Consider the following 90,624-nt stretch of genomic DNA (forward strand, 5'->3'; position numbering starts at 1 on the left):
CGTGCTGCACTGGAAGCGCTGAAAACAGTCGAGAACATGGCAAAACGGTGGGCGTCGGAGTGGGAGCTGGACTTTGACCAAGATCTCGATATCCAGCGGGAGCTGGACGCAGGAGTGATGGCAGAAGCGTAAGGCAAGGTTTTGTCAACCGATTCAGGTTGACACCTGTGCCACGACTTCCCTAAGATTACTCCACATGGTCGAGCTAAGAGTGCAGGACTCCACCTCGGCGACACGGCTAAAACCGTCTCCTGTGAAAGTAACATGTTCAAAAAAACCGCCCCCAAAGGCGGTTTTTTTGTGCCTGTCGTCCAGTGATCAGGCGCCGATTCTGACGGTGCGTTTGCAGGAGTTGTTCGGCCTGACTGAAACCCCGCGCATCGCCGGAGGCCGGCAAGTGGTCAAGCGCGGATCAAACCGCGCAAGTAAACCCGCGCACCCCCTGTAGGAGCGAGCTTGCTCGCGAAGGTCGTGAACGATAACGCGTAAAACCAGATGCCCAGCGGCGTCCTTGAGCCTTTCGCGAGCAAGCTCGCTCCTACAGGTTTTACCGCTGGAGGGCGTGTGTTTAAAGGCGTTTAAGGATACTTCCTGCAAGCTACAAGACCTTGCGCCGTTGCCTACGTGTACGCCAGAATCCGCCGGCTTGTGCGCTTTGGAGGCCATCGGTAACTTGATTCGTGTCACTGCTCATCAGTGATCGGGTTTAGTCGCCCGGCTATCCATCCGCGGTTGCACAAGTGTCATCCAGTCAGGTGTTCGCCTGTACTTGATGGTGGTTGTGCGCATGGCGCCCTCGGGCGCGCCGGGTTTGGGTGGCTTACCGGTCGACTAACTTGCGCACAGCCGCCTCCCTTTCGTTTAGTCGCGAGATGGTCACGGCCCCACTTAGAGGTCAACTGCCCATGTTCAAACCTACACCTAATCCGCCGGACACCGATCCCGCTTCCCCATACGAACCCGATTCCAAAAAACTCAACGAGGCCACCGAACGCGCCCTCAACGTCCACTTCCCCTCGACGGCCGACATCAAAGCCACGCCGCGCACACCCAACAACCTGTTTACCGTCGACCCAGAGGCCACAACCGAAACCCTTGTGGTGTATCTGGTCGAAACACTGGCCTCGGTCGATGTAATGGTCCATCAATTGGTCGATCACCTCGACGGCGGATCGCGCAATGCCCTGCTCGGTATTTCCAACAGCGTGATGCTGGCGGAGATTACGGCGAATCGGGTGCTGGATCAGATTGATCCACCCGGGTAAGCCTGCGGGGCTGACCAGTTTTTTCCTTCCCCAAAGCCACAAAAAACCTGCTTTCTCCGATTCCAGTGCATGCACAGAATGCAGTTGCGCGTGCATTGGAATTTTAAGGAGTGAGTCATGACGTTCTCGATTATCGGACGCTGCCCTGAAACCGGGCAGCTCGGTATTGCCATCAGTTCTTCCAGCATTGCGGTCGGCGCTCGCTGCCCTTGGGCGCGGGCGGGTGTGGGTGCGGTTTCTACGCAGAACATTACGCTGCCAGCGTTGGGGCCGCAGATCCTGGACCTGCTGGAGCACCAGCATCTGGAGCCTGACGCGGCACTGGACAAGGCACTCACGTCCAATGGCTGGAGCCAGTACCGACAGGTCACGGTGATCGATGCGTCAGGCGGGATTGCGCTGTTCAGCGGTAAAGAGTCGTTGGGCGTGCATAACGCCGTGAAAGGCGAGCAATGTGTCGCGGCGGGTAACCTGCTGAGCGATGTGCGGGTCATCGAGGCCATGGTCGCGGCGTTCGAGGCCGAGCCGGGGCAGTTGGCGGACCGTTTGCTGGCGGCCATGCACGCAGCCATGACGGCCGGTGGCGAAGCGGGGCCGGTGCATTCCGCCGCGCTGAAAGTGGTGGGTGACCACACCTGGCCGATCATCGACTTGCGGGTGGACTGGGCCGAGGAAGACCCCATCGGGCAGCTTGATGGCCTCTGGCAAGCCTATCGACCACAAATGCAGGACTACCTGACTCGCGCGCTCAACCCGACGACGGCGCCGAGCTACGGGGTGCCTGGGGATGAGTGATGCATCCAGTCGCGAGCTGCTGGAGCGCCTGATTGGCTTTGCCACTGTCAGCCGCGATTCCAACCTCGAGTTGATTCGTTTCATCGAGGCCTATCTGGCCGAACACGGGGTTCAAAGTGAGCTCTTCTTCAACGAAGAAGGCACCAAGGCGAATCTGTTCGCGACCATCGGCCCGCTTGCGTCGGGTGGCGTGGTGCTCTCCGGTCACACCGATGTGGTGCCGGTTGACGGACAGGCGTGGACGGTCGATCCGTTCCGGCTGACTGAAAAGGATGGGCGCCTGTACGGGCGTGGCACCGCAGACATGAAAGGCTTCATCGCCTCGGTCCTCGCGGCGGTCCCGACCTTCGTGCAGCGTCCGCTTCTGACGCCGGTGCACCTGGCCTTTTCCTATGATGAAGAAGTGGGTTGCCTGGGTGTCAGGCCGATGCTGGCCGAGCTGGAGAAGCGGCCATTCAAACCGCGACTTTGTCTGATCGGCGAACCGACAGAGCTCAAACCTGTGCTCGGCCACAAGGGCAAACTCGCGATGCGTTGCGAAGTGCGCGGTGCGGCGTGCCATTCGGCGTATGCGCCTTATGGGGTGAACGCGATCGAGTATGCCGCGCAATTGATTGGCCGGCTCGGCGTGATCGGTGAGCAGCTGGCGCATCCCGACAACCACGATCAGCGTTTTGATCCGCCGTTTTCTACGGTGCAAACGGGTGTGATCAAAGGTGGCCGGGCGCTGAACATCGTTCCCGCAGAATGTGAGTTCGATTTCGAGGTCAGGGCGTTGCCGGACTTCGATGCCCAGGCAGTGGCGGACCAGTTGCAAGCGTTCGCCCGCGAACATGTGTTGCCCAAGATGCGCGCGGTGCAGGCGGACACCGACATTCGCCTGCGGCCGCTGAGCGCTTATCCCGGATTGGCGACGCCGCCCGAGAGTGAAGCGGCGCGGCTGCTTGCGCTGTTGAGCAATTCTTCAGCGTTTGGAACTGTCGCGTTTGGCACCGAGGGCGGGCTGTTTGATCAGGCTGGCATTCCCACGGTGGTCTGTGGTCCAGGCAGCATGGATCAAGGGCACAAGCCTGACGAGTTCATTGCGCTGGAGCAGTTGAGCGGTTGCGATGAGATGCTGCTGCGCTTGGCTGACTACCTGTGTGGCGACATCTAACTGTAGGAGCGAGCTTGCTCGCGATGGACTCAAGAGCGCCGCGTTTGCCAGTAAACACGCGTTATCGTTAACGACCATCGCGAGCAAGCTCGCTCCTACAGGGGGGCTGCGACTTTCTGGCTCAGTTGTTCGCGGCAGAAGTCCACGAACAACTGAGCAGGCTTGGTCAGTTGGCTGCGTTTCAAATGGGCGGACGCCAGGCCGGACAGGGTGACCGGCTCTTTTATGTTCACCGAGATCACCTTCTTGCCATCGTAAGTGCATTCCGAGTGCGGGCGGGTGACCAGGATCGAGAAGCCGAACCCCTGACCGACCATGCCGCGCACCATCTCGATCGAGGGTGAGCTGAACACGATGTTGGGCGTCAATTCCAGCTCGTGGAACAGGCTGACAAAGTAGGTCCGGCTCGGTTGCACATCGAGAAGAATCATCGGCTCGCTGCACAGGTCCCGTAGCGACACTTCCTTCTGGTCGGCAAAGCGGTGCCCTTCAGGCAACAGGACGTAAGGCTTCTGAGGTGGCATCAGCGGCGTGGTCTGGATGGTGCCGTCCAGCCCGTGATCGTAGAGGAACGCCACGTCGAAAGTGCCTGCGGTCAAACCTTGCACCAGCTCTTGTTGCTCGCCATCGCGAATGCGTATGTCCACGCCCGGGTAAAGCTTGCGAAAGCCGGCGATCAGTTGCGGCAGGTACAGCGGGGCGACGGTCTCGAAGCAGCCGATGTCGATCTGTCCGGACACCGTGTCGTTATCGGCCAGCGCGTTCTGTTCAAACTCCCTGGCCATGCGCAGCAGCTCTTGCGCCTTGTGATAGAAACGCGTGCCGGTGGGCGTCAGCGAAACGCCCTGGGCGTGGTGGCGGATGAACAGCTGGACGTTGAACGACTCTTCCAGACTCTTGATCGCCGTCGACACCGAGGGCTGCGCGATATACAGCTGCCGCGAGGCCTCGGCGACGCTGCCGGCTTCCACCGTTGTGACGAAATACTTGAGTTGCCGCAATGTATAGGAAGCCACACGCACCTCGTTCTGCTCTGTTTTGCGGTGAAAGCCCGGATGGCCGTCGCACAGATTATTGACTGAACCTTACCCTATGCGGGTTGCGGACTGGGTCTGCGCTTACCTAGTTTTTTCTTATACCCCGAGCACATTTTTAATAATTTTCCTCTTCGCACGGTTGACGCACTATCTCTACAACCTCTGATAACAACCCCGACCACCCTGGCGGTCGTAAAGGGAGCGTAGCGTGTTCGACCTCGACTATTGGCAGCAACGAGCTGCCCGGCAAACCTTCTCTGACAAAGCCTTGATCGATGGCCGGCAGGTGGCTGCGTCTTCGGGCGCAACATTCGATTCGATCAACCCGGCGACGAATCAGTTGCTTGCCCGTGTCGCCGCGTGTGGCGAAGTGGAAGTGGAACTCGCCGTGCGCAGTGCGCGCCGTGCTTTCGACGAAGGCCCTTGGGCGCGGATGGCACCGGTTGAGCGCAAGCGGGTGATGCTGCGTCTGTCTGAGCTGGTGCTGGCCCATCGCGAAGAGCTTGCCTTGCTCGACTCGCTGAACATGGGCAAACCGGTGATGGATGCCTACAACATCGACGTCCCCGGCGCCGCCCATGTGTTCGCCTGGTACGGCGAGTCGCTGGACAAACTTTACGATCAGGTCGCGCCGACGGCGTCATCGGCGCTGGCGACCATCACCCGTGAAGCGCTGGGCGTGGTGGCGGCCGTGGTGCCGTGGAACTTCCCGCTCGACATGGCGGCCTGGAAACTGGCACCGGCCCTGGCGGCCGGCAATAGCGTGGTGCTCAAGCCCGCCGAGCAATCACCGTTTTCGGCGTTGCGTCTGGCCGAGTTGGCGCTGGAAGCCGGTTTGCCGCCCGGCGTGCTGAACGTGCTGCCGGGGCTGGGCGAGTCTGCCGGCAAGGCGCTGGGCCTGCATCCCGATGTCGATTGCCTGGTGTTCACCGGCTCGACTCAGGTGGGCAAATACTTCATGCAGTACGCCGCGCAATCGAACCTCAAGCAAGTCTGGCTTGAGTGCGGCGGCAAGAGCCCGAGCCTGGTGTTCGACGATTGTCGGGATCTTGATCTGGCGGCGGAGAAAGCGGCGTTCGGCATCTTCTTCAATCAGGGCGAGGTCTGCTCGGCCAACTCACGGCTGTATGTGCAGCGTTCGATCAAGGATGAATTTATCGAGCGTCTGTTGGAAAAAGCCAAAGCCTGGATGCCCGGCGATCCACTGAATCCTGCGAGCGCCGCTGGCGCCATTGTCGATTCGGCACAGGCCTCGCGTGTGATGAGCTTTATCGAACGCGCCCACGAAGACGGGGCCCGACTACTCACCGGCGGCCGTCGCTTGAGCTTCAACGGTTCCGACAACTTTATCGAGCCGACCATTTTTGCCGACGTCGATCATGATTCGCACCTGTCGCGCGAAGAGGTGTTCGGGCCGGTGCTGGCGATTTCCACGTTCGACACTGAAGAGCAAGCGGTGCGGCTGGCCAACGACAGCATCTATGGGCTGGCCGCCTCAGTGTGGAGCGATGACCTGAATCGCGCGCACCGGGTTGCACGGGCGCTGAAGGCCGGCACCGTTTCGGTGAACACCGTGGATGCCCTCGATGTCAGCGTGCCCTTCGGTGGCGGCAAGCAATCGGGTTTTGGCCGGGACTTGTCGTTGCACTCGTTCGATAAATACACCCAATTGAAGACCACCTGGTTTCAATTGCGTTGAGCGTCTCCTGAACAATTAACCGCACGCTGATTGTGTGCGGTTTAAAGAATAAAAAGATGTCATCGCGCGGAGGGTCATCCGTGTACTTGCGGCTGCGTGGCCGTGACTGCCTCAGTAACTAACCACAATTAAAAAGTGAGGGAGCTTTCATGTTCAGATATTCGTCTTCGAGTGTTACAGCCGCGGCGGGTTTAACCGCGCTTCTGGTATTGACGGTGCCCGTAGTTGCGCACTCCGAAAGTCTTACGGTCATTTCGTTCGGCGGTGCCACCAAGGCAGCGCAAGAGGGGGCTTATTTCAAACCCTTTGAACAAAGTGGCGCGGGCAAAGTTGTCGTTGGCGAGTACAGCGGAGAACTGTCCAAAGTCAAAGCCATGGTCGATGTGGGCCAGGTCAGTTGGGATGTGGTCGAAGTCGAAAGCCCTGAGCTGCTGCGCGGCTGTGAAGAAGGGCTGTTCGAACGGCTGGACCCGGCACTGATCGGCGATTCAAAAAACTACCTGCCTGGCGCAGTCAGCGAGTGCGGCGTGGCGAGTTATGTCTGGTCGATGGTGCTCGCCTACAACTCGAACAAGGTGAGCGCGGCGCCAACCTCCTGGGCGGACATGTGGAACCTGCAGCAATTCCCTGGCAAGCGCGGCCTGCGCAAGGGCGCCAAGTACACGCTGGAAGTGGCGCTGCTCGCCGACGGGGTTAAACAGGATGACCTGTACACAGTGCTGGGCACCAAGGCAGGCGTGGATCGGGCGTTTCACAAGCTCGACCAGATCAAGCCCTCGATCCAGTGGTGGGAAGCCGGAGCGCAACCCCCGCAATGGCTCGCGGCGGGCGACGTCGTGATGTCGGCGGCCTACAACGGCCGGATTGCCGTGGCGCAAAAGGAAGGTTCGAAACTGGCCATTTCATGGAACGGCCACCTCTACGATCCCGATCACTGGGCCATCGTTCGCGGCAGTCCGAACAAGGCGCTGGCGGAGCGGTTCATCGTGTTTGCCAGCCAGGCGAGTGGGCAGAAGTCGTTCTCCACGCAGATTCCCTACGGACCGATCCGCAAGGATGTGCTGGCGCAGCTGCCGGCCGACACGCTCGCCCAATTGCCCACGGCTCAGGCCAATCTGGCTGAGGGTCAGCTGGTCGATGCCACGTTCTGGGTCGATCACGGTGAAGAACTCGAGGAACGTTTCAACGCTTGGGCGGCCCGCTAAGCCGCGGCTGTCGTCAATCGCCACTCAAGGATGAGTCGCGATGTTTATCCCTGCCTTCCACGTGAAGGCGATCAACAACAAGAAAACACGGGGAGTTTGTCATGAGTTCAAGTACAACCGCGTCCACCCAGGGACAGTCCGGCGGATTGCGCCGGGTCCTGGGGCTGGGCTCGTTGCTGGCCGTTGCGGTGGGCGTCGTGGTCTCGCAGGGCGTCATGGTGCTGATGCTGCAAGGTGCGGGCATCGCCGGCTTCGGTTTCATCATTCCGCTGGCCATCGCGTATGTGTTGGCAATCACCTATGCCTGGTCGTTTTCCGAACTGGCCCTGATGATTCCGAAGGCGGCAGCCTCAGCAGTTACACGGAAGTGGCGATCGGGCATTTCCCGGCGATTCTGGCGACCTTCTCGGGGTACATGGTGGTGGCGATGTTTGCGCTTTCTGCCGAGCTGCTGTTGCTGGATTTGGTGATCAGCAAGGTCTACCCGGATGTCATTCCGCACATGGTGGTGGCCTACGGGGTGCTGGGGCTGTTCACCGTTTTGAACCTGTTCGGCATTGATGTATTTGCCAAGCTGCAAAACGTGCTGGCGCTGGTGATGGTGGTGATCCTCGTCGCCATGGGCCTGGCTTCGCTGAGTAACGGTCAGGCCAGTCTGCAGTTGCCGCTCGATCAGGGTTGGAACCCGTTGGAATTCGGCGCAATCACCCTGGCGGCCATGGCGGTGTGGGGATTTGTCGGGGCTGAGTTCGTTTGTCCGCTGGTGGAAGAAACCCGCAATCCCGAGCGCAATATTCCGCGTTCGATGACCATCGGTTTGACCGTGATCTTCGGCGTGATCGCGCTGTACTGCTTTGGTGCGCTGCTGTGCATTCCACGTGAGCAACTGGCCAGCGATGCGCTGCCTCACTACCTGCTCGCCACCACCGTTTTCGGTGAGGCGGGCAAGCTGTTCCTGGTGGTCGCGGCCATTACCGCCACTTGCAGCACCGTGAATTCGTCCCTGGCTGCTTTACCCCGCATGCTGTACGGCATGGCGCAAAACGGCCAGGCCTTCCCGCAATTCAAGAAACTCACTGAACGCGGTCGCACGCCATGGGTGGCGGTGCTGTTCGTCGCAGCGATCACCGGCCTGCCGATCCTCATTCTGGGGCACGACGCTGCTGCGATCAGCTTGCTGCTGCTGGCTGCTGCGCTGGCGTGGCTGCTGGCCTACATCATCGTGCACATCGATGTGATCGCCTTGCGCCGCCGCTATCCCCATCTGGCCCGTCCATTCCGCTCACCCTTCTATCCTTGGCCACAAGTCATTGGCATCGCCGGCATGCTGTTTGCGATCTACCACGTGTCGCCCACGCCGGAGATGACCGCCAGTATTTTTGGCTGTGCCGGCGTGGTGCTGGGCGTGATTTCGCTGATTGCCGTGGTATGGGTCAAGTTCGTGATGCGCAAACCGCTGTTTACGCCGGAGCCACTCGTTCAAAACGAATCCCAGGGCAACGACGTGCCGAAGATGACGCCGATCGCTACGGTGTCCGGGAACTGAATCTTTTTTCACTTCAGGAGAATAAGAAATGACAACAGACTACAAACCTCAGCGCGAAACCAAGGACTACCAGGCGGCCGATGCCGCCCACCACATCCACGCATTCCTCGATCAGAAGGCGCTGAACGAAGAAGGCCCGCGCGTGATCGTTGGCGGCGAGCGCCTGCATCTGTGGGACAACGACGGCAATCGTTACCTCGATGGCATGTCCGGTTTGTGGTGCACCAACCTTGGCTACGGGCGCAAGGATCTGGCCGCGGCGGCGACCCGTCAGCTGGAGCAATTGCCGTACTACAACATGTTCTTCCACACCACTCACCCGGCGGTGGTCGAGCTGTCCGAGCTGCTGTTCAGCCTGCTGCCCAAGCACTACAGCCACGCGATCTACACCAACTCCGGTTCTGAAGCCAACGAGGTACTGATCCGTACCGTGCGCCGTTACTGGCAGGTGCTCGGCAAGCCGCAGAAGAAGATCATGATCGGTCGCTGGAACGGTTATCACGGCTCTACCTTGGCCGCCAGCGCGATGGGCGGCATGAAGTTCATGCACGAAATGGGTGGTGTGATTCCGGATGTCGCGCACATCGATGAACCGTACTGGTTTGGCCATGAAGGTGATCTGACGCCCGCCGAGTTTGGCTTGCGCGCGGCCCGGCAACTGGAGACCAAGATTCTCGAACTGGGCGCGGAAAACGTCGCGGCCTTCATCGCCGAGCCGTTCCAGGGCGCGGGCGGCATGATCTTCCCGCCAGAGAGCTACTGGCCGGAAATCCAGCGCATCTGCCGCAAGTACGACGTGCTGCTGTGTGCGGACGAGGTGATCGGTGGCTTCGGGCGTACCGGTGAATGGTTTGCGCACCAACACTTTGATTTTGAGCCGGACACCCTGTCGATCGCCAAGGGCCTGACCTCGGGTTACATCCCGATGGGCGGCCTGATTCTCAGCCGGCGCATGGCCGAGGTGCTGGTGGAGCAGGGCGGCGTGTTTGCCCACGGCCTGACCTATTCCGGTCACCCGGTAGCGGCCGCGGTCGCTATTGCCAACCTTACTGCGCTGCGTGATGAGGGTGTGGTCACCCAGGTGAAAAACGACACTGGCCCGTACCTGCAACAGTGTCTGCGCGAGGTGTTTGGCAATCACCCGCTGGTGGGTGAGATCCAGGGGGTCGGCCTGGTGGCGGCGTTGCAGTTTGCCGAGGACAAGGCGACCCGCAAGCGCTTCGCCAACGAAGGCGACATCGCCTGGCGCTGCCGCACGATCGGTTTTGAGGAAGGCGTGATCATTCGCTCGACGCTGGGCCGCATGATCATGGCGCCGGCATTGATTGCGACGCGTGCTGAAATTGATGAACTGGTTGGCAAGACGAAGATTGCGGTTGATAGAACGGCTAAAGAAATTGGCGTGCTTTAAGTAACTATTACATGCACGCCTTAACGTTGTAGGAGCGAGCTTGCTCGCGAAAAACCAGAGGACGCCACTGGGTGTCTGGTTTTACGCGTTATCGTTCACGACCTTCGCGAGCGAGCTCGCTCCTACAGGGTTTTGCGTTTATCCAGTTAATACCGAGTTGAGTTGTTGGTTAGTTTTTTCATGGGCAACAACTACAAAAATCATATTTTCGCTATTGGCATTGGCCAAGCACAATAAAACTACCCCGCCAGCAAAGTGAACTACGCGGAATTTAATTGTTTAAACAGCTGATCTGTCGCGACTTGCCGCGCCATAGTCGCCTCTCTGAAGGACACAAGCATGAATGATAAAAAGATAGAAATAGATACGCTTGTCGTTGGGGCCGGCCAGGCTGGCGTCGCCATGAGCGAACACCTGAGCAAACTCGGTGTACCGCACCTGGTGCTGGAGCGTAACCGCATCGCTGAAGCGTGGCGCACCGGGCGTTGGGATTCGCTGGTGGCCAATGGCCCGGTCTGGCATGACCGCTTCCCCGGTCTGGCCTTCGAAGAGCTGGAGCCCGATGCCTTCGCCTCAAAAGATCGCGTAGCGGCTTACTTCGAAGCCTACGCCGAGAAGTTCGAAGCGCCGATTCGTACCGGTGTAGACGTCAAGAAAGTGGTGCGCAACAGCGATCGTCCAGGCTTCACCATCGAAACCTCCGATGGCGTGATCCAGGCCAATCGCGTGGTGGCGGCGACCGGTCCTTTCCAGCGTCCGGTCATCCCGCCGATTGCGCCGAAAGACAGCACGATCACGCAGATTCACTCGGCTCAGTATTACAACCCGCAGCAGTTGCCCGAGGGCGGTGTGCTGGTGGTCGGTGCGGGCTCTTCCGGGGTGCAGATCGCCGATGAATTGCAGCGTGCCGGTAAACAGGTCTACCTGTCGGTCGGCCAGCATGACCGTCCGCCTCGGGCCTATCGCAACCGTGACTTCTGCTGGTGGCTGGGGGTGCTGGGGCTTTGGGATGCCGAAGTGATGGAGCCGGGCCGTGAGCACGTCACCATCGCGGTGAGCGGTGCGCGTGGCGGGCAGACCGTCGATTTCCGTGGGCTCGCCAAACAAGGCGTGACGCTGGTGGGGCTGACCCAATCGTTCAACGACGGCGTGGTGACGTTCCAGCAGGATCTGGCGCGCAACATCGCTGCGGGTGACGCGAATTACCTGTCGTTGCTGGACGCGGCGGATGCCTACATCGCACGCAACGGACTCGACCTCCCGGAAGAACCCGAAGCCAGGTTCATGCTTCCCGATCCAGAGTGCGTCAGCAACCCGATTCTCGAACTGGATCTGGCCGAGGCGGGCATCACCTCGATCATTTGGGCCACCGGCTACGCCGTCGATTACAGCTGGCTGCAGGTCGACACCTTTGACGAGAAGGGCAAGCCGCGTCATCAGCGTGGGGTCTCGAACGAGCCAGGTGTCTACTTTGTGGGGCTGCCGTGGCTGTCGCGTCGCGGATCGAGCTTTATCTGGGGCGTTTGGCATGACGCCAAACATGTCGCTGGCCACATTGCCACCCAGCGCCAGTACCTCGAATACCGCGACCCGTCGCAGCGTTAAGAATCGATCGAGGGAAGGGTCCATGGGCCCTTCCCGATCTACACCTTCATCACTCAAGTTTCAGGGGAGTCAGTTGATGCCTACTCACACACGCATTCGCATGTTCAATACCAAGGACACCTATCCCAACCAGTCGCTGGACAATGATCTTTGCCAGGCTGTACGGGCCGGCAACACGGTTTATGTGCGCGGCCAGATCGGCACCGATTTCGATGGCAACCTGGTGGGGCTTGGCGACCCGGGTGCACAAGCCGAACAGGCGATGAAAAACGTCAAGCAGCTGCTGGAAGAGGCGGGGAGCGACCTTTCCCATATTGTCAAAACCACCACTTACATCATCGACCCGCGTTACCGCGAGCCGGTTTATCAGGTTGTGGGCAAGTGGTTGAAGGGCGTGTTCCCGATCTCGACCGGATTGGTGATTTCCGGGCTCGGCCAACCGCAGTGGCTGATGGAAATCGATGTGATCGCCGTCATCCCGGACGACTGGCAAGCGAAGTAAACCCCGATCCCTGTGGGAGCGAGCCTGCTCGCGAAAAACGTCCAGGCAACGCGTTCATTCAGACAGGGCACGTATTCGTTGACGACCATCGTCGGAACGCCGCCCGGAGCAGGCTCGCTCCTGCAAGGTCAAGGCGCGGCGGGGAGGAGGAACCGCGCAATCACCGGCAAGTGATCGGAAATGCGCAACGTATCGTCCTGCCTCACTGTCGCCTCGATGCGTTTGATCCGAGGGCTATAGAACAGGTAATCGACCGTGCGGTCCGGGCCGTTCAAGCCCGGATCATTCGGATAATGGGTCAGCCAGCGCGCCCGGTCGACACCGCTGGCTTCGTTGTTGGTCGGGATCATCGGGTACTTGTCCCATAACACATGCAGCGCGCTGTCGGCGGAGTAGACCGTGCGTTGCGCGTCGGGCAGGCGTCGGTATTGCCCCAGCGGCAACAGATCGAAGTCGCCGCCGATCAGCCACGGCGTGCCGCGGCTTTCGAGCTTGTCGAGGACTTTGGCCACGGCGCCGACCTGGACTTGCAGCGTATCGTCGAGCGGGATGACGCGATCCAGATGGGTATTGAGCACGGCGACCTGAGCGCCGTCGCTCAACGGCAGGTAGGTGACCAACAAGGCATTTTTCGGTTTGAACTGGCGGCTGACCAGGTTGGCCGGCGCCACTGGCAATTGCAGGCGTTCGGCGTGTCCGATCCGGTAGCGGCTGAGGGTCGCCAGTTGCCGGCCGACGCTGCCGAAGATATGCGGTTCCGGCACGAAGTCGGCCTTCCAGTCGAAGGCGTGAGCGCTGCACGGGTACAGATCGGTGAGCCGTTCCTGAAGCAGTTTGAGCTGGTTCTGGTAGTCGGTGGCCTTGGCGCCGTCGTCGAGTTCTTGCAACAGCACGATGTCCGGCTGTTCGTCACGGATCACCCGTGCCACTTCATCGAGACTGAAGGCCATGTCTTCGGCGGTGGGGCTTTCGTCGTCGCCGGCGGCCAGGTCATTCCAGAACACGTAGCGTTTGCCCGCCAGGAACTGCACGTTCCAGGTCATCACCTTCAACGCCTGGCCGGGGACCAGGGTGGGCGCCTGGGCGCTGCAACTGACCGGCAGCGCTTCCCTGGCTTCGGGGCGCCAGGTCAGGCTGTAGATCAGCACGCCAACCAGAATGACGAGCAGCAGGGCCAGCAGGGTGTAGCGCAGTAGACGGGTCATGGCTCGGCTTATCGCGTTACAAAAGTTGCCCCGAGCATAACCGAGAGCCGAGCCCAAGCCCATGGGGTAGAGCGGTCAGAGTGGCCCGTCGGTTTTCTCTGGCACGACGCTGATCAGCATGAACAAGCGAAACAGCACCACGCTGGTGAACAGTTGCAAAAAGCTGTGGGCACTGTCGATCAGTACGGCCACAACCAGGTTCTGCGGCTCCGGATACGCCTGCAGGGTCACGCCCTTGAGCAGCCACAACGGGGCCATCACACACAGAATGCACGCCAGGATGCGCAGGAAGTTGCCGCGGGTCAGGCGCAGGCTTTCCTTCATGGCTGCCAGCGGGGCCATGCCGCGCAATACCAGCAGGTATTCGCCGAACGCCAGCGTCACCATCAGCCAGATGCCCGGCAGGAAATACAGCGACAGTCCGATCAGTATCAGCAGGGTATTGAGCGCGGTGAGCAGGGCGAAACGCGGCCACAGGGTCGCGGACATGGCCAGCAGGTCACGGTTGCGCGGTGACTCGCCTCGGCTGCGGGCATCGAGAAACAGGATCAGCGCGGCGGTGTACAGCGGATAGACCAGCAAGCCGACCATCACGCTGATACCGGGGAAACCGTCCGGGCCGGTGGAGTGATCGACGACTTGTTGCAGCAGCGCTTCGAAAATCACCAGCGGCAGGCACAGTTGAACGATCTGGCCCAGATTGCGCTTGAAGAAATACAGGGAGTCACGCAGTACATCTAACGGATTCATCAGTCGGTATCGCAGGTTGAAAGCAGTGCTCCACTTTAACCGATGAAGCCCTTCGGGACGCAAACGTAAACGTTCGGTAAAGGGCATTGAAACATCCTGTATCAGCCTCCATTACGGAGGGGCACCTTTTCCGTCGTGGAAAAGGGTGACGATATTCCCGGCAATCTACGAGGTCGCCATGAACAGCGAAGAACAAACCCTGATCGATGGACTGTTTTCCCGGCTGCAACAGGCCGAAACGGATTCAGCCCCGCGCGACGCCCAGGCCGAGGCGCGGATCAAGGAACACCTGACTCGCCAGCCAGCGGCAGGCTATTTCATGACCCAGGCGATTCTGGTGCAAGAGGCAGCCATCAAGAGCCTCGACGACCAGAACAAGCAACTGGCCGAGCAAGTGCGGCAATTGCAGGCACAACTGCAATCGGTCAAGACTCAGCCGGCTGCTCCGGCAACCAGCGGTGGTGGTTTTCTATCGAGCATATTCGGTGGCGGGTCCCGCGATCCTCAACCCGCGCCAACCCAAAGTCCACCGGCATCGAGCGGGGGCGGCTGGCGTGAACCGGCGCGGCCGTCGTTCAATTCTCAGCCGCCCCAGCAAAACTTCGGCGCGGCACCCCCTCAGCAGAACTACGCGCCACAGCAACAGGCCGGCAGCGGTTTTCTCGGCGGGGCACTGAAAACGGCGGCTGGCGTGGCCGGTGGCGTGATGCTGGCACAAGGCATCAGCAGCCTGTTCCACCACAATCAGCAGCCGGAAGTGGTTGAGGTCGTCAAGGAGGAACCGGCCCAGGTCAACGATCAGGGCGACAGCGGCAATGGCTGGGGCGACGACCAGCGAGTGGCTGACAACAACGCCAACGATCAGGGCGGCTTTACCGATGCCGACTACAGCGATGACAGTTCATCGTTCTTCGGCGGCGACGACGATTCCTTCGTCTGACACGCCATTCGTCCGGAGCGCAACGGCGCTCCGGACCGATTATTCGCGGAACAATCCTTCAGGCTGGCATACTGGGCCACTTTTCGGGCCTGGTGCCTGATCCTGTCCGCGCGCCAGCGCTCCAATGAGGATGCACGGTGAAAAAGATCGCAGTATTCGCCGATGTCCAGAACCTCTATTACACCGTGCGTCAGGCCTATGGTTGTCACTTCAACTATGCCGCGCTGTGGGCTGACATCAGCAAGCAGGGCGAGATCGTCGAGGCCTATGCCTACGCTATCGATCGCGGCGACAGCAAACAACAACAGTTCCAGCAGATCCTGCGCAATCTCGGTTTCACCGTGAAGCTCAAGCCCTACATCCAGCGCAGCGACGGCTCGGCCAAGGGCGACTGGGACGTGGGCATCACCCTCGATATCATGGACGCCGCCGATCATGTCGACGCAGTGGTGCTGGCCTCCGGTGACGGTGATTTCGACATGCTGCTGGAGCGCATCATCGCCAAGCACGGCGTGCAAGCGGTGGCCTACGGCGTACCGGGCCTGACGGCCAACTCGCTGATCCGTGCCGCCAGCCGCTACGTGCCGATCGAAGGCGCGTTGTTGCTCAAGAATTGATTTTTACGGAGTTGAAACAGGTTTGGAACGCATAGCAGTCATCGACTTTGAAACCACTGGCATCTCCCCGAGCAGCAGCTGCCGGGCCACGGAAATCGCCGTGGTGATCCTTGAGCAGGGGCGCATCGTCGAGCGTTACCAGAGCCTGATGAACGCCGGCGTGCGCGTGCCGCCCTTCATCGAACAACTCACCGGCATCAGCAACGCCATGTTGCGCACCGCGCCATCGGCCGAGCAGGTGATGAACGAGGTCAACGAGTTCGTCGGCATCACCCCGCTGCTGGCCCACAACGCCGCGTTCGACCAGAAGTTCTGGGATTTCGAGCTGGGGCGGATCAAACGTACGCGCCTGCAGAACTTCGCCTGCTCGCTGCTGCTTGCCCGTCGCCTGATGCCCGCTGCGCCGAACCACAAACTCGGGACCCTCACCACCTTCGCCCAACTGCCCCATACCGGCCAGGCTCACCGGGCCATGGCCGATGCCGAAATGGCGGCCAACCTGACCGCGCACCTGGCCCAGGAACTGCGGCAGAAACACGGGTTGCGGGAGTTGTCCCATGATCTGCTGGTCAGCTTGCAGAAAGTGCCGGCGGCGAAGATCAATGAGCACCTCAAGCGCCATCGCGGATTTTGAATCGCACATAAATCCTGTAGGAGCCGGCTTGCTGGCGATTGCGGTTCATCATTCAACAGTGATGTCGACTGATACGCCGCTTTCGCCGGCAAGCCGGCTCCTACAGAGTCCGTGTCGTATCAGACTTTTCCATTCCCTCGATGTGCCCCAACGGCACGCGCTTCTCGATCGCGCTCGACAACACGATCGACGTCTTGCTGAACCCGAACTTGGCGATCCTGTTGATCAACTCCTCCAGCTCCGGCATCGACCCCACCGCCGCCTGCATGATCACGCACGGATCGCCCGTCACCCGGTGGCACTCCGTCAGTTGCGGGATTTTGATCAGCTCGTCGTAGGCCTTCTGGTTGCCGTGCTGGTTCAGGCGCAGTTCGATCACGCATTGAATCGGCAATCCCAGCTTGGCCATGTCGACTTTCGCCTGATACCCGGTGATCACCCCGCAGGCTTCGAGTTTGGCCACGCGCTCGGCCACGGCGGGGGCGGACAGGTTGACCTTGCGAGCCAGGTCGGCGTAGGACGCACGGCCGTTGTCCAGCAGGGCGCCGAGGAGCATGCGGTCGTATTTATCCATCGTCTGACTCCTGAAAAATACCCAACCTTCGAAAGCACGGTTTATAGCCCTGATCTCCGTGTTTTGAAAAGTGTACCGGCGCTATAAACAGGTTTTGTAACTTATTTTCTGCTGTTGGCCTTTCTAGAATAGCTGTTCACTTGTCTTGCCTGCGAGCCACCCAATGCCTGGCCTACGTCGTTTTCCCTTACCGTTGATCGCCGCCTTTTTTGCGTTGTACGTGATCTGGGGCTCGACTTACCTGGTGATTCGCATCGGCGTGGAGTATTGGCCGCCGTTGCTGCTTGCCGGTATTCGCTTCGTGATCGCCGGTTCGTTGATGTACGCCTTCCTGCGCTGGCGCGGGGCACCGGCGCCGACCTGGGTACAGTGGAAGGCCGCGGGGATCATCGGGATTTTGCTGCTGACGTTCGGCAACGGGGCGGTCAGTGTGGCCGAACATACGGGCGTGGCCTCCGGCGTGGCCGCGCTGGCAGTGGCGACGGTGCCGCTGTTTACCTTGCTCTGCGGCTATTTCTGGGGCGCGCGTAATACCCGTCTCGAATGGGCGGGGATTGCGCTCGGGCTGATCGGCATCGCGATGCTCAACCTCGGTTCGAACCTGCAATCGAGCCCGCTGGGCGCGGGATTGCTGATCTTCGCGGCAGCTTCCTGGGCCTTCGGTTCGGTGTGGAGCAAACACTTGCCGTTGCCCCAGGGCGCGATGGCCAGTGCCGTGGAAATGCTGGTGGGCGGCGTAGCCCTGCTGATCGGCAGTGCGCTGAGCGGTGAGCATCTGCAGGCCATGCCGCCGATCGAAGGTTGGGCAGCCTTGGCCTACCTGACGTTCTTCGGCTCGATCATCGCCTTCAACGCTTACATGTACCTGTTGAAAAACGTGCGTCCGGCGGCGGCCACCAGTTATGCCTACGTCAACCCGGCGGTGGCGGTGTTGCTGGGGATCGTGTTTGTGGGCGAGACCATTGGTATCGAAGAAGCGTTGGCGATGTTGGTGATCATCAGTGCCGTGGTGCTGATCGGTTTGCCGCAGTGGCGCCGGGCTCCCGAACGACCTGCTGCGGTGGTACGGACAGAATCGAGCGTGAATTAGGGTAAACTGCGCGCCATTGCACACACGTTTTGCACAACCGCGCTGAATTTTCCTACGGTAATCCCATGACTTTCGCCTCCCTTGGCCTGATCGAACCCTTGCTGCGCTCTCTCGAGACGCTCGGCTACCAGACCCCGACGCCGGTTCAGGCGCAAGCCATTCCGGCAGTGCTGGACGGTCGCGACCTGATGGCTGCCGCCCAGACCGGCACTGGCAAGACCGCCGGTTTCGCCCTGCCGCTCCTGCAATTGCTGGCCATGGAAGGTCCGAAAGTCACCGCCAATTCGGTGCGTGCCCTGATCCTGGTGCCCACTCGCGAACTGGCTGAACAGGTTCATGAGGCGGTGCGCCAGTACGCCGAGAACCTGCCGTTGAGCACCTATGCGGTGTATGGCGGCGTCAGCATCAACCCGCAAATGATGAAACTGCGCAAAGGCGTCGACCTGTTGGTGGCAACGCCGGGGCGCTTGCTTGACCTGTTCCGGCAGAACGCGCTGAAGTTCAACCAGCTGCAAACCCTGGTGCTGGACGAAGCCGATCGCATGCTCGACCTGGGCTTTTCCGAGGAGCTGGGGAACATTTACCGGGTGTTGCCGAAGAAACGTCAGACGCTGTTGTTCTCCGCGACCTTCTCCGACGCGATCCGCCTGCTTGCCGGGCAAATGCTCAACGATCCACTGAGCATTGAAGTCAGCCCGCGCAACGTGGCGGCCAACACTGTTAAACAGTGGGTGGTCACGGTGGACAAGAAGCGCAAGCCGGAGCTGTTCGTGCACTTGATGCGCAAGGGCAAGTGGAAGCAGGTGCTGGTGTTCGCCAAGACCCGTAATGGCGTGGACGCCCTGGTGGAAAAACTCCAGGGCCTGGGCATCAATGCCGATGGCATCCATGGCGACAAACCCCAGGCAACCCGCCAGCGCGCACTGGACCGTTTCAAAGCCAGCGAAGTGCAGATCCTGGTAGCCACCGACGTCGCGGCCCGTGGCCTGGATATCGAAGACTTGCCGTTGGTGGTCAATTTCGACCTGCCGATCGTGGCCGAAGACTATATCCACCGGATCGGCCGTACTGGCCGCGCGGGTGCAACCGGGGAGGCCATTTCCCTGGTGTGCGCCGATGAAGTGAACCTGCTGTCGGCCATCGAGACCTTGACCCGTCAGACGCTGACTCGCCAGATGGAACAGGATTTCGAACCCGAGCATCGGGTGCCGGATACCGATGCCAGCGGTCAGGTGGTCAAGAAACCGAAAAAACCGAAAAAGCCGAAAACCTCGGGCGGCGGCAAGCGCAACCTGGGTAAATGGGTCGAGAGCGGTGATGCGTCGGCGCCGGAACCTTCGATCAAGCCTGTGCGGAAGGTGCCGGTGTTCAACACTGGGCCGCGTAAGCGTAAGCCTTGATTTAATGCGGCATCAGTTAAGCCGCCTTCGCGAGCAAGCTTGCTCCTACAGGTGACCGAATTCTCTCTGGAAGAACTCGGTCACCTGTAGGAGCAAGCTTGCTCGCGAAGGGCGTGGCGCGGTCTTCAGCCCTTGCGCTGCAACCACTCCACCATCCCCAACCCGGCCGCCCGCCCACTGGCGAAACACGCGGTCAGCAGATAGCCGCCCGTCGGCGCTTCCCAATCCAGCATCTCTCCGGCACAGAACACACCAGGCAACTGCTTGAGCATCAAACGCTCATCCATCGCTTCGAACATCACCCCACCAGCGCTGCTGATGGCCTCGTCCAGTGGACGGGTTTTCACCAACGTCAGTGGCAATGCCTTGATCGATCTGGCCAGCGATGCCGGATCAGCGAAACATTCGGCCGCCGTCACCTCCCGTAGCAACGCCGCTTTCACGCCATCGAGCCCAAGCTGACTGTGCAGGTGTTTGGCCATGGAGCGCGAACCCCGTGGTTCGCTCAGCGCCGCTTCAACCTTATCCACAGGCCTGCCCGGCAACAGGTCGAGATGGATAGTCGCCGAGCCCTGCAGGTTGATGGCTTCGCGGATCGGTGCAGACAGGGCGTAGATCAGGCTGCCTTCAATCCCCGTCGCTGTCATCACACATTCCCCGAGCCTCGGGACGTCGTCATTCAGCCCGATCGCGATATTTTTCAGCGGCGCGCCGGCGAATTTACTCACCATCAACTCGCTCCAGGCCTGCACTTCGAAGCCGCAATTGCTTGGTTGCAACGGCGCCAGTGCCACGCCGCGCTGTTCCAGCGGCAGCATCCAGGCACCGTCCGAACCGAGGCGCGACCAGCTGCCGCCGCCGAGGGCCAACAAGGTTGCGTCGGGTTGAAGGGCTTTTTCGCCATCGGGGCAGGACACTTTCAGGCTGCCATCGCCATTCCAGCCGAGCCAGCGGTGGCGGGTGTGGATAACGACCCCTGCGTCTCGCAGGCGTTTGAGCCAGGCGCGTAACAGGGGCGCGGCTTTCATGTCGGTGGGAAACACCCGGCCGGAGCTGCCGACGAAGGTCTCGATGCCCAGGTCATGGATCCATTGGCACAGTGCGTCGGCGCCGAATGAGCGCAGCAGCGGCGCAATCTGCGGCGCCCGTTCGGCATAGCGTGAAAGGAACGCCGGATAGGCTTCGGAATGGGTGATGTTCATGCCGCCGACTCCGGCCAGCAGGAATTTGCGCCCGACCGAAGGCATGCCGTCGTACAGGTCGACCTTGATCCCGGCCTGGCTCAACACTTCAGCCGCCATCAGGCCGGCGGGGCCACCGCCGATGATGGCGACGTGAGGGGGGAGGGGAGTCGAGGGCTGAGTCATGGAATGCACTGCGGTTCGGCGAATGAAGCCGGGCATTCTACCGCAGAGATCAAATGTGGGAGCGGGCTTGCTCGCGAAGGCGATTTTTCATTCAGCATTGATTTCGACTGACCCACCGCCTTCGCGAGCAATCCCGCTCCCACATTTGAACTTTGGTGTATTCAGACGGCTGATCAAAAAACAACCACCGCTCTGAAGCCTATACCCCGCATGGCCTGCAGCCTCTTTCACTCAGGTTATCCACAGGCGGTTCCACAGCCATTGTGGGTAAAGACCCACATCTCAATGACAACCTGATGACTGCCAGACCCTTTGGGCGCTGTGATGCAGGATCCCATGACGACGCGCCAGGGCCTTGCGGTCCTTGCTGTAGCCGCCGCCGATCACCCCCATCACCGGAATATCCCGGCCCAGGCAATGCCGCATCACGCTTTCATCGCGGGCGGCGACGCCTTCGTCCGTCAGTTTCAGGTAGCCGAGTGCGTCATCCTTGTGCACATCGACACCGGCGTCATACAGCACCAGATCAGGCTGGTAGAGCGGCAGCAAGTAGTTGAGCGCATCGTCCACGACCCTCAGGTAGTCCGCATCGCCCATGCCCATTGGCAGGGGAATGTCCCAGTCGCTTTCGGCCTTGCGTGCAGGAAAATTCTTTTCGCAGTGCAGGGAAACGGTGATGGCCTCCGGGGTGTTGTGCAGGATCCGTGCAGTCCCGTCACCCTGATGCACATCGCAGTCGAAGATCAGCACCCGATTCACCCGGCCGCTTTCCAGCAGGAAATGACTGATCACCGCCAGGTCATTGAAGATGCAGAACCCGGCGGGATGGTCGTAGTGCGCATGGTGGGTGCCGCCCGCCAGATGACAGGCCAAACCATGTTCCAGCGCCTGCTCGGCCGCCAGCAGGGAACCGCCAACCGCCCGCACCGTACGCCGGGCCAGGGCTTCGCTCCAGGGCAGGCCGAGACGCCGCTGGTCTTCGCGGGACAACTCGCCGCCCATGTAGCGTTCGATATACGCAGGGTCATGAGCGAGGGCGAGAATCTCTGGCGGGCAGAGGTCCGGGCGCAGCAGGTCGGTGTCTCGGGTCAGTCCGCTGTCCACCAGGTGATCGCGCAGCAGGCGAAACTTGTCCATGGGGAAGCGGTGATCCGCCGGGAACTCGGGGCTGTAGTCTTCGTGGTAGATCAACGGCAGGGGCATGACTGATTTATCGAGGAAGGCATGTAGGAATGAATCAAGGATCCTACCAGCGATCTAGACTTGCGGCATGGGAAAGGGGGAATACGATGGAGCCGATACGTGAACTCGAGAGCGCGCGACTGCTGTTGCGGCAGTGGTGTGACGAGGATTTGCCGGCGTTTGCGGCGATGTGCGCCGATCCGCAGGTGATGCGCTATTTTCCGGCGCCCTTGAGTCGGCTGGACAGTGCTGCGCTGATCGGGCGGATCCGTGGCCACTTTGCCGAGCGTGGCTTCGGTCTCTGGGCGCTGGAGCGCAAGGACACCGGCGCATTCATCGGGTTTACCGGATTGGGTGAGGTCGGCTTCGATGCGCCGTTCACCCCGGCCACCGAAATCGGCTGGCGCCTGGCCCGCGAGCATTGGGGCCTGGGCTACGCCAGTGAGGCGGCGTGGACCGCTCTGCGCTGTGGCTTTGACCGGTTGGCACTGAATGAGGTCGTGTCTTTCACCACCGCCACCAACATGCCTTCGCAGAAAGTCATGCAGGCGATCGGCATGCACCATGATTCAGCCGATGATTTTGACCACCCCAGGCTCGCGATCGGTCATCCCCTGCGTCACCATGTGCTGTACCGCATCACTCGTGAACAATGGCTGCAAACCTTGCATGGATAAGCGGGCACGGACGTTTACAATGGCCCTCATGGGCCCTGGCCGGAAATTGAATCGACCGCCGCAGCCAAGACTGCGCGGCATTGCGTTATGTGAGGAGCGTCTGAATGAGCCAAGTGTTGGATGATCTGGTCGACTTGCTGACCCTGGAGCCGATCGAAGAAAACCTGTTCCGCGGGCGTAGCCAGGACCTGGGTTTTCGTCAGCTGTTCGGTGGCCAGGTGCTCGGTCAGTCCCTGTCCGCAGCCAGCCAGACCGTCGAAGAAGCGCGCCATGTGCATTCGATGCACGGTTATTTCCTGCGTCCGGGCGATGCCGGGTTGCCGGTGGTCTATCAGGTCGACCGGGTGCGGGACGGCGGCAGCTTCAGTACACGTCGGGTGACGGCGATCCAGAAGGGCAACCCGATCTTCACCTGCAGCGCGTCGTTTCAGTACGACGAAGAAGGTTTCCAGCACCAGAGCGTGATGCCGATAGTGGTCGGTCCGGAAAACCTGCCGTCAGAACTGGAACTCACCCAGCAGCGCGCGCACCTGATCCCTGAACACATGCGCGAAAAATTGCTGTGCCCGAAGCCGATCGAATTCCGGCCGGTCACCGAGGAAGATCCCTACAACCCCGCCCCGTCCGACCCGGTCAAGTACGTCTGGTTTCGCGCCGACGGTGCCTTGGCCGATTCCCCCGCACTGCATAAATACCTGTTGGCCTACGCCTCGGACTTCGGTCTGTTGACCACCTCGATGCAGCCCCATGGCAAATCGGTCTGGCACAAGGACATGCAGGTGGCCAGCCTTGACCACGCCCTGTGGTTCCATGCCGATCTGCGCGCCGATGACTGGTTGCTGTACGCGATGGACAGCCCATGGGCCGGCAATTCCCGTGGCTTCTCCCGCGGCAGCGTGTTCAATCGTGCCGGGCAGCTGGTGGCTTCGGCCACTCAGGAAGGCCTGATTCGTCACCGCAAGGATTGGGCATGAGCCTGGCCGAGGTGCGGCACTGGGTGTTCGACATGGACGGCACCCTGACCGTGGCTGTGCATGACTTTGCGGCAATCCGCGTGGCGTTGGCGATCCCTGCCGAAGACGACATCCTGACCCACCTCGCCGCGCTGCCGGCCGATGAAGCGGCGGCCAAGCACGCCTGGTTGCTGGAGCACGAACGCGACCTGGCGCTGGGTTCGACAGCGGCGCCGGGGGCGGTGGCGCTGGTGCGTGAGCTGGCCGGACGGGGTTATCGCCTGGGCATTCTCACGCGCAATGCCCGGGAGCTGGCGCACGTCACGCTGGAGGCGATCGGCCTGGCCGACTGCTTCGCGGTGGAGGATGTGCTGGGCCGTGATGAAGCGCCGCCCAAACCTCATCCGGGCGGTTTGCTGAAACTGGCCGAGGCCTGGAACGTACCGGCGAGCGAGATGGTGATGGTCGGCGATTACCGCTTCGACCTGGATTGCGGTCGCGCGGCCGGTGCGCGGACGGTGCTGGTGAATCTGCCGGATAATCCGTGGCCGGAGTTGACTGACTGGCATGCGGCGGATTGTGGGGTGTTGCGGGATATGTTGTTCGCATGAGGGCCTCTTCGCGGGCAAGCCTCGCTCCTACGAGTGTAGGAGCGAGGCTTGCCCGCGAAGGCGTCAGATCAGACACCACAAAAACTCACTGACCAAACAAAGCCTTCTGCCCCTCAGGCGAATTGAACATCCCGTCCCCATCATGCCCGACCCCTGGCACTTCGATCAGCTGCTGATTCATCCCTTGAGGATACAGCCGCTTCAGATAATCAAAATAATTGCGCCCGCGAGCCAGGCGATTCGCCCCTTGGGCTTTTGCCTCACAGCGTTTATCCAGCGCCGGATGATTCGGGTCGGTGTCCTGCTGCCCCAGCAGGTAAACGATGTCACGCTGGGCGTAGTTGTCCTTCAGCTGCGCGGGCGTTTGGCCCTCGGCATAGGCGGGTAGATCCGCCAGCCCGTACTTCCAGCGATTGAAATCCGGGCAACCGGCGTGACTGAATGCCACGGGCCGACGTTCATCGAAGTACGCATAAGAAGACGGATTGGCGACGACGTAACGCAGTTGCACGCCGGCCGCCTTGAGCTCGGGCTGATCGTGACCCAGCAACGCATAGCGCTGAACCACCTGGGCGCCACCGGAGTGACCGGCGATGATGACCTGCTTCACATCGGGAAACTGTCGACGATCGCCGATTCGGGCGACGACTTCGTCGAGTGCCGCATAAGAACTCAGGTTGAACGGAGCGGTGGACACGCCGCCAGCCATCCAGTCATTGCCCTGCCAGCGCAATACGCTGTCAGCCACTGGATGGCGCGCGACGTCGGACTCATTGAGAAATTGCGGCGCAATCACCAGGGTGGTCGCGCTTTGTCCTGCCCGTTCAGCCGCGTGTTCTGCACTCTGGCGATAGGTTTCGGCATTGCGCAGGCGGCCATGGATGATGATCAGCACCCGTTCGATTTTCGTCGGTGCCGGGCCGATGCCCACCGCGATCTCACCCGAGGTCAACAGCAGGCGACCGGGGCTGAGTTCCTTGACCCCCTGCTCGGCAGCCTGGGTGCTTGCGCAGGTGAACAGTAGAGCCAGCAGCCACGTTTTCATCACAGGTTTTTCGCCGCAAAGGTATCGCACTGGCCGACCTGGCCCTGGGCGAATCCGGTTTTGAACCAGCGCACCCTTTGCGCCGACGTACCATGGGTAAACGAGTCCGGCACCACGCGACCCTGGCCTTGCTGTTGCAGGCGGTCGTCGCCAATGGCGTTGGCGGCGTTCAAGGCTTCTTCGATGTCCCCCGGTTCCAGCCAGTTCAGGCGTTGCTGGGCATTATGGGCCCAGACCCCGGCCAGGCAATCGGCCTGGAGTTCCTGGCGCACCAGCAAGCCACCATCACCTTCCATCTGCCGGCCTTGTTGGCGTGCGGTCTGAATTTTCGCCGATACGCCGAGCAAGGTCTGCACGTGATGCCCGACTTCGTGAGCGATCACGTAGGCCTGCGCGAAATCGCCCGCAGCGGAAAAGCGTTGGGACATCTCCTGGAAGAAGCTCGTGTCCAGGTAGACTTTCTGGTCCGCCGGGCAATAGAACGGACCGGTGGCCGACGTCGCCAGGCCGCATGCCGAGTTGACGCGGTTGCTGAACAGCACCAGGGTCGGGTCCTTGTATTGACGGTCGGCCTGCTGGAAAATCTGCCGCCAGGTGTCTTCGGTATCGCCCAGGATCGAGCGCACGAATTCGGCCCCTTCATCATTGGCCGGTGGCGCCTTGCGGGTTTGCGTCGGCGCCGGCGCCGATTGATCGCTCATCTGCCCGGTGAGTTGCCCGAGGATCTGCAAGGGGTCCTGGCCGGTGAGCCAGCCGATCCCGACGATCAGCACGATCGCCGTCAGGCTCAGGCCCTTGCCGCCACCGAAACGCATCCCGCCACCGCCGCCGGCATCATCGCCCCGGGCATCGACCACGTTGTCGCTGCGTCGGCCTTTTTTCCATAGCATGTGGGGGATCCTCTTTTGTTGCTTGATGAAGGCGCTTGGTGGTGAGTGTTGCTGGTGAGTGAAAGCGGCGCCAGTCCGGTCGTCAGACAGCCTGGAGCGGCGCCGGTTCTGTGCAGGCGGTGACTTTGACCTCTTGGTTGACGGATGGGTTAAAGGTCGACGGCGGCGAAGGTGTCGCAAGCGTCGGTCCGGCCGGTGGCGAAACCGGCTCTGAACCAGTCCGCGCGCTGCTGCGAAGTGCCGTGACTGAACGTCTCTGGCCGGACTGTATGGTTTCGGGAGCGTTGCAGGCTGTCGTCACCGAAGGCGGCCGCGGCCTGCAAGGCGGCCTCGATATCGCCAGGCTCCAGCCAGTCCAGGCGTTCCTGTGCATGGTACGCCCAGACGCCGGCCAGGCAATCGGCCTGCAACTCCGCACGCACCTCCAGGCCGCCATCGCCGGCGACGGGTTGCTGGTCGAGCAAGGCCTTCTCGAAGGGTTCGGAAAGTCCCAGCTCGAGTTGCACGTGATGGCTGACCTCATGAGCGATGATGTAAGCCCGTGCGAAGTCACCGACCACTGAGAACTGCTGCTCCAGTTTGGCGAAGAACGCCAGGTCGAGGTACAGCTGCCGGTCACCCGGGCAGTAGAACGGACCACTGGCGGAGCTGGCGTAGCCGCATCCCGAGACCACGCCATTGTCGAACAGCGTCAGGGTGGGTGGCGGGTAGTGCCGCCCGGTTTGCGCAAAAAGTTGTTTCCAGGTGTCTTCGGTATCGCCCAGTACTGACTGTACAAACTTCAGTTGCAGATCCTCGGTGGCAATTGAAAGAACGACGTCGGGTGGGTTGAGGGTGTTTGAGGAGATGAGGGGCGTCTCGTCCGGTGTCGTCCCCAGTGTCGAATAAAGTCCTGCGCTTGCCAGTGCGACGACAGCCAGTCCGGTGCCCAGCGTTTTCCCTGTGAGTGTGCGGGCATCCTTGCCCTTGCGAGTGTCGTTCACGTTGTCGCTGCGTCTTGCCTTGTTCCATAACATGGTTGCGGTCTCTCTTGGATGATGGGGCGTGTATCGCCGGATCCATGAATAACCGCACTGCCAAAGATATGTGGGTGAAATGTGTAAGGGTTGTTAACGATGTGCTGCATGGTCGATCTCCTGTTCGTCAGCTGTAATGCCTGCGATATGTCGTGCGGCGATGTAGCCGAACGTCAGCGCCGGGCCGAGATTGATGCCGCCGGCGGGGTAGTGCCCGCCCATGATGCTGGCCATATCGCCGCCCGCGGCGTATAGCCCGGTGATGGGCTGTCCTGATGAATCGAGGACCTGGGCGTGTGCGTTGACCTTCAGGCCGGCGAAGGTGCCGAAGCAGCCGGGCTGGACCTTCACGGCATAGAACGGGCCTTGTTCGATCGGTGCGAGGCAAGGATTGGGGTGCTGCAACGCATCCCCCTGCTTGCGGTTGTAGGGTGTCGAACCGCGACCGAACGCGGGATCCTCCCCGTTGCGCGCGTGGTGGTTGTATTGCGCCACGGTGCTGCGCAAGCCATTCGGGTCGATGCCGCAGGCCCGCGCCAATGCCTCCAGGGTCTTACCGGTTTTCAGATAGCCGCTGCGGATAAAGGGTGACAGAGGCACCGGAAACGGCCGGGAAATTCCGAGGCCATAGCGCCGCTGAAAACCGTGGCTGCAGATCAACCAGGAGGCGACTTCCTCGCCCTGCGGTGCGGCAGCGACCATGGCCGTCACATAGTCGTAGTAGCCGTTGGCTTCGTTGACGAAGCGCTGACCGTTGCTCAACACCCCGATGATCCCCGGTTTACCGCGCTCGATGATGTGCGGGAAGTGGCCGATGCTGCCATCTTTGTGCGGCACTTGCGAAACCGGTGCCCAGGCCACGGGCGATGCCATGTTGGTGTTGACCCGGGCGCCGGCGCTTTCGCCCAGGCGCAGACCATCGCCACTGACGCTTGAGGGCGGCAATGCCCAATGTTCATGACCTGTGGGTGTGCGCGGGAACAAGGCCTTGCGCCGCTCGATGTCATTGGCGAAACCACCGGCGGCGAGCACCACTGCCTTGCGCGCATGGATGCGGATCTTGCGCTGGGCGGTATTGATCACCGCGCCCCGGACGTGATCGCCCTCTTGCAATAACTCGGTCACCGGCGCCGATTCCCAAAGCAACACGCCAAGGTCTTCGGCGGACTTTGCCAGCCGGGCCACCAGCGCCACGCCGTTGACCAGCTGCATCGCCCGGCCATGAATGGCGAGGTCGAGCAGGTGACGGGTAACGCGCCGGGTCACATGCCAGGCTGCCGACAGCGAGCGTGTAAGGTTGAGAAACGCACCAAGGTCCGCGCCCGCCATGATCGGCATGCCCATGAACGAAGTTTCGCGCATGGTTTTGCGCAGACGCTTGAGCAGCTTGCCGACTTTTCGTCCGTCATAAGGCGCAGCGATCACCGAGCGTCCGCCGGTGCCGGCTCCTGGAGTGTCGCCATGGATGTCGGCAATCGCATTGCCGTCAGCGAACTGCAACGAGGTGTGCTGTTCGAAGAACGCGACCATTCGCGGGCCGGCCTCGAGAAACGCATTTATCATCGTTGGCTCGTAACGCTCGCCCAGTTCATGTTTCAGGTAGGTGCGCGGTTGCTCGACGTCTTCGACGATACCCGCGCGACGGGCCAGGGGATTGCACGGCACCCACGCCCATCCACCGGACCACGCCGTGGCGCCGCCAAACACCGAGTCTTTCTCGACCACAATGACGTTCAGGCCATGCCATGCAGCAGTGACTGCCGCAGACAGTCCGGCTGCACCGGAGCCAATGATCAGCACGTCGCAGTCAATATCCGCAGCGTTGTGTGGTTCGGCAGGCATGTTTGAAACTCATATTTTTAGAATTTGATTCCAGAAAATATACGGGCACGCTCTGATTCGGCAACCATCGACCGCGCAAAACGGGCGGTTATCGGACAGCGGGTTCCAGATTTCGCATTGGGCGGTTTGTCTTTTAGAATCGGACACATTTTGCAGGGAGCCTCTCATGGCCGGCAGTCAGATCGAACGTGTTTTCAGTGTGCTGGAAAGTCTCACCAGCGACCCTCGCGGTCTGCCGATGCAAACGCTGGCAGAGCAACTGGATATCCCCAAAAGCGCAACCCATCGCCTGCTCGCCGAACTGATCCGGCTGGGCTACGTACGGCAGAATCCGGAGAATTTGCGTTATCACCTGTCCACCAAACTGGTGGCGATGGGGTTCCGTTATCTGTCGAGCAGCGGCGCCGATATCGTGCAGCCGGTGCTCGATCGCCTGGCTCGGGAAACCGGGGAGCTGGTGCGACTTGGGGTGATCGAAGGCGAGCGACAGACCTGGATCGCCAAATCCCAGGGCGCCCGCTCCGGTCTGCGATACGACCCGGATATGGGCCGTGAAGCGCCGCTGTTCTATACCGCGTCGGGGCATGCGTGGCTGGCGAGCATGAGCGATGCCGAAGCCCTGTCGCTGGTGGAACGCCAGGGCAGTGACCGCCCGAAAGACCTGGGGCCGAATGCACCGCGCTCCAACATCGAGTTGCTGGAACGGCTGCGTCTGGCGCGGGAGCAGGGTTACGCCTGGGTCGAGGAGAGTTCGGCCGTGGGGACTTCGGCGATTGCGGCGGTGGTAAGGCATCCGGGCGATGGCCGGGTGATCGGAGTACTCAGCATCGCCGGCCCGAGCGCGCGGATGCCGGGGGCGAGGTTGCATGAGTTGGCCCCGTTATTGTTGAAGTACACCGAGGAGTTGTCTGCGGCGAGTCAGGCGTCCGAGTTGTTCAGTTAACCTGGACGCGCCGCTAATGCAATGTGATTTCAAACGCCCAAAAATGTGCGTTGTTCGAACACTTTCGATCCTTATCTGTGTAAGAATCTGGAACCGGGTTCTAAATTGTTGAGGTCCAACCTTCCAACAATAATCGCATGAGGACCGCACCTTGATATCGCCCCCTTCCTATCGCCTTGATCTGTGCTGGCAACATGGGCCAGCAGCATCGCCAGCCTTTACAGCCTCTGACGCAAGCGTCCTTGTGCGCAGTCGCCAATCCCGGACCACAATCGGTGGCCCTCTCGAGGGATGCACATGAATGAACGGATTTATTCCCTGGCGAGTCTGACGGTACTGGAGTTGTCGCCGCCAGAAATGGTCGAGGTCGCGGCGCGAGCAGGCTACAGTCATGTCGGACTGCGGCTGGTACCGGCGACACCTGAAGAACATCACTTTGCGCTGGTAGTCGATGATGATTTACGCCGCAGGACTCTGGAGCGTTTGCGCGATACCGGCGTTCGTGTGCTGGACGTGGAAATCCTGCGGCTCAAGCCAGACACGGTCGTCGCTGGTTTCGAGAAGATTCTGGCCGTAGGCGCCGAATTCGGTGCGACTGAATTACTGGTAGCGGGTAACGATTCTGACGAGCAGCGGCTCACCGAAAACTTCGCAAGACTTTGTGACCTGGCGGCTCCCTACGGCCTTCATCCGCACCTGGAATTCATGCCATGGACCGATGCACGCAATCTCGAACAAGCAGTGCGTATCGTCGAAAATGCCGATCGAGCAAATGGCGGGGTGTTGGTGGACGCGTTCCATTTCGATCGTTCGCAGTCGCGGCTGGAAGACTTGGCCAGGGTTGCCCCGTCACGGTTACGGTATGCCCAGTTGTGCGACGTCGCGGGGCCGCGGCCGACGGACATGGCGGAGATTCTGCGCCAGGCACGTAATGAGCGGCGCTTTCCGGGGGACGGTGATTGTGATCTGGCGGGGTTGTTGCAGTGTCTTCCAGCCAATATTGCGTTGAGCCTGGAGATCCCCACCGTGCAGTTGCTGGAGCAGGGCGTGAGTGGGTTACAACGGGCGCAGATGGCGCTGGATAAAACCCGTGAACTGATGGCGCGGCTGTAATCGGTGCTGCGCCGGGCAAGCCTTTTGTAGGAGCGAGCTTGCTCGCGATGGACATCAGTGCGACGCGTTTATCCAGACGATACTCGTTATCGTTAACGTCCATCGCGAGCAAGCTCGCTCCTACAATCGGCATTATGGCTTGCCCGCGAAGCTTTTGACTTTAAGTAAGGAAACCCAATGACCCTCAGCACCCCGCTTTCCGGCGTCAATCAGCCCTTCAAGGGGATCATGCTGATCGTTGTCGCGACCTTTCTGTTTTCCAGCCATGACGCGTTGTCGAAATATCTTTCAGGGTTCTACCCGATCATCATGGTGGTCTGGGCCCGATACCTGGTTCACACCTTGTTGATGGCCGGGATTTTTCTGCCGCAATCCGGGCTGAGTGTCCTGCGCACCAGACGGCCGTTACTGCAGTTGCTCAGGTCGTTGTGCCTGCTGGGCACCAGTTTGTTTTTCACCACCGGTCTGCAGTACATCCCGTTGGCCGAAGCCACGGCAGTCAACTTTCTTGCCCCGGTCCTGGTGACCGCGCTGTCGGTGCCGCTGTTAGGCGAGCGCGTCACCCGGGGCCAATGGATCGCGGTGATTTGCGGATTTATCGGCGTAGTGATCATTGTCCACCCCGGCGGCGACCTGTTCACGCCAGCCGTGTTGTTGCCGCTCTGCTCGGCATTGTTTTTCTGCTTCTATCAATTGCTCACCCGCAAACTCAGCAAGATCGACAGCCCGACCACCAGCAACTTCTTCGCCGGCCTGTGCAACACCTTGGTGATGAGCGCGCTGGTGCCGTTCTTCTGGCAAGTGCCCAGCTTTGGGCACGGTTTGATGATGGTGGCACTGGGGGCTTGCGGGATGACGGCGCACCTGTTTTTGACCCAGGCTTTCCGTCACGCCGCACCCGCACTGCTGGCGCCGTTCGGCTATTGTCAGATTGTCTTTGCCGGTTTGCTGGGCTGGTTGCTGTTTGCCCACACGCCGACCCTGACCACTGTGGTCGGGATCGCGGTGATTTGCTGCAGCGGGTTGGCGGCGGCCTGGCAACAAAGCCGTCGATGAAACGGTGAGCGACCTGTGTAGGAGCGAGCTTGCTCGCGATGGACTTGAGAACGCTGCGGGGTGTCAGGCTTGCAGCGTTATCGTTGACGACCATCGCGAGCAAGCTCGCTCCTACAAGGGGGCGTCGGGGTATCAGTCGATGACGGTAGGAATCTTGCGCGGTGCCATGAAGTACATCCAGATCAGCGCGATGAAGTACATCGCCGGAATCAGGGTGAACAGCACCGTGTAATTGTTGTTGGTAACGGTCAGGATGTGGCCGACCAACTGGGTCATGAACATCCCGCCGATGGCGGCGCACATGCCGCCGAAACCGAACACCGTACTCATCATGTGCTTGGGCGTGTAGTCCATCACCAGGCTCCAGATGTTCGCCGTCCAGGCCTGGTGCGCACCGATGGCCAGGGAAATGGCGGCCACGGCAACCCACAGATTGCTCGAACCTGCCGCCATGACCACGCCGATGATGCAGCAGGCGAACAGGAACATGGACAGCAGTCGCGCCTTGATCGCGTTCATTCCGCGGCCGATCAGGAACGAGGACAGGATCCCGCCGCCGACGCTGCCGAAGTCGGCCGTCAGGTAGATGATGATCAGCGGAATACCCATCTGGGTCACGTTGATCCCCAGGTTGTATTGCTGATTGAGGAACGGTGGCAGCCAGTAGAGGTAGAACCAGAACACCGGCGCGGTCATCGAGTAGGCGAGGGCGAAGGCCCAGGTGCCACGCATGCGCAGGATTGTCGAGAACGGCACGCGGGTCTGCTCGGGTTCGACTTCGTTCTGGATGTAGTCCAGTTCCGATTGTTTAACGCTTGGGTGATCCTCCGGGTTGAAGTACTTCAAGCCCCAGAACAGCAACCAGATCCCGCCCAGTGACGCCATACACAGGAACGCGGCCTGCCAGCCCCACACGTGGAGGATCAGCGGCAGCAGCATCGGCGTGAACATCGCACCGACGTTGGTGCCGGCATTGAAGATGCCGGTGGCCACGGCACGTTCGCCGGCCGGGAACCACAACCGCGTGGTTTTCACGCAGGCCGGGTAGTTGGCGGCTTCGGTCAGGCCCAGGATGAAGCGGCAGACCATGAAACCGACCGCCGATGTGGCCAGGCCGTGGGCACCCGTGGCCAGGCTCCAGAGCAATACCGCGCAGAAGAACACGCGTTTCACGCCGACCCGGTCGATCAACCGGCCTTGCAGCACGAAGCCGATGGCGTAGCCGACCTGGAACCAGAAGTTGATGTTGGCGTAGTCCATCGCCGTCCAGCTCATTTCCTTGGCCAGGATCGGCTGCATCACGCCCAGTGCGGCGCGGTCGATGTAGTTCAGGGTGGTGGCGAAAAACACCAGCGCCAGCATGCCCCAACGGGTTTTGCCGACCGCCATGGCGCCGCGGATCTTGTCGCCGATGCCGCCGGCGGTACCGATGGCCGGAGCCATGCGTGAACTCTGAGAAGGAATCATCTGTGCCATCCGTTCAATGACTGACAAGCGAAGCTCGTCGGGACTTCAAGGGCGCGTGATCAATCGGTGGCGATAGACGCGGGGCGATTGATCGGCTGCGGTGCTTTGGTCTGTTGACGAAAGCGCGTTATTCAGCGAGCGGCACGTTTCGGCCTGAGGCACGAGACGTTCGGATGGACGCCAGGCAGGGCGTGTGGGAATTCGAGCGAGGGGGCAAGGCGTTGAATGAGTGCATGAGCGTATACCCGTTTTTTGAAATTTTTATGTGGTGTTCAGGGTCTTTTGATTACTGAGACCGGGTTCATGCCCGGACTCGATGTGATGCCGATGTTGCGCATTGGGCAAAAAATCGTCAATTCGCTAACAGCCATTGTGTTCGATAATCGCACGCAATACTAACTGGGTAGTACACTTTAAATTGCTGTGTGGGATCGTGCAGCCAATAATTCACTGTAGGAGCCCGGCTTGCCGGCGATGGCGGCCGAACGATCGCCATCGCCGGTAAAGCGCTCCTACAGAAAGCGAGTGATGCCTCTAACAAAATAGTCTCCACCACCGGGAGTCGAAATATGCAGCGTTCCATTGCCACCGTGTCCTTGAGCGGTACCCTGCCGGAAAAACTCGAAGCCATTGCCGCCGCCGGTTTTGATGGTGTGGAGATTTTCGAGAACGACCTTCTCTACTACGACGGGAGCCCGCGGGAAATCAGGCAGATGTGCGCCGATCTGGGGATCGCCATCACCCTGTTTCAACCCTTCCGGGACTTCGAAGGCTGCCGCCGCGACCGTCTGCCACGTAACCTGGAACGGGCCGAGCGCAAGTTCGACCTGATGCAGGAGCTGGGTACCGACCTGGTGCTGGTGTGCAGCAACGCCTCGGCCGACGCCATCGGTGATGAGCAGATTCTCGTCGACGACTTGCGCCTGCTGGCTGAACACGCGGGCGCCCGTGGCCTGCGGATCGGTTACGAAGCGTTGGCCTGGGGCCGGCATGTGAACACTTGGCAACAAGTGTGGAACATCGTCCGTCAGGCGGATCACCCGAATCTGGGTGTGTTGCTGGACAGCTTTCACACGCTGTCGCTCAAAGGCGATCCGAGCGCCATCGCCGACATTCCCGGCGACAAGATTTTCTTTGTGCAAATGGCCGACGCACCGATCCTGGCCATGGACGTGCTGGAGTGGAGCCGGCATTTCCGGTGTTTCCCGGGCCAGGGCGAATTCGATTTGCCGGGCTTCCTCGCACCGATCATCAAGAGTGGCTACACCGGGCCGTTGTCGCTGGAGATCTTCAACGATGGTTTTCGTGCGGCACCGCCCCGGGCCAACGCCGCCGACGGTCTGCGTTCCTTGCTGTACCTGGAGGAGAAAACCCGCGAGCGTCTGGCGCAGGAAGCCAACCCCCCGGCCAATCTCGATATCCTGTTCGAGACACCCGAGGCCAGCCAATACAACGGCATCGAATTTCTCGAGTTCGCCGTGGACGAAAGCCTTGGCGCCAAGCTATCCCATTGGCTGGAGCGACTCGGTTTCGTCAAGGCCGGGCAACACCGCTCCAAGAGTGTGAGCCTGATGCGCCAGGGCGATATCAACCTGATCCTCAACTCCGAGCCTTATTCGTTCGCCCACAGCTTCTTTGAAGCGCATGGACCCTCGCTGTGCGCCACCGCGGTGCGCGTCAAGGACAGCGCCAGCGCGTTGGCCCGGGCCGTGGCCTACAAAGGTCAGCCGTATCGCGGACTGGTCGGCCCCAATGAACTGGAGCTGGCCGCCGTCCGCGCGCCGGACGGGAGTCTGATTTATCTGGTAGACCAGGATGCCGACGTTTATGGCACCGATTTCAATCTGCAGCCAACAGCCGTGGCCAGTGGCGGTCTCAAGCGCATCGACCACATGGCCATGGCGTTGCCGGCCGACAGCCTCGACAGTTGGGTGCTGTTCTACAAGAGCCTGCTGGATTTCGAAGCGGATGATGAAGTGGTGCTGCCCGACCCGTATGGCCTGGTGAAGAGCCGGGCGTTGCGCAGCCGCTGCAGCTCGATCCGCTTGCCGCTGAATATTTCCGAGAACCGCAATACCGCGATTTCACACGCGCTGTCGAGTTATCGCGGCTCGGGCGTGCATCACATCGCTTTTGATTGCGACGATATCTTTGCCGAGGTCAGTCGTGCGAAGGAGGCAGGCGTACCGCTGCTGGATATCCCGCTCAATTATTACGATGACCTGGCGGCGCGCTTCGATTTCGACGACGAGTTCCTCAGCGAGCTGGCGTATTACAACGTGCTTTACGATCGCGATGCCCAGGGCGGTGAGCTGTTCCATGTGTACACCGAACCGTTTGAAGGACGGTTCTTCTTTGAAATCATCCAGCGCAAGAATGGCTACGCCGGTTACGGTGCGGCCAACGTGGCGGTGCGGCTGGCAGCCATGGCCAAGTCGCGCAGTGGTGCCATCCGTCAGGCAAAGTTGTAGGAAATTCGTAAACTTGGGGTTAAACCGCTGCCGCGCGGCTTCCTTCACTGTGCGGCGCGGCCCATAATCGCCAGCCTGTGCAGTGATGGCCGTGAGCCCGCAATGACAATAACTTCAGAACTCTCAGCAGCGCCCGACGAACCAATTGCAGAGCCTCGCAAGAGTCGCAAGAACAACCCGGAAAAGACCCGCGAGAACATTCTGCAAGAAGCCATTGCAGAGTTCGTCCAGCAGGGGCTTTCCGGCGCTCGCGTCGATGCGATCGCCGAGCGTATCCACACCTCCAAGCGCATGATCTATTACTACTTCGGCAGTAAGGAACAGCTCTACGTCGAGGTGTTGGAAAAACTCTACGGCGATATCCGCAGCACCGAAAGCCGTCTGCACCTGGCTGAACTGGCGCCGGTGGAAGCGATTCGGCGACTGGTCGAGTTCACTTTCGATCACCATGACCGCAACGTCGATTTCGTGCGTATCGTCTGCATCGAGAACATTCACAACGCCGACTATGTGAAGCGCTCCGATGCGATCAAGGCGATGAACAACACCATCCTCGACTCACTGGGCGAGATCTTGCGTCGCGGGGCCGAGGAAGGCGTGTTCCGTGCAGGGCTCGAGCCGTTGGATGTGCATTTGCTGATCAGTTCGTTCTGCTTCTATCGCGTATCGAACCGCCATACCTTCGGTGAGATTTTTCAGATCGACTTGCCGGACGAAAACATCAAGCAGCGTCATCGGGAGATGATCTGCGAGTCGGTTTTGAGATATCTGCAGGCCTGACGCCTTCGCGGGCAAGTCGGGTCGCCGCATCGCTCGCTCCTACAGGGGCAACATGGAACCTGTAGGAGCGAGGCTTGCCCGCGAAGCTTTTTAGCCATTCATGCTCTGAAAATGCGCGAGCATCCGCTGCGCATCCGGCACGATGCCGCTGAACAGTTCAAACGCCTTCACCGCCTGAAACACCGCCATGTTGCCGCCATCCAGTGTCCGGCAACCCAAGGCGCGGGCGTTGCGCAACAGTTCGGTTTCCAACGGAAAATAAACGATCTCCGCCACCCACAGCGCACCTCGCATCATCTCTACAGGCACCGGCGTGCCCGGCAGTTTTTTCATGCCCATGGGCGTGGTGTTCACCAGGCCGTCGGCCTCGGCCAGGGTGCCCTGCAGATCATGCCCGGCGACCGCGCGGCCAGCGCCGAAGTGTTGATTGAGGTTGTTCGCCAGCGACTGCGCGCGGCGGGTATCCACATCAAAAATGCTGAGCAGCTGTACGCCTTCGCTCAATAACGCATGGGCCACCGCTGCGCCTGCGCCCCCTGCGCCCATTTGCACCACGCGTTCAAGGGCTACGCCCTGCAGGCCACGGCGAAAACCTTCGGCAAAACCCAGGCAGTCGGTGTTGTGGCCAATACGTTTACCATCCTTGAGTACCACGGTGTTGACGGCGCCGATACCGCGGGCTTCCGGCGACAGCTCGTCGAGCAGCGGGATGATGGTCTGTTTGCACGGAAACGTGATGTTCAGACCGGTGAAGTTCATGCGCTCGGCTGCCAACAACAGGTCGGGCAAGGCACTGCTGTCGAGTTTCAGCGGCTCGAGATCGATCAGGCGATAGAGGTAGCGCACACCCTGGGCATCGCCTTCATGCTCGTGCAGTGCCGGGGTGCGGGAAGCCTGGATGCCGGCGCCGATCAGTCCGGCCAGTACGGTAGTGTTCTGGTTCATGGCGTTCACCCCTTCAAACGCAGGCTGAAATGTTCCAGCGCCAGGCGATAACCGTGGCTGCCGAAACCGGCCATGACTGCGGTGGCAATGGCTGAAACGAAGCTGTGGTGGCGGAATGGCTCGCGGGCATGGACGTTGGAGAGGTGGACTTCGATCACCGGCAGCTCGCTGGCGACCAAGGCATCGCGGATCGCCACCGAGGTGTGGGTCCAGGCCGCCGGGTTGATGACGATTCCAGCGCAACGGCCGCGGGCGGCGTGAATCCAGTCCAGCAGTTCGCCTTCATGATTGGTCTGGCGAAACTCCACCGCCAGACCGAACTCTTCGGCGGCCCGTGCGCACAATGCCGAAACATCGGCCAGGGTTTCGTGACCGTATGTCGCCGGTTCACGGGTACCGAGCAGGTTCAGGTTGGGGCCGTTGAGCACCAGGACGATAGGGGGCATCGCGTGTCTCCACTTATTATTTTTGGAATCGGCCGAGGGTTCCGGCCTGTGGAGATAAAATGTACTGAATGGTTAATTTGGTCAATTGCAGAGACAGCGACTGCGGTTTTTGTGTGCGGTGATCGAACATTGGAAAGATCGTGGGGTGTTCGGGATTGAAGTCTGGCGCAAAACCTGTAGGAGCTGGCTTGCCAGCGAAAGCGGTGGGTCAGTCAACATATTTATCGCTGAACGGACGCCTTCGCTGGCAACCCAGCTCCTACAGGAGAACGCATTCCAAATGTGGAGCTGCCGCAGGCTGCGATCTTTTCAGCGCGGAAGATGCTCGACCAGAAAATCGATGAAAGCCCTCAATCGCAGCGGCACATGACGACTTTGCGGATAAAGCAGGGTGAATGGGCGCGAACGTCCGCCATAAGGCTTGAGCACTTCCACCAGCGAACCCTCGGCCAATTCGTTTTCGACGATGAAGCGATAAGTCTGAAACAGCCCCGCCCCATGTTTGGCCAGGGTCACGCCTCCGAGCACGTCGTCGGAACAACTGAGGCTGCCTTCGGCAAGCATCTCGCGCTGCACGCCATTGTCGTTGAACAACCAGGCAATGCGCCGGCCGCTGCTGGGCAGTTCGTACTGAATGCATTCATGCTGCGCAAGGTCGTCCAGGGTTTGCGGAGTGCCGGTACGTTTCAGGTAGTCGGGACTGGCGATCATCACCAACGCTGCATCTTCCAGGTGCCTGGCGATGAGGCCGGAATCCGGAATCGCCCGTACGCGGATGGCCATGTCATAGCCTTCACCAACAAAATCGATATTGCGATTGCTGATGTGCGACTCGACCTTCACCGCCGGAAAGCGCTCCCGAAACGCCGGCAGCAGCGGCAGGATGCGGTGATGGGCATACGTGGTGGGGATACTGATGCGCAAGGTGCCGGAAGGCTCCTGCTGCTGGCCCATGACCTCGCGCTGGGCCTCGACCAGTTGCGCCAGCGCCTGGCGACACTCTTCGTAGTACCGCCGGCCACTGTCGGTCAGTTTTACGCTGCGGGTGGTGCGTGCGAACAGCCGCACGCCCAGGCGTTCTTCCATGCGCGACACCGATCGGCTCACGGCTGCCGGCGTCACGCCGGCCACCAGCGCGGCAGCGGTGAAGCTACCGGCCTCGGCGGCCAGGCAAAACAGCTCGATGCTGCCCAGTTGAAGATCGTCGAATAGTCGCTGCATGATTGATTACACCAGGGATCAAATGGAGTGGCTGATTCTGTATTTATCAAATTCCGCCACACAAATACAGGCGTCTCGACTGGCAGCCCGGCTCGGGCAAATCGGCACTTTGAGCGCCCACAAAAAAGCCGTCGTGACGACGGCTGATTCGTAGGCGGCAACTGCGATCAACGACGGGTCAACAACACCCCGGATTCCATGTGATGGGTCCACGGAAATTGATCGAACATCGCACAGCGAGTGATGCGATGGGTATCGTGCAGTTGGGCGATGTTGGCCGCCAGCGTTTGCGGATTGCAGGAAATGTACAGAATGTTGTCAAAGCGCCGGGTCAGTTCGCAGGTGTCCGGATCCATGCCCGCGCGGGGCGGGTCGACGAAGACGCTACCGAACTCGTAGCTCTTCAGGTCGATGCCGTGCAGGCGACGGAACGGGCGCACTTCGTTCAACGCCTCGGTCAGCTCCTCGGCGGACAGGCGCACCAGGGTGACGTTATCCACCGCGTTATCGCTGAGATTGCTCAGTGCCGCATTGACCGAAGACTTGCTGATTTCGGTGGCCAGCACCTTACGCACACGAGTCGCGAGCGGCAGGGTGAAGTTGCCGTTGCCGCAATACAGCTCCAGCAAATCGTCAGTTCGATCACCCAGCGCGTCATAAGCCCAGTTGAGCATCTTCTGGTTCACCGTGCCGTTGGGCTGGGTAAACGCACCTTCCGGCTGGCGGTAGCTGAACGTGCGGCCACCGACCTCCAGTTTCTCGATCACGTAATCATGACCGATGACTTCGCGCTTGCCCTTGGAGCGGCCGATGACGCTGACATTCAGCTCGGCTGCCAGTTTCGAGGCGGCTGCGTGCCAATGCTCGTCCAGCGGACGGTGGTAGCACAGCGTGATCATTGCATCGCCGGCCAGGGTGGTCAGGAACTCCACCTGGAACAGCTTGTGACTCAGCGCCGCACTGCCTTGCCAGGCCGCTTTGAGCTGCGGCATCAACTGATTGATGCGCAGGCTGGCGATCGGAAATTCTTCGATCAGGATCGGTGTGCGTTTGTCTTCCTGGGAAAACATTGCGTAATGGCGCTCGCCGCCTTCGCGCCACAGGCGAAATTCTGCGCGCAGGCGAAAGTTCTGCAGCGGCGAGTCGAACACGGCAGGTTCTGGCGCATCGAACGGGGCCAGGAGATCACGCAGGCGCGTGACCTTTTCTTCGAGTTGAACGGCGTAAGCCTGGGTATCAAAAGTCATGCGTTGAACCAACCCAATTTGATCACGAACAGAATCGACAGGATCACCAGCGCCGAATTCAATTCACGGCCGCGACCGGACAGCAGTTTGATCGCGGTCCAGGAAATGAAACCGAAGGCGATGCCATTGGCGATGGAATAAGTGAATGGCATGGCCAGGGCGGTGACCACGACCGGTGCGGCAACGGTAATGTCGTCCCAGTCTATTTCGGCCAGGCCGGATGTCATCAGTACCGCGACGAACAGCAGGGCAGGTGCCGTGGCGAACGCCGGAACGCTGGCGGCCAATGGCGAGAAAAACAACGCCAGCAGGAACAGGATCGCAACCACGACAGCGGTCAGGCCGGTGCGGCCACCGGCACTCACGCCAGCGGCGGATTCGATGTAGCTGGTCGTCGTTGAAGTCCCCAGCAAGGAACCGGCCATGGCCGCGGTACTGTCGGCGATCAGGGCGCGGCCCATTTTTGGCATGTGGCCATCCTTGCCCATCAGGCCGGCGCGCTTGGCCACACCGATCAGGGTGCCGGAGTTATCGAACAGATCGACGAACAGGAACGCGAAAATCACACTGACCAGACCGATGTCCAGTGCGCCTTTGATGTCCAGTTGCAGGAAGGTCGGCGCCAGCGACGGTGGCATCGACATGACGCCGCCGAACGGGGTAAAGCCCATCGCGATAGAGGTGATGGTCACCGCCAGGATGCCGATCAGTACGGCGCCGCGAACCTTCAGGGCTTCGAGGGCGACGATCAGGGCAAAGCCCAGGGTGGCGAGGATCGGTGCCGGTTGCTTGAGGTCGCCGAGGCCGAGCATGGTCGCCGGGTTGCTGACGACGATGCCGGCGTTGTGCAGGGCGATCAGCGCCAGGAACAGGCCGATACCGGCGGCAATGGCCGAACGCAGGGGCAACGGGATACTGTTGACGATCCATTCACGGATACGGAAGATCGAGAGCAGGAAGAACATCACCGCCGAGATGAACACCGCACCCAACGCCACTTGCCAGGTGTGCCCCATGTTCAGGACCACGGTATAGGTGAAGAAGGCGTTCAAGCCCATGCCCGGCGCGAGGGCGATCGGGTAGTTGGCGATCAGGCCCATCACGGTGGAACCGAAGGCGGCTGCCAGGCAGGTCGCGACGAACACCGCGCCTTTGTCCATGCCGGTCTCGCCAAGGATGCTCGGGTTGACGAACAGAATGTAGGCCATGGCCAAAAAGGTCGTGAGGCCCGCCAGAATCTCGGTCCGCACGTTGGTGTCATGTGCCTTGAGTTGAAACAGCCTTTCCAGCATGTCTGCTCCCCGTGGCGCGCCAGGCGCCGTGAATGTATCGACTTCAACAGCAAAGCACAGACCACCGCAGGCGCCCGATAATTTGCTGTAGGTCGGAAAAAGCCGCGCATCATACCAGCAGAGTGGGGTTATGACTGCTTATGGCTGCGATCGTCGTCGAAGTTTTGCGTTAAAGCCAAGTGAGCCATACTGCGCGCTGGTTTGGGGGGGCTTATGTATTGCATGAGAAAAGGGCTGGTTGTCGGATCCGTACTATTGATGGCCCTGTTTGCGGGGGCGCAAATCGCCTTGGCTGCCTCGGCGCCGCCGTTGAGTCAGGTGAAAGTGCTCAAGGTCGAGTCACCGGGCTGTGGTTTTGAAGACATTGCACAGGGACAGGAGCAGACACGCTGCAATCACAGCGGCGCGAACATCCGGGTCTACGTGCTGGAAGTCGGCTACGGTCGTGGCGCGCATGTCGGGCTGGACGGCTTTGCGGTGAACGGCACCCGGACCCCGATCTGTGCGTTTGATAATGGCAACCTGACCGAATGCACCGTAGGGAAAAAAACGGTCGGCTATTTGTATGTCTTCGATCTGGCAGGCAAACAGGAGGGTACGTTCACCTTCAGCAATACCTCGATCAACGCCCCGGGCAACACCCTGTCGACGCAGCTTTACATCAAGTAGCGCCAGGCTCGAACGAGAGCCGGGAAAGCTGACTACGCTTTAAAGATCATTCAGCGGACTGCACCCATGACCTCAAGAGCACTGATTACCCTCGCCGAGGGCATCGATGACCTGCAAACAGTGACCCTGATCGATGTGCTGCGCCGTGCCAACGTCGAAGTGGTGGTGGCCAGCATCGAGGGGCGGCGCATGCTCACCTGTGCCCGTGGCACCCGAGTGACCTCCGATGCGATGCTGGTGGACTTGCTGGCCCAGCCGTTCGATCTGATCGTGCTCCCGGGTGGGGCCGTGGGAGCGCAACATCTGGCGGCGCATCAACCCTTGCAACAATTGGTCAAGGACCAGGCGGCGGCCGGACGCCTGTTCGCCGGCATCGCCGAGGCCCCGGCGCTCGCACTGCAAACCTTCGGCGTCCTGCGCCAAAGGCGTATGACCTGCCTGCCATCGGCCAGCCATCAACTGTCGGGTTGCAACTTCGTCGACCAGCCAGTGGTGGTCGACGGCAACTGCATCACCGCCCAGGGCTCGGGTGGCGCGCTTGAGTTTGCGCTGACGCTGGTGGAACAACTCTGCGGCAAAGCCACGCGCACGGCGGTGTCGGGGGCGTTGGTGGTCTAGCGGTTGTCAGGCGTGGACGGCAATGGGTTGGATCGCCGGTTGCTCACGATGCTCGGCTTGCCAGAGATCGTAATCGGTTTGGACCCCTAGCCACATGCGCGCCTTGCCAATCCCGGCCCGCTCCAGACGTACGGCCAGATCCGGACTGATCGGCGCGTGGCCATGCAATACCCGTGATAAATGCGGACGCGCAAACCCCAAGTGCCGGGCCAGCTCTGTGACGCTGATGCCCAGCTCGGGCAGTATATCTGTCAATAGTGTTTCGCCAGGGTGTGGCGGGTTGTGCATAGGCATGTCCTGCCTCCTGTCAGTGGTAGTCCAGATAGTCGACCAGCTCGATATCCGAACCTGAAAAACGAAAAATAACGCGCCAGTTTCCTGAAACGCTCAGGGACCAGTATTGCGCTAACTCTCCCCTGAGCGGGTGTAATCGCCATCCGGGCAGGTCGAGATCGCCAGGTGCCTGTGCGCGGTCCATGAATTGCAGCATTCGAGACAGGCGTTTCGCGTGATCTGAGCGAATGCCACGAGTCGAACCTGTTTCATAATTGCACCTGATCGGCAAATTTGTGCATCGGGTGGTATTCAGGTATTTCCTGCGCCCATCAATTCCCTTGAACACTCTCACCTTCCCCGAAGTCGTACCCCATATGACGGCGGTTTGCGAAAACGCCGCGAACGTACGACCAACCGTGAGGTGTTTATGAGCGCGACCACTCCCGACGCTGCGCAGCCGTCATTCGCCCGTCTCCCGCTGGATCTGACCCTCAATGGTCAGCACCGTCAGCTCGAGGTCCTGCCCTGGACCACATTGCTCGACTTGCTGCGTGAGCAACTGGACCTGGTTGGCACAAAAAAAGGCTGCGACCACGGCCAATGTGGCGCCTGCACGGTGCTGTTCAATGGCAAGCGAGTCAACGCCTGCCTGACGCTGGCAGTGATGTGCGATGGTGCCGAGCTGGTCACGGTCGAAGGCCTGGCCGACGGCGATGACCTGCATCCGATGCAGCGCGCCTTCATCAAGCATGATGCCTTTCAATGCGGATATTGCACGCCAGGGCAGATTTGCTCCGCAGTGGGACTGGCTAATGAAGGGCGGGCGCAGACCTGCGAGCAGATCAAGGAAGGGATGAGCGGTAACCTCTGCCGCTGTGGCGCCTACAACAACATCCGCGATGCCATCGAAGAGGCGCTTCCCGCTTGCCGCCAGGGTGTCGGTCAAGGAGGTGGCCTATGAACCCTTTCCACTACAGCAAGCCGGATTCGGTGCAGGATGCCGTGCATCTCGCAGGTCCCGCTTCGCGTTTCATTGCAGGCGGGACCAATCTGCTGGACCTGATGAAAGAAAACGTTACCCGTCCCGAGCGCCTGATCGATATCACTGGCCTGCCCCTGCGTGAAGTCGACGAAACGGCCCAGGGTGGATTGATGATCGGCGCCCTGGTCAGCAACGCCGACCTGGCCTGGCACCCCTTGATCGAGCAGCGTTACCCGCTGTTGTCCCAGGCCATCCTGGCGGGCGCCTCGCCGCAATTGCGCAATATGGCAAGCGCTGGCGGCAATTTGTTGCAACGCACCCGTTGTTATTATTTTTATGACGCCAGCGTGCCGTGCAATAAACGTGAGCCCGGCAGCGGTTGCCCGGCTCGGGACGGTCTGAATCGAATCCACGCCATCTTTGGCGCCAGTGCGCAGTGTGTCGCCACGCATCCATCGGACATGTGCGTGGCCCTGGCTGCGCTGGAGGCGGTGGTCCATGTGCAGGGTCGTGGCGGTGTGCGCAGCATCGAATTTGCCGATTTTCACCGTTTGCCCGGCGAGGCTCCGGAACGTGACAACCAACTGGCCGACGATGAGCTGATCACGGCCATTGAACTGCCCGCTGCCGGTTTCGCCGAGCACAGTCATTACCTGAAGATCCGCGATCGCGCGTCCTATGCCTTTGCACTGGTCTCGGTGGCCGCGGCGCTCGAGATGACCGGGTCCGTCATACATGAAGCGCGGCTGGTCCTGGGTGGCGTGGCGCACAAGCCCTGGCGCGACAAGGCCGTCGAAAGCTGGCTGACGGGCAAGGCGCCCAGCCGTGAAACCTTCACCGTCGCCGCCGATACCCTGCTGCAAAACGCCGAACCGCTCGAACACAACGCGTTTAAAGTCAAACTGGCGCGGCGGGCCATTGTCCGCGCCCTGAGCGATGCCGCGCGGGGAGGGCAGCTTGATGAATAATTTCACACAGCCCATGGGCCAGCCGCTGGATCGGGTCGACGGCCAACTGAAAGTGACCGGTCAGGCACGTTATGCCGGCGAGTTTCCCGAGGAAGGCCTGCTTCACGGCAGCGTCGTTTCCAGCACCATCGCCAGGGGGCGGGTAGTGCGGGTTGATGCATCGAAGGCATTGGCGCTGCCTGGTGTCATCGCGGTCATCGATCACACGAACCGGCCGAAAATCGCCAGTTACGACGAGCCCTACGAGGATGCCGACTCGGCCGAAGGGTCGCCGTTCCGCCCCTTGTACAACGACCGGGTGCTGTACAGCGGCCAACCGCTGGCGCTGGTGGTCGCCGATAACCTTGAACTGGCGCGCCACGCCGGTTCACTGGTGGTGATCGAATACGAAACCGAAGCGCATCAGACCGATCTGCTAGAGCTGCAAGGCGAAGCCCGCGAGGCCCCCGCCGAACTGCCCAAACCCCGTGGGCATTTTCAGAAGGAATTTGCCGGCGCGGCCATCAGCCTCGACCTGAACTACAGCACGCCGATCGAACATCACAACCCGATGGAGCCGCACGCCAGCACAGTCCTGTATCAGGCCGATGGCAGTCTGCATATCCACGACAAGACCCAGGGCACGCAAAACTGTCAGTCCTATGTGCAAAAGGTCTTTGGACTGGAGAAACAGCAAGTCAGAATTTTCGCGGCTTATGTCGGTGGCGCGTTCGGCTCGGGCTTGCGTCCGCAATATCAACTCGTACTGGCGGTCATGGCGGCGCTGTCGCTCCAGCGCTCGGTACGTGTGACGCTGACACGGCAGCAGATGTTCACTTTCGGCTACCGACCCCGCACGTTGCAGCGCCTGCAAATAGGGGCGGCGGCCAATGGTCGTCTGCTGGCGGTCGCCCATACCGCCATCGGCCAGACCTCCAGATTCGAAGATTTCACCGAGCATGTGGTGGAGTGGAGCGGCATGCTCTATCACTGTGACAACGTGCAGCTGACCTACAAACTACTGCCGCTGGATGTGTTCACGCCCTTGGACATGCGCGCCCCGGGAGCGGCGCTGGGGCTGATCGGCCTGGAGTGTGCCATGGATGAATTGGCTTGCGCCCTGGCGATCGATCCCTTGCAATTGCGCCTCATCAACTACGCCGAGCGCAATCAGAACGAAGACAAGCCGTATTCCAGCAAAGAACTGCGCGAGTGTTATGCCCAGGGCGCCAAGCGTTTCGGCTGGGAGCAGCGCAATCCCGAACCCCGCAGCATGCGCCAGGGCCGGCAGCTGGTGGGCTGGGGCATGGCCGGTGGCGTCTGGGAGGCCATGCAACAGAAGGCCAGTGCCAAAGCCAGCCTCGATCACCATGGCAAACTGACAGTCAGCAGCGCAACGACAGACATCGGCACCGGCACCTACACCGTGATGACGCAAATCGCCGCGCAGGCGTCAGGCGTTTCGATGAAGGATGTCACCTTTATCCTTGGCGACTCCTCATTACCCACTGCGCCGTTGCAGGGAGGATCGTTCACAGTCTCGTCAGTGGGCACTGCGGTGCAGCAAGCCTGCGAAGCTTTAAAGGAAAAATTGCTCGCCGTCGCCCGGCAGACGTCGGCGGCGTTCGCTGGAGTAACCGCTGAACAGGCCGTTTTCGAAGATGGGCAATTGACCTTCGGCGAGGCGCGGGTGGCATTGGCCGACCTGGCCCGGAACAGCGGGGAAGAGGCGATCGAGGTTCAGGTGGACGCCGAACCCGACAAGAAACGCGAAGCCTATGCCACCGCGACTCACTCGGCGGTGTTCGTCGAGGTACTGGTCGACGAAGACCTGGGCGTCGTCAAGGTCAACCGGGTCGTCAGTGCAATCGCCGCAGGCCGGGTGGTCAATCCGAAAATGGCTCGCAGCCAGATCCTTGGCGGCGTTGTCTGGGGCATCGGCATGGCGTTGCACGAAGAGACACAAACCGACCACGCGCTGGGCCGCCACATGAACCACAGCCTGGCCGAGTATCACATCCCGGTAAACGCCGACATCGGCGATATTGACCTACTGTTTGTCGAAGAACACGACGAGATCGTCAACGCCCTGGGTTCCAAGGGCGTCGGCGAAATCGGCGTCGTCGGGGTGGCGGCAGCCGTGGCCAATGCCATTTATCACGCCACCGGCATACGGGTGCGGGATTTCCCGATCACCCTGGACAAGCTGCTTTAGGCCCGGGCTTCTTCCACCGGCACGTGCATGCGGTCGCGATTGGCCAGGGTCGGGAACAGTTTGATCCAGACCCCGGTCACCACCAGCGTGCCGATGCCGCCCATGACCACCGCCGGCACCGTGCCGAACCAATGGGCGGTCAGGCCGGATTCAAACTCGCCCAACTGGTTCGAGGCTCCGATGAACAGGCCGTTCACGGCGCTGACCCGGCCGCGCATTTCGTCGGGGGTTTCCAGTTGCACGAAGGAGGCACGGATCACCATGCTGATCATGTCCGCTGCGCCCAACACCACCAGGACCGCGAGGGAAAACCAGAAGGAGGTCGACAGGCCGAAGGCAATAGTCGCCACGCCGAACACGCCGACGGCGGTGAACATCACTCGCCCGACCTTGCGATCCACGGAGAACCGCGCCAGCCAGAGCGACATCAGCAACGCCCCCACCGCCGGGGCCGAACGCAACAGGCCCAGGCCCCAAGGGCCCGTCAACAGAATGTCCTTGGCGAACACGGGCAGCAACGCGGTCGCGCCGCCGAGCAGGACCGCAAACAGATCCAGGGAAATCGCCCCGAGGATATCCGGACGGCTACGAATGAAGCGGATGCCTGCCAGCAACGAATCCAGGGTGGCCTTGCCCTTGTTCAGCGGTGTCTGCCGGCCGGGCAGGTTGAGCATCAGCGCACAGGCGATGATGTAGAGGATCACGGTCGGGCCATACACCCAGACACTGCCGAAGGCGTAGAGCAAGCCGCCGAGGGCCGGGGCGACGATGGTCGCCGATTGTTGGGCTGACTGGGCGGCGGCGACGGCGCGCGGGAACAGTGCACTGGGCACGATGCTCGGCAGCAGGGCCTGGGTGGTCGGCATTTCGAAAGAGCGTGCGGCACCCAGCAGGAACGCGAGGATGAAGATCATTTCCCGGGTGACATGGTCGGTCGCACTGCCGATGGCCAGTGACAGGGCTATCAGGGCTTGCAGGGATTGGCAGATCGCCGCGACCTTGCGCCGGTCATAACGGTCCGCGACATGCCCGGTGTGCAGCATGAACAGCACCCGCGGGGCAAATTCCACCAGACCGACCAGGCCCAGGTCGAGCACATTGCCGGTCAACTGATACAGGTTCCAGCCGATGGCCACGGTGAGCATCTGAAAGCCGCTGGCGGTAAAGACCCGAGCCAGCCAGAACGCGATGAAAGGGCGGTGATGACGTAACAGCAAGGGGGCTTGGCTGGGCATCGGAGGGCAAATCTGAACAGAGGGAAGGGTGAGATTATCACCAACCTGTAACCAGAAGTTGCAGCCTTGGGGGATTTAGTTAGCCAGGTACCGATCCAGCAAGGCCCCCTGGCCACAGGACGTCGCACACCCTGCAAATGTGTTGCGGTTCATGACCAACGCTATGAGGCAACCTGTCACGCGGCAAAAGACCACACCGTCCATCGCCGAAAACCGGACTACTCTTTTACCCATGCTTGATCCAGATCAAGACCCTTGTGGAATTGATCCGGTGGCCAGTTGGCCAGACTCCCTACGATGTGATGTTTGCAAAAAAAGAACGAATTCGAATTCGCCACACTCCATATCCGTGGGAGCAGTGGGTGCAGGCCGCAGGCCTTCAGCCGGTATCACCTGACAGAGGAAGACTTATGTTCGGTTTGGAGGCACTCGATCTCGCCCGAATTCAATTCGCGTTCACCATCTCGTTCCACATACTGTTCCCGGCCATCACCATCGGCCTGGCGAGTTACCTGGCGGTGCTCGAAGGGCTGTGGCTGAAGACCAACAACGACACTTACCGCGACCTGTACCATTTCTGGTCGAAGATCTTTGCCGTCAACTTCGGCATGGGCGTGGTCTCGGGGCTGGTCATGGCCTATCAGTTCGGCACCAACTGGAGTCGCTTCTCGGACTTCGCCGGTTCTGTGACCGGGCCGTTGCTGACGTACGAAGTGCTGACGGCGTTCTTCCTCGAAGCCGGTTTCCTCGGGGTCATGCTGTTCGGCTGGAACAAGGTGGGGCGCAATCTGCACTTCTTCGCCACGGTGATGGTCGCCATCGGCACCCTGATCTCGACTTTCTGGATTCTCGCTTCCAACAGCTGGATGCAAACCCCCCAAGGCTACGAAATCGTCAATGGCCAGGTGATTCCGGTGGACTGGCTCGCGGTGATCTTCAACCCGTCGTTCCCGTATCGCCTGTTGCACATGTCGACAGCGGCGTTCGTTGCGACCGCATTCTTCGTCGGCTCCTCGGCGGCCTGGCACTTGCTGCGGGGCAAGGACAATCCGGCGATCCGCACCATGCTCTCGATGGCGATGTGGATGGCCTTGATCGTGGCGCCGATTCAAGCCGTCATCGGTGACTTCCACGGTCTCAATACCCTCAAGCATCAGCCGGCGAAAATCGCCGCAATTGAAGGCCATTGGGAGAACCACGGCGATGAACCGACTCCGTTGATCCTGTTCGGCTGGCCGGACATGAAAGAGGAACGGACCAAATTTGCGGTCGAAATTCCTTACCTGGGCAGCCTGATCCTCACACACTCGCTGGACAAACAGGTGCCGGCGCTCAAGGACTTCCCACCTGAAGACCGGCCGAATTCGACCATCGTGTTCTGGTCGTTCCGGGTCATGGTGGGGCTGGGCATGCTGATGATCTTTACCGGTCTGTGGAGTCTGTGGCTGCGCAAAAGCGACAAGCTGTACACCTCGCGGCCGTTCCTGTATCTGGCGCTGTGGATGGGGCCGTCCGGCCTGATCGCGATCCTCGCCGGTTGGTTCACCACTGAAATCGGCCGTCAGCCGTGGGTGGTCTACGGCCTGATGCGCACGGCGGATGCATCCTCCAATCACAGTTTCATGCAGATGAGCATCACGCTGGTCCTGTTCGTCGTGGTGTATTTCGCGCTGTTCGGTGCCGGTCTGGGTTACATGATGCGCCTGGTGCGCAAAGGGCCGAAGATCGACGAAGGCAAGGAAACGCCCGAGGGTGGTCCAGGCAAGAAACGCACACCGGCTCGTCCGCTGTCCGCTGCCGACGATGACGCCGACGCTGATAGCAGCCCCAGCCTGACCAAGGAGATTTGAATCATGGGTATCGATCTTCCGCTGATCTGGGCCGTGATCATCATCTTCGGCATCATGATGTACGTGGTCATGGACGGCTTCGACCTGGGCATCGGCATTCTCTTCCCGTTCATCAAGGGCAAGACCGACCGTGACGTCATGATGAACACCGTCGCGCCGGTCTGGGACGGCAACGAAACCTGGCTGGTACTGGGCGGGGCGGCGTTGTTTGGCGCGTTCCCGCTGGCCTATTCGGTGGTGCTCTCGGCGTTGTACCTGCCGCTGATATTCATGCTGATCGGGTTGATTTTCCGTGGCGTGGCCTTCGAGTTCCGGTTCAAGGCCAAGGACGACAAGCGCCACCTCTGGGACAAGGCATTCATCGGTGGCTCGATTGCCGCCACATTCTTCCAGGGCGTGGCGCTGGGTGCGTTCATTGATGGGTTGCCGGTCGTCAACCGCCAGTTCGCCGGTGGCTCGCTGGACTGGCTGACGCCATTCACCCTGTTCTGTGGCGCGGCGCTGGTGGTGGCTTATGCGCTGCTCGGGTGCACCTGGCTGATCATGAAAACCGAAGGCAAGTTGCAAGAGCAGATGCACGACCTGGCGCGGCCATTAGCCTTTGTGGTGCTGGCAGTGATCGGTATCGTCAGTATCTGGACACCTTTGGCGCACGCCGAGATCGCCGCCCGGTGGTTCACCCTGCCAAACCTGTTCTGGTTCCTGCCGGTGCCGATTCTGGTGCTGGTGACCATGTACGGACTGATTCGCGCCGTGGCCCGCAATGCGCATTACACGCCGTTCCTGCTGACCCTGGTCCTGATTTTCCTCGGCTACAGCGGTCTGGGCATCAGCTTGTGGCCGAACATCGTGCCGCCCTCGATCTCGATCTGGGACGCCGCGGCACCGCCGCAAAGCCAGGGTTTCATGCTGGTAGGGACGTTGTTCATCATCCCGTTCATCCTGGGTTACACCTTCTGGAGCTACTACGTATTCCGCGGCAAGGTCACCCACGAAGATGGCTACCACTAGAGCACACGATAGGGGTGCAGGCACTGATACCTGCGCCGTTTCAGAGGAGATCGCGATGATGGCTGGCAAACATTCCTTGCAGGAAATCGAAGCAGCAGAGAAAAAGCCGCTGTGGCAACGACTGGGCTGGCTGGCGATGATCTGGACCGGCAGCGTGGTGGCGCTGTTCATCGTCGCGAGCCTGATGCGCATGTTCATGAACGCCGCGGGCTTGTCGACCCACTGATTGCGCAACATCCCATCCCGTTGCCTCGCGGCACGGATTTACAACCCTCCTTAGCGGAGGGTTTTTTTGCATGAATTATTTTCGGGCCTTGAGGATCACGAACTTGGGCGTGGCGGCCACTTGTTCGACTCCGCGAAACAGGCGCGCGAGCTTGCTGTGATAACCCAGGTGACGGTTGCCGACGATGTACAACGCGCCGCCCACCACCAGCGCTTCACGTGCCTGCTGAAACATCCGCCAGGCCAGGAAGTCGCCGACCACTTGTTGCTGGTGAAACGGCGGGTTGCACAGCACCACGTCCAGAGACTGGGGTTCCTGCCCGGCCAAACCATCGCCGGCACGCACAATGACTGGCCGATCATCCAGCGCCTTGTGCCAGTTTTCGGTCGCCGATTGCACAGCCATGAACGACTCGTCCACCAGCGTGTAAAGGGCTTCAGGATTTTGCAGAGCGCTGGCGATGGCCAGGACACCGTTACCGCAACCGAGGTCGGCAACCCGTGCCGCGCCGAGATTGCTGGGCAAGTGCGGCAGAAATGCCCGAGTGCCGATATCCAGCCCTTCGCGGCAGAATACGTTGGCGTGGTTGAGCAGTTCGATCGCAGGCTCGTCAAGTAGGTAGCGAGTCGGGTAAGGAGAGATAGCCGGAACCTTGGCTTCAGCGTCAGCGATCAACAGCCGGGCTTTCTTCACCGCCAGCGAGGCGCGCACCGGCCCGATGTAACGCTCCAGCAGATCGCCCGCAGCGCGGGGCAGGTGCTTGATCATGGCGCCGGCAATCACTTGGGCGCCCGGTGCCAACTGACCTTGCAGACGGATCAGTTGCTCCTCCAGCAAGGCCAGGGTTTTCGGCACCCGGACCAATACCCGGTCAAACGGCCCCGTCAGCATTTCGCTGGCAGGGACGCTCTGCACCGCATCAAATGCCTGGCCGTTACGGATCAGGTTCTTCTCCAGCCCTTGAAAGGCCAGGAACGAATCGCCGCTGCTGATCACCCGGACCTTGCCCTGCAGGCTGGCGGCCAATGCGCCGAAGCTATCGTTAAGCACCAACACTCGAGAGTCCGTGCCCGGTTGCTGTTCGGCCAGATAATTGAGCAGGTATTCATCCGCGGCATCAAATGCCTGCAGCGGTTCGTTCTGCTGTTCGGGCTGGCGGATCAGGTCAAGTCGGGCGAAGGGTGTTTCGAGCAAGGGCATGGCGCGGGGACTCTGGGGAAATCGACAGGGACAATCAACAGGTCTCCCGCGGCCTGGGGGCATGGGTTGCGCGCGAGACCATCCGAGCGTACTGCGTCGTGAAGCTTCACACGTCATCACTCAGGAAGGACCGCAAATGGTACGTTTTTTTCTTCTGGATTACTCGCAGGTTTTATCAATCATCGCATCGCATTGCTACTGAGATAGCCTTCCTTGGCTGCGGTGATGACTGCCGCAATCTTGTTGTTGACGCCGAGTTTCACAATCGCGCTCTGCACATGAAAATTGATGGTGCGCGGGCTGAGGTTGAGAATTCTGGCGCTCTCATAGGCGGTCTTGCCATCGGCTGCCAGTTTCAATACGTCGATTTCCCTGGTGGACAAATGCGACGCGGGCGGTGCCGCGGCTTTTTTTGGCAAGGTCTGCGCGATCAAGGCATGCAGATGGCGGCCCATGAAGACTGAGAAGCCAAGATGTTCGTACAGCTCGAACGGGGTGATCGGGCAATGGCTTCTAGCCAGACTCAGAATGCTGCAAAACCCCCGGTCTTCGTCATGAATGGCGTGTGACCAGCCGTGCTGCAGGCCTTGGGTTTCAAGCGCTTCCCATAGTGTTGGTACAGGGGCGAAGAGTTCTTCACTCCAAAGAATAGGCAACATGGAATGATTGCAATGAGCCACTATCGGGTCAATTGCCCTCATTTGCTTCTGTTCATATTCCTTGTTCCAGGCAGCAGGGTAGTTGTTGAACTTGATAGTTTCGGATTGATCGAGATTCGTTTTATAAGTTGTTGAAAATGCGAAAAATTTGAACCCTATATTTTTCGCGAAGCCAAGTGCTATACGGTAGGCGGTATCCATCTCCGTTGTGCACGACAGTTGGTTTAATTGTGACTCCATCCACCTTTCCATCATAGGTCTCCATTCTCTTTCCGTTTGGCGCCAAATTGGATCCGAGATCCAGCACGTCCCGAGTGTAGGACTATTCCTACTTCGTTGTGAGAATTTTTAGATTGCCGGGACATTAAAATTTAAATATCCAGTTCTAATACAACACGGAGTTTGAATGTCATGTTTAATATGATTTGGCTGGTCTGGGTAGTTGTGAAAAAAACGTGAAATGAATCAGTCGATGACCCTTGTAAAGGCACTACAAATCGTCGGTGTTAACTTCCCTTGCTTTGCGGGACACTGGACGCTATCCGTTGTATGGAGCGACCCATGACTGCCAGTCTAGAAAAATTCACGCGCCAGACCTTGCTCGACGTTCAGCCGTTGACCCCGAACCTGTTTACCCTGCGGACCACCCGGGATCCGGGGTTTCGCTTTCGAGCGGGGCAATTTGCCCGGTTAGGGGTGACCAAGGCTGATGGCAGCACGGTCTGGCGCGCTTACTCCATGGTTTCGTCACCCTATGACGAATTCCTCGAGTTCTTCTCAATCGTGGTGCCGGGGGGGGAATTCACCAGTGAACTGAGCCGGCTGGAAGTCGGCGATACGCTGCTGGTCGACCGTCAGGCCTTCGGTTACCTGACACTGGATCGCTTTATCGACGGGCGTGACCTCTGGCTGTTGTCCACAGGCACCGGCCTGGCACCGTTCCTGTCGATTCTGCAGGACTTCGAGGTCTGGGAAAAATTCGAGCGAATCATCCTGGTCTACAGCGTACGCGAAGCCCGGGAACTGGCTTATCAGGAGCTGATTGCGGGTCTGGCGCAGCGTGACTATTTAGCGGAGCACGCTCACAAGTTGCAGTTCATCGCCACGGTCACGCGCGAGCAGCATCCTGGCGCCTTGAGTGGCCGGATCACCACACTGATTGAAAAGGGTGAGCTGGAGCAAGCGGCCGGCGTGGCGCTGACGCCCGAGCATTCGCGGGTCATGCTCTGCGGCAACCCGCAGATGATCGATGACACGCGAGCATTGCTTAAACAGCGTCACATGCACTTGAGTCTCAGCCGGCGACCTGGACACGTTGCTGTGGAAAATTATTGGTAAAAAACGGCGCCCGAAGACGCCATTTTTTGCCTCCACAACATCACTCAGGCCGATTGTTCTGGGCCTTCAGCAGGTCGCGGATCTCCCCCAGCAGCTCTTCTTCCTTGGTGGGAACCGGCGGCAGGGTTGGCGCAACGGCTTCTTCGCGTTTCAGACGGTTGATGGCTTTGACGCCCATGAAGATCGCGAAGGCGACGATGATGAAGTCGATCAAGCTCTGGATGAATTTGCCATACGCCAGCACCACCGCCGGGACGTCCCCGTTGGCGGCCTTGAGCGTGATGGCCAGGTCGCTGAAATCCACCCCGCCGATCAACAGGCCGATGGGCGGCATGATCACGTCACCGACGGCCGACGAAACGATCTTGCCGAAGGCGGCGCCGATGATGATACCGACGGCCATGTCGACCACATTGCCTTTGACCGCGAAGGCCTTGAACTCACTGATCACGCCCATGGGTTATTTCCTTGTTACAGATGAGGTAGGTGCCAGCAGTGTAATTCAGCAAAATGCTTCTTGCTCGAAACACTGACTTACGATGCTCGCCTGCTATCGACCGGATCATCAGTAAAAAGTTTACAAATCGCCATCATGTATGCGCGAGCTGAACCCGTGGAGCCGATCCTCCAGGGATGATGTTCGCTATCTGAGCAGTCATTTTTTCGGTCGTTCAACGGCGTCTATCGGTCGCGGTGGAACACTTGATAACACCGGACATACAGGCGGATGTCCGGTAAGTGCCAGAGATGTTTGATCGATGGGTTTGCTTGGTTTAGATAAAGCTCGCCGGAAATATTCAAGGGTCGAGGTCAGGGTGACTGTCCTGTGCCGAGTAATGTTCATTAATTCGGCTTGTTGTAGCGAAATTGTACGTTCAGAAGTCGAGGTGTAAAGGTTTGTATAAGTTTGATCGGTGTTTAATGGATAAGGCCGCTGTTTGTATGAGCGTAAGCGCACGCTGTGTATAAGTATTGCCTTGTTGTAACAAGGTGCCTTTATCCTGGATACCTGCTACTTGGTGTAGAAGAACCGTCAGGCGACTGCCTCGCGCCGATCCGGTCCGACTGAGCTATCATCGCGGTTTTTGCCGGGAGTTCAGATGGCCAAGGCCAAGCGCATGTACGGCTGCACCGAGTGCGGCTCAACCTTTCCCAAGTGGGCCGGCCAGTGTGGTGAGTGCGGTGCCTGGAACACCCTGACGGAAACCATGGTCGAGAGCGGCGGCGCCGCAGCTCCCAGCGGTCGCACCGGCTGGACCGGGCAGCAGGCGCAGATCAGGACCCTGGCCGAAGTCAGTGTCGAAGAGATCCCGCGCTTCTCCACCGCTTCCGGCGAACTTGATCGCGTCCTGGGTGGGGGCTTGGTGGACGGTTCGGTAGTATTGATCGGTGGCGACCCCGGCATCGGCAAATCGACCATTTTGTTGCAGACCTTGTGCAATCTCGCCAAGAGCATGCCCGCCCTGTACGTCACCGGCGAAGAGTCCCAGCAACAAGTGGCCATGCGCGCCCGCCGTCTGGGCTTGCCTCAGGATCAATTGCGGGTCATGACCGAAACCTGCATCGAAACCATCATCGCCACGGCCCGGCAGGAAAAGCCCAAGGTCATGGTGATCGATTCGATCCAGACGATCTTCACGGAACAACTGCAATCGGCGCCGGGTGGTGTTTCCCAGGTTCGCGAGAGCGCAGCGTTGCTGGTGCGTTATGCCAAGCAGAGCGGTACGGCGATTTTCCTGGTCGGCCACGTGACCAAGGAAGGCGCACTGGCCGGGCCGCGGGTGCTGGAACATATGGTCGACACAGTGTTGTATTTCGAAGGCGAGTCCGATGGGCGCTTGCGTCTGCTGCGGGCGGTGAAGAACCGGTTCGGCGCGGTCAACGAGCTGGGGGTGTTCGGCATGACCGACAAGGGCTTGAAAGAAGTGTCCAACCCGTCGGCGATTTTCCTCACCCGTGCTCAGGAAGAAGTGCCCGGCAGTGTGGTCATGGCGACTTGGGAGGGGACCCGGCCGATGCTGGTGGAAGTCCAGGCCCTGGTGGATGACAGCCACCTGGCTAACCCGCGTCGGGTAACGCTGGGGCTGGATCAGAATCGCCTGGCGATGTTGCTGGCGGTGCTGCACCGTCACGGCGGCATTCCGACCCACGACCAGGACGTGTTCCTCAATGTGGTCGGTGGGGTGAAGGTGCTGGAAACGGCCTCCGACCTGGCGCTGATGGCGGCGGTCATGTCCAGTTTGCGCAATCGGCCACTGCCGCATGATTTGCTGGTGTTCGGTGAGGTGGGGCTATCGGGCGAAGTGCGTCCGGTGCCGAGCGGCCAGGAGCGCTTGAAAGAAGCCGCCAAGCACGGCTTCAAGCGTGCCATCGTGCCCAAGGGCAATGCGCCGAAGGAGGCTCCGCCCGGGTTGCAGATCATTGCCGTCACTCGCTTGGAACAGGCCCTCGACGCGTTATTCGAGTAGCCGGCTGGTTGGACACATTCCCTGTGGGAGCGGGCTTGCTCGCGAAGGCGTCGGATCAGACGACATCAATGTTGAATGGAGGACCGTTTTCGCGAGCAAGTCCGCTCCCTCATTGGGATGTCGTAGGCCGTCAGGTTTCGATCAGTGCGCCCAATTCCCGCTCCAGCTCCTGCGGATCACCCAGATTCAACTCGATCAAGCGCCGCAGACGCTCGATGGATTCCAGGCTGATGTGAAGGCAGGCGAAACCGAGCTGTCCGTGGTCGTCATGGGTCAGGCGCAGGTCCATGGTGATGTCGATTTCATCGCTCAGATGAATGTCGACGAAAAAATCCTGTTGCCGATTTCCCAGCCACGGCTCGGGTTTTTCGATCAATAGCCCCTTGAGTGACAAGTCGATCAACCTCACCGGCCAGATAAATGCCCCCTGGCCCAGTTCGGTTCTGGCATCGAACGCGATACGTTTGAAACGTCGGCGATCAGGGTGCTCGCTCATGGCGCGATCCTCGAAATGTTCGCTGACTATAGACCTGTAATGGCAAGGCCTGCGAGCCAGGCAGGCGTCCCGACCACTATCGGGGTATGGCCTTTGTTGTCAGGCGAGCTAAACTCGGGATGGCTGTCTTTCTTGTCCACCCTGGCTGGAATCATAAAATGAAAAATAATAATGGCCTGCTACGCCACCTACCCTGGCTGCTGCTGGCAATCGTGGGCGCGTGTGCGCTGGGCGTCGTGGCATTGCGCCGAGGCGAGCCGATCAACGCCTTGTGGATCGTGGTCGCCGCCGTGGCCATTTATCTGGTTGCGTACCGTTACTACAGTCTGTTCATCGCTACCAATGTGATGCAACTCGATCCGCGCCGGGCCACCCCCGCCGTGCTCAACAATGACGGTCTGGACTACGTGCCGACCAACAAACACATCCTTTTCGGTCACCACTTCGCCGCCATCGCCGGTGCGGGACCGCTGGTGGGACCGGTCCTGGCGGCACAGATGGGTTACCTGCCCGGTACGCTGTGGCTGATCGCCGGGGTGGTGCTGGCCGGTGCGGTGCAGGACTTCATGGTCCTGTTCATGTCCACCCGCCGCAACGGCCGCTCCCTGGGCGACATGGTCCGTGAAGAAATGGGCCGCATCCCCGGCACCATCGCGCTGTTCGGCTGCTTCCTGATCATGATCATCATCCTTGCGGTGCTGGCGCTGATCGTGGTCAAGGCCCTGGCCGAAAGCCCGTGGGGCATTTTCACAGTGATGGCGACCATCCCGATCGCGATGTTCATGGGCATTTATATGCGCTACATCCGTCCGGGTCGCATCGGTGAAATCTCCGTGGTCGGCGTGTTGCTGCTGCTTGGCTCGATCTGGCTGGGTGGGCAGATTGCCGCCGATCCGGTCTGGGCCAAGGCGTTCAGCTTCACTGGCGTGCAGATTACGTGGATGCTGGTCGGTTACGGTTTCGTGGCCGCCTCGTTACCGGTCTGGCTGATCCTGGCGCCGCGCGACTACCTGTCGACCTTTCTCAAGATCGGTACCATCGTGGCGCTGGCGATCGGCATCCTGGTCACCATGCCCGAGTTGAAAATGCCGGCATTGACCCAGTTCACCGACGGCACCGGTCCGGTGTGGAAGGGCGGTCTGTTCCCGTTCCTGTTCATCACCATCGCCTGTGGCGCGGTTTCCGGTTTCCACGCGTTGATCTCCTCCGGCACCACCCCGAAGTTGCTGGATAACGAGGTCAACTCCCGTTACATCGGTTACGGCGCCATGCTGATGGAATCCTTCGTCGCCATCATGGCGATGGTGGCGGCTTCGGTGATCGAACCGGGCGTGTACTTCGCCATGAACAGCCCGGCGGCAGTCGTCGGTGGTGACGTGGTGGCTGTGGCGCAGACCGTCAGCAGCTGGGGTTTTGCAATCACCCCGGAAGCGCTGCAAGCGGTGGCCAAGGACATCGGTGAAACCACCATCCTGGCTCGCGCCGGCGGTGCACCGACCCTGGCGGTCGGTATTGCGCAGATCCTGCACAGTCTCCTGCCGGGTGAAAACACCATGGCATTCTGGTACCACTTCGCGATCCTGTTCGAAGCGCTGTTCATCCTCACCGCGGTGGACGCCGGTACCCGTGCCGGCCGTTTCATGCTCCAGGACTTGCTGGGTTCCTTCGTGCCGGCGCTGAAACGCACCGAGTCCTGGACCGCCAACCTGATCGCCACCGCCGGTTGCGTGGCCATGTGGGGTTGGTTGCTGTATCAGGGCGTGATCGATCCGCTGGGCGGCATCAACACCTTGTGGCCGCTGTTCGGTATCTCCAACCAGATGCTGGCCGGGATCGCGCTGATGCTGGCGACGGTGGTGCTGATCAAAATGAAACGCCAGCGCTACGTCTGGGTCACCATGCTGCCAGCGGTCTGGCTGCTGATCTGTACCACCACCGCCGGCTTCATCAAGCTGTTCGACGCCAACCCGGCGATCGGCTTCCTGTCGCTGGCGAAGAAATACAGCGATGCCCTGGCCAACGGCCAGATCCTCGCCCCGGCCAAGGACATCACCCAAATGCAGCACGTGATCTTCAATGCCTACACCAACGCCACGCTGACGGCGCTGTTCCTGTTCGTGGTGTTCAGCATCCTGTTCTATGCGCTCAAGGTCGGTATTGCCGCCTGGGGCACCAAGGAACGTACGGATAAAGAAGCACCGTTCCAGGCCCTGCCGGATGCTTGATCGAGGATTGCAAACATGTTCAATGACCTGAGTCGCCTCGGTAAATACCTCGGTCAGGCCGCGCGCCTGATGGTCGGCATGCCCGACTACGACAATTACGTGGAGCATATGCAGAACAAACACCCGGACAAACCGGTGATGAGCTACGAGATGTTCTTCCGCGAACGTCAGGAAGCGCGTTACGGTGGCAAGGGTGGGCCCAAGTGTTGCTAATGCAGCACTAGGCAATACAAACCTGTAGGAGCGGGCTTGCTGGCGATAGCGATCTCAAGGACGCCATCGCCGGCAAGCCGGGCTCCTACAGTTTTTTTTAGCGCATGGGAGATTTTTGTTTTGCTCACACCAATCCCGGTCACGATCCTCAGCGGCTTCCTCGGCGCCGGCAAAACCACGCTGCTGCGTCACCTGCTCAAAGCCGAACACGGCCTGAAAATCGCCGTGATCGAGAACGAATTCAGCGATGCCGGCATCGACACCCAACTATTGGGCGATGAACCGGTACAAGTGATGACGCTGTCCAACGGCTGCGTCTGTTGCACCATCCACACCGACCTGACCAAAGCGCTGTACCTGCTGCTGGAGCGCCTGGACAGAGGTGAAATCGCCTTCGACCGCCTGGTGATCGAATGCACTGGCCTGGCCGATCCGGCACCGGTGGCGCAAACCTTCTTCATCGACGAAGAGCTGCGCGAGCGTTACATCCTCGACGGCATCATCACCCTGGTGGACGCGGCGCACGCCGACACGCACCTGACCCAGACCATCGCCCAGGCCCAGATCGGTTTTGCCGACCGCCTGCTGGTGAGCAAGCGGGACCTGGTGGACGAAGCGACCTTCACTGCATTGAGTGAGCGCCTGACCCGGATCAACCGTCGCGCGCCGATCCGCGTAGTCGACCACGGCAAGATCGACCTTGCCGAATTGCTCGATGTGCGCGGTTTCAATCTCAATGCCGACCTCGGTGGCGGGGTGAGTTTGCGGCCCGTCAGCAAGGCGCCTTCCATCGACCGCATTTCCAGCCTGGTGCTGCGTACCGACAAGCCGCTGGATATCGACAGGCTCAGCGCGTTCATGAACGAGTTGCTGGAAGAGCATGGCAAGCAATTGCTGCGCTACAAAGGCGTATTGAATATCCTGGGTGAACCGCGGCGGATGGTGTTTCAGGGGGTATTGAAGTTGTACGGCTTCGACTGGGACACGGAGTGGGCGGACGATGAAGCGCGGGAAAGTGTGATCGTGTTTATTGCCGATGATTTGCCGGAAGAGAAGATTCGTGAGGGGTTTGATCGGGTTGCCGCAACCTGAAGCATTGTCGGCGTCTGCTATGGCCCCATCGCGAGCAAGCTCGCTCCCACAATTTTGAAGTGCATTTCCCTGTGGGAGCGAGCTTGCTCGCGATAGCGATCTAACCGGCAACACGGTTTTGGCAAGGCTCCGAGTTCAGCAACATATCTTCTATCTGATCCAGATGCCGGTTCATCAAGCCCGTCGCCATCACAGCATCCCCTCGCTCGACCGCATCCACAATCCCAACCTGCTCCCGCCATCCGCAATAAACCTGCGCCGACGCATCAAACTGCGCAATCGCTAACGAAGTGAGCGGCACCAGACTGCCAAGAAAATGCGCCAACGGTGCATTCCCCGCCATATCAGCCAATGCCAGATGAAATTCACCGGCCAACCGGATCGCGGTGCCACGCTGGTCGCGCTCCAGGCACTGCGTTCGCGCTTGACCAGTTCCTGCAGGCGTTGCACATCGTTCGCTTGAGGTTGCTGGCAGGCAAGCCGTACCAGCGTGAGTTCCGTCAGCCGCCGGGCGTGCAGCGTTTGCCGGGTCTGTTCGGCATTGAGCGCAGCCACGCGGGGCCGATGGTTGGGCCGAAGTACGATGATCTGCTGGTGGGACAGTTGCGTCAGCACGCCCCGAATGTCACTGCGTCGAACACTGAACATCTGCGCCAGGCTTTCTTCGGTAAAGCGACTGCTCGCCTCGATGCGCTGTTCGAGAATGGCATCGAAGACCCGCGAGTAGAGATCAACCACGGGTGGTTTCCCGTTGCTTGTTCGGGGAAAGGGCAGGGCGCCGAGTGTTTGCGGTGAAGCGAAGCTGTTCATGGCCTGTCTCCAGTTCGAAGAGTGGGTCAACTGACGAGATTATCGTCCGGAATATTCAATTCGATGCCCATCCGCTGGCCTTCGCGAAGGATGTGCCGACGCATTTCGGCGCTGGCTTGAGCGCTGTTTTTACTGCGTATGGCCCGCACCACGGCTTCGTTTTCTTCGAGCCGTTCCGCCAGATGCTCCGGAGAATTGCGCAGCACCTCGGCGCTTTGCTTGAGGGCATTACTGGTCTGCTGCACCACGCTCTGGAAGATCGGGTTCGAGGTCAGGGTGAACAGTTCTTCGTGGAACGCGATGTAGGCGTTCACCCCGGCTTCGCTGTCGTTGGCCTCCAGGGCTTCGCGCATATCCATCAGGGTCAGGCGCAGTTGCCCGATTTCCTTGCTGCTGATGGACTGTGCCACCAGGCCGACAATGAAGGGCTCGAGGGTATAACGCAGTTGCAGCACGTCTTCCAGGCTCGCCCCGGCCACCGCGCTGTCGTGACTCTGGCTGTCACTCAGATTGGCCTCCAGCACGACCACGCCTTTGCCTGGCATGGAACGCACCAGTCCGAGGGTCTCCAGCACGATCACGGCTTCGCGCAGGCTCGGGCGGCTGATGCCCAGTTGTTCGGCCAATTCCCTTTGCCCCGGCAGCATTTCACCGGAGCGCCACTGACCACGGGCCAGAGCGGCCCGAAGTTTTTCTACGACTGAATTCACAACGGTCGACGAGGTGATCACTGTTCGCTCCATGAGTATCCATAACGATTGATGGCCGTGCCTGCCCGCGGGCAGGCACGGCGATTATTCAAAATTCCTGCTGATGCGCCGGGCCTGCTGGCTTCCTGGGCTGGAAGGTATAACCCAGCTGACCGGAAAGTACTTTGTTCGCCCGTTCGATATCGATGTCTTTTTCCCAGCGCGCGATGGCCACTGTAGCGACGCAGTTGCCGATCAGGTTGGTCAGCGCCCGGCCGATACCCATGAACCAGTCCACTGCCAGCACCAGTACCAGGCCCACGACCGGAATGGCCGGGATTGCTGTCAGGGTCGCCGCGAGAATCACCAGCGCCGAGCCGGGAATGCCATGGGCGCCTTTGGAGGTGATCAGCGATACCAGCAAAATCGTCAGCAGGTCGGTCATGGCCAGTGGCGTACCGGTGGCGTTGGCGATGAACACGATAGCCAGGGTCAGATAGATCGAGAAACCGTCCAGGTTGAACGAGTAACCCGTAGGAATCACCAGGCCGACTGTCGAACTGCCGATGCCGAGGTGCTCAAGCTTGCGCATGATTTGTGGCAGCACGGCATCGGACGAGGCGGTGCCCATGACAATCAGCAATTCTTCGCGCAGGTACTTGAGCAATGGCCACATCCGCAGGCCGGACAGGCGCATCACCAGGCCGAGAATCAACGCCACGAACGCCACGCAAGTCAGGTAAAACAGGCCGACCAGGCTGCCCAGATGCTGCAGCGAGTCCAGGCCATATTTGCTGGTAGTAAAGGCGATCGCACCGAACACGCCGATCGGCGCCAGGCGTACGATCATGCCCATGATGCGGAAGATGACGTGGCTCAGCTCATTGATCAGCCGTGAAATGCCGGAAGCCGCTTCACCCACCAGGTTCAGCGCGCTGCCGAACAATACGGAAAACAGCAGGACCTGCAAAATGTTGTTGTCGGCAAAGGCGCCGATCACCGAGGTCGGGATCAGGTCCATCAGGAACTGCGTGGTGGTGTGCATGTGCTGACCGCGCTGGGCGATATCGCCCATATCGGCGGCGGAGAGCTGATCCAGATGGATGTTCGCGCCGCTGCCAATGCCGGTACTGAAGGCGAAGACCAGGCCGATCACCAGGGCGATGGTGGTCAGGACTTCAAAGTAGATCACTGATTTGAGGCCGATGCGTCCGACCTTCTTCAGGTCGCCGGCACCGCTGATGCCGCTGACCACCACGCAAAACACGATCAGACCGATGAGCATCTTGATCAGTTTGATGAAGCCATCGCCGAGCGGTTTGAGCTGGGCGGAGTATTCAGGAAGGGTCAGTCCGCAGACGATGCCGAGCACCAGTCCGAGAACTACTTGGAGGAAGATTGAACGCGAGCACCATCTGAGCATGGGAGGAATCCTGGTCGGTGTCCTGGCTGCCGACGCTTGAGCGCATCAGATTCAGGACTTAATTATTGTGGTCTTACCGGTATGTCCAGTGCAGGCTCAGTCTACGCTGGGTTTTTCCAGGATTACAAGAGTAGATACAAAAAATTGGCATGACCGGTCTGACCGGTTGTGCCGACAGGGAAACGCGATAAATCGCAGACGAAAAAAAACCGGCCATTCACTGGCCGGTTTTTTCATTGCTGCGGTCTGGCGGGCTGATTAAGCGCCGTACACCGGCAGCTTCTTGCAGATGGCCTTGACCTTCTCGCGAACGGCGTCGATCACCGCTTCGTTGTTCAGGTCCGCCAGGATGTCGCAGATCCAGCCAGCCAGTTCCTTGCACTCTGCTTCCTTGAAGCCACGAGTGGTCACGGCTGGAGTACCGAAGCGCAGGCCGGAGGTGACGAACGGCGAGCGTGGATCGTTTGGCACGGAGTTTTTGTTCACGGTGATGAACGCTTTGCCCAGCGCGGCGTCAGCGTCCTTGCCGGAGATTTCCTGCTTGATCAGCGACAGCAGGAACAGGTGGTTTTCAGTACCGCCGGAGACCACGTCGAAACCGCGCTCGATGAACACGCCGGCCATGGCCTTGGCGTTCTTCACGACTTGTTGCTGGTAGGTCTTGAACTCAGGCTGCAGCGCTTCCTTGAAGCAGATCGCCTTAGCGGCGATCACGTGCTCCAGCGGGCCGCCCTGGGCGCCCGGGAACACTGCGGAGTTCAGCTTCTTCTCGATGTCGGCGTTGGCACGAGCCAGGATCAGGCCACCACGTGGACCGCGCAGGGTCTTGTGGGTGGTGGTGGTCACGACGTCAGCGAAAGGCACCGGGTTCGGGTAGACGCCCGCGGCAACCAGACCGGCCACGTGAGCCATGTCGACGAACAGGTAGGCGCCAACCTTGTCGGCGATTTCGCGGAAGCGCGGGAAGTCGAGGATCTGCGAGTAGGCAGAGAAACCGGCCACGATCATTTTCGGCTTGTGCTCGACCGCCAGGCGCTCGACTTCGTCGTAGTCGATCAGGCCGTTGGCATCGATCCCGTACTGCACGGCGTTGTACAGCTTGCCGGAAGACGAAACGCTGGCACCGTGGGTCAGGTGACCGCCGTGGGCCAGGCTCATGCCCAGGATGGTGTCGCCCGCTTGCAGCAGGGCCAGGTACACGGCGCTGTTGGCTTGGGAGCCGGCGTGCGGCTGAACGTTGGCGTAATCGGCGCCGAACAGTTCCTTGGCGCGGTCGATCGCGAGCTGCTCGACCACGTCGACGAACTCGCAACCACCGTAGTAGCGCTTGCCCGGGTAGCCTTCGGCGTACTTGTTGGTCAGTACCGAGCCTTGAGCTTCCATCACCGCAGGGCTGGTGTAGTTTTCCGAAGCGATCAGCTCAATGTGCTCTTCCTGGCGCTGAGCTTCTTGCTCCATGGCGGCAAAGAGATCGGCGTCGTACTTGGCAATAGTCAAATCACGGCTGAACATGGCGGTCCTCAAGGATCGGGGGCAGAAAAGGGGGGCATTCTAACCTAATGGGTTTTAGATGGCATATGAAAGGACATCATGTCGCAGACAAGTGGGCTTCATGACGGGATCAGCGGTGAGGCCATAGCCCCACTGCAAGATTTCAATCGAACATGATCAGCGCATCGTGACTGAGCTGCGCCTCGAACTGCCCGGCCGGCATCGGCCGCCCGAACAGGTACCCCTGAACCTCATCACACCCATGCTCACGCAGGAACTCGAGCTGTTCATGGGTTTCCACGCCTTCGGCGATCACCGCCAGATTCAGGCTGTGGGCCATGGCGATGATCGCCCGGGCGATCTGCGCATCCTGCTCGCCCGACGGCAGGCCGTCGACGAAGGTGCGGTCGATCTTGAGCACGTCGATCGGGAATTGCTTGAGGTAGTTGAGCGATGAGTAACCGGTGCCGAAATCGTCGACCGCGATGCTCAGGCCCAGGTTTTTCAGCCCGGCGAGAATCTGCATCGCTTCGCTGACTTCGCGCATCAGGATACTTTCGGTCAGTTCCAGCTCCAGGCACGCCGGTGGCAGGCCGGTTTCCTCGAGGATGGCGGCAATGCGCGTGCCGAGCTGGCCATCGGAGAACTGCCGGGCGGAAATGTTCACCGAGACCTTGGGCACCCGAACCCTGGCCTGATGCCAGCCCTTGAGCTGGCGGCAGGCCTCGCCGATCACCCAGTCGCCGACATCCACCACCAGCCCCAGCTCTTCGAGCACTGGAATGAAGTCCCCTGGCGGTACCAGGCCGCGACGCGGGTGACGCCAGCGCAGCAGTGCTTCGGCGCCGGTCAGGCGCTTGCCGTCGCCGCTGAACTGCGGTTGGTAATACAAAACGAATTCGTTTTGCTCCAGGGCGTGGCGCAAGTCACTTTCCAGTTCCAGGCGCTCCAGGGCGCTGGCGTTCATCTGCGCCTGATAAAACTGGAAGTTGTTCTTGCCGCGTTCCTTGGCGTGGTACATCGCGGTGTCGGCGTTTTTCATCAGCTGACTGAGCTCGTTGCCATCCTGCGGGCTCAAGGCGATGCCGATACTGGCCGTGACGAAGAACTCGCGGCCTTCGAGGACGAAGGGTTTCACCAGGCTGGCAAGAATCTGTTCCGCCACATGAATCGCCCGGTTCAGCGCGGTTTCGCGATTGACCCGCGGCTGCAGCAGCAAGGTGAATTCATCGCCACCCATGCGCGCCACGGTGTCGTCATCGTCGACGCAATCGAGCAAACGCGTGGCCATGTCCTTGAGCATGCGATCGCCAGCGGCGTGGCCCAGGGAGTCGTTGATCGGCTTGAAGCGGTCCAGGTCGAGGAACATCAACACCACCCAGGACTTCTGTCGCTCGGCCGATTGCAGGGCCGTGTGCAGGCGATCCTGGAACAGCGTGCGGTTGGGCAGGTGGGTGAGCGCGTCGTAATAGGCGAGGCGGTGAATCCGCTGTTCACTGGCCTTGCGCTCGCTGATGTCGCTGAAGAAGCACACATAGCTGGCCAGATCGCCTTCGTCGTCCAGCACCGCGGTAATCCCGACCCAGGCGGGGTAGTGTTCGCCATTGCGTCGTTTGAGCCAGACTTCACCTTCCCAGGTGCTGTGCTGGTGCAATTGCTTGAGCACATAGCGCAGATGGGCTTCCTGCTGCTCGTCGACGGTCAGCATGTTCGGCAGCTGATCGAGCACCTGCTCCACGGCATACCCGCTGACGCGAGTGAACGCTTCATTGGCCTGGACGATATAGCCGGCCGGATCGGTAATCAGGATCGCCGAAGTCGAGTGCTCGAATACCGTCGCGGCCATGCGCAGGTCTTTCTCGGCCCGGCGTTGCTGGCTGATGTCGCGCCCGACGCCCAGCACGCCTTCGAACCCACCGAGTTCATCCCAGACCAGCACCAGCCGCAGTTCGATCGGAATCTTGCGCCCGTCGGCCCGCAGGCAATCGAACAGGAACAATTGGTTCTGCACCTGGTTGCGCAACAAGGTCAGTTGCTCGGGGCTGTCCAGCGCCTTGCCGATCCGGTCCATCAGGCCGTAAATGCCGCTCAGCTGTTGCGGGTTGGCCAGGGTCGATTGCCAGCCGTGCTGGAGAATCCAGTCGACGTCGTAACCCAGCACGACCTGTACCGACGGGCTGACGTAATTGAGGGCCAGCTTGCTGTCGGTGGAGAGAATCACGTCGCTGATGCTTTCAGCGAGCATCCGGTAGCGTTGCTCGCTGTCGTGCAGCGATTCGCTGGCTTCGATCTGCTCGGTGATATCCTTGGCGACGCCGATGATTCGGCTGACCTGCCCCTGCGTATCCCGCGCCAGGGCCTGCTCGCGAATCTCGAACCGTCGCCATTTGCCGTCCCTGTGGCGGAAGCGCAGTTGGCACTGCAGCAATTGTCTGTAACCTTCCTGACGCTGGGTTTGACGCGAGCGGTGATAGACGTCGGCATCTTCGGCGTGCAGCAGGATCTCCCAGAAGTATTCGCCCATCTGCTGCAATTCGGTACGGTTGTAACCGAGTGTCTGCCCCAGGTGGTGGTTGCTGAAGATCATGCGCTGGCTGATCACGTCCTGGACGTACAGGTGGTCCGGCACGGTGCGCACCACGTCGGACCAGAAACTTTCGCGCTCCAGCAGCGACAGTTCAACGAGCTTGCGGCGGGTGATGTCGGTGATGCTCAGGATCACCGCGTTGCAATCGTCCTGGTCTTCCGGCAGGCACAGCACCAGCCACAGGTGTTGGTCGCGACCCTTGGCGTCCTGGAGCTTGATTTCCAGTTCAAGCTGCTTGTGCTGATTGAGCACGGCTTCGAGCACTTGATTGCCCACGGCATTACCGTCCTGCGGATGGCCGTCGATCAGCAGTTTCCAGGCGTGTTCGGTGGAGTTTACGTCGAGCAGTTGCAGGGCAACCTGATTGACCTCGGTGATACGCAGTTCCCGCAGCAGTTGCTGACGTTGCTGCGGAATCTCCAGCCAGGCCCGCAAGTGTTCGGTGCTGTGCAGCCGGGCCTTGTCGAAGCAGCGCTTGAGTCCGGACACATCCAGTACGCACAGGGCGACCCCGGTGCCTTCGAAGATATTCTGATAGCGTCGGCGGCCTTCATGCAGCTGGCGCTGGCGGCGGCGCATGTTCAGCAGCGCGATCAATGGCAGTAGAGAGAGGGCCAGGCCCAGCAGGCATTTGCCGATGAACGCCGGCAGCAGTTGTTCAAGCACGCGTTGCCGGTCGAACAGCCCACGCAGTTGCCAATCGCTGCTGCTCAGGGGCACCGTCAACACGCTGTTGGCCAGTTCGTCCTGGGTCAACGCGCCTGGCTTGGTCATGGGCAGCGTCTGATCGCGGCTGATGACCTGGTGATTGACGCGGTTTTCCACCAGCCAGAGAGGGCGGATGCCGGCTTCGTTCGGTTTGGTCAGTGCCGCGAAAAACCTCGGCGCCAGGCGCAGGACCCAGTAGCCACGGGAGCTGCCGCTGGCTTGATGCAACAGCAGATGCACCACTGAGCCATCATCGGTATTGCTGAAGTAGTGCGCCTGGGCGCGGCTGCGCCGGACCAGCTCGCTCAGGTAGTCGGCGTCCCGACTGTCGGCGGCACTGTCGCTGAGGATTTTCCCGGACGGGCTGAGCAATGCCACGCTGCGCAGGTCGGGTAGGGACTGTTGCAGTTTGCGCAGCAAGGCCTGCTGTTCGTCGGCGCTTTGCGGTTGTTCGACGATCGGTAGCAGGTTGAGGGCCATCCGCGCGTTCAGCGCCATGTTCAGGCTGACTTGCGAAGCCAGGTCAGCGGTGTAGTCGATGGTGTATTGACGCTGGTTTTCCCGGGATTCGCGAAGCTGATCCAGCAATTGCCAGAACAGCAGTGCGAGCAGCAATAGAACCAGGGTCGCCAGTGCACCCTTCAGGGTTCCGCGCAGGGGCGATCCGGTCGCAGGATCGAGGGTGCTAACGGACGCTGGCGGGGTGGCATTAGGCAAACTGTAATCCTGCGGTTGGGCTGGACTGACGCGACGCGCACTATAAGCCGGACGCCCGAAGGGCGGCTAGCATGCCTTGGGTTGTGGCAAAGTGCCAGCCCCGCCCGGCTGGACTGCCCTTCGTCATTCAGGTAGCTTTGCCGGTTACGCGGGAGCGTTCCAGCTCCTAGAATCAGACTTTTTCAGCGCGCACCGGTTGGTCGCTATCAATCGGACAACGCGCACAGTCTGGCCGGGCATCGCCTGCGCTCCAATCATTCATCAGTCACTGACCCAAGGTTCTCCATGGCTCAATACGTCTTCACCATGCATCGGCTGGGTAAAGTTGTTCCGCCGAAGCGGGAAATCCTGAAAAACATTTCGCTGTCGTTCTTCCCGGGCGCCAAGATTGGCGTACTCGGCCTTAACGGCTCGGGTAAATCCACGCTGTTGAAAATCATGGCGGGCGTCGATACCGAGTTCGAGGGCGAAGCCCGCCCAATGCCGGAGCTGAACATCGGCTACCTGCCACAGGAACCGATCCTGGACCCGACCAAGACCGTGCGTGAAGTGGTCGAGGAAGCGGTCAGCGTGATCAAGAACGCCCAGGCGCGCCTGGACGAGGTCTACGCGGCTTACGCGGATGAAGATGCGGACTTCGACAAGCTTGCGGCAGAGCAAGCCAAGCTCGAAGCCATCCTGCAAGCCAGCGACGGCCACAACCTGGATCGCCAACTGGAAGTCGCCGCCGATGCGCTGCGCCTGCCGGCGTGGGATGCCAAGGTCGAGTTCCTGTCCGGTGGCGAGAAGCGTCGCGTGGCCCTGTGCCGTCTGCTGCTGTCCGCACCCGACATGCTGCTGCTCGACGAACCGACCAACCACCTGGACGCCGATTCCGTCGCCTGGCTGGAGCACTTCCTGCACGACTTCCCGGGTACCGTGGTCGCGATCACGCACGACCGTTACTTCCTGGACAACGTCGCCGGCTGGATCCTCGAGCTCGACCGCGGCGCCGGTATCCCGTACGAGGGCAACTATTCGGGTTGGCTCGAAGCCAAGTCCAATCGCCTGGCTGCCGAGTCCAAGCAGCAGTCGGCCCACGAAAAAGCCATGAAGGAAGAACTGGAGTGGGTGCGCAAAGGCGCCAAGGCCCGCCAGTCCAAATCCAAGGCTCGTCTGCAACGCTTCGAAGAAATGCAATCGCAGGAATTCCAGAAGCGCAGCGAAACCAACGAGATCTACATCCCGGCCGGTCCACGCCTGGGCGACAAGGTCATCGAGTTCAAGAACGTTTCCAAGGGTTACGGCGATCGCGTGTTGATCGACAACCTGTCGTTCTCCATGCCTAAAGGCGCCATCGTTGGCGTGATCGGCGGTAACGGTGCGGGTAAATCGACCCTGTTCCGCATGCTGATGGGCAAGGAACAACCGGATTCGGGCAGCATCGAAGTCGGCGACACCGTGCAGCTTGCTTGCGTGGATCAGAGCCGCGAGGACCTGGACGGCAGCAAGACGGTGTTCCAGCAAATCTCCGACGGTTCGGATCAGATCCGCATCGGCAACTACGAGATCCCGTCGCGTACCTACGTCGGGCGCTTCAACTTCAAGGGCGGCGATCAGCAGAAGTTCGTCAAGGACCTGTCCGGTGGTGAGCGCGGTCGCTTGCACCTGGCCCTGACCCTGAAGGAGGGCGGTAACGTCCTGCTGCTCGACGAACCGTCCAACGACCTAGACGTTGAAACCCTGCGTTCCCTGGAAGAAGCCTTGCTGGACTTCCCGGGCGCCGCCATTGTGATCTCTCACGATCGGTGGTTCCTTGACCGCGTCGCGACGCACATCCTGGCGTACGAAGACGACTCGCAAGCCGTGTTCTTCGAAGGCAACTACACCGAGTACGAAGCCGATCGTCGCAAGCGCCTTGGCGAAGCGGCTGCCCAGCCACATCGTGTACGGCACAAGAAACTGGCCTGATTGGGGTCGGTTGCATGAAAAGCGGAGCCTTCGGGCTCCGTTTTTTTTTCGCATTTTTTCAGGCGAACCGAGGTGAATTCATCGCAGGCAAGCCCGCGAAAGCTATCTCCATGACAGTGCGAGTCTCAATCCATACGTCCCTGTTTGGGTGCGGATAAAGTGCTAAATCACCAATAATTTATATCCTGTGCACCATTTAATTTCACATTAGCGACATTTGGCGCTGTCATGGTGCGCAATCAGTTTGTTAAAGTCCGGCCCAATCTCTTCCAACGACAACAAATTTGCCGAGACTTTTCCATGATCGAATCTGTCGAATCCTTCCTTGCCCGCCTGAAAAAGCGCGATCCTGACCAACCTGAATTCCATCAGGCCGTGGAAGAAGTCCTGCGCAGCCTCTGGCCGTTTCTTGAAGCCCATCCGCACTATCTGACTTCCGGAATCCTGGAGCGCATGTGCGAGCCGGAGCGGGCGATTGTGTTCCGGGTGTCCTGGGTCGATGATCAGGGCAAAGTCCGGGTCAATCGCGGTTTCCGTATCCAGATGAACAGCGCCATCGGCCCTTACAAGGGCGGTTTGCGCTTCCATCCTTCAGTGAACCTGGGCGTCTTGAAGTTCCTCGCATTCGAACAGACCTTCAAAAACTCGCTGACCTCGTTGCCCATGGGTGGCGGCAAGGGCGGTTCGGACTTCGACCCGAAAGGCAAAAGCGACGGCGAAGTCATGCGTTTCTGCCAGGCCTTCATGAACGAGTTGTATCGTCACATCGGCGCGGACGTTGACGTTCCCGCCGGTGATATCGGCGTCGGTGCCCGGGAGATCGGTTTCCTGTTCGGCCAGTACAAGCGCCTGAGCAACCAGTTCACCAGCGTGCTGACCGGCAAGGGCCCGAGCTACGGTGGCAGCCTGGTTCGCCCGGAAGCCACGGGTTTTGGCTGTGTGTACTTCGCTGAAGAAATGCTCAAGCGCAGCGGCGAAACCGTGGAAGGCAAGCGTGTCGCCATCTCCGGTTCCGGCAACGTTGCCCAATACGCCGCACGCAAGGTCATGGACCTGGGCGGCAAAGTGATCTCCCTGTCGGACTCCGAAGGCACCTTGTATTGCGAGGCGGGTTTGACCGAAGAGCAATGGCTGGCGTTGCTGGAGTTGAAGAACGTCAAGCGTGGACGGCTCAGCGAGCTGGCCAGCGGTTTTGACCTGGAGTTCCGTGCCGGCCAGTGCCCGTGGGAGTTGCCCTGCGATATCGCGCTGCCGTGCGCCACCCAGAACGAGCTCGACCTCGAGGCCGCCCGTGCGCTGTTGCGCAACGGTTGTGTCTGTGTGGCGGAAGGCGCGAACATGCCGACCACCCTGGAAGCGGTGGATCTGTTTATCGAGGCGGGTATTCTGTTCGCGCCGGGCAAGGCCTCCAACGCCGGTGGGGTTGCGGTGAGCGGACTGGAGATGTCACAAAACGCCATGCGCCTGCTGTGGACCGGTGGTGAAGTGGACAGCAAGCTCCACGCCATCATGCAATCGATCCACCACGCTTGCGTGCATTACGGCGAAGAAAACGGCCGGATCAACTACGTCAAGGGCGCGAATATCGCCGGCTTCGTCAAAGTCGCCGACGCCATGCTCGCCCAAGGCGTGGTCTAAGCCGGTTCGATGCGGATGATCTCGATCAGCTGATCGCCGGCCGGGCGTTGCCACAGCACCTCGTCACCGAGTTGCGCCCCGAGCAACGCCCGGCCCAGCGGCGAGCCCCAGTTGATCAGGCCTGCCGCGGCGTCGGCCTGATCCTCACCGACCAGTTGTACCGTTTCCTCGCTATCGTGTTCATTGGCGAACGTCACTCGGCTGCCGATCTGCACTTTTTCGGTCGAGCGGGCGGCGGTCACCACCTGAGCGCTTTGCAACCGCTGGTTGAAATACCGCAAATCCCGCTCAAGGTCGGCCAGGCGCTGTTTGTCTGCCTGCTCACCATTGTCCGTTTGCTCATTGTGCAGCTGTTGCAGTTCAGCGACTTTCGCCTGCAACTGGGCCAGGCCCGCGGGTGTGACGTAATTGGGCTGATCACTGACCTGCCGTTCGACCGGCTGGTCGGCTTGCGCGGCGGCGTTATCTTCATTGACGAAGGCACGACTCATGGTTTTCTCCCGTTATAGGGTTTGGGCCATGGTCGCAGGCTTTTAGTTTCGACGGATGCCTGTCAGCGACTCATTGCGAGCGATAGGCACGGGCGGCGTCCTGATCTTTTTGCTGCTGCCAGGCTTTTTCCCGCTCATCCCAATGATGGCTGCGATAGTCCTCGCGGTCCTCGCTTTCGCGCATGGCCTGGCACTGGCGAAAGCCGTCGCTCCAGCCTTCGGCGTAGGGCTTGTCCTTGAGGTAGCGCGGGACGTTCTTGCGGAACTCGCCGGTGATGGCCCCGGCGGCTTGCCGCCCACTGCTGCAACCGTCATCGAAGCCATCGGCGAATGCCGGCGGGTAACCTTTGGCGATCAGATCTTCATGGGTCGTCTGGCAACCTGCGATCAACAGCAACAAACCCGCCACACCCACGCAACGCCACATCTCGTACTCCCGGGCCGATCAACGGCCTATGAGCAAAGTCTAGGAGGGGATTCGTGAGCAGGGTGTGAAAGAAAGATCAAAAGCTCCTACAGGAGAGGTGTCAGGTCAGTAGTGATACCACTTCAGCTCAAGCATCACTTCGTTCTCGGGTGAGGCCAGGTGGCTGAATTCGCGCTGTGCGCTCAGACGAAGCCCCAGGTTGCGCGACAACGCCCATTGTTGATTCAGACTGACGCTGCGACGCACTTCACCATTGGTGAAGAAGTCGCCCTTGGCCTCCAGGCTGAAGTTGCCCAGCGGGTTTTTCCACAGCAAACCGCTGTTGAAACCGGCCGCCGGAGCGATGAAGCCTGCAAAGTCATTGTTGTGCTCCACGCGCACGGTGCCCAAGGCGAAACCGAGCATGTCGTCGCCCAGTTGCCAGGTTCCACCGCCACCGCCGTTGACGTGGCTGACCAGGGTTTCGTCGTCGTGTTTGCCCGGCACGCGCTCCAGGCCGCCGGTGACTTGCCACGAGAGCGGTTGCAACAGCTCGTTGCGCGGGGTCAGGGAGCGGATGGTCGCCAGGTCCAGTTGCTGCAACTGCCACTGATTGCCTTCGTACTGGCGCAGTTTCATCTGCAGGATTTCAATCTGCGCACCGAGCGGGAAACTCTCGGCGTTGTCGTTGAGGTCGTGATAGGCCATGCGCAGGCCGTATTCGCCGAACGCCTTGTCGCCCCGAGTGCCGATACCCGCCTGCCAGGTGCGGGATTCATGGCCGTCCTCGGGCAGGCCGGGTTGCGGGATGTCCAGCTCCGGTGCCGGATTCCGGTTGATCGCCCGCAGCAGTTCGAAACTGCGCTGTGCCCGTTGCGGGTCGCGTTCCTGGCCATTGGCGCGGTAGCGCTCCAGTCGGTACGCGGCATCGATGATCAGCGCCTGGCGGTCGCGGGCTTGAGCCTTGAACGCCGGGGTTTGCAATTGCTGCTGGTCGGCGCTGACCTTCAACACCCACTGCTGCTCTTCATCGGTCAAGGGTTCGGCGCGGCTGAGCAATTCACGTTCGCGCGACGGACGATACTCTATGGATTCGACCAGCCCGGCCTCTTTCACGGCTTTGACGGTGTCGGTGGGAATCGCAGTCAACGGGAATTGTTCGGTCAGTCGCAGGCTCGGGCGGGCCACCTGCAGCAGTTCCAGCAGGCGATAGGAGCAGTTTTCGTCGAAGAAGAAATAGTCGAACTGGATCTGTTTCAGTTCCCAGACATGCTCGACCATGCGTTCGGTTTCTTGTTGAGTCAGATTCAACCGATATTCCCACAGGTCACGATTTTCGAGACTGCGGTATTCCGAGAGTTTTTCCTGGTAAGGCACCAGCGCAAACAGGCCCGGATAACCGCCCATCAAACCCTTCCAGGCATACAGGATGCTGTTGTCCGAGCCTTCGATGTAGGCACCGAAGTTGATCGCGTAACTGAGCAGGGCGGTTTGATCGCGCTGCACGTCAGCCTGATCGATGCGCAGCAGGGTATGGCCGAACATCGATGAGGGACTGTTCAGATAGGCCGCCGGAAAAATCATCACCGCGCTGTGGGGCGAGACATCCTTGAACCATTGCTTGAATTCGCTGCAGTCCAGCGCCGGCAGATCATTCAGCTCGAGCTGCGCCTTCAGCCAGCGGGTGCGGGCGGGATAGACGCACTGTGCATGCTGTTCGCCGGCACTGGCGGGGGCGTACAGCGCCTGGACCGTCGCTGCCAGTTCACGGTCGGGGTGTTCGTTGCCGTCGGGCGCGAGAAAGAACTTTTTATCACTGACATAGCTGCGCCAGCCACCGAGCTTGGCGGTTTCGTAATGGCCCAGGGATATCCAGAAAGGGTCGTTGGCCAGTTGCTGCAAACGTTGATTGTCGATGTGTGGCGCGGCGGACAGCGGGGCACAGACACAGAGCGCCAGCCAGGCAAGGCGTTTGAGCATATATGGCAACTTAAGTCGAAAAAATACAAAGACCCGACGCGGTTGACCGTTCCACTGTAGGCGCTGGCTTGCCAGCGATGGTCTGAAGGGCGCCGTGGTTAGTCAGGAAACAAGCGTCATCGTTAACGACCATCGCTGGCAAGCCAGCGCCTACAGTTGATTGGCATCCCAACGAGGGCCAGGTCCAAAAAAATAAAGCCCGCTCCCCAAAAGGTGCGGGCGGGTGGAGCTTAAGCTTGAGTGGCGTACTTGACCAGACGAGGATCGTTTTTCAGCACGGCCAGGGTGTTGGTATGCACGTCTTCAGCGGTCACGTCAGCCTTGCTGAAGATCTGCTGGAAGTGCTCGTGAGTCACGGCGGCGAAGTGCGCACGGTCTGCCGGCGCCACGCCCAGTACCACGGCATAAGTCGTCAGCGCTTCGCCCTGACCTTTAGCCATGTCTTCGGACAGCTCGTTCATCATGCCATTCATGGCCAACCAGGATTTGCCGCCATAGGTCAGCGACGCATTAGTCGAGCAACCGTTGGTACCGGAGGTCATACCGAAAGTTGCGTTGCCGGAAGTGCCGTTGGTGGTGGATGCCAGGAAGTGCGCCGGGGTGCCACGCTGACCTTCGAACAGCATGTTGCCCCAACCGCAATCCGGACCGCCTGGCGCCTGAGCCATGGCGTTGATGGATACAACGGTGAAGAGAGTACCGAGAAGAATCCGTTTCATAGCTGTGTTCTCTTTGTGTGCATACCAATGGACAGGGTCTGGCCCGATCTGGCGCCAGTGGGCCGGTTATTGTTCCAGCCGCGCAGTTTGGAGTTTAGGCACGATCCAAGGGTTCCGTGATTTTTTGCAATACATTCGTTGAAAACATTGATTTAGACCCGACCCGCCGGGAGATGTCGCTTTGACTATGCTTTGGCTTGAGGCGCGCCTTGCAAGTGATGCATGGGCAGCGCCAGAATGCCGCTATCTGCCCCGCCTGATGTAAGGAAGCCCGATGCCTGATCCTGTTGCTGCCAGCTTGCGTCTAGCGCCCGAAGCGCTGACCCGTCCGTTTTCCGCTGAACAGTTCAGCTTCTCTACCACCAATGATCTGGAGCCCTTCCGCGGTGTGCTTGGCCAGGAACGTGCGGTCGAAGCCTTGCAGTTCGGTGTGGCCATGCCACGCCCCGGTTACAACGTATTCGTCATGGGCGAGCCCGGCACTGGCCGGTTTTCGTTCGTCAAACGCTACCTGAAGGCCGAAGGCAAACGCCTGCAGACCCCGGCGGACTGGGTCTACGTCAACAATTTCGAGGATCCTCGCGAGCCTCGCACCCTGGAGTTGCCCGCAGGCACTGCCGGTGCCTTCATCGATGACATCAACGGTCTGATCGATAACCTGTTGGCGACGTTCCCGGCCGTGTTCGAACACCCGTCGTACCAGCAGAAGAAAAGCGCCATCGATCGCGCCTTCAATCAACGTTATGACCGCGCGCTGGATGTGATCGAGCGCCTGGCGCTCGAGAAAGACGTCGCACTGTATCGCGACAGCAGCAACATCGCGTTCACCCCGATGTTTGAAGGCAAGGCCGTGGACGAAGCGGAATTCGCCCAGTTGCCGGAAGCCGATCGCGAGCGCTTCCACGACGACATTGCGTGGCTCGAAGAGCGGCTGAACGAAGAACTCGCCAGCCTGGCGCAGTGGAAACGCGAGTCGAGCAATCAACTGCGTCAGCTCAACGAAGAAACCATCACCCTGGCCTTGCAGCCACTGCTCGCGCCGCTGTCGGAAAAGTACGCGGAAAACGCCGGTGTTTGCGGCTACCTGCAAGCGATGCAGGTGTACCTGCTCAAAACCGTGGTCGAGCAACTGGTGGATGACAGCAAGCCAGATGCGGTCGCGCGCAAACTGCTGGAAGAGCAATACGCCCCGAGCCTGGTGGTCGGTCATCCGTTCAGCGGCGGTGCGCCAGTGGTCTTTGAGCCGCACCCGACTTACGAAAACCTGTTCGGCCGCATTGAGTACACCACCGATCAGGGCGCGCTTTACACCACGTATCGCCAGTTGCGTCCGGGTGCGCTGCACCGCGCCAACGGTGGCTTCCTGATTCTCGAAGCGGAAAAAATGCTCAGCGAGCCGTTCGTGTGGGATGCGCTCAAACGCGCCCTGCAATCGCGCAAACTGAAAATGGAATCGCCGCTGGGCGAGATGGGCCGTTTCGCCACCGTAACCCTGACGCCGCAACACATTCCGTTGCAGGTCAAAGTGGTCATCATCGGCGCCCGGCAGCTGTACTACACGCTGCAAGACCTCGATCCGGACTTCCAGGAGATGTTCCGCGTCCTGGTGGATTTCGACGAAGACATTCCGATGGTCGACGAAAGCCTGGAGCAGTTCGCCCAGTTGCTGAAGACCCGCACCTCCGAAGAGGGCATGGCGCCGCTGACCGCCGATGCGGTGGCGCGCCTGGCGACTTACAGCGCGCGCCTGGCCGAACACCAGGGGCGTTTGTCGGCACGGATCGGTGATCTGTTCCAACTGGTCAGCGAGGCGGATTTCATTCGCCAACTGGCGGCTGACGAGATGACCGACGCCGGGCACATCGAGCGTGCTCTCAAAGCCAAGGCCACCCGCACCGGGCGCGTTTCGGCGCGGATTCTCGATGACATGCTGGCCGGCATCATCCTCATCGACACGGACGGTGCCGCCGTTGGCAAATGCAACGGGCTGACGGTATTGGAGGTGGGTGACTCGGCCTTCGGGGTGCCGGCGCGGATTTCCGCCACGGTGTATCCGGGTGGCAGCGGCATCGTCGACATCGAGCGCGAGGTCAACCTCGGCCAGCCGATTCACTCCAAAGGCGTGATGATCCTCACCGGGTATCTGGGCAGCCGTTATGCCCAGGAATTCCCCCTGGCGATTTCCGCCAGTATCGCCCTGGAGCAATCCTACGGTTACGTCGATGGCGACAGTGCATCGCTGGGCGAGGCTTGCACCCTGATCTCGGCCCTGTCGAAAACCCCGCTCAAGCAGTGCTTTGCAATCACCGGCTCGATCAACCAGTTCGGTGAGGTGCAGGCGGTGGGCGGGGTCAACGAGAAAATCGAAGGCTTCTTCCGGCTCTGCGAAGCCCGCGGGTTGACCGGTGAGCAGGGCGCGATCATTCCGCAGGCCAACGTTGCCACGCTGATGCTCGACGAGAAGGTGCTGGCCGCGGTGCGCTCGGGGCAGTTCCATGTCTATGCGGTACGCCAGGCCGACGAGGCGCTGAGCCTGTTGGTCGGTGAGCCGGCGGGTGCACCGGATGAGCATGGCGAATTCCCTGAAGGCAGCGTTAACGCGCGGGTGGTGGAGCGTTTGCGCGTGATCGCGGAAATGATCAGCGAGGAAGATCTCAAGGAGGCCGAGAAAGAAGCGGCGCAGGAAGCACTGGTCGAGGCCAAACCGGCCTGACATAGGGCCCCTGTAGGAGCGAGGCTTGCCCGCGAAGAACCATAGCGCGGTTAAACAGGCAAACCTCGTCGCGGCCTTCGCGGGCAAGCCTCGCTCCTACGGGTGCCATCACTCTGACGTCAATATTCACACAATGACCATTCGGCGCCTTTTGGTCTTACTTGACGTGTTAGTCAGACTTTTCTTCTATGATCAGCTCAAGGATATCGACAGTAATCACTGGATCGAGACAGCCTTCCCGTGGGGGCTGAATACCGGATCTACCGAGGGTCGCCGCCATGTCGCGCAACCTCTGCCTCACCCGTCAATGCCTGGGTCTTGTGACCCGTATCGAATGCGCCATCCGCCCATTGGCGGGGGATACGGGCATGTGGACCTTGCTTTTCGCCGCCGGAATGGCCGGCGAACAACCTTCAGCCATCAAAGCCCAGGGCCCGTTTCATGGCCCCTTCGTGGCTGAATCAATCCTCGACACCATTGTTGAAAGCCTGACCCTGCATGGTTACGAGCTGGCTGATGACCCGCAAATCTGGTGCCTGCACCTGCAAGCCCAGCTGCGGGAAATCAATGGTGGCCGTTCGCGCAATCTCGGCTTCGAGTTCCGGCCCGACCGCTGAGAGGACTATTGGGCAAGGTCAGCCTTGTCCAGTTTGACCTCGAAACCGTATTGCACGGTGACGAGGTCAGTGCGCTGGTAGGTTTCCAGTTGGGTGGGCTGGCCGTAGAAGTAATGCACCTCGAATATTGCCGGGCCTTCTGCGCTCGCGTCGTGACTGACCGACAGGATCTCCTGCAGATAATGGCCGCTGGCGTCCCTGGCGAAAAAACGCCAGTCCTGGGCGGGGAACGATTTCGAGTCGACCACCAGTGTGTTGCCTTTGAGCTTCAGTCCTTTGGGCAGTTGCTGGGCGTCGATGGTTTTCTTGTCGACGGTGGCCATGAACAGGGGAAAGGAGCCGACCGCGTAGGCCGGTGTTTCCGGAAACAGGTTCAGGTCATAGGTGATCGTGCCGCGCGGGGGGTCGACCTGATAGGCCTGCGGCGGCAATTCGATCGGTCCATCGCGTTTGCCGCTGGCGTCTTCGGTAAAGAACGTGACCGGGCTATTCCTGGCGTTCAAGGCGGTGCCGAGCAGTTCATCATTGAAGCTTCTGGGATGATCGAACTCAATGCGCGCGGCACTCGGGTCATCGACGGATTGACTGATGCTGACACTCTTTTTCAGTTGTTCCTCGCCCAGCGTGGCTCCCTGGAGCCAGGTCGGGGCCTGGTCGTCGTACACCACCACCGGTAACGTCAGCGGCTGGATGGATTTAGCCGTGGTGTGCCGGTCGAAGCGGCGTACCGGCAAGTTCAGGTTCTTGCGGGTCACCGTGGCAGCCGAAAAATCCAGCACGCTGACTTCCAGCGTCTCGATCGGCCCGTTGAAGTACACCTTGGAGTAATGCTGTTTCTGTTGCTGCTCAAAGGCGCGTTGCTCGTCATCGAGCTGTTTTTCGAATGCCTCGCTCCAAGCCTTCTGCTGTTGCATATTCGCCAATTGCTTTTGATAGAAGGCTATTTGCGCAGCGGTTTCATTGATCGAGCCCGAGCGCGCGAGAAATTGCCCGGTGCTGTCTTTGGCCTGGACGATCAGCGGGTTCAACGCGGTGTCGCTGAGCTCGGCGGCCAGGGGCGCGCTGTTGCTGAATTCGATTTCGGCGTAGTTGTTGTCCAGTTTCAGCAGGGTGACGCTGAGGTTGTCGATGGTACGGGTCTGACCCACGTCCTTTTGCGTCAGGTCGAAGCTGTAGAGCCGGCGCGGCGCAATGACTTCCACTTTGCCGTGCAGAGTCACCGGTTGTGGCTGGTTCTTGTTTTCGACGTCCAGGCCATCGATGAAAGGGTAAGTGACCGTCAGGTCATCGGGGTTGGTCAGGTTGGAGCTGGAGGGACTGAGCTGAATGCCAGGATCGGTTTCCGACCATTCCGGCTGGAACGGGATGACGCGCTTGTTGCTCAGGGTTACCGACTGCCATTCCACGCCGTGGGGAAAAACAAACGCGGCAGGGCTGTTGAAGTTGAAGGGGAACACCGGCTGCAGATCGGTCAGGTAGTCGGAGCTGGAGTCTTTGTGCAGCACGAACAGACCGTTGATGTAGGTGTCGACCAGATCCTGTGGCGTCGGGTAGTGCTTGAGCACGGCGAGGACGTCTTCGTCGTATTCGGTTTCCACAGGTTTGCTCTCGAGCTTGAGCTGGGCACGTTCGAGCAACAACAGTGAACCACCGAGTTCGGCCACGGCATTCTTGAGTTTCGGATCCTGAATCGCGTCCAGAGACTTCTCGAACTGCGCCGTCTTTTCCTCGAGGCTGACCGGGAGCTTGGCATCACTGGGTGAGCACCCGCTCATCAGCAGGGCCAGGCAGATTCCGGCGCTCGTTAAAGGCAATCGCACATCCATTTTCCCGTTTTCCTGTCCGATGTCGCTGAGCTGTCAATAGTTTGGACACTAGCAGAAAAACCTTGTCACACACGCGCAGGTTACGGATTTTTCGGTTGTTTCTGGGTGTAACAGGTGGCTGGTATACTCGCGTCCATTTCCAGCCCAACTGTGAGATTCAATGGAACGCTTTATCGAAAATGCAATGTATGCCTCCCGCTGGCTGCTGGCGCCGATCTATTTCGGTCTGTCCCTTGGGCTGTTGGCCCTGGCGCTGAAATTCTTTCAGGAAGTGTTTCACGTCATCCCCAACGTGTTCTCGATGGCCGAATCGGACCTGATTCTGGTGCTGCTGTCGCTGATCGATATGGCGCTCGTTGGCGGCTTGCTGGTGATGGTGATGATTTCCGGCTACGAGAACTTCGTGTCTCAACTGGATATCGACGACCACAAGGAAAAGCTCAACTGGCTGGGCACCATGGATTCGTCTTCGTTGAAGATGAAAGTGGCGGCCTCCATCGTGGCGATTTCCTCCATCCATCTGCTGCGGATCTTCATGGATGCCAAGAACGTCGACCCCGAGCATTTGCAGTGGTACGTGATCATTCACATGACCTTCGTGGTCTCGGCTTTTGCCATGGGTTACCTGGATAAGCTGACCAAGCACTGAGATCGCACCCCCCCCTGTAGGAGCGAGCTTGCTCGCGATGGTCGTCAACGATAACGCTGGAACCCTGACACCCAGCGGCGCCCTCAGGTTTTTCGCGAGCAAGCTCGCTCCTACAGGGGAGGTGAACCAGACGAACGGTATCGTTGGTGGCTTGTGCTTTGGTGCACCGAAGCCTATCCCTGTAAGGATCCTGGCTCCCCACAGTGTGAGGTGTGTTCATGAACCTGCAAGAATTGAGTGCTTATGCCATCGCCGGCAAAGTCGATGAGCTCAACCTGATCTCGATGGAAGGGGGGATCTATCTGCTGGAAGCGCGCATGCACGGTGCGGCTTATCCCCTGAGCGATGCACGAGGCCAGGCCTTTCACCTGCGTTCGGTCGAGCACGCCCGTGAAGTGCTGCATGCCTTTCCCACCTTGCCGTTCAACCTTGTGCACACCTCGGTGCATGACGAAATGTGCGGGCTCGTTGCCAGTTCGGAAGAAAGCCTGAAGGTACCGATCGCCTTCCGTACCGGGTGGCAGCACTGACCCCCCTGATCAACGCGATGGCATCTGTGCTAGTCTGCTGGCCCTTTTTTGTGAAGGGCTTTTCTGAAAGTGCCATGTGAAAATTGACCTTTCAGGATGCCCCCCAGCGGAGCAGTGTCATGTCCGAAGTAAATCTGTCCACCGACGAAACCCGCGTCAGCTACGGTATTGGCCGTCAGCTAGGCGACCAACTGCGCGACAATCCGCCACCGGGCGTCAACCTGGATGCGATCCTGGCAGGTCTGACCGACGCTTTCGCCGGCAAGCCAAGCCGTGTGGGCCAGGAAGAAATGTCCGCCAGCTTCAAGGTCATCCGCGAAATCATGCAAGCCGAAGCGGCAGCCAAGGCTGAAGCAGCGGCAGGCGAAGGCCTGGCCTTCCTGGCTGAAAACGCCAAGCGCGATGGCATCACTACCCTGGCTTCCGGCCTGCAATTTGAAGTGTTGACCGCAGGTGAAGGCGCCAAGCCATCCCGGGAAGACAGCGTGCGCACTCACTACCACGGCACGCTGATCGACGGCACTGTGTTCGATAGCTCCTACGATCGTGGCCAGCCTGCAGAATTCCCGGTTGGCGGCGTAATCGCTGGCTGGACCGAAGCCCTGCAACTGATGAATGCCGGCAGCAAATGGCGTCTGTACGTGCCGAGCGAACTGGCTTACGGCGCTCAAGGCGTTGGCAGCATTCCACCGCACAGCGTACTGGTATTCGACGTCGAACTGCTCGACGTTCTGTAAGCCTTGCTGATTACCTGTAGGAGCGAGCTTGCTCGCGATGGGCGTCAACGATAACGCGGGCATTCTGAATGAACGCGGTGTTTTTGAGTTTCTCGCGAGCAAGCTCGCTCCTACAGGGGTTTTGGGCGTTTCTCATATTTCGATCTTATGGTTCAGATCGCTGGTCGGGCGCAACGCCCTGGCATAGCAGAACAGAAACAGATTGCGCACCAGCTCCTTGAGCACCACCGGCTCACTGGAACTCAAGCCGTTGACGTCCAGGTCACCCTGATCCTGCAGCTCGTTCAAGGCTTCCTCTTCAAGCACGGCACACACTTCCCCGGTTTCCCGATGCAGAATCCTGAGGTAAGGGTGCGGGCGGTCCAGCCAGGCGTCGATCAAATAAGTCATGGTTCTCATCTCCTTTGAAGGTTTCAATGAGAATAATTCTTATTCATCAAATAGCAAGCGCCTATTGGCCGTTTGTGCTTTTTTCCAGATGAAGATTGCGTCAGGTCAAAACGGCTGGCGTTTGGCTATTGCGAGGCAATAAAGGGTGAGGCGGCTGAGGGAGAAGCACCATCCCGCGCAGGGCGCGGGACGGTAATACAGCAGGATCAGACTTTTCTGACGAACTCGGATTTGAGTTTCATCGGGCCGATGCCGTCGATCTTGCAGTCGATGTCGTGATCGCCATCGCACAGGCGGATGTTCTTGACCTTGGTGCCGACCTTGACCACCAGCGATGTGCCCTTGACCTTGAGGTCCTTGATCACGGTGATGGTGTCGCCATCCTGCAGGACGTTACCGACCGAATCCTTTTTCACGGTGTCATCGGACGCTGCTTCCACTTCGCCGCCAGCGGACCACTCGTGGGCGCACTCGGGGCAGATCAGCTGTGCGCCGTCTTCGTAGGTGTATTCGGAATTGCATTTCGGGCAGGGTGGCAACGTGCTCACTAAAGCTCCTTGGATTGAGGACCGCTAAAAGTCGCACATTATATAGGGTTTTAGGCGTCGTAGGAGCCGGCTTGCTGGCGAATGCATACGCCACGGTGTTTCAGGAGCATCGGCGTGATGCATTCGCTGTAGGAGCCGGCTTGCTGGCGATGCAGACGCCACGGTGTTTCAGAAGTACCGTGGTGATGCATTCGCCAGCAAGCCAGCTCCTACGAAGGGCGGTCAGTGCGTGCGGGCTACTGCAAATTCACTTAGCTCGACCAGCGCATCCCGGTACTCGCTGGCAGGCAGCGCGTCGAGGCATTTGATCGCACGGGTCACGTAGTCGCGGGCTAGCTGCGCGGTGTACTCGAGGGAGCCGGACGCTTCAACGGCCTCGCGGATGCTTTCCAGGTCTTCGATGCCACCTTTCTGGATCGCCTTGCGCACCAGGGCGGCCTGTTCCGGCGTCCCTTCGCGCATGGTGTAGATCAGCGGCAGGGTCGGCTTGCCTTCGGCCAGATCGTCACCGACGTTCTTGCCGAGGGTCTCTGCGTCCCCTTTGTAGTCCAGCAGGTCATCGACCAGCTGGAAGGCGACACCCAGGTGATCGCCGAAGGTGCGCAGCGCTTCACTCTGCTCCGGTGTGGCTCCGGCCAGGGCCGCGGCACTGTGGGTCGAGGCTTCGAAGAGCATCGCCGTCTTGCCGCGGATGACTTCCATGTAGGTTTCTTCGGTGGTGCTGGCGTCACGGACCTTCGACAGCTGCAACACTTCGCCTTCGGCGATGATCCGCGTGGCTTGCGAAAGGATCTTCATCACCGGCATGGAGCCCAGTTCGACCATCATTTCGAAGGAGCGCGAATACAGGAAGTCGCCGACCAGCACGCTCGGAGCGTTGCCCCACATGGCGTTGGCGGTCGAGCGGCCTCGGCGCATGCCGGACATGTCGACCACGTCGTCATGCAGCAGGGTAGCGGTGTGCAGGAACTCGATAGTCGCGGCCAGCAGGCGCATGTCATCGCCTTCGCGACCCAGGGCCTTGCCACACAGCAGCACCAATAACGGGCGCAGGCGCTTACCGCCGGCCGAGGTAATGTAATCGCCGATTTTCGACACCAGCGGCACTCGGGACGTCAGCTGCTTCTTGATGATGCCGTCGACGGCTTTGAAATCGTCCGCCACCGCGCGGTAGAAAGCTTGGGGTTGCATCAGAGACAGTTGCTCCAGAAGGGTTGCGCGGCATGCTAGGACCCACGTCGGCGGGTGTCAAGGCGCGATGGACGGCCTCTTGCATCGCCCAGTCAGCTTGCGTACAATCGCGCACCCTGAACTTCCTGGGCAGCACCTGCCTTACGCAATTGCAAACAGGCCTTCCAGCCTTATGCAGCCATGCCAGCCAATACCTCTTCTTATAAAGAGCTGGGTGAGCAGGATTATCGGAGAAATACCATGTCGTACGCAGTAATTGTTACTGGTGGCAAGCAATACAAGGTCGCCCCAGGTGAATACCTGAAGATCGAAAAACTGGAAATCGCTACCGGCGAATCCGTTACTTTTGATCGCGTTCTGTTGGTCGCCAATGGCGATGACGTGAACATCGGCGCTCCAGTTGTTGCTGGCGCTACCGTTGTGGCTGAAGTGATCTCCCAAGGTCGTCACGATAAAGTCCGCATCATCAAGTTCCGTCGTCGTAAGCACCACATGAAGCGCATGGGCCACCGCCAGTGGTACACCGAGATCAAAATCACCGGTATTCAGGCTTAATTTCAGCCTAATTCCTCACTAGGAGAATTGACTCATGGCACACAAAAAAGCTGGTGGTAGTACCCGTAACGGTCGCGACTCAGAAGCCAAACGCCTTGGCGTGAAGATGTATGGCGGCCAGGTTATCATTCCGGGCAACATCATCGTGCGTCAGCGCGGCACCCAATTCCACGCCGGTTACGGTGTTGGCATGGGTAAAGATCACACTCTGTTCGCTAAAATCGACGGCGTGATCAAGTTTGAAGTAAAAGGCGCTTTCAATCGCCGTTACGTAAGCATTGTCCCGAAGACTGACGTCGTCGCGGCATAATTACGTGGTTGCTGGAAAAGCCCTGTCTTGCGACGGGGCTTTTTCGTTTGTGGGGTGAGTCTCTTGCAAAGCTGTTTGTAATGGGCTCCAGCGCTGGCTTTGCGGTCGTTGATTGAGGTCGCTGCGCTCATTTTTGCAAGAGTCTTATGTCTAGATTTTTTCGGCTCGTCCGTATGGCGAGAGGCGTTTTGTTATGAAGTTTGTTGATGAAGTATCGATTCGAGTAAAGGCCGGTGACGGCGGCAACGGTTGCATGAGCTTCCGTCGCGAGAAATTCATTGAAAATGGCGGCCCGAACGGCGGCGACGGTGGTGATGGCGGCTCGGTCTACATGATCGCCGACGAAAACCTCAACACCCTGGTGGACTACCGTTACACCCGGCACTTCGATGCCGAGCGTGGTTCCAACGGCGGCAGCACCGACTGCACCGGCAAGAAAGGTGAAGAGCTGGTGCTGCGTGTACCGGTCGGCACCACTGTTATCGACGCGGGCACGCAGGAAGTGATCGGCGACCTGACCAAGGCTGGCCAGAAGCTGCTGGTGGCTCATGGCGGCTGGCACGGTCTGGGCAACACACGTTTCAAGTCCAGTACCAACCGCGCTCCGCGTCAGACCACTCCGGGTAAGCCGGGTGAGGCGCGTGACCTCAAGCTGGAAATGAAGGTGTTGGCTGACGTCGGCCTGCTGGGCTTGCCGAATGCTGGCAAAAGTACCTTCATTCGGTCGGTGTCGGCTGCCAAGCCGAAAGTCGCCGACTACCCGTTCACCACGCTGGTGCCGAACCTTGGCGTGGTCAGCGTCGATCGCTGGAAGAGCTTCGTGGTCGCGGATATTCCGGGTCTGATCGAAGGCGCTTCCGATGGCGCGGGCCTGGGGATTCGCTTCCTCAAGCACTTGTCGCGTACCCGTTTGCTGCTGCACCTCGTCGACATGGCGCCACTGGATGACGCCAGTGCCCCGGATGCGGCCGAAGTGATCGTCAGCGAGCTGACCAAGTTCAGCCCGTCCCTGGCCGAGCGCGACCGTTGGCTGGTGCTGAACAAGTGCGACCAGATCCTTGAAGAAGAGCACGACGCTCGCGTCAAGGAAATCGTCGACCGCCTGGAGTGGACGGGTCCGGTCTACGTGATCTCGGCCATCTCCAAGCTGGGTACCGAGCGTCTGTGCCACGACATCATGCGCTACATGGAAGATCGTGCCGATCGCCTGGCTAACGACCCCGTCTACAAGGAAGAGCTGGCCGATCTCGATCAGCGCATCGAAGACGAGGCCCGTGCCCAGTTGCAGGCCCTGGATGACCAGCGCGCCCTGCGCCGCAGCGGTGTGAAGTCGGTCCATGACATCGGCGACGATGATTGGGATGAAGAAGATGTGGATGACGAAGACGGTCCGGAAATCATTTACGTGCGTGACTGATTCGTTGCGATAAACTTAAGCGCCGCTCACTGGAGCGGCGTTTTAGTATCTGGAAATCGATCGTTGGTCACGAATAACCACGATTAACGTCACGGGCAGTGCCAGGTCGCGCTGTCCTCAAGCTAAGGTTGAAGATGATGCGGAGCAAGGTGGCAGGTGCGCAGCGTTGGGTCGTGAAAATCGGCAGCGCTTTGCTGACGGCGGACGGCAAGGGCCTGGATCGCGCGGCAATGGGGGTCTGGGTCGAGCAGATGGTGGCGTTGCATGAGGCTGGCGTCGAGCTGGTGCTGGTGTCCTCCGGGGCGGTAGCGGCAGGCATGAGCCGCCTGGGCTGGACCGTGCGACCCAGTGCGATGCACGAGTTGCAGGCGGCTGCCGCCATCGGCCAGATGGGCCTGGTGCAGGCCTGGGAGTCGAGCTTTGCCGAGCATGGCCGGCATACCGCGCAGATTCTCCTGACGCACGATGACCTGTCTGACCGCAAACGCTACCTGAACGCCCGCAGTACCTTGCGTGCGCTGGTCGAACTCAAGGTTATCCCGGTCATCAACGAGAACGATACCGTGGTCACCGATGAGATTCGATTCGGCGACAACGACACTCTTGCGGCGCTGGTGGCCAATCTGGTCGAAGCTGACTTGCTGGTGATCCTCACCGATCGCGATGGCATGTTCGATGCCGACCCGCGTAACAATCCCGATGCCAGCCTGATTTACGAAGCCCGTGCCGATGACCCGGCGCTGGATGCGGTGGCCGGCAGTACCGGTGGTGCGCTGGGGCGCGGTGGCATGCAGACCAAATTGCGCGCTGCGCGACTGGCGGCGCGCTCCGGTGCGCACACGATCATTGTGGGCGGGCGCCTGGAGCGGGTGCTGGATCGCCTCAAGGCGGGCGAGCGCATCGGCACCTTGCTGTCGCCTGAGCGCGGCCTGCTGGCGGCGCGCAAGCAATGGCTGGCCGGGCACCTGCAGACCCGCGGCACGCTGGTGCTGGATGCTGGCGCGGTGACGGCGTTGTCCCAAGGCAACAAAAGTTTGCTGCCGGTGGGCGTCAAGCTGGTCCAGGGTAGCTTCCGGCGTGGCGAAATGGTGGTCTGCGTCGCGCCGGACGGTCGTGAAATCGCCCGTGGCCTGGCCAACTACAGCGCGCTGGAGGCACAAAAAATCATCGGTCAATCGTCTGAGGCGATTGTCGGTCTGTTGGGTTACATGGCGGAGCCGGAACTGGTTCACCGCGATAACCTGATCCTGGTCTGAAGGAATACCTGAATGCGCGTGGCAAAAGGATGGTTGGGCCTGCTGTTGGCGATACCGCTGCTGGCCTCGGCCGAGGAAATCGGTCAGGTGTCGACGGTGTTCAAGTTTGTCGGGCCGAACGACCGTATAGTCGTCGAGGCATTCGATGATCCGAAAGTGGAGGGTGTGACCTGCTACCTGTCGCGCGCAAAGACGGGCGGGGTGAAGGGCGGTCTGGGGCTGGCCGAAGATCGCGCCGAGGCGTCGATTGCTTGCCGTCAGGTCGGGCCGATCAGCTTCAAGGGTGAGCTGAAGGATGGCGACGAGGTGTTCAAGGAGCGCACGTCGCTGGTGTTCAAGACCATGCAGGTGGTGCGCTTCCTCGACAAGAAACGCAATACGCTGGTGTATCTGGTGTACAGCGATCGCTTGATTGAAGGCAGTCCGCAGAATGCGGTCACTGCAATCCCGATCTTGCCGTGGGCGCACGTTCAATAAGCTGGCGAAGATCCAAATTGTGGGCGCGGGCTTGCTCGCGAATGCGGTGTGTCAGGCGACATTTTGCTGGCTGATACACCGCAT

Annotated in this window: 83 protein-coding genes and 5 pseudogenes (1 of these 88 cut by a window edge); 51 read left to right on the top strand and 37 right to left on the bottom strand. The window is 60.1% G+C overall.

From position 1 onward, the window contains the following. From BZ163_RS32845 to argE, 5 genes and pseudogenes are all read left to right on the top strand, one after another. Positions 1 to 132 carry the final stretch of a hypothetical protein gene (locus BZ163_RS32845; protein WP_168187435.1) on the top strand. Its footprint begins 888 nt before the window's first position, so only the last 132 of its 1,020 coding nucleotides appear in the window; its start codon lies beyond the left edge, outside the window; the stop codon is at positions 130 to 132. Positions 133 to 310: 178 nt separating this feature from the next. Beyond that, positions 311 to 406: pseudogene (locus BZ163_RS36635) on the top strand (ATP-dependent helicase C-terminal domain-containing protein); the annotation flags it as partial. A 499-nt stretch (positions 407 to 905) separates the two neighbouring features. Continuing rightward, positions 906 to 1,265 carry a DUF6124 family protein gene (locus BZ163_RS32855; protein WP_128874415.1) on the top strand — a complete coding sequence of 120 codons (360 nt, stop codon included), beginning with the start codon at positions 906 to 908 and terminating at the stop codon, positions 1,263 to 1,265. A 117-nt stretch (positions 1,266 to 1,382) separates the two neighbouring features. After that, positions 1,383 to 2,060 carry a DUF1028 domain-containing protein gene (locus BZ163_RS32860; RefSeq protein ID WP_128874416.1) on the top strand — a complete coding sequence of 226 codons (678 nt, stop codon included), beginning with the start codon at positions 1,383 to 1,385 and terminating at the stop codon, positions 2,058 to 2,060. Next, complete coding sequence (argE, locus tag BZ163_RS32865; protein WP_128874417.1) at positions 2,053 to 3,216, top strand: acetylornithine deacetylase; 1,164 nt, start codon at positions 2,053 to 2,055, stop codon at positions 3,214 to 3,216. The genes BZ163_RS32860 and argE overlap by 8 nt, the downstream gene beginning before the upstream one ends. Before the next feature lie 95 nt (positions 3,217 to 3,311). Here argE and BZ163_RS32870 read toward each other — a convergent pair whose 3' ends face one another. Then, complete coding sequence (locus BZ163_RS32870) at positions 3,312 to 4,232, bottom strand: LysR family transcriptional regulator (protein ID WP_064675747.1); 921 nt, start codon at positions 4,230 to 4,232, stop codon at positions 3,312 to 3,314. Positions 4,233 to 4,461: 229 nt separating this feature from the next. On the opposite strand from BZ163_RS32870, the gene BZ163_RS32875 reads away from it, so the two are divergent. The 6 genes and pseudogenes from BZ163_RS32875 (at position 4,462) to BZ163_RS32900 (ending at position 12,221) form a co-directional block, all read left to right on the top strand. After that, the gene (locus tag BZ163_RS32875) at positions 4,462 to 5,952 is read left to right on the top strand and encodes an aldehyde dehydrogenase (RefSeq protein ID WP_128874418.1); all 1,491 of its coding nucleotides are present in this window, start codon (positions 4,462 to 4,464) and stop codon (positions 5,950 to 5,952) included. A 149-nt stretch (positions 5,953 to 6,101) separates the two neighbouring features. After that, positions 6,102 to 7,157, top strand: coding sequence for an ABC transporter substrate-binding protein (locus tag BZ163_RS32880; RefSeq protein ID WP_128874419.1), 1,056 nt, complete (start codon positions 6,102 to 6,104; stop codon positions 7,155 to 7,157). A 101-nt stretch (positions 7,158 to 7,258) separates the two neighbouring features. After that, positions 7,259 to 8,703 (top strand): annotated as a pseudogene (locus BZ163_RS32885) (amino acid permease). A gap of 28 nt (positions 8,704 to 8,731) precedes the next feature. After that, the gene (locus BZ163_RS32890; RefSeq protein WP_128874420.1) at positions 8,732 to 10,114 is read left to right on the top strand and encodes an aspartate aminotransferase family protein; all 1,383 of its coding nucleotides are present in this window, start codon (positions 8,732 to 8,734) and stop codon (positions 10,112 to 10,114) included. A 339-nt stretch (positions 10,115 to 10,453) separates the two neighbouring features. Further along, the gene (locus BZ163_RS32895) at positions 10,454 to 11,719 is read left to right on the top strand and encodes an NAD(P)/FAD-dependent oxidoreductase (RefSeq protein WP_128874421.1); all 1,266 of its coding nucleotides are present in this window, start codon (positions 10,454 to 10,456) and stop codon (positions 11,717 to 11,719) included. A gap of 76 nt (positions 11,720 to 11,795) precedes the next feature. Beyond that, positions 11,796 to 12,221, top strand: a complete 426-nt coding sequence (locus BZ163_RS32900) for a RidA family protein (RefSeq protein WP_128874422.1) — start codon at positions 11,796 to 11,798, stop codon at positions 12,219 to 12,221. 128 nt (positions 12,222 to 12,349) lie between these two features. Here BZ163_RS32900 and BZ163_RS32905 read toward each other — a convergent pair whose 3' ends face one another. Both BZ163_RS32905 and BZ163_RS32910 read right to left on the bottom strand, forming a co-directional pair. After that, the gene (locus BZ163_RS32905; protein WP_128874423.1) at positions 12,350 to 13,426 is read right to left on the bottom strand and encodes an endonuclease/exonuclease/phosphatase family protein; all 1,077 of its coding nucleotides are present in this window, start codon (positions 13,424 to 13,426) and stop codon (positions 12,350 to 12,352) included. Between the two features lie 75 nt (positions 13,427 to 13,501). Beyond that, positions 13,502 to 14,176: a YciC family protein gene (locus tag BZ163_RS32910; RefSeq protein ID WP_128874424.1), complete on the bottom strand. Its 675-nt coding sequence runs from the start codon at positions 14,174 to 14,176 to the stop codon at positions 13,502 to 13,504. 178 nt (positions 14,177 to 14,354) lie between these two features. On the opposite strand from BZ163_RS32910, the gene BZ163_RS32915 reads away from it, so the two are divergent. From BZ163_RS32915 to BZ163_RS32925, 3 genes are all read left to right on the top strand, one after another. Next, complete coding sequence (locus tag BZ163_RS32915; protein ID WP_128874425.1) at positions 14,355 to 15,116, top strand: DUF2076 domain-containing protein; 762 nt, start codon at positions 14,355 to 14,357, stop codon at positions 15,114 to 15,116. 137 nt (positions 15,117 to 15,253) lie between these two features. Beyond that, complete coding sequence (locus tag BZ163_RS32920; RefSeq protein WP_128874426.1) at positions 15,254 to 15,733, top strand: NYN domain-containing protein; 480 nt, start codon at positions 15,254 to 15,256, stop codon at positions 15,731 to 15,733. A 22-nt stretch (positions 15,734 to 15,755) separates the two neighbouring features. Continuing rightward, on the top strand, positions 15,756 to 16,367 hold the full coding sequence (locus tag BZ163_RS32925; RefSeq protein WP_128874427.1) for a PolC-type DNA polymerase III: 612 nt from the start codon (positions 15,756 to 15,758) through the stop codon (positions 16,365 to 16,367). A gap of 100 nt (positions 16,368 to 16,467) precedes the next feature. On the opposite strand, the gene BZ163_RS32935 is transcribed toward BZ163_RS32925, so the two are convergent. Beyond that, positions 16,468 to 16,941 (bottom strand): Lrp/AsnC family transcriptional regulator, encoded by a 474-nt coding sequence (locus BZ163_RS32935; protein ID WP_128874428.1) that lies wholly within the window; start codon positions 16,939 to 16,941, stop codon positions 16,468 to 16,470. Between the two features lie 163 nt (positions 16,942 to 17,104). Here BZ163_RS32935 and yedA point away from each other — a divergent pair, with 163 nt between their 5' ends. After that, entirely contained in the window at positions 17,105 to 18,031 is a 927-nt protein-coding gene (yedA, locus tag BZ163_RS32940; RefSeq protein WP_128874429.1) for a drug/metabolite exporter YedA, read from the top strand. A 65-nt stretch (positions 18,032 to 18,096) separates the two neighbouring features. Continuing rightward, positions 18,097 to 19,431 (top strand): DEAD/DEAH box helicase, encoded by a 1,335-nt coding sequence (locus tag BZ163_RS32945; RefSeq protein WP_128874430.1) that lies wholly within the window; start codon positions 18,097 to 18,099, stop codon positions 19,429 to 19,431. A gap of 125 nt (positions 19,432 to 19,556) precedes the next feature. On the opposite strand, the gene BZ163_RS32950 is transcribed toward BZ163_RS32945, so the two are convergent. Together BZ163_RS32950 and BZ163_RS32955 are read right to left on the bottom strand one after the other, a co-directional pair. Beyond that, positions 19,557 to 20,798, bottom strand: a complete 1,242-nt coding sequence (locus BZ163_RS32950; RefSeq protein WP_128874431.1) for a TIGR03862 family flavoprotein — start codon at positions 20,796 to 20,798, stop codon at positions 19,557 to 19,559. 282 nt (positions 20,799 to 21,080) lie between these two features. After that, a complete protein-coding gene (locus BZ163_RS32955; protein WP_128874432.1) occupies positions 21,081 to 22,001 on the bottom strand; it encodes a histone deacetylase in 921 nt (306 codons plus the stop codon). An 86-nt stretch (positions 22,002 to 22,087) separates the two neighbouring features. On the opposite strand from BZ163_RS32955, the gene BZ163_RS32960 reads away from it, so the two are divergent. The 3 genes from BZ163_RS32960 to BZ163_RS32970 all read left to right on the top strand — a co-directional run bounded on the left by BZ163_RS32960 (position 22,088) and on the right by BZ163_RS32970 (position 24,221). Further along, positions 22,088 to 22,657 (top strand): GNAT family N-acetyltransferase, encoded by a 570-nt coding sequence (locus tag BZ163_RS32960; RefSeq protein WP_128874433.1) that lies wholly within the window; start codon positions 22,088 to 22,090, stop codon positions 22,655 to 22,657. Positions 22,658 to 22,761: 104 nt separating this feature from the next. Continuing rightward, entirely contained in the window at positions 22,762 to 23,631 is an 870-nt protein-coding gene (gene tesB / locus BZ163_RS32965) for an acyl-CoA thioesterase II (protein ID WP_128874434.1), read from the top strand. Beyond that, complete coding sequence (locus tag BZ163_RS32970; RefSeq protein WP_128874435.1) at positions 23,628 to 24,221, top strand: HAD family hydrolase; 594 nt, start codon at positions 23,628 to 23,630, stop codon at positions 24,219 to 24,221. Before tesB ends, BZ163_RS32970 begins: the two co-directional genes overlap by 4 nt. An 85-nt stretch (positions 24,222 to 24,306) precedes the next feature. Here the strand turns inward: BZ163_RS32970 and BZ163_RS32975 are convergent, their stop codons facing one another. From BZ163_RS32975 to BZ163_RS32990, 4 genes are all read right to left on the bottom strand, one after another. After that, positions 24,307 to 25,266 carry an alpha/beta hydrolase gene (locus BZ163_RS32975; RefSeq protein ID WP_128874436.1) on the bottom strand — a complete coding sequence of 320 codons (960 nt, stop codon included), beginning with the start codon at positions 25,264 to 25,266 and terminating at the stop codon, positions 24,307 to 24,309. Then, positions 25,266 to 26,156 carry a neutral zinc metallopeptidase gene (locus BZ163_RS32980; RefSeq protein ID WP_128874437.1) on the bottom strand — a complete coding sequence of 297 codons (891 nt, stop codon included), beginning with the start codon at positions 26,154 to 26,156 and terminating at the stop codon, positions 25,266 to 25,268. The genes BZ163_RS32975 and BZ163_RS32980 overlap by 1 nt, the downstream gene beginning before the upstream one ends. A gap of 149 nt (positions 26,157 to 26,305) precedes the next feature. After that, on the bottom strand, positions 26,306 to 27,172 hold the full coding sequence (locus tag BZ163_RS32985) for a neutral zinc metallopeptidase (RefSeq protein WP_128874438.1): 867 nt from the start codon (positions 27,170 to 27,172) through the stop codon (positions 26,306 to 26,308). Between the two features lie 93 nt (positions 27,173 to 27,265). Next, positions 27,266 to 29,014: an FAD-dependent oxidoreductase gene (locus BZ163_RS32990; RefSeq protein WP_128874439.1), complete on the bottom strand. Its 1,749-nt coding sequence runs from the start codon at positions 29,012 to 29,014 to the stop codon at positions 27,266 to 27,268. Between the two features lie 166 nt (positions 29,015 to 29,180). On the opposite strand from BZ163_RS32990, the gene BZ163_RS32995 reads away from it, so the two are divergent. The 4 genes and pseudogenes from BZ163_RS32995 to BZ163_RS33005 all read left to right on the top strand — a co-directional run bounded on the left by BZ163_RS32995 (position 29,181) and on the right by BZ163_RS33005 (position 32,126). Next, positions 29,181 to 29,957, top strand: coding sequence for an IclR family transcriptional regulator (locus BZ163_RS32995; RefSeq protein WP_128874440.1), 777 nt, complete (start codon positions 29,181 to 29,183; stop codon positions 29,955 to 29,957). Between the two features lie 194 nt (positions 29,958 to 30,151). Beyond that, positions 30,152 to 30,250, top strand: a pseudogene (locus BZ163_RS36640) (hypothetical protein); the annotation flags it as partial. Between the two features lie 4 nt (positions 30,251 to 30,254). Continuing rightward, entirely contained in the window at positions 30,255 to 31,070 is an 816-nt protein-coding gene (locus tag BZ163_RS33000) for a sugar phosphate isomerase/epimerase (RefSeq protein ID WP_128874441.1), read from the top strand. A 177-nt stretch (positions 31,071 to 31,247) separates the two neighbouring features. Then, positions 31,248 to 32,126 (top strand): DMT family transporter, encoded by an 879-nt coding sequence (locus BZ163_RS33005; RefSeq protein ID WP_128874442.1) that lies wholly within the window; start codon positions 31,248 to 31,250, stop codon positions 32,124 to 32,126. Between the two features lie 132 nt (positions 32,127 to 32,258). Here BZ163_RS33005 and BZ163_RS33015 read toward each other — a convergent pair whose 3' ends face one another. Further along, complete coding sequence (locus BZ163_RS33015) at positions 32,259 to 33,593, bottom strand: MFS transporter (RefSeq protein ID WP_128874443.1); 1,335 nt, start codon at positions 33,591 to 33,593, stop codon at positions 32,259 to 32,261. A 569-nt stretch (positions 33,594 to 34,162) separates the two neighbouring features. On the opposite strand from BZ163_RS33015, the gene quiC reads away from it, so the two are divergent. After that, positions 34,163 to 36,064 (top strand): 3-dehydroshikimate dehydratase QuiC, encoded by a 1,902-nt coding sequence (gene quiC, locus BZ163_RS33020; RefSeq protein ID WP_128874444.1) that lies wholly within the window; start codon positions 34,163 to 34,165, stop codon positions 36,062 to 36,064. Positions 36,065 to 36,166: 102 nt separating this feature from the next. Continuing rightward, entirely contained in the window at positions 36,167 to 36,844 is a 678-nt protein-coding gene (locus tag BZ163_RS33025) for a TetR family transcriptional regulator (RefSeq protein WP_128874445.1), read from the top strand. Positions 36,845 to 36,934: 90 nt separating this feature from the next. Here BZ163_RS33025 and BZ163_RS33030 read toward each other — a convergent pair whose 3' ends face one another. The 5 genes from BZ163_RS33030 to BZ163_RS33050 all read right to left on the bottom strand — a co-directional run bounded on the left by BZ163_RS33030 (position 36,935) and on the right by BZ163_RS33050 (position 41,995). Continuing rightward, a complete protein-coding gene (locus BZ163_RS33030; protein ID WP_128874446.1) occupies positions 36,935 to 37,789 on the bottom strand; it encodes a shikimate dehydrogenase in 855 nt (284 codons plus the stop codon). A gap of 5 nt (positions 37,790 to 37,794) precedes the next feature. Then, positions 37,795 to 38,235, bottom strand: coding sequence for a type II 3-dehydroquinate dehydratase (gene aroQ / locus BZ163_RS33035; RefSeq protein ID WP_064675777.1), 441 nt, complete (start codon positions 38,233 to 38,235; stop codon positions 37,795 to 37,797). Between the two features lie 309 nt (positions 38,236 to 38,544). Continuing rightward, positions 38,545 to 39,456 carry a LysR family transcriptional regulator gene (locus BZ163_RS33040; RefSeq protein WP_128874447.1) on the bottom strand — a complete coding sequence of 304 codons (912 nt, stop codon included), beginning with the start codon at positions 39,454 to 39,456 and terminating at the stop codon, positions 38,545 to 38,547. Positions 39,457 to 39,623: 167 nt separating this feature from the next. After that, entirely contained in the window at positions 39,624 to 40,703 is a 1,080-nt protein-coding gene (gene trmA, locus BZ163_RS33045; RefSeq protein ID WP_128874448.1) for a tRNA (uridine(54)-C5)-methyltransferase TrmA, read from the bottom strand. Beyond that, on the bottom strand, positions 40,700 to 41,995 hold the full coding sequence (locus tag BZ163_RS33050) for an NCS2 family permease (RefSeq protein ID WP_128874449.1): 1,296 nt from the start codon (positions 41,993 to 41,995) through the stop codon (positions 40,700 to 40,702). Before BZ163_RS33050 ends, trmA begins: the two co-directional genes overlap by 4 nt. A 222-nt stretch (positions 41,996 to 42,217) precedes the next feature. Between BZ163_RS33050 and BZ163_RS33055 the strand changes: the two genes are divergently transcribed. Together BZ163_RS33055 and BZ163_RS33060 are read left to right on the top strand one after the other, a co-directional pair. Beyond that, positions 42,218 to 42,664: a DUF4879 domain-containing protein gene (locus BZ163_RS33055; protein WP_128874450.1), complete on the top strand. Its 447-nt coding sequence runs from the start codon at positions 42,218 to 42,220 to the stop codon at positions 42,662 to 42,664. Positions 42,665 to 42,730: 66 nt separating this feature from the next. Then, the gene (locus tag BZ163_RS33060; RefSeq protein ID WP_128874451.1) at positions 42,731 to 43,282 is read left to right on the top strand and encodes a DJ-1 family glyoxalase III; all 552 of its coding nucleotides are present in this window, start codon (positions 42,731 to 42,733) and stop codon (positions 43,280 to 43,282) included. Between the two features lie 6 nt (positions 43,283 to 43,288). On the opposite strand, the gene BZ163_RS33065 is transcribed toward BZ163_RS33060, so the two are convergent. Both BZ163_RS33065 and BZ163_RS33070 read right to left on the bottom strand, forming a co-directional pair. Continuing rightward, positions 43,289 to 43,576, bottom strand: coding sequence for a HigA family addiction module antitoxin (locus tag BZ163_RS33065; RefSeq protein ID WP_128874452.1), 288 nt, complete (start codon positions 43,574 to 43,576; stop codon positions 43,289 to 43,291). A 13-nt stretch (positions 43,577 to 43,589) separates the two neighbouring features. Further along, positions 43,590 to 43,847, bottom strand: coding sequence for a type II toxin-antitoxin system RelE/ParE family toxin (locus BZ163_RS33070; RefSeq protein WP_128874490.1), 258 nt, complete (start codon positions 43,845 to 43,847; stop codon positions 43,590 to 43,592). Between the two features lie 138 nt (positions 43,848 to 43,985). On the opposite strand from BZ163_RS33070, the gene BZ163_RS33075 reads away from it, so the two are divergent. From BZ163_RS33075 to BZ163_RS33085, 3 genes are read left to right on the top strand one after another with little or no spacing between them, the layout of a single operon-like run. Then, entirely contained in the window at positions 43,986 to 44,519 is a 534-nt protein-coding gene (locus tag BZ163_RS33075; protein WP_128874453.1) for a (2Fe-2S)-binding protein, read from the top strand. Next, a complete protein-coding gene (locus BZ163_RS33080; protein WP_128874454.1) occupies positions 44,516 to 45,508 on the top strand; it encodes a xanthine dehydrogenase family protein subunit M in 993 nt (330 codons plus the stop codon). Before BZ163_RS33075 ends, BZ163_RS33080 begins: the two co-directional genes overlap by 4 nt. Further along, on the top strand, positions 45,501 to 47,702 hold the full coding sequence (locus tag BZ163_RS33085) for a xanthine dehydrogenase family protein molybdopterin-binding subunit (protein WP_128874455.1): 2,202 nt from the start codon (positions 45,501 to 45,503) through the stop codon (positions 47,700 to 47,702). The genes BZ163_RS33080 and BZ163_RS33085 overlap by 8 nt, the downstream gene beginning before the upstream one ends. Here the strand turns inward: BZ163_RS33085 and BZ163_RS33090 are convergent. Then, positions 47,699 to 48,937, bottom strand: coding sequence for an MFS transporter (locus tag BZ163_RS33090; protein WP_128874456.1), 1,239 nt, complete (start codon positions 48,935 to 48,937; stop codon positions 47,699 to 47,701). The two genes, BZ163_RS33085 and BZ163_RS33090, sit on opposite strands and share 4 nt — an antisense overlap. 410 nt (positions 48,938 to 49,347) lie before the next feature. Between BZ163_RS33090 and BZ163_RS33095 the strand changes: the two genes are divergently transcribed. Genes BZ163_RS33095 through BZ163_RS33105 form a run of 3 tightly spaced genes read left to right on the top strand, consistent with a single transcriptional unit; the run spans position 49,348 to position 52,024 of the window. Further along, positions 49,348 to 50,787 (top strand): cytochrome ubiquinol oxidase subunit I, encoded by a 1,440-nt coding sequence (locus BZ163_RS33095; RefSeq protein ID WP_128874457.1) that lies wholly within the window; start codon positions 49,348 to 49,350, stop codon positions 50,785 to 50,787. A gap of 3 nt (positions 50,788 to 50,790) precedes the next feature. Next, positions 50,791 to 51,798, top strand: a complete 1,008-nt coding sequence (gene cydB / locus BZ163_RS33100; RefSeq protein WP_128874458.1) for a cytochrome d ubiquinol oxidase subunit II — start codon at positions 50,791 to 50,793, stop codon at positions 51,796 to 51,798. 58 nt (positions 51,799 to 51,856) lie between these two features. Next, positions 51,857 to 52,024 carry a DUF2474 domain-containing protein gene (locus BZ163_RS33105; protein ID WP_064680606.1) on the top strand — a complete coding sequence of 56 codons (168 nt, stop codon included), beginning with the start codon at positions 51,857 to 51,859 and terminating at the stop codon, positions 52,022 to 52,024. Positions 52,025 to 52,099: 75 nt separating this feature from the next. Here the strand turns inward: BZ163_RS33105 and BZ163_RS33110 are convergent, their stop codons facing one another. Continuing rightward, positions 52,100 to 53,224, bottom strand: coding sequence for a class I SAM-dependent methyltransferase (locus BZ163_RS33110; RefSeq protein ID WP_128874459.1), 1,125 nt, complete (start codon positions 53,222 to 53,224; stop codon positions 52,100 to 52,102). Between the two features lie 179 nt (positions 53,225 to 53,403). After that, positions 53,404 to 54,135 (bottom strand): autoinducer binding domain-containing protein, encoded by a 732-nt coding sequence (locus BZ163_RS33115; RefSeq protein WP_128874460.1) that lies wholly within the window; start codon positions 54,133 to 54,135, stop codon positions 53,404 to 53,406. Positions 54,136 to 54,444: 309 nt separating this feature from the next. Between BZ163_RS33115 and BZ163_RS33120 the strand changes: the two genes are divergently transcribed. Continuing rightward, positions 54,445 to 55,221 carry a ferredoxin--NADP reductase gene (locus tag BZ163_RS33120; RefSeq protein ID WP_128874461.1) on the top strand — a complete coding sequence of 259 codons (777 nt, stop codon included), beginning with the start codon at positions 54,445 to 54,447 and terminating at the stop codon, positions 55,219 to 55,221. Between the two features lie 40 nt (positions 55,222 to 55,261). Here BZ163_RS33120 and mscL read toward each other — a convergent pair whose 3' ends face one another. Next, positions 55,262 to 55,678 carry a large-conductance mechanosensitive channel protein MscL gene (gene mscL, locus BZ163_RS33125; RefSeq protein WP_128874462.1) on the bottom strand — a complete coding sequence of 139 codons (417 nt, stop codon included), beginning with the start codon at positions 55,676 to 55,678 and terminating at the stop codon, positions 55,262 to 55,264. Between the two features lie 643 nt (positions 55,679 to 56,321). On the opposite strand from mscL, the gene radA reads away from it, so the two are divergent. Continuing rightward, a complete protein-coding gene (gene radA, locus BZ163_RS33130; RefSeq protein WP_064675792.1) occupies positions 56,322 to 57,689 on the top strand; it encodes a DNA repair protein RadA in 1,368 nt (455 codons plus the stop codon). A gap of 130 nt (positions 57,690 to 57,819) precedes the next feature. On the opposite strand, the gene BZ163_RS33140 is transcribed toward radA, so the two are convergent. Further along, a complete protein-coding gene (locus BZ163_RS33140; protein WP_128874463.1) occupies positions 57,820 to 58,185 on the bottom strand; it encodes a PilZ domain-containing protein in 366 nt (121 codons plus the stop codon). Between the two features lie 158 nt (positions 58,186 to 58,343). On the opposite strand from BZ163_RS33140, the gene BZ163_RS33145 reads away from it, so the two are divergent. From BZ163_RS33145 to yjiA, 3 genes are all read left to right on the top strand, one after another. Further along, positions 58,344 to 60,410, top strand: coding sequence for a carbon starvation CstA family protein (locus tag BZ163_RS33145; RefSeq protein ID WP_128874464.1), 2,067 nt, complete (start codon positions 58,344 to 58,346; stop codon positions 60,408 to 60,410). 15 nt (positions 60,411 to 60,425) lie between these two features. Further along, positions 60,426 to 60,623, top strand: a complete 198-nt coding sequence (locus BZ163_RS33150; protein ID WP_054616680.1) for a YbdD/YjiX family protein — start codon at positions 60,426 to 60,428, stop codon at positions 60,621 to 60,623. A gap of 120 nt (positions 60,624 to 60,743) precedes the next feature. Further along, positions 60,744 to 61,715, top strand: a complete 972-nt coding sequence (gene yjiA, locus BZ163_RS33155; protein ID WP_128874465.1) for a GTPase — start codon at positions 60,744 to 60,746, stop codon at positions 61,713 to 61,715. A 100-nt stretch (positions 61,716 to 61,815) separates the two neighbouring features. Here yjiA and BZ163_RS33160 read toward each other — a convergent pair. The 5 genes and pseudogenes from BZ163_RS33160 to BZ163_RS33185 all read right to left on the bottom strand — a co-directional run bounded on the left by BZ163_RS33160 (position 61,816) and on the right by BZ163_RS33185 (position 70,140). Next, positions 61,816 to 62,525, bottom strand: a pseudogene (locus tag BZ163_RS33160) (GntR family transcriptional regulator). A gap of 26 nt (positions 62,526 to 62,551) precedes the next feature. Continuing rightward, the gene (locus BZ163_RS33165) at positions 62,552 to 63,256 is read right to left on the bottom strand and encodes a FadR/GntR family transcriptional regulator (RefSeq protein ID WP_128874466.1); all 705 of its coding nucleotides are present in this window, start codon (positions 63,254 to 63,256) and stop codon (positions 62,552 to 62,554) included. A 67-nt stretch (positions 63,257 to 63,323) separates the two neighbouring features. Beyond that, a complete protein-coding gene (locus tag BZ163_RS33170; RefSeq protein ID WP_128874467.1) occupies positions 63,324 to 64,637 on the bottom strand; it encodes a C4-dicarboxylate transporter DctA in 1,314 nt (437 codons plus the stop codon). A 258-nt stretch (positions 64,638 to 64,895) separates the two neighbouring features. Next, entirely contained in the window at positions 64,896 to 66,149 is a 1,254-nt protein-coding gene (gene glyA / locus BZ163_RS33180; protein WP_054051411.1) for a serine hydroxymethyltransferase, read from the bottom strand. A 142-nt stretch (positions 66,150 to 66,291) separates the two neighbouring features. Further along, a complete protein-coding gene (locus BZ163_RS33185) occupies positions 66,292 to 70,140 on the bottom strand; it encodes a bifunctional diguanylate cyclase/phosphodiesterase (RefSeq protein ID WP_128874468.1) in 3,849 nt (1,282 codons plus the stop codon). Between the two features lie 285 nt (positions 70,141 to 70,425). Between BZ163_RS33185 and ettA the strand changes: the two genes are divergently transcribed. Next, positions 70,426 to 72,090 (top strand): energy-dependent translational throttle protein EttA, encoded by a 1,665-nt coding sequence (gene ettA / locus BZ163_RS33190; RefSeq protein ID WP_128874469.1) that lies wholly within the window; start codon positions 70,426 to 70,428, stop codon positions 72,088 to 72,090. A 300-nt stretch (positions 72,091 to 72,390) separates the two neighbouring features. Beyond that, positions 72,391 to 73,728 carry an NADP-specific glutamate dehydrogenase gene (gene gdhA / locus BZ163_RS33195; protein WP_128874470.1) on the top strand — a complete coding sequence of 446 codons (1,338 nt, stop codon included), beginning with the start codon at positions 72,391 to 72,393 and terminating at the stop codon, positions 73,726 to 73,728. On the opposite strand, the gene BZ163_RS33200 is transcribed toward gdhA, so the two are convergent. From BZ163_RS33200 to BZ163_RS33215, 4 genes are all read right to left on the bottom strand, one after another. Beyond that, positions 73,725 to 74,219 carry a GreA/GreB family elongation factor gene (locus BZ163_RS33200; protein ID WP_128874471.1) on the bottom strand — a complete coding sequence of 165 codons (495 nt, stop codon included), beginning with the start codon at positions 74,217 to 74,219 and terminating at the stop codon, positions 73,725 to 73,727. The genes gdhA and BZ163_RS33200 overlap by 4 nt on opposite strands. Positions 74,220 to 74,289: 70 nt before the next feature. Beyond that, a complete protein-coding gene (locus BZ163_RS33205) occupies positions 74,290 to 74,646 on the bottom strand; it encodes a hypothetical protein (protein WP_128874472.1) in 357 nt (118 codons plus the stop codon). Positions 74,647 to 74,751: 105 nt separating this feature from the next. Next, positions 74,752 to 76,605 (bottom strand): DUF4105 domain-containing protein, encoded by a 1,854-nt coding sequence (locus BZ163_RS33210; RefSeq protein WP_128874473.1) that lies wholly within the window; start codon positions 76,603 to 76,605, stop codon positions 74,752 to 74,754. Positions 76,606 to 76,835: 230 nt separating this feature from the next. After that, the gene (locus BZ163_RS33215) at positions 76,836 to 77,324 is read right to left on the bottom strand and encodes a DUF3015 domain-containing protein (RefSeq protein WP_128874474.1); all 489 of its coding nucleotides are present in this window, start codon (positions 77,322 to 77,324) and stop codon (positions 76,836 to 76,838) included. 274 nt (positions 77,325 to 77,598) lie between these two features. Here BZ163_RS33215 and BZ163_RS33220 point away from each other — a divergent pair, with 274 nt between their 5' ends. Together BZ163_RS33220 and BZ163_RS33230 are read left to right on the top strand one after the other, a co-directional pair. After that, positions 77,599 to 80,037, top strand: coding sequence for a Lon protease family protein (locus tag BZ163_RS33220; RefSeq protein WP_128874475.1), 2,439 nt, complete (start codon positions 77,599 to 77,601; stop codon positions 80,035 to 80,037). Between the two features lie 278 nt (positions 80,038 to 80,315). Then, positions 80,316 to 80,654, top strand: a complete 339-nt coding sequence (locus tag BZ163_RS33230; protein ID WP_128874476.1) for a hypothetical protein — start codon at positions 80,316 to 80,318, stop codon at positions 80,652 to 80,654. A 5-nt stretch (positions 80,655 to 80,659) separates the two neighbouring features. Here BZ163_RS33230 and BZ163_RS33235 read toward each other — a convergent pair whose 3' ends face one another. Beyond that, positions 80,660 to 82,480 carry a hypothetical protein gene (locus BZ163_RS33235; protein WP_128874477.1) on the bottom strand — a complete coding sequence of 607 codons (1,821 nt, stop codon included), beginning with the start codon at positions 82,478 to 82,480 and terminating at the stop codon, positions 80,660 to 80,662. Positions 82,481 to 82,640: 160 nt separating this feature from the next. Here BZ163_RS33235 and BZ163_RS33240 point away from each other — a divergent pair, with 160 nt between their 5' ends. The 4 genes and pseudogenes from BZ163_RS33240 to BZ163_RS33255 all read left to right on the top strand — a co-directional run bounded on the left by BZ163_RS33240 (position 82,641) and on the right by BZ163_RS33255 (position 84,396). Next, positions 82,641 to 83,129: a TIGR00645 family protein gene (locus BZ163_RS33240; protein WP_128874478.1), complete on the top strand. Its 489-nt coding sequence runs from the start codon at positions 82,641 to 82,643 to the stop codon at positions 83,127 to 83,129. 37 nt (positions 83,130 to 83,166) lie between these two features. Next, a pseudogene (locus BZ163_RS36210) lies at positions 83,167 to 83,244 on the top strand (outer membrane lipoprotein carrier protein LolA); the annotation flags it as partial. A gap of 103 nt (positions 83,245 to 83,347) precedes the next feature. Then, positions 83,348 to 83,659: a DUF6482 family protein gene (locus tag BZ163_RS33250; RefSeq protein ID WP_128874479.1), complete on the top strand. Its 312-nt coding sequence runs from the start codon at positions 83,348 to 83,350 to the stop codon at positions 83,657 to 83,659. A gap of 119 nt (positions 83,660 to 83,778) precedes the next feature. After that, on the top strand, positions 83,779 to 84,396 hold the full coding sequence (locus BZ163_RS33255) for an FKBP-type peptidyl-prolyl cis-trans isomerase (protein ID WP_128874480.1): 618 nt from the start codon (positions 83,779 to 83,781) through the stop codon (positions 84,394 to 84,396). Between the two features lie 132 nt (positions 84,397 to 84,528). On the opposite strand, the gene BZ163_RS33260 is transcribed toward BZ163_RS33255, so the two are convergent. The 4 genes from BZ163_RS33260 to BZ163_RS33270 all read right to left on the bottom strand — a co-directional run bounded on the left by BZ163_RS33260 (position 84,529) and on the right by BZ163_RS33270 (position 86,525). Then, positions 84,529 to 84,786: a hypothetical protein gene (locus BZ163_RS33260; RefSeq protein ID WP_128874481.1), complete on the bottom strand. Its 258-nt coding sequence runs from the start codon at positions 84,784 to 84,786 to the stop codon at positions 84,529 to 84,531. Between the two features lie 206 nt (positions 84,787 to 84,992). Continuing rightward, positions 84,993 to 85,334 carry a zinc ribbon domain-containing protein YjdM gene (locus BZ163_RS33265; protein WP_128874482.1) on the bottom strand — a complete coding sequence of 114 codons (342 nt, stop codon included), beginning with the start codon at positions 85,332 to 85,334 and terminating at the stop codon, positions 84,993 to 84,995. Between the two features lie 50 nt (positions 85,335 to 85,384). Beyond that, positions 85,385 to 85,525, bottom strand: a complete 141-nt coding sequence (locus BZ163_RS34990) for a hypothetical protein (protein ID WP_168187436.1) — start codon at positions 85,523 to 85,525, stop codon at positions 85,385 to 85,387. Positions 85,526 to 85,556: 31 nt separating this feature from the next. Beyond that, entirely contained in the window at positions 85,557 to 86,525 is a 969-nt protein-coding gene (locus BZ163_RS33270; protein WP_128874483.1) for a polyprenyl synthetase family protein, read from the bottom strand. Positions 86,526 to 86,765: 240 nt separating this feature from the next. Here BZ163_RS33270 and rplU point away from each other — a divergent pair, with 240 nt between their 5' ends. The 5 genes from rplU to BZ163_RS33295 all read left to right on the top strand — a co-directional run bounded on the left by rplU (position 86,766) and on the right by BZ163_RS33295 (position 90,540). Beyond that, positions 86,766 to 87,080 carry a 50S ribosomal protein L21 gene (gene rplU / locus BZ163_RS33275; protein ID WP_003176051.1) on the top strand — a complete coding sequence of 105 codons (315 nt, stop codon included), beginning with the start codon at positions 86,766 to 86,768 and terminating at the stop codon, positions 87,078 to 87,080. Between the two features lie 34 nt (positions 87,081 to 87,114). Then, positions 87,115 to 87,390 (top strand): 50S ribosomal protein L27, encoded by a 276-nt coding sequence (rpmA, locus tag BZ163_RS33280; RefSeq protein ID WP_007943982.1) that lies wholly within the window; start codon positions 87,115 to 87,117, stop codon positions 87,388 to 87,390. Positions 87,391 to 87,583: 193 nt separating this feature from the next. Beyond that, positions 87,584 to 88,807: an Obg family GTPase CgtA gene (cgtA, locus tag BZ163_RS33285; RefSeq protein ID WP_128874484.1), complete on the top strand. Its 1,224-nt coding sequence runs from the start codon at positions 87,584 to 87,586 to the stop codon at positions 88,805 to 88,807. A gap of 137 nt (positions 88,808 to 88,944) precedes the next feature. Next, a complete protein-coding gene (proB, locus tag BZ163_RS33290; protein WP_128874491.1) occupies positions 88,945 to 90,063 on the top strand; it encodes a glutamate 5-kinase in 1,119 nt (372 codons plus the stop codon). A 12-nt stretch (positions 90,064 to 90,075) separates the two neighbouring features. Further along, complete coding sequence (locus tag BZ163_RS33295) at positions 90,076 to 90,540, top strand: CreA family protein (protein ID WP_128874485.1); 465 nt, start codon at positions 90,076 to 90,078, stop codon at positions 90,538 to 90,540. Positions 90,541 to 90,624 lie beyond the last annotated feature (84 nt).

The sequence above is a fragment of the Pseudomonas sp. VI4.1 genome (genome assembly GCF_002029345.1).
Taxonomy (GTDB): Bacteria; Pseudomonadota; Gammaproteobacteria; order Pseudomonadales; family Pseudomonadaceae; genus Aquipseudomonas.

Coding starts and splice junctions, on each gene's coding strand:
- BZ163_RS33095 (WP_128874457.1), top strand. CDS start 49,348: ATGTTCGGTTTGGAGGCACTCGATCTCGCCCGAATTCAATTCGCGTTC.
- BZ163_RS32860 (WP_128874416.1), top strand. CDS start 1,383: ATGACGTTCTCGATTATCGGACGCTGCCCTGAAACCGGGCAGCTCGGT.
- BZ163_RS33025 (WP_128874445.1), top strand. CDS start 36,167: ATGACAATAACTTCAGAACTCTCAGCAGCGCCCGACGAACCAATTGCA.
- tesB (WP_128874434.1), top strand. CDS start 22,762: ATGAGCCAAGTGTTGGATGATCTGGTCGACTTGCTGACCCTGGAGCCG.
- BZ163_RS32900 (WP_128874422.1), top strand. CDS start 11,796: ATGCCTACTCACACACGCATTCGCATGTTCAATACCAAGGACACCTAT.
- BZ163_RS32935 (WP_128874428.1), bottom strand. CDS start 16,941: ATGGATAAATACGACCGCATGCTCCTCGGCGCCCTGCTGGACAACGGC.
- BZ163_RS32995 (WP_128874440.1), top strand. CDS start 29,181: ATGGCCGGCAGTCAGATCGAACGTGTTTTCAGTGTGCTGGAAAGTCTC.
- BZ163_RS34990 (WP_168187436.1), bottom strand. CDS start 85,525: ATGCATCACCACGGTACTTCTGAAACACCGTGGCGTCTGCATCGCCAG.
- BZ163_RS32950 (WP_128874431.1), bottom strand. CDS start 20,798: ATGACTCAGCCCTCGACTCCCCTCCCCCCTCACGTCGCCATCATCGGC.
- BZ163_RS32990 (WP_128874439.1), bottom strand. CDS start 29,014: ATGCCTGCCGAACCACACAACGCTGCGGATATTGACTGCGACGTGCTG.
- quiC (WP_128874444.1), top strand. CDS start 34,163: ATGCAGCGTTCCATTGCCACCGTGTCCTTGAGCGGTACCCTGCCGGAA.
- mscL (WP_128874462.1), bottom strand. CDS start 55,678: ATGGGCGTGATCAGTGAGTTCAAGGCCTTCGCGGTCAAAGGCAATGTG.
- BZ163_RS33230 (WP_128874476.1), top strand. CDS start 80,316: ATGTCGCGCAACCTCTGCCTCACCCGTCAATGCCTGGGTCTTGTGACC.
- BZ163_RS33105 (WP_064680606.1), top strand. CDS start 51,857: ATGGCTGGCAAACATTCCTTGCAGGAAATCGAAGCAGCAGAGAAAAAG.
- glyA (WP_054051411.1), bottom strand. CDS start 66,149: ATGTTCAGCCGTGATTTGACTATTGCCAAGTACGACGCCGATCTCTTT.
- BZ163_RS33150 (WP_054616680.1), top strand. CDS start 60,426: ATGTTCAATGACCTGAGTCGCCTCGGTAAATACCTCGGTCAGGCCGCG.
- BZ163_RS33065 (WP_128874452.1), bottom strand. CDS start 43,576: ATGCCTATGCACAACCCGCCACACCCTGGCGAAACACTATTGACAGAT.
- BZ163_RS33090 (WP_128874456.1), bottom strand. CDS start 48,937: ATGCCCAGCCAAGCCCCCTTGCTGTTACGTCATCACCGCCCTTTCATC.
- BZ163_RS33145 (WP_128874464.1), top strand. CDS start 58,344: ATGAAAAATAATAATGGCCTGCTACGCCACCTACCCTGGCTGCTGCTG.
- rpmA (WP_007943982.1), top strand. CDS start 87,115: ATGGCACACAAAAAAGCTGGTGGTAGTACCCGTAACGGTCGCGACTCA.
- BZ163_RS33005 (WP_128874442.1), top strand. CDS start 31,248: ATGACCCTCAGCACCCCGCTTTCCGGCGTCAATCAGCCCTTCAAGGGG.
- BZ163_RS33110 (WP_128874459.1), bottom strand. CDS start 53,224: ATGCCCTTGCTCGAAACACCCTTCGCCCGACTTGACCTGATCCGCCAG.
- BZ163_RS33050 (WP_128874449.1), bottom strand. CDS start 41,995: ATGCTGGAAAGGCTGTTTCAACTCAAGGCACATGACACCAACGTGCGG.
- cgtA (WP_128874484.1), top strand. CDS start 87,584: ATGAAGTTTGTTGATGAAGTATCGATTCGAGTAAAGGCCGGTGACGGC.
- BZ163_RS33200 (WP_128874471.1), bottom strand. CDS start 74,219: ATGAGTCGTGCCTTCGTCAATGAAGATAACGCCGCCGCGCAAGCCGAC.
- ettA (WP_128874469.1), top strand. CDS start 70,426: ATGGCTCAATACGTCTTCACCATGCATCGGCTGGGTAAAGTTGTTCCG.
- gdhA (WP_128874470.1), top strand. CDS start 72,391: ATGATCGAATCTGTCGAATCCTTCCTTGCCCGCCTGAAAAAGCGCGAT.
- yedA (WP_128874429.1), top strand. CDS start 17,105: ATGCCTGGCCTACGTCGTTTTCCCTTACCGTTGATCGCCGCCTTTTTT.
- BZ163_RS33205 (WP_128874472.1), bottom strand. CDS start 74,646: ATGTGGCGTTGCGTGGGTGTGGCGGGTTTGTTGCTGTTGATCGCAGGT.
- BZ163_RS33260 (WP_128874481.1), bottom strand. CDS start 84,786: ATGACTTATTTGATCGACGCCTGGCTGGACCGCCCGCACCCTTACCTC.
- BZ163_RS33235 (WP_128874477.1), bottom strand. CDS start 82,480: ATGGATGTGCGATTGCCTTTAACGAGCGCCGGAATCTGCCTGGCCCTG.
- BZ163_RS33015 (WP_128874443.1), bottom strand. CDS start 33,593: ATGATTCCTTCTCAGAGTTCACGCATGGCTCCGGCCATCGGTACCGCC.
- BZ163_RS32905 (WP_128874423.1), bottom strand. CDS start 13,426: ATGACCCGTCTACTGCGCTACACCCTGCTGGCCCTGCTGCTCGTCATT.
- BZ163_RS32910 (WP_128874424.1), bottom strand. CDS start 14,176: ATGAATCCGTTAGATGTACTGCGTGACTCCCTGTATTTCTTCAAGCGC.
- radA (WP_064675792.1), top strand. CDS start 56,322: ATGGCCAAGGCCAAGCGCATGTACGGCTGCACCGAGTGCGGCTCAACC.
- BZ163_RS33075 (WP_128874453.1), top strand. CDS start 43,986: ATGAGCGCGACCACTCCCGACGCTGCGCAGCCGTCATTCGCCCGTCTC.
- BZ163_RS32895 (WP_128874421.1), top strand. CDS start 10,454: ATGAATGATAAAAAGATAGAAATAGATACGCTTGTCGTTGGGGCCGGC.
- trmA (WP_128874448.1), bottom strand. CDS start 40,703: ATGACTTTTGATACCCAGGCTTACGCCGTTCAACTCGAAGAAAAGGTC.
- BZ163_RS32945 (WP_128874430.1), top strand. CDS start 18,097: ATGACTTTCGCCTCCCTTGGCCTGATCGAACCCTTGCTGCGCTCTCTC.
- BZ163_RS33255 (WP_128874480.1), top strand. CDS start 83,779: ATGTCCGAAGTAAATCTGTCCACCGACGAAACCCGCGTCAGCTACGGT.
- BZ163_RS33250 (WP_128874479.1), top strand. CDS start 83,348: ATGAACCTGCAAGAATTGAGTGCTTATGCCATCGCCGGCAAAGTCGAT.
- BZ163_RS32915 (WP_128874425.1), top strand. CDS start 14,355: ATGAACAGCGAAGAACAAACCCTGATCGATGGACTGTTTTCCCGGCTG.
- BZ163_RS33055 (WP_128874450.1), top strand. CDS start 42,218: ATGAGAAAAGGGCTGGTTGTCGGATCCGTACTATTGATGGCCCTGTTT.
- BZ163_RS32975 (WP_128874436.1), bottom strand. CDS start 25,266: ATGAAAACGTGGCTGCTGGCTCTACTGTTCACCTGCGCAAGCACCCAG.
- proB (WP_128874491.1), top strand. CDS start 88,945: ATGCGGAGCAAGGTGGCAGGTGCGCAGCGTTGGGTCGTGAAAATCGGC.
- BZ163_RS33120 (WP_128874461.1), top strand. CDS start 54,445: ATGACTGCCAGTCTAGAAAAATTCACGCGCCAGACCTTGCTCGACGTT.
- cydB (WP_128874458.1), top strand. CDS start 50,791: ATGGGTATCGATCTTCCGCTGATCTGGGCCGTGATCATCATCTTCGGC.
- argE (WP_128874417.1), top strand. CDS start 2,053: ATGAGTGATGCATCCAGTCGCGAGCTGCTGGAGCGCCTGATTGGCTTT.
- BZ163_RS33030 (WP_128874446.1), bottom strand. CDS start 37,789: ATGAACCAGAACACTACCGTACTGGCCGGACTGATCGGCGCCGGCATC.
- BZ163_RS32880 (WP_128874419.1), top strand. CDS start 6,102: ATGTTCAGATATTCGTCTTCGAGTGTTACAGCCGCGGCGGGTTTAACC.
- BZ163_RS33140 (WP_128874463.1), bottom strand. CDS start 58,185: ATGAGCGAGCACCCTGATCGCCGACGTTTCAAACGTATCGCGTTCGAT.
- BZ163_RS33295 (WP_128874485.1), top strand. CDS start 90,076: ATGCGCGTGGCAAAAGGATGGTTGGGCCTGCTGTTGGCGATACCGCTG.
- BZ163_RS33000 (WP_128874441.1), top strand. CDS start 30,255: ATGAATGAACGGATTTATTCCCTGGCGAGTCTGACGGTACTGGAGTTG.
- BZ163_RS33270 (WP_128874483.1), bottom strand. CDS start 86,525: ATGCAACCCCAAGCTTTCTACCGCGCGGTGGCGGACGATTTCAAAGCC.
- BZ163_RS32980 (WP_128874437.1), bottom strand. CDS start 26,156: ATGCTATGGAAAAAAGGCCGACGCAGCGACAACGTGGTCGATGCCCGG.
- BZ163_RS33240 (WP_128874478.1), top strand. CDS start 82,641: ATGGAACGCTTTATCGAAAATGCAATGTATGCCTCCCGCTGGCTGCTG.
- BZ163_RS32890 (WP_128874420.1), top strand. CDS start 8,732: ATGACAACAGACTACAAACCTCAGCGCGAAACCAAGGACTACCAGGCG.
- BZ163_RS33115 (WP_128874460.1), bottom strand. CDS start 54,135: ATGGAAAGGTGGATGGAGTCACAATTAAACCAACTGTCGTGCACAACG.
- BZ163_RS32960 (WP_128874433.1), top strand. CDS start 22,088: ATGGAGCCGATACGTGAACTCGAGAGCGCGCGACTGCTGTTGCGGCAG.
- aroQ (WP_064675777.1), bottom strand. CDS start 38,235: ATGCCCCCTATCGTCCTGGTGCTCAACGGCCCCAACCTGAACCTGCTC.
- BZ163_RS32970 (WP_128874435.1), top strand. CDS start 23,628: ATGAGCCTGGCCGAGGTGCGGCACTGGGTGTTCGACATGGACGGCACC.
- BZ163_RS33085 (WP_128874455.1), top strand. CDS start 45,501: ATGAATAATTTCACACAGCCCATGGGCCAGCCGCTGGATCGGGTCGAC.
- BZ163_RS32985 (WP_128874438.1), bottom strand. CDS start 27,172: ATGTTATGGAACAAGGCAAGACGCAGCGACAACGTGAACGACACTCGC.
- rplU (WP_003176051.1), top strand. CDS start 86,766: ATGTCGTACGCAGTAATTGTTACTGGTGGCAAGCAATACAAGGTCGCC.
- BZ163_RS33080 (WP_128874454.1), top strand. CDS start 44,516: ATGAACCCTTTCCACTACAGCAAGCCGGATTCGGTGCAGGATGCCGTG.
- BZ163_RS33060 (WP_128874451.1), top strand. CDS start 42,731: ATGACCTCAAGAGCACTGATTACCCTCGCCGAGGGCATCGATGACCTG.
- BZ163_RS33210 (WP_128874473.1), bottom strand. CDS start 76,605: ATGCTCAAACGCCTTGCCTGGCTGGCGCTCTGTGTCTGTGCCCCGCTG.
- BZ163_RS33220 (WP_128874475.1), top strand. CDS start 77,599: ATGCCTGATCCTGTTGCTGCCAGCTTGCGTCTAGCGCCCGAAGCGCTG.
- BZ163_RS33170 (WP_128874467.1), bottom strand. CDS start 64,637: ATGCTCAGATGGTGCTCGCGTTCAATCTTCCTCCAAGTAGTTCTCGGA.
- BZ163_RS33040 (WP_128874447.1), bottom strand. CDS start 39,456: ATGCAGCGACTATTCGACGATCTTCAACTGGGCAGCATCGAGCTGTTT.
- BZ163_RS32855 (WP_128874415.1), top strand. CDS start 906: ATGTTCAAACCTACACCTAATCCGCCGGACACCGATCCCGCTTCCCCA.
- BZ163_RS32955 (WP_128874432.1), bottom strand. CDS start 22,001: ATGCCCCTGCCGTTGATCTACCACGAAGACTACAGCCCCGAGTTCCCG.
- BZ163_RS33215 (WP_128874474.1), bottom strand. CDS start 77,324: ATGAAACGGATTCTTCTCGGTACTCTCTTCACCGTTGTATCCATCAAC.